The organism is Eisenibacter elegans DSM 3317, assembly GCF_000430505.1.
In the GTDB taxonomy this organism is placed as follows: domain Bacteria; phylum Bacteroidota; class Bacteroidia; order Cytophagales; family Microscillaceae; genus Eisenibacter; species Eisenibacter elegans.
Genome location: NZ_KE387153.1, coordinates 349,884 through 465,226, shown reverse-complemented (window position 1 = coordinate 465,226; position 115,343 = coordinate 349,884). Strand labels below are relative to the sequence as shown.

Genomic DNA, 115,343 nt, shown 5'->3' with positions numbered 1-115,343 from the left:
CAAAGCCAATATCAGCCACGAAACAATGGTAGCTGTTTGTTCAGCTTTTCTGAAAGACTTTGAAGGGGTACAAACCGTATATGATCTTCACCAAGTAGACCGCTTCAGCCCCGAAGACCCTACCATCGCTCGCCTAGCACGCGGGGTGTCGCCCTTGCGCTCCGGCGACCTGATGATGATGTTGCAGCCCAACTGGTTTGATGCCCCTTATGCCGCAGAGGGAGGCACTACACACGGCTCCGGCTATTCATATGACACACACATCCCCTTGGTTTGGATGGGTTGGCAAATCAAACCCGGCACTACCGCACAGCGCGTGGCTGTATCGGATATAGCCGCCACGCTATCCGACTTGCTACGCATCTCCCGACCCAATGCTACCTTGGGGCAGCCACGCACAGACTTGATGGTCAAGTAGACTGTCATAAAATTGAATCAAATTTTCTCTAAACGATGAGTCAACTCTTCCGCAAACTCAAACAACAATACAAGAGTAATGTCATACAACGGCGCACCCAAGAGCTTGCGCAACAGCTTACCAAGGTGTTGCCACAATACGAAGGGGAAATCCCGGTATTGGTAGTTTGTTATAACAATGGTGTATATGTGCGCAATACAGTTTGGCAACTAGAACAGTATGGCATTAGACCCATTATCCTAGATAACAACAGTACTGACACCATTACTAAGTTGATTTTGGAAGAGTTGACTCTTTTGGAAAAGGCCAATGTGTTGTATAGCACCTACAATCTAGGCCATTTGGTAGGCTTCTTTGAGCCTATCTATGCACAACTCCCCCCAATATTTGCCTATACTGACCCTGATTTGCAATTCAACACTGCCTTGCCCGAAAATTTCCTCGAAATACTCCAAAGTCTGACTGAAGAGTTTCAGGTATTCAAAGCCGGCTTTGCGCTTGATTTGCTCGAAGGGGAGGAAATCATAACACACACAGTGTTGGAGGAAAAACAAAAACCTATGCCATACAAAAAACGCTTTGGTGTGAGAAAGTGGGAACAACAGTTTTGGCGAAAACCCATCATACACCCTCATCTGGAGCTGTATGCTGCTGATATTGATACTACCTTTGCTGTCTATAACAAGAAGTACTACCTAGGGAAGTTTATGGATGCCATTCGTGTGGCGGGAGCATACAGCAGTATTCACTTACCTTGGTTTCCAAAGCGGGATATTTTGTCTGAAGCAGACAAAGAAGCCTATGCCAAGGGCAACAAATCAAGTAATTGGACATAGCCCTATCCAGAACAATAAGAAAATAACACACCACTCGACATTTTTGGAAAAGTAGCTCGGAGCGCCAGCTACGAGATGAGCTCAGGTCTCATTTTGGGGTAAAATCTTTGTACTCAACCACAATTGGTTTAGGAAATATTTGCACTGAAAATCCCAAAATCTTATGAATCTTGGTATCACTGTGGGATTTGAAAATATCCAGTGGCGTGAGAAAATAATGTATTGGTGTAGAAAATATGCAATATGACACACACCTCCCAAACCGGCCTACCGATGTAATGCCCCCCTAAGGGGACTTTTTTTAGCCTCGTAGGGCCGTTACATCGGTAGTATTTTGAATTTTCTGCTGATGCCGCAGGCTCTTGTGTAGTGGAGCGCCTCCAAGAATAAAAAATGCAATGGACAAATATTGCCGATGTTTGTAAAACTTTCGGCCAATTTTGAACACCCAAAACAGTTGCATCATGCGCATCCAGAAGTAGCCGTGGTGTTTTCGCCAGAAATAACTATGTGAGATATACAGCTCACGCAACAAAGCAAAGTTTGTCTGTGCAGTGCCATCTTTAGAGCTTTGACTGACAAAATGCTGGTATTGCGCCTCGGGCACATAGACAGTGCTATAGCCCGCCTGCTTTAGGCGATAAGAAATATCCTCTTCCTCTGCATAAAGAAAGTAGACTGTATCGAAGCCGCCGATAGCCTCAAAGGCTGCTGCACGGGTAAACATCGCACTCCCTTCTACCAAATCGACCTCAAAAGGCTGGGGATAACGGCGCTTTCTTGAAGGCATTCTGGCAGGGTTCAGCCAACGAAAAACCGTAAAACCAAAAAGCTGATGCGCCAGTGAAGGGAAATAGTTGAAGTTGACGCGATACTCCATTTGCCCGTCAAACATCTCTCCAGAGCAAATACCTACTTGAGGGTGTGTTTCGGCATAATGATATAAAATCGACAAAAAGTCATTGAGTAAGACACAATCGTTATTCAAAAATAGATAATAATCCGCATTCGCATCCTGTACCCCAAGCATATTCCCCCCCGAAAAACCGAGATTGATACGGCTCCGTACCAGCCGCACTTCGGGATATGTGGCCAAAGGAGCTAGCTTAGCAAAGTCTGCTTCGGCAGAAGCATTATCGACCACTATAATTTGGTAATTGAGGGTAGCAGCTGTCTTTTCTCGGATAGATGCCACACACTCAAGCGTGAAATCAGCAGAATTGTAATTGATTAGAATGACAGCTACTTGATATTGGCGGGGGCTGTTGTGGTGATGCGACATAAGGACTTGGGACGTATGCAATGGCGGTACGCTCATCGACAATAAAAGCACAATAATCTAAAAAAAAGCCGGTTTTAGCAAATAAACAATCGCATCAGACCATAAACACAACTCTTAGAAGGCCAAAGCCGTATAAATGCCTGTGAACCTTAAATTAAAGAAATGTTATGAGTATGTTAATAAGCGACGGCAAACAATCCAGCAAAATGATGGGTACTCTCCAAATGATGGAGTTGAGAGGAGACTATAATCAGCGCTTATTTTGGCTAGAAGGCCAAGCGATAGATCCAAGCGCTGCGCAAACCTTACTCAGTACCAAAGCCAAATTTGATTGGGGGTGCAATAGCGAAGGAGCTGCATTGTTGGCCTTGGCGATTTGCCTACACCTCTATGACGAAAAACGCGCCTTACAAGTATACCAAGAGTTTAAATGGAAACATATCGTAGACCTGCCTCAAGATAATTTTTGTCAGATGAATCAGATTTTGCAAGGTTAAATTATAAAAAACAAAACGACGGAAATTTACAGAAGAAGGTTCTTGTAGACAGATTACCACAAAGAACACAAAATGATAGCAACCCGGTGGCTACCTGCCAGTGAAGAAATGGAGGAAGAGCAGTACAAAGAGCAGTTTTTAGCGTAAAAACATTTTCTCGCAAGTAGAAGTGGCCAAGGTGTTGGTAAATGAATAAGGACTGCTCTTCATTGTAGGGCTAGAATTGCAAAGTTGGGTTCACGAGAAAGTGTTTACAGATTTGCCCCACTACACTTGGCTATCGTAGTTTCTGAAGACTTGATAACACAGTTGGCCGTAGAACAATTGGTCGAAGAAGCAAGTGAACAGAAAATCTTCTCAACGCAGTTTTTTGATAATGAAGCAGCAGTAAGGGGTTGGCTTATAGCCCTATAAAAACACAGCTTTAGAAAGACCACTGGATAATGACGCTCATGTTACACAGATTCAGTGCTATATTAATTTCCGGTATAAATCAACTCCTTGTGTACCAACTGCCAACGCAGCTGGTGTTTTTTGTAAATACAAAAATAGCTTCGCACCTGTGGCCGATCCGTGTCCCAAAAGGCATAATGCGAAATTTCGACCATCGCCACCGTCTTATCGGGGTTGAACAAAGGGCGTGTGCACTGCTGAAAGTCGCGCTCGCCGTATTTTTGCTCAAATGTCAAGATGCTCCATTGACCTGCTTGTACCTTGCCTACATCGGCAGGGTCGAGTACCCGCAAGCCCTTGAACAAAGCCTGTTGCCAAGCGTGTATATTGTGAGGATATTGGCTATAAAAGCTCCCCACTTCTTCTAAGGCAAAAAACTCTGGGGCATACCGAAAAAGCCGCTCCCGATCCATTAGCGAAACCACCCCGGCCGTATCGGCCCAAATCAATCGCAGGGGTATGCCCTCAGCAGCAATCTCTTCCAGCCAAGCGTGTTCTTCGGCCTTGTTTGTACGAGCAAAGGCTTCTTGTGCTAGTTTTTGTGCCTCTTGTGTAGTAGGAAACTCAAACTTAGCCTCGCGTTTGGGGTAACGCCCTGCGATATTCCGCCCTAGTTTGCCCAGTCGCCCTTTTTGAGGTTGGTCAACGCTAGCCGTATCACAAGCACAAAGCCCCACCCCTGCCAACACAACTATGCCAAGCCATTTGAAAAGCCCGCTTTTAAGCCGTACTTTTGTAGGTGCATTGGCGCTATTTTTCTTGACAAATTCCCTTATGAAGCCCATCAATTTTAAAGACTTGATTTTGTTTGAAGATGAAGACTATGTGCTCATCAACAAGCCTCCTTATATCTCAACCCTCCAAGACCGTGCGCCCGAGGGCAAGCAGAGTCTCATAGAGCTGGCCAGAGACTATGTAGCTACGGCACAAATGGGACATCGGTTAGATAAAGAAACCTCTGGTGTATTGGCCATTGCCAAAAATCCCGAAGCCTACCGCCATCTGTCCCTACAGTTTGAGCATCGTGAGATAGCCAAGCTCTATCACGCTGTGGTGGAGGGAGTGCAAGAGTTTGACAATATCTGCGTCAACCTACCCATCCTGCCCCTACGCACTGGCAAAGTAAAGATAGATACGCAAGAGGGCAAGGAGGCAATGACTTTTTTTCGCACCCTACAAATGTTTCGCCACCATACCTTGGTAGAGTGCCGCCCGATTACAGGCCGGATGCACCAAATCCGCATCCACCTTGCTGTACTCAAAGCCCCCATTGTGGCCGACGAAGCCTATGGCGGGCAACACTTGTACCTCTCCCAAATCAAACGGAAGGGCTTTAATATGAAACAAACCGACGAAGAGCAGCCTCTCATTCAGCGAGTGGTGTTACACGCACGGAGTCTGTTGTTTAAGCGAATGAACGGAGAAGAAATTAGCGTAGAAGCACCTTACCCCAAGGACATCCGCGCCCTGCTCAACCAACTCGAAAAACACAGCGGATAATCAGCGTAAAACAAGTACCTAGTCCCGTAGCTTCGGGTTTTGTTGGTGGCGCTGGCTATCGCGCTGGGTCTTTTTGTCTAGGTTTTTGCGCAGCGCCTCGGTCAAGTCGATGCCGGTCTGGTTGGCCAAGCAAATCAAGACAAAGAGTACATCGGCCATTTCGTCGCCAAGGTCGCGGTGCTTATCACTTTCTTTAAACGACTGCTCACCATAAGTGCGCGCCATCAGGCGGGCTAGCTCACCCACCTCTTCCATCAGAACCGCCATATTGGTTAATTCGTTAAAATAGCGAATACCCTTGGTTTGAATCCACTCGTCTACGAGTTGTTGTGCTTGTGCTAGTGTCATTATGGATGTATTAGTGTATTTTTAAGAAATCATTAATATCTTTGTTAAGTATGGCTAGAGCGCCTTGGGTGCTCAAATTTATCGTATTTTTGTCTCAAATCATTGTTGTTATGAAAAAGCTTGGCTTCAGTCTTGTGGTCGTTTTGGCGGCCTGCACCTCCCTAGGGTTTTATTTTAATGTTAATGACTCACAAGCCAAAGGAACAGATCTTTCCTTGGCGACCCAAACCGTCCCCAATATCGAGCAAACTGGCCCCGATGGCAAAACAACCTATGCCTTGCATCAGGTAATGAAACAACACAAACTTGTTTTGATAGATTTTTGGGCCTCTTGGTGTGGCCCTTGCCGCCAAGAAAACCCCAATGTGGTCAAGGTATATCAAGCTTATCAAGATAAAGGTTTTACCGTGTTCAGTGTATCACTAGACAATAACGCCAGCAAATGGCAAAGCGCTATCACCAAAGACCAATTGTCTTGGCCATATCACGTGTCAGACCTGAAAGGCTGGAACAATGAAGCCGCAATAACTTACGGTGTTCAGGCTATCCCAATGAGCTATTTGATTGATAGTCAGGGAAAGATATTGGCCAAAAACTTGCGTGGTCGTGCTTTGGAGCAGGCAGTAGCCCAACATCTAAAATAACACCGGTATGCCCTCTACACCCTAAGAGGGCTTTTTCTTTAATAGTATGGAGTACGCCAATGATGACAAACTCTTGCAACAAACATAAAGCCTGATTTTGGAAATGTGGAGAAATGATGCCAAGATTTGCCAACTTTCATTTTCTTGATTATCAAAGGTTTCCATTGTATACAGTGTCCAAAATAGTTTTGATTGGGCATAGTCTGGAAAATGGAAATATTACAAATCAGATAACATCAAGAAATTCAAACAAATCCTAGGACACATTGCACACATACTCCGCTCAGTACTCATACGTATTTAACCCTTATTTTGCGCAAAAACGCTATGGAAAACGCTTCCGCTTACAAAGTATTGGTCGTCGATGACGATGTAGACATTGTCGAAATCTTACAATACAACCTCGACAAGGCTGGATATAAAGTAGCTTCGGCCAATAACGGTAAACAAGCTGTCGAGATAGTCAAGACCTTCTTGCCCGACCTGATTATCATGGACATTATGATGCCCAAAATGGACGGGGTAGAGGCGAGCCGCATTATCCGCGAAATGCCCGAAGCTGCTGAGACCTATATCATTTTCTTGACCGCACGCGCCGAGGAATATTCCGAAATAGCCGCCTTCGATACCGGAGCTGATGATTATATCACCAAGCCTATTCGCCCCCGTGCCTTGGTGAGCCGTATCAGTGCGATTTTCAAACGACGTAGCAAACGCGAACAGGCTCACAATACACTCAGTGTTGGCGACCTTGTCATCGACCGACAGAGCTATACCGTCTATAAAGCCGACCAACTCATTAATTTGCCCAAGAAAGAATTTGAACTGCTTTATTTCTTAGCCCAACACCCCAATAAAGTATTCAGTCGAGAAGATTTGCTCCAAAACATTTGGGGGGCTGATGTGTATGTATTGGCACGCACAGTAGATGTGCACATTCGCAAGGTGCGCGAAAAAATTGGCGAAGGCTATATCCGTACAGTCAAAGGGGTAGGGTACAAAATAAGCCTCGAAAACTAAAACACCACGCTCCGATGCAGTACAATGCACAAGTAGTTGCGCTGATAGCCGCCGCTGCCGTCTCAGGGATTACAGTTGCCTTTCTGTCTTTGTTGGCTCCTGGGTGGGTGGTGCTGTTTGTGGCTTTGGGAATTAGCTTCTCAGCTTCATTTTTACTTTTTTACTTTGCCCTAGAGTTCTTGGTGTTCAAAGAAATCAATGAGCTATATAGCATCGTAGAGAAAATGAAGAAGAAGGACTTCAAAATTGTCAAGAAAACGCTGCGTTCTTCGCTTAGTCCTGTCCGAAAACTAGGCGACGAAATCCATATTTATGCTACCAAAAAACAACGCGAAATAGAAGAGCTCAAAAAGATTGAGGTGTATCGTAGAGAATTTCTGGCCGATGTGTCTCACGAGCTGAAAACCCCCATTTTTGCCGCCCAAGGGTTTCTGCATACCATCGTCGATAGTGAAATAGAAGACGAAGTGTTGCGTAACAAATTTCTTGGTAAGGCTATCAAAGCACTAGAAGGCCTGAACACCATGATTCAGGACTTGATGACACTCTCTAAGATGGAAGCTGGGTTTATTACGATGAATATCCAAGCCACTGACTTGGTCAAAGTAGTGCGTGATGTGTTTGAACAACTGGAAGAGCAGGCCGAGGACAAGGGAGTCTCCCTGACGGCCGATTTTCAACAAGTCGAATCGCTCAATGTCTGGGCAGATGAATACCGAATTCGCCACGTATTCCTTAATCTAATCGAAAACGCCGTTAAATATGGCAATCGCGAGGGGCATGTAGTGGTGCACTTTCAACCACAAGCAGACAACGTACAGGTAAGCATCGAAGACGATGGCCCGGGCATTGGCGCAGAACACTTGGAGCGCATTTTTGAACGCTTTTATAGGGTGGAAAAAAGCCGCTCCAAAGAAAAAGGAGGCACAGGGCTTGGCCTAGCGATTGTAAAGCAGGTATTAGAAGCCCATCAATCGAAGATAGAAGTGATGAGCAAGAAGAAAAAAGGCACTACCTTCCGCTTTACCCTGCGCCGCTGCGAAGCCCCACTGCCCGAAGGAATGACCATCGGCACACAAGCAACTGCGCTCAAAGACGAAGCCTAAACTTGGATTGACGATTTGGTCAATCGTCAATCCAAACTTGCCAATCGTCAATCTAAAATCTACCTACCCAACAAAGCATCAAAAGCCTTTTGTGGTTTTTCAAAATCGAACAGTGCGGTTACCTGACTCATTTTTCGGCGAATTTCGTCTGTACAGAGTTGGCCAATGCTGCCCTCGTGTGTATGGTTGAGCGTAGTGCTGGGTTGGTAAGTGTCGTTGGCGATGGCCTCACCCACAGCACGGTAGGCATCACGGAAGGGAACACCGGCCTGTACTTGCGCATTGACCACTTCTACACTAAACAAGTAGCGATATTTGGGGTCTTGGAGCAGGTTATCAGCTACTTCTACGTGGCGCATCATCTCGTAGGTGGCTTTGAGGCATTCGTGCAGGCTGTCGAGGGCGGGGATAGTTGCCTCCTTGAGCAGCTGCAAGTCGCGGTGATAGCCCGAGGGCAGGTTGGTGGTCATCATCATCACCGTATTGGGCAGGGCTTGGAGCGCATTGCCTTTGGCGCGAATCAGCTCGAAGACATCCGGGTTTTTTTTATGAGGCATAATGCTTGAGCCAGTCGTCAGGTGCTCAGGAAAGCGGAAAAAGCCAAAATTTTGCCCCATATACAGACAGACATCCATGGCCATTTTGGCCAAGGTAGCCCCGATAGAGGCCAAGGCAAAAGCCAGACTGCGCTCGGCTTTGCCGCGCCCCATTTGTGCATAGACCACATTGTAGCTCAGGTCGGCAAAGCCAAGCAGCTCGGTAGTCATCCGGCGGTTGAGCGGAAACGAGGAACCATAGCCTGCAGCAGAGCCTAGTGGGTTTTGGTCGATGATGGCGTGGGCGCTTTGCAAAAGGCGGAGGTCATCAACAAGACTTTCGGCATAAGCCCCAAACCAAAGTCCAAACGAAGAGGGCATCGCTACCTGAAGGTGTGTGTAGCCGGGCATCAGCTTGTCTTGGTGGGTCTCGCTTAGTTGGAGTAGCAAGTCGAAAAGCTGCTGGGTTTCTTGTGTCAGCAGGGCTATTTCTGACCGCATCCAGAGCTTGAGGTCAAGCAGCACTTGGTCGTTTCGGGAGCGCCCGGCGTGGATTTTCTTACCTACCTCACCCAAGCGTTGCGTCAGCATCAGCTCTACCTGAGAGTGAATATCTTCTACTCCGGCGGCAATCTCAAAATCATTGGCCTCTATGGCAGCGTAGACCTCCCGTAGCCCGTCGCGTAGGCTTGCCCACTCGGTGTGGCTGAGCAACCCGACCGATTCGAGCATTTGAATATGGGCTAGGGAGCCTAGCACATCGAAGGGGGCAAGGCGCATATCCCAGTGGGGGTCATTGCCTACCGTAAAAGCAGATACCCAGTCGGCATCGGCTTGTTGATCTTTTTGCCAGAGTTTCATAATGATATTATAGAATATGGGGAGGGAAAACAAGTTGGTCGAGCAGGGCGATATAATCAGCTATGCCTGATTCGAGCTCAGAAAGAACGATATACTCGTCGGCGGTATGGGAGCGCGCTGAGTCGCCTATCCCGATTTTGAGTGAGGGAAAAGGCATCAGGGCTTGGTCGGAGAGGGTAGGGGAGCCATAGGTTGTTTTGCCTAGGGCCAAGCCCCGCTGTACGACAGGGTGCGTCAGGGCTATCCCCGACGACTGTAGGCGCAACGAACGCGGCACTACCTCACAGCTGACCTGCGCCTTAATTTCGGCCAGCAGGGCTTCGTTGCTGTAGCACTCTGTGGTGCGCACATCCACCACCCAGTGGCAGCGGTCGGGCACGACATTGTGTTGTGTGCCGGCTTGTACTTGACTGACGGTCATCCGTACTTCCCCCAACACCGGTGATACTTGCTCGAAGCGGTAGTTGGCAAACCATTGGATGTCGGGCAGGGCTTTGTAAATAGCATTGACACCCTCTTGGCGGGCGGCGTGCCCGGCCTGGCCGTGGGCATAACAGTCGAGCACCATCAACCCCTTTTCGGCGATGGCCAGTTGCATTTGGGTGGGCTCGCCCACAATGGCCAAGTCTATAGGAGGGAGCAAGGGAAGGAGGGAGGCAATGCCGTTGGCACCCGAAATCTCCTCTTCGGCAGTGCCTGCCCAAATAAGGTTATAAGGTTGTGGGGCTTGCGCCAAATGCTCAAACGCGGCCAATAAACCTACGAGCGAAGCCCCTGCATCGTTACTGCCAAGGCCGTAGAGATGTGTGCCTTCGAGCGAAGCCCCAAAAGGATCACGTTGCCAGCCGCTTACCGGCTTGACGGTGTCGTGATGGGAGTTGAGCAAGAGCGTAGGCTGGCCGGCGCGGTTGTGTGGCGAAGCCACCCATATATTGTGTAGATGGCGCTGAGGGAGCCAACCCCTAGCGCTCAAAAAATCGAACAACAGCATAGCCGTAGCCCCTTCTTCGCGGCTGAAAGAAGGGGTCTGGACTAGTTGGCGGAGCAGGTCGAGGTGTACCTCCATCGCTTAGGCCTCCTCCTCGGGGGCTTTGTCGGCGCTGTTGGCAGCAGTTTCGTTACCCAAAGATGCCAGCAGCTCGGGCGCATACTGAGCCAAAATCCCATACCAGCTGACCAGCTTTTTTACGTCAGAGCTGCGCACTTTGTCGCGGTCGTAATCAGGGACTACATCAGCAAAAAAACCAAAAAGCGCTTCATCGTCAGACTTGGCATGTACAGGCAGGGCGAGTTGGTGTTTTTGATAAATATTGTACAACACGTCTGCTAAGGCAATATAGCCCTCACTGTCGGTGGTATACATCGAAACCTCCTGCAATACCGAAATACGTGCGGTAGCACCGGCTACTGTGCGTTTCTTTTGCTCGTCTAGGGTCTCTACCATGACACCGGTGCGCGTAGGCTTGAGTACTCGAAACAAGCCGGGCTTCCCGGCAATAGAGGCAATGTCTTTCAGTTCCATAAGGAAAATATGGGTTGTTATTTAAGTGGATTGCAAAGAAACTAAATCTTTTGCTTTGCACAAAGCCAGAAGGGACGCATCAACACACTGTCTGCCTGAAACATATTGTAATAAAAATTATGATAATAAAAACCGTTACACTCGTTCAGCTAGTTGGGGGGTTGGCCCGATGGGGGAGTACTAAGCGCTTGTTTACAATTGGCATCATCAACACTAACACACTGCTTTGTGGCTGCTATGTCGTCAACAATGCTCGCCGTAGCCCTCCCACAGTTAAAATCGTTGGCTGAGCATCACGCCTACGTTTTTTGCCTAGTATTAGCACAAAAATCAGCTGGTTTGAGTGCCGTGCTGAAAATTTAGACAAGCTCTTAGATTAAACTCAAACTAGCTTACTCCCTTTAGGCTTATAAATCCATATATTTGCGTATAGGGGCTAACAATGAAAAAATTTGATAACAGAGGTTTTGACCAATCAGAATACCAGCGATATTTTCGTCGTCATCAGGCCGAGTATATGCGTAAAAAATTACGTATGCTGAAGCGCTATCAATTGGGCAAGGCGTTTTCAGAAATAGCTGTCTATTTTGGGATTCACGAGCAGAGTGTCCGCAAATACATCAACACCTACATATGAGGTGGGTTTAAGGCACTCTGTAAAGCCGATGTCCGTCCTCAGCCAAGTCTGCTGAGTGAGTCGGAATGTGTCGCTTTCAAAGCGGTATTGTTGAGCAAGCGCCCCTGCTAGGTAGGCCTGAGCGGTACTATTTGGAGGGGCGCATTGATGTGTCTTTACCTGAAAAATACGTACAATGTGGTTTACAAATCAGGGGTTTACTGTCTTCCCTTCGTTTTTATGCCACAACTTCTAGCAGGGCTTTGCGTATAAGTGCTCAATTTGGACTTATTCCCCCCAAACAAAACCACCCTATGTTACGCAAAAACCTTTATTATGTGGCTGCCCTAGTACTTTTCTTGGGCGCTTGTGGCGGTACGACAACGCCTACTACTACTACTACCGACCAAACTGACCTCAACGCTGACACGAGTACCTCTCAATCGGCCAAGCCCTCAGAAAGTCTTGAGGAGATAGGCCTTACGGGGAGTTATTATTGTGTAAACACACGCGAGATGCTCTTGCTTTATTGGGAAGGAGGGTTGCAAAAAGTTTTTTATTATGATGGCAAGGGGGGTGATCAATTTCAAACCCTTGTAGTACAAAAGCCCAAAGGCTTAGATGCGGTGGCTTATAGTTGTTTTTTGGCCGAAAACGACAAGACCCAACCTCGCTTCAAGCTCGTCAGCGGCGTTTCGCCAGTAGGGGTAAGCCTTACGCTAATGGCTCCTGATGGCAGTGGAGCGGCAGAGGAGTTTGCGCTAATCGATGAGCAAACCCCCCCTGCGTTTGACGATAGCAATGTGCGTCCTTCTTTTTTTGTGCGCAATATCTACTGGCGGGCTTTTGTGAATGCGAGCAATATGGCACGGCTAGCTGCTGAAGACAGCCAAGAGGGGACTAACTCAGACCAATTGCATTTTGGGTATACAGACCCTGCCGGGCAGGAGGAGTTTTTCAGTGCGTATATAGATGCCAAAACCCACGAGCTGCGCTTTGAGTCTACCTCGATGGGTAAGGTCAGCGCTAGGCTTGGCTACCTGATGCCTACTTGGCAGGTGGTGTTGTATAATGCGCAAAAACAGCAGATAGGTACTTTCTCAGAAGATTTGGAGACAGCAAGAGAGTAACTCACCGCAAGCCGAAGGCTTGCCCTATACGGGCGCAAGCGGCTTAGCGATAGAGCCAAGTAGCCTTGCGGCTTGCCGCAAGCTACTGGTGAAAGCGCGACCCCGCGCCTGAAGGGATGGCAGAGATGGCCTTGAGCGTTGGGCGCGGGGGAAGCCCCACCATCAAAAATGAAAAGTACTGTACTTTTTGAGCTTGAGGCTGTGAAAGTAGGCGAATTTTTATCATTTTTGGCAAGCATCTCTAAAAACTACTTTTATGCTTGTCTTGCTTGCGTTGATGATGGGCTTGCCCCTGCTCAATTTTTTGGTGTTATTGGTCTGGCGTGAGCGCTGGACTTGGGGTTACTGGTGGGCGGTAGCCTCTATGGCCGCAGTCTTTGGGCTGAGCTTGTGGATGTGTATGGGCGCTGCGGAGGCGCAGCAGTGGGTGATTTATCGGCTGGAAATGGGTACACGTACCTGGGTGTTGAGCCTGTATCTGGATCAGCTCAGCCGCTGGATGATGGCCTTGGTCTGTGGGGTTTCGTGGCTGGTACATCTTTTTTCGGTTTCGTATATGCGTGGCGACAGGCATTACCATCGGTATTTTGCTTATTTGGGCTTGTTTACGGTGGCGATGTTGGGAATCTTGGCTACTGACCACCTCTTGGTGATTTATATTTTTTGGGAGTTGGTGGGCTTGGCCTCTTACCTCTTGATTGGGTTTTGGTACGAAAAGCCTGCCGCTGCCGCTGCCGCCAAAAAGGCCTTTGTGGTCAATAGGGTGGGAGACTTTGGCCTGATGATAGGCATCTTGCTACTCTATACCCATACGGGTGAGCTGACATGGACGGCCAATTTTGAGGCGCTCCACGATGGCAGTCTCTCAGCGGGGCTGACTACTTTTATTGGCTTGTGTCTCTTTGCGGGAGCGATGGGCAAGTCGGCGCAGTTTCCGCTACATATTTGGCTGCCCGACGCGATGGAAGGACCCACGCCGGTATCGGCGCTGATTCACGCCGCCACAATGGTAGCCGCCGGAGTGTACCTTGGCGCAAGGATATTTGGCTTACTCAGCCCCGATGCGCTGCTGGTGATTACAGTGCTAGGCTTGATGACGGCCTTTGTTGGTGGGTTTTCGGCCTTGGCTCAAACCGACATCAAGAAGGTATTGGCCTACTCGACGCTCTCGCAGCTGGGTTATATGATGATGGCTTTGGGGATGGGTGTCCCACAATTGGCGCTTTTCCATTTGTTTACCCACGCTTTTTTCAAAGCTTGTTTGTTTTTGAGTGCAGGCAGTGTGATTCACGCGCTACATCATTGGGCACACGAACACCACCTCCCGCTCGATGCCCAACATATGTACCTGATGGGCGGCTTGCGCAAGGCCATGCCTTTTACTTTTGTGTGTTATACGGTGGCAGCGGCGGCCTTGGTGGGGCTACCCCTTACTACGGGTTTCTTGTCCAAAGATGCGCTTTTGGCACACAGCCTTGGCTGGGCGCAGCTTCAGGGGGGAGGCACTTGGTATCTTTTTCCGGTAACGGCTTTCTTGACGGCTTTTTTGACAGCCTTTTATATGGGTCGCCAATGGGTGCTGGTCTTTTGGGGCGATGACCTCCGGGCAGCACAACTGCTCCAAAAGCCATACAGTCCACAGTCCTTGCCTGAGGCCGATGGCTGGATGCGCATACCCTTGGCCGTTTTGGCTTTGGGTTCAGTATGGATTTGCTTTAGTATCAATCCGTTAGACGGGGCGCATAGCTGGTTTTTGGAAGGGCTGCCACAGTGGCAATCGCTAGGGGCGGCGGCTGACTTGGGCCTGCGCTATGCTCAAGCCGCACACGATGTCCATTTGTTAGTGGCTACCGTTTCGGTGTTGCTGGCCTTGGCAGGGCTTAGCTTGTCCTTCCTGATTTTCAGCAAAAGCCAAGCCTATGCCCCCAATCCCCTACAAGACGAAGGCAGCCTCTGGCATCAGCTCTCGCTCAAAGGTCTGTATATGGGGCAGTGGTACGACAAGGCTTGGAGCAGGGCGTTTCAGCGAAGCTCCGAAAAAGCACTGGGCATAGACCAAACCCTCAGTCAAGGATTGGGCAGTGGGGTGGTTTGGAGTAGCAAACAAGTGGCCACGCTCGACAACCGTTGGGTCGACGGACTGGTCAATCTTGTGGCCAAAATACCCGTAGTACTGGCACACTTGATAGCCTGGTTCGACAAAAACATGGTGGATGGGTTGGTCAATTTTGTGGCTTGGTTAGCAGCCTTCGTCGGGCTGAAAGTCCGCACTCCGGCCAGGGGCGGCGTCAGTCAGTATGTTTTTGCAGCGGTGTTGTTGTTGATGCTTTTGCTTTGGTATTGGGTGGGGTGACACACCATTGGACATTTTTCAAATCCCATAGTTAAAACTGTGGGCTAAATCTCATTTTATCTCCAAAATGAGGCCTCAGCTTGCCTCGGAGCCGAAGCTCCGGGCTGTTTTTCCAAAAATGTTCAGGTTTAGCCCACGATTTTAATCGTGGGAGGGGTGAAAAACATTCAACCGTCCAAGCTAACCCCTTGGTGTTTCAAAACGTATGAATAGCCATCATCATTACTAAACTTCAAGAAGAAGATGGCCATACCATATTATTGCTGCCTAGGGGCACTTTTGTTTTTGTGTGCTTGTGAGCCGTCGGCAGAGCAACGGCAAACATCCATAGAGCACCTGATAGCATCGGGTATTGATTCGTTGCGTGCGAACCCTCCTTTCGATTTCGCCCAAATAACAGACAAGCTTACACAGATTGATGCCTTATGTACCCAAGGCAAACCTCTTGACAGTTTGGCTTGGGCAGCCAAACCGGTTACGCTTCCCTTCTGTGAGAGTAGTAGTGGTAGTTGTCGTTATGAGACAGACAACCTGCTCCTTACTATTCCCAAAGGATACCTCACTGGGGAGCCTGTATCCAAGGGCTATTTTAGTCGTTATGAGGCGGGCTCGGCCTTGATGCGCATCCATTACCTACAGCGGGGAACCTATCGCCCGATATATTTCCAAGACTCTTCTCCGGACTATGCCCGCCGGAATATGCAGGCCGATTTCAACTTGCTACGCCTCTGGCAGGATGTCAAGTGGTTGGTAGTGCTTGAAGTTACTCAGCAAACTTATCCTGAGCATTTACACGATGGCGAAGGGTTGATAGAGGGCAGGCTGCACATACTCTCGTGGGAACCCCTCCAATACCACGGTTACATCACGGTGAGCAGCCAAAACGCTGACCGGATTTACATTCCTGATTATAAGGAGAAAACAGTCGAAAAACGCCAGTACTATGGCAAACGCAGCACAACCAGAAAAGAAACCCAACGCGAATACCTTAGCGATAGTCAAAAACTAGGCTATGTACGCAAAGACCTAGAGGATAACTTTAAAGAGGCCATCAACAATACACTCGATTGTTTTTTTGTCAACCCAAAAGGAGAAAAACTCTATGGGTATTGAGCCTCAGGGGGTACCATCAATCAGCCCTCCCAATACTAAGGTGCTTGGAAGGGCTGAAAAGTATACCAAGATTTACTTGGTTTAAGGAGTCATAAGAGTTTATTCCTCTGATGCTCAAGTGATTATTATTGTTTCATCAGGCGCTCATTGAAGACCTGCTCTGCCGTAATCACCCGCACTAAGTAAGTGCCGGCCGGTAGCTGCGACAGACTTACTGTGGTCGACAGGTCTTGGCCGCTGAAAGTGCGCAAAAGAGTTTCTTGCACCAAACGTCCTTGGAGGTCATAAATTTCGGCCTTGGCCAGCTCGCGTTGTGTTTGTTGTAGAGCGATGATTAGCTCGTCAGTAGTGGGGTTGGGGAATAACACCAGCTTTTCTGTAGGTGCGTTGAGTGATTCTTCGATAGAAGTTACCAATATTTTACCCCCTACCTTGGCATTGAAAGCGCCTCTGCCGTGTGTGCCTATGGCCACAAGACCATCCTCGGCGCGAGTTCGTATCATCACCACAGGCACATTGCCGATACTGTTGGCACCCTCTTGTGTCCAGACAGTATTGAGGCCGTTGAGCTGAGTGGTGCTGTAGAGACCGGTGCTTGTCCCGGCATAATAAATAACATCACCTGATTCCTCAGGCCTATGGATAGCCACCCAACGCACCGAAGGGCCGTTGCCTGTTCCGTCAGGGTTCTCTTCGAGGTTACCGCTGATGTCCGTCCAAGTCTGCCCTCCGTTAGTAGTGTAAAAAACACTGCGGATACCATAGTTAGAAAATGCCACAAATACCCGATTGGCATCGGTTTCATCTACCGTAATACAGCTTACAAAGCCATCAGAAGGCAGTCCTCTGTCGCTATAAATATTGGTACGGGTGGGAGTGCTGCTTAGGTGCGCATTGTCGATGCGATAAATTTGACCGTTATTAGTACCATAGTACAAAACATTGGCCGGTGTTTTAGATACGTCCAAGGCACTAATACTGCCGCTGCTGAGAGAGGCTGTTGAGAGGCGTACCCATCCGGTGGTAGTCCCTTGGAAAGTAAAGCCTGACTCAATAGCAGCGAGGTCGTTGTTGCGCCACATCTCCAAACCAGCAGGGTAATACATCCTATTCGAGACGTTCTTATCCAAGATAAAGGGGTTGATAAAGCGCTGCCCGCTGGCTTGCGAAGGCTGAATGCCATCGATTTGGTTAAAACTAGAAGGGCTGGCGCTTCTATTGCGTAAGATACTGCCGTTTTGTTGGGAGAAATAACGGATATCTGTTCCGGTTACGATGGAATTCCAAGCCCCATCGCCACCACCACGCTCTTCCCCCCACAAATTATCAGGTTTAGGGCTAGTCGTAATCCAGTTGCCATTGTCTTGGAATCCAGCCATTAGTTTATCATCAAAGCCCTTGTAGGGGTCAATGGCAATGGCATATATTTGGGTGGTGAGATAGCCATTATTGAGGCTACGCCACTGTACAGGGGTGTTGCCGGTGGTGCCGGTGGTAATGTCAGTGGTGAGGCTCAAGCCGCCGTCGTGCCCACAAATAGCGCTGATATTACTACCAGGCAAGAAAACCAAGGTATGAATATCGGGGTGATGATCGGGATAGCTCGATACGTTATTGGCAGGGGAATAACCACCAATCCACTGGGTAGGCCCTGTGTTGGCACTTACTTGTTTGCTCTGAAAGCCATCTGATGAGCGGTGTAAGTTAGTAGCGCCAATAAACACGTACTCTGGGTTGTCAGGCTTTACTTTAATCACATAATTGTAGCCGCCTTGAGGATTAAAATTCCCCACACTACCACCTATGTCAGGCAATTGCTCGGAGCGGTCAGACCAATCACCGGCACTGTGTTGGTAGCGGTAGAGTTTGTTGCTGGTATTGCTTTCATAAACCAAAAACCAGACAATATCAGGGTTAGAGGGGGCAATAGCAATTTCTATGCGGCGGTACACATTAGGGAATGAGCTAGGCAAGGTGATAGGTGTCCAGTTGATGCCGTCAGTAGAGCGAAAAATGCCTTTTTGTGTTCCAAAGCTATGGGTGCTGGCATAAAAAAGACGGCTATTGGTGCCAGTAGAGACCACATCTAAGTGCGACCACTGCCCTGACTGAGAAATACTAGCATCTACTACTTGTGTCCAGCTAGTACCTCCATTCGTAGAACGATAAATGCCACGCAAATTGCTGACCAGTACCGCTCCACTGACAGGGTCTATCGCGATGTCATAACACTGCTGCCATTCATTGCGTGTGCCTGAGCCAAACTGTGTGCGGTTTACAGGGATAGTACTGCTCAATTGTTGCCAAGTACGTCCGTTGTCAGTAGATTTGAACACTCCTTGACCTAAGAAGAAGGCACTCCCACCCGAGGCGCTGTTGCCAGCGGTTTCGCCCGTAATATAATACCAAGTATCGCGGCTGGTGGGGTCTTGGGCAATTCCTGTAACCGAAGGGTGATCTCCAATGTTGGAGACCAACGTCCAGTTTTGGCCTTGGTCAGTTGAGCGATACATCCCACCCGAAGCCCCTCCTGCTAGGAGTATGTTGCTGTTGCGGCTATCGATACCAACAGCACGCGTACGTCCCCCTACATTGTAGGGGCCGCGAGAAGTCCAAGTAGCATTATTGCGTACTTCATAGCCATTAGCCCGTTGGATAGAAGGCTGTAGGTTGGCACGGCTAGAATAAACATAGTTTAGCTCTTGTAGCCGAATATTCTCTGGGATTTTGCCTGTATTGGGGTCTGCCAACATTTCCAATTCGTGCCTGATACGACCCTGAGGGTCATCAGGAATACGTAAATCTTGAGCTTGACCAAATGACTGAAGCCAAAGACAGCAGCACAAGAAACTCAAAAGGTGGCGGTAAGACACAAGCATATGTGGGGATGATAACATAAGTGAAATATAATGTCTGGTGGTTGAAAATAAGCCTTAGGGATTGATGCTATGAGATTGTATGGTATACTTGACAAGGTCTTCGTCTAACATAAGCCCCCCCTGAATGTCTGCCGTAAATATGGCACTGGGTTGTAAAAACAACTCATTTAGCCCCTTAGGGAAATAAACATCGATGTTCTGCTGTGGCGATACCGAACCCTCAAAGCCAGAGCCATAGCCTAGTATTTTCAAAATTTTAATGCTGACATTTTGCGGTGTATCAGGAGTACCTTCAGGCAAGGACGCAACCGTCAATACAGCCTGTACTCGCACAATGCCAATAGGCATTGGTTCTTTCAACATGGTTGTTTCTCTAAGATTGTTGACGACTGTTGTGGTATTGCTACTATCTTTTTGATTATCAGTTGATTGACCGTTAGTAGTATGTGTTGCTTGAGGCTTGCAAGCGCATAACAACCCAAAGAAAAAGAGCAGGAGTGCCCAAGGGATTTTTCGCATCATGATGACTGTGATTGATAGTATCGCTTTGTGTAATAATGGCCACAAAGATACAGCTTTTGTGAAGACATTATACGTATTTGTAAAGCACATGACCAACTAAGTGCAAGGAGATTGGCTTTTTATCGAAAAAAATAGTAGCTTTCGTAGGTAATCAACAAAATAAACTAACAAACTGCTAATGAAAGTCTTACGAACACCCGATGTGCGATTTGAGGGTTTAACAGAGTATCCCTTCGCCCCAAACTATGTGCAAATCAGCCCTGAGCTACGGATGCACTACCTCGACGAGGGGCAGCACCCTACCGAAACTTTATTACTGATGCACGGAGAGCCTACCTGGTCTTACCTTTATCGCAAGATGATTCCCCTATTTACGGCTGCTGGCTACCGTGTGATTGCTCCCGACCTCATCGGATTTGGCAAATCCGATAAACCCACTGAGCTGACCGACTACAGCTACCAAAATCACGTGGATTGGATGAGTACCTTTCTTCAAAAAATTGATTTACAAAATCTTACGCTTGTATGCCAAGATTGGGGCGGGCTGATAGGGCTTCGCCTCGCCGCCGAAAATCAAGAGCGCTTCAAGCGCATCACCGTCTCCAATACCTTTCTGCCCACCGGGCAGGGCAAGCCTAGCGATGCCTTCTTGGCTTGGCAACAATACTCCCAAACAGCTCCAGTGCTCAATATCGGCAAAATCGTCAACGGGGGCTGTGCGATACCATTGAGCGCTGAAGCCATCGCCGCCTATGATGCCCCCTTCCCCGATAAAGACTACAAGGCCGGCGCTCGTATTTTCCCCGCTCTCGTGCCCACCAGCCCCCAAGACCCGGCAGTGCCTGCCAACCTCAAAGCTTGGGAAGTATACAAACAGTGGCAAAAACCTTTTTTGACGGCCTTCGGCGACAAAGACCCTATCACACACGGCGGTGATACCTTTTTTCAAAAAGTTGTTCCGGGCGCACAAAATCAACCTCACATCACCCTCCAAAATGCCGGGCACTTTTGCCAAGAAGACCAAGGCGAAGCCTGGGCAAAAGCAATCATAGATTGGATGCAGGCTAGCGTTTGATTGTCCAAAAATAGACTACCATGACACAACAAATCAACACACCTCGTGGGTGCTTTGCCTTGCGCGACAGTGGGGGCGAGGCCTTCCCTGTTTTGATGATTCACGGGTGGCCCGAAACGTCTTATTGTTGGGAACATACACTCCCATATTTGCCTTCAAGTTTTCGCTACATCCGCCCTGACACACGTGGTATGGGTGATAGCGAACGCACTCTAGCACCCGAAGCCTACCAGAAACACGAGCTAGCCAAGGACATCCTCGTCCTAGCCGATACCTTGGGTTTGGGCGAATTTGCTCTCGTAGGGCACGATTGGGGAGGAGTCATTGCCCAAGAGATGGCTCTGCTTGCTCCCGAGCGGGTCAAAGCCTTGGTTGTGCTCAATATTTTCTTGCTCAACAACCGTAGTGGTTCGCTATTGGCACAGCAAAAAATCCGCAATCAAGGCGCTAGGGCTGAGTGGTATCAAGTGTTTCAACAGCAGCCAGTCTTGGCCGAAGCCATGATTCCGGGCAACGAGGAGGTCTGGATTCGCTACTTTGTCCGTAGTCCACTCAAGAACCGCCAACTCCCCGAAGACAGCCTTCAGGCCTACATTCAAGCCTACAGTCAGCCGCATACCCCCACCACTGCCGCCAACTACTACCGGACGATGTTTGAGGATGTACACCGTTGGAAGACCCTGCAAAATCAACCTTTTACAATGCCAGCCCTCATCATCTATGGCCAGCGCGACCCTGTAGTCATTCCGGAGTATTTTGAAGGACACCAAAACTGTTTTACACAGCTGAGGGGCGTTGTCAATATCGAAGCCGGACATTTTGTACAAGAAGAACAGCCTGAGGCTGTCGCAATGGCACTCACCCAGTTTTTGGAGGAAGTGTTATAGACATGAAACAGATACTGTCAGAAAAGTAGCTCGTAGCTCCAACTCCGAGACAGGCTGAGCCCTTACTTGAGCACAAAATAAGACCTAGCCCATAGTTTTAACTATGGGATTTGAAAAATGCCTATTGGTGTATCATTCGTGCATCCGTGGCACAACCGACGCACCCATCCTCACAGGCGGCATTAGCATTTGGTTATTTGACCTCAAAATCCAGCAGACACTCTTCGCCGATATAGGCCTGAAGGCGGTCGCCGACTTTGACAGCCGCCACACCTTTGGGTGTACCAGTGAAAATCAAGTCTCCAGTTTTGAGGGTAAAATAGTGCGACACGTGTGCCACGAGATAGTCAAAGTCATAGAGCATCAGAGAGGTATTGCCTTGTTGTCGCCATTCACCATTGACTTTGAGGCCAAAGTCGATATGTTGTTTGTCGGGGAAGTGTTCCATTGGCAGGAAGCCCGACACAGGTGCTGAGCCATTGAAGGCCTTGGCTTTCTCCCAGGGCAAACCCTTGGCTTTGAGCTCGCTTTGGAGGTCGCGGGCGGTGAAATCTATACCCACCCCGATTTGGTCGTAGTATTTGTGGGCAAACTCCGGTTCAATATGTTTACCTTCCTTACAAATGCGCAGCACTAGTTCCACCTCGTGGTGAATATCTTGGCTGAAGCTGGGGTGATAAAAAGGCGCATTGTCTTTGAGCAGCGCCGTATCAGGTTTGAGGAATACAACCGGCTCTGTGGGGCGTTCGTTTTGGAGTTCGGCTATATGTTCGGCATAATTACGGCCTATGGCAATGATTTTCATAAAAGAGATGCTAGCGTGTTGCGTAAATAATTGTATAACAAATCAACACAAAAGTGCGCAATTTTGCAAAACAAAAAAGCAGTTCAGATATTTCTGAACTGCTTCTGCCTCATTTTAGGGCGACCAATGGGACTCGAACCCACGACCCCCAGAACCACAATCTGGTGCTCTAACCACCTGAGCTATGACCGCCGTGTCGAATTGAGAATGCAAAGGTAACAGGTCGGTTGGTTTTGCGCAAGTGTTTGGAAGAAAAAAATCGAATAGAATGAGCAAGTGATTAAAAATCAGGCTAAAAAATTTTTAATCTGTCTTTTGGGGATGAGCGGAGTCTTTTGACAAAGCCACACCCATCCCGCTAAAAACTAGGCCATGCGATTGAGCAAGTCTTGGTGTCGGGCTTCATCCATCTGAAAAAAGCCACCACTGACACGGTTCTGGCGCAGGTTTTCGAGGATAAGTGCGTGCTTATCTGTTCCGATGTTGGCCTCACTGAGGCGTGTAGGAATACCTAAGTCATCGCGGTAGAACTTTTCGAGCATATTGATATAGTCTACTCCTTTGGCATCTGGCCCTAGCAAGCGTTGGGCTAAGAAGTCGAGCTTGGTACTGATATCGGGTTGGTAACTTTTGAGCCAGGCCGGGTATACAATCGAAAGCCCTGCTCCATGGGGAATATCAAACAAGACACTGAGCGAATGCTCGAAGCCGTGTACGCCCCAGTCACCACCACGTTTGCCGGCAGCCAAGGACCCATTGAGCGCATTGGTCGCCAACCACATAATATTGGCGCGAATATCGTAGTCCGTAGGGTTGTTCATCACGGCTCTGCCATACTGAATAGCCAATTGGATGATGTCGCTGCTATAATAATGGCTCAACGGGCTATCGCTAGGCTCAAAGTACAGCTCCATTACGTGAGAGATAAGGTCGGCTACGCCATAGGCTGTGTAGTCTAGCGGTACGGAGTACGTGTATTCTGGATCTAAAAAAGAGGCTTTGGGGAACAGGAGCGGGTGCCCATAGCCACTTTTGACACCAGTTTCATCGTTTTGCAATACCGTAAACATATTCATCTCCGAGCCGGTGGCGGCCAAGGTCAATACGGTGATGAGAGGCGCGGCTTGCGTAGGGGCTTGGGCTTTGCGGGTATAGAAATCCCAGACAGAATGTGCTACATACAAGCCGGCGGCCACAGCTTTGGCCGTATCCAACACCGAGCCTCCACCAACGGCAATCACCATTGTAGCGCCAAAAGCCTTTCCTTGCGCTACGGCAGCGTCTGCGTCTTGGTAAATGGGGTTTGACTTGATGCCTTCGTATACGGTACTGTCAATACCTGCATTTTTGAGCTGCGACAATACCTTATCCAAAATACCGTTTTTTTTGATAGAGCCTTTACCAATCAAAACAAGCGCTTTTTGACCATATTGGGTAGCTTCTTTACCAAGCTTATCTACACAGCTTTTGCCGAAGTAGAGTTTGGTCGGGTTATAAGCAACGAAATTTTCCATAGAGTAGTAGGGTTTGGGGTAAGTTATTTACAGGGGCTAACAAATAAAATGCGCGCCTTGTTCATTATCAATAGCGCAAGATAGGACTTTACCTAAGAGTTTATGGGATTTTCTGAGTTTAAGGAGGCGCTATACTGTAAGGCTCTCAAGGGAGGCTTTACAACTACCTTAGCGAGCAAATCACTAAAGAGCCAAGTTTATCAGTATATAGCGGGCAACTATAAGAAGCCGCAAAAGAGGCTAAAGTGGTATCAAAATACCCTAATTTACTTCTCATTGAGCACACCAGACAGCCGAAATCGCTTCAAAATTCGTTGTAATGTGTTTGTCTGTACGATATTCTTGCTAAATTGTGCCAAAATAAGTCCCAAGCAATGCAACAAACAGTCTAAAAGAATAGATGTACTTTTTGAGGTTTTTTTGCGATAATAAGCCGATGTAATTGCATTTTTCTTATTATCTGGAACAATTACATCGTATTTTTTGTATTTTTACATCATAGTGTGTATATTGCACGAAATTTGGTAGAACATAAATTTAATACTCATGCACATCAAAGATTACATCCGTGAGCTTTTGACTTCCGGACCATTCAACATTTCGGCAGTAGAAAAAGAAGCAAAGCTTCCTACCCGTACTATTCACAACTGGCTCAAAAACCTCCAAGATTTGCCTCAGAAGCACTTGGTATCGCTTTTGACCATCAGCTTGAAGTACGGTTTGCGCGTAGGTGATGCTCACCACGCCTACTTGGAAGGCGATATGCTTATCCTAGAGTACCGCGAGCGTACTAGCTTAGGTATCGACGACATTCCCATCGACAAGGTGCGCATCCGCCGTCTACCTTGGTTCGAGTGGCAAAACAGCCCTGATTTGTAGTCATCAACGCTCAAGTTATGAGAGCACCCTTTGCGAGAGGGTGCTTTTTTGTTGCCCATATTGTTCTTAGAGGTATCCCTTGGGCTCTTGTTGGGCTAGCAGCAAGTCATAGGCAAACCAGTAGATTGATTGCTTGACTATCAAGGGTTTACGGGGTTTTATGCCAAGATTCACAAGATTTGAGGATTTACAGGATTTGATTTTCTTGATTCTCAAGGATGCTTAGCACACATATTTCCCAAACCAATTTTGATTGAGTACAATACACACATTTCCTGAATGAATGCTGATTGGGCAGGCAGTCTTAGGCTGAGGCTTTGTTTGCTAAAATGATTTATTGGCAAAATAAATCCATAACTTCGTTAAATATGCTAAAAAAAAGCAACAACTTTTCCCGATAATTGCGCAGAAGTCTTGCGGACATTTAGAAGAATAAAAAAGCGAAGGATATGGGTACATACACCAGCTTTTGGCGTATTTTTATAATATTTTGTTGTGTGTGCCTGACCCTAAGGTATGTACCCTTAGTTTTGCGCAATGATACGAATCAAAATATACGATTGTATATTGAGCAGGCCGAAATTATGCTGCCTCCACAAACAGCTTATGAGCTAGATTACCCGATTGGAACGGTCATTTATGCGCAAAGAGGAGGAGAAATGCCTAAGGCTGTACTTACCATACAAGCCAATATGGCACACAAGACCTACAATTTGTCAAGTCTATTCTAGTCTTGACTATTGACAACACACCATGTAGCGGTGTATGGCGTTAGCCTCGAAGTTTGCATTACTTCAAGTTGCTAGTGCGATGGTTGGATTCGCAAAGAGACTGTTACGATAGTTCCTCGGCTAGGGTTGTTATCTAGGCGCAGTACCCCCTGATGCAGCTCGATGAGTGCCTTGGCCAAGTATAAGCCCAATCCCATTCCTTGTTGCTCGTATTTGGCACGCTCAAACTGACGGTAGGCGGTGATGTTTTGCATCTGCCAAGGCTCCATCCCGCGCCCATAGTCAATGATTTTGAGATGATAGAGGTCTTCGTGTTTTTTGCCCAATACCTGAACGATTTGGCCTTTTTCTGAAAACTTGAGTGCGTTTTCTACCAATTCTTTGACTATTTTCTGAGCGTGTGGGGCAGCAATGCGCAAGGTACTCTCTTCTAGTTCTACAATCACATCATTGTAGCGCCCATAATCGCGGGCTACTTGGTCGATAGTCTCCTCAGCCAGGCGCTTAAACCCTTGTGTCAGGCCACTGGCATAAAAAGCCCGTAGTTCCTCATCCTCTTTCAAAGATTCGAGAATATTGTAGAGTTGATAATTTTGTAGGGTATTGTTGAGCCTTTTGGCCGAACTATGGATGATATGTAATAGCTCTTTTTCTTCCTCTTTATTGAGGTTTCCCTGCCGCTTGAGCAGCAGATCCGTACTCATCAAAATCCCGCTGAGCGGAGTATTGATTTCGTGTGCTGATTTTTCGTGGAGGAGCATTTTGTTTTGGTCAGTATGGTGGAGCAAGGTCTGAGTGGTTTGGCTATCCTTGCGTTTGTTGATTTTGCTGCGGATGCTGTCGAGCAGCTCTTTTTCGTCAAAAGGTTTGATGAGATAATCATCAGCGCCCAACAACATGGCCGCACGAATATCCTTGACATCGGCCTTGGAAGTGAGGAAAATAAAAGGAATCCCGGCAGTATGTCGATTTTCTTGAAGTTTTTGCAACACCTCATAACCATTCATACCAGGCATCATCACATCACAAATAATCACTTCGGGGTGTTCTTGAAGTGCTAAGATTAACCCCTTTTGGCCGTTTTCGGCCTGAAGTACATCATATTGTTTCGACTCAAGCAGCTTGGTAATTCCTGTACGGGTCAATTTATCGTCATCTATAATGAGTATGCGCGGCATAAGTGAGCGTTCGGCGTTGGGAGAGAGGGTTTTGGTTTTACTAATCAATTACAATGCTAAACGTATGGCCGCCACAAAAAAAATTAGCCTCTAACACAGTAGAGGCTTGACAATGAGTGGCTAAGTATACACAATGAAAATTGGGAAAATGGCCACGCCACTGGACATTTTTGGAAAAATAGCTCGGAGCTCCAGCTCCGAGACAAGCTGAGGCCTTATTTCACACCCAAAATAAGACTTAACCCACAGTTTTAACGGTGGGATTTGAAAAATCTCCACTGGTGTGGAAACGTGTCAAATCAAGCAAATTTTGGCAGATCTTCAGGCTTTGCGTTTTTTCCATTCTTGGAGCACCCGCGCATAATACCATTGATAAGGGTAATTCATCCATTCATACAAAGCCTGAGGAAAGCGTAGCACCCAAAATAGCCGTGAGGGGTATATGGCCCGACTGTTGCGGCGAATACCACGCAGCATAGCTGCTGCGACCCGCTCAGCGGGTTGGCTGGGGAAAGGCACGGGTGTTTCAGAGGCGTGTGCGGCCTTGAAAAAGTTTGTTCGGGTAGCAATAGGGTAGACCAGGCCGATGCGCCCTTTATCGCGTACCTCAAAACGATAGGCATCCTCAAAACGAGAAAGAGCCCCTTTACTGGCCGAGTACAAGGCATAGCCCGGCAGGCTGAGTTTGGCCATGGCCGAGGCTGTCATCAATACATAATAAGGGCTTTGTGTGGCGCGGTGGAGTGCTTGCATCTTGGCCAAGGCATAGAGGGGCGAGAGTACATTGAGTCGCATCATCCGCTCCATCCGCCCCCAATCCGCATAATCGAAGGTTTCGTAATAAGCAAAACCCGCATTGGCAACAAAAATAGTAGGCCGAAGCCCTCGGCCTTCAGCAAAAGCAAATAAAGTATCGAGCGTTTCCGGAAGGCAAAGATCGCCTACGAAGGGATGTATCCGCGCCGGTTTTTCGCGCAACTCCTGAACCTGTTGGTCGAGCGCTCCTGCATCAATGTCGACTGCAATAATATCGGCCTGATAAACTGCCAACTTGGCCAATAGCTCTGCGCCAATGCCCGAAGCCGCCCCCGTCAGAATAATGTGTGCGTTGTGAAGTTCCATAATGATTGTGTGTAGGTTAGGAAAATAGCGCCCGACAAAGGCGACCTCTGATGATAAAATCAAAAATGAAGTAAAACACCCTTTGGCATAAGGCTTGCTGCAAAACTCTAATAAAACCTTTGGATTTCCGCCTAAATATCGTTCTTTTGTAAATAATAAATAGGTGGCAATATTATTTTTATCAATCCGGCATTTATCTTCTGATACTTGGCAGTACTTATGGAATACTCAGACGACCACATCATACAAGCCTATATTGAGCAGGTGCTCAAGATACAAAACCAACAAACAAACATCAGTGAGTTGGAGCTGGCACGTATTGCGGCTGATTTGGGGCTAAGCGATCAAGATCGCGCCAATATCAGGGCGCGATTTGATGAGTATATGCTCAGAGGGGCGGGTTATAGCCGATATGAAGACTGGGACAGCGCCATCGAAGAGCTGGGTCAAGCCGTAACACTTAGCCCCGCTAATGGAGAAGCTGTATATTTGTTGGCCAATGCATACAAACAGCGTTGGGCGTTGCGCAAGAGCAAGGATGATTTTAGTAAGGCCAAGACTTATGCCAAGCGCGCCGTGCATATCAATCCTGCCAACGAAAATGCCATCAGACTCAGCGCCGAGCTAAACCGGGGGACTGCTACCTATACCCGTAACCGCAAAGACCGTAAGTTTAAAGCCACACTCGGCAACGACAAAGACACGGTAGAGTTTAACTTACCAATACGCCCCCCTTCAGGGCATTTGCGCAAGTCGAGGGTAGACCGCAAAATTATGGGTGTTTGCGGCGGTATCGCCGAATATTTTGGCATTGATGCCGCTATCATTAGAGTCATCTTTGCCGCAGGAGCCTTTATGTCTTCAGGCACGCTGATTATTGTATACCTGTTGTTGGCGTATATTTTGCCTGAGAAATAATCATTGCGCAAGCGTTTATACCCAACCAAAATTGGTTTGGGAAATGTGTGCGCCCGAAACCCTTGAGAATCAAGAAAGTCAAATCCTGTAAACCCTCAAATCTTGTGAATCTTGGTATAAAAATAAACTTTTGTGAAACCATTTGGTGTAAAATCTGTTTTTATGTTAAGTGTGAATCAATTTTACCTGTCCACAACTTAACTATTACGAGTTTTGGCGTACTGTATTGCAAAGCTATCTCCTGATTCACACATACTTAATTGAGCTAGTTTTTTGATACAGGCGCAATCTGTTATGTCTAACATACACATACGCAAAGGTACTACCCACGATGTCGAAAGAGTACATCAATTGTTGTTAGAATCTGCTGTACACCACAACTACCCGCCCGAGGCTGTGAAGACCACACCCGAGCAAATGCGCAATGATGCTTTTGGCGAACGCCCGGCATTTTCGTTTTTTGTAGCCGAAACCGAAACGCAAGACGTAGTAGGAGCGGCTATTTTCTATTATACCTATTCCACTTGGCAAGGCAAAACCCTCTATCTCGAAGACATTATCGTAAGCCGCTCACAACGTGGCAAAGGTATTGGCGAACAACTCTTCGAGGTATTGGCACAAGAGGCAGTAGAGCATAGTGCCCAACGGATGAGTTGGCAAGTAGCGGAAGACAATGATGTAGGCATTGGTTTTTATGAAAAGATGAACGCCCAGTTCGACAATCAATGGATGAACTGCAAGCTTACCCGTCCGCAGCTTAAAGCCCTAGCCGATAATGCCGAGGCTGTAGCCATATAAGCCAAATATATCATTATCGATATTCAGGCCGCTCCAGATTTTCTGGGGCGGCTTTTGCCATTCATAGTAACAGGCATTTATACCCAACCCAAATTGGTTTGGGAAATGTGTGCGCCGAAAATCCTTGAGAATCAAGAACATCAAATCCTGTAAATCCTCAAATCTTGGTATACATTTGTTGCTTATGCCTTCATAGGCCTGGGATTGATTTTTGAGGCATATCGCTAAAACACACTTGGTGGGGGATTAAGCCTACTCGTCTCCCAGCGGGTGCAGGCTGTCTTGCATTTGATTGATGAGGGCTTCTAGCTCAGAGATGGTAGTGTGAAGGCTGGCCAATACAGCGCTCTTGCGAGCATCGTCAGGCTCCATCTCGTGTAAATAAAGCAGCCCCAACATAGTAGCTACGGGTGCGCGCATAATGTGAGCATTGTAAAAAGCATAGTTTTCGAGCTGCTGGTTGCGTTCTTTGAGGCTTTTGGTACGCTGCAACACCAGATGCTCTAGGTTTTGGTTGATATGCTCGATGGTTTCTTTCTGCTTCATAATCAGCGTATTGGTCTGATGTTCGCGGTGCCAACCTCGATATAGGTGTATCACAAAGCCCAACAACCCCAACATCACAAACAAAATGGTGTATGTCAAAATACTTTCTAGTCGACGGCCTTTTTGGAGTAGCTTTTGGTTTTTTTGGAGCAGGGCCACTTCCTGCTCAGCGCGTTCTAGGGCTGCTTTGGACTCGATATGGCCAATGGCCTTGAGTTTTTGGGCATCATTGAGGCTATCGCTGGCCTCCTGATAATATTCGTGGTATTGTAAGGCCTTAGAGTAATCTTTTATGGCTTTGTAGGCCTCATAGAGCACCTTGGCTGCCCGTTGTTTGAGATAAAGTTGCTCCAGTTCTTGGGCTATTTCCCAGCCCAAAAGACCTTCTCGGATACTCTTATCAAAATCTTGTTGTATAAGGTAAGCTTTGGCAAAACCTACGTGCAAATTACACGAAACCATAGGTTCGGACTGTATTTTGAGCAACCGTCGGCACTCGGTATATTGTGCCAAGGCCAGTGATACTTCATTCTGAAAAAGGTAGGCATTGCCCAAGTTGATGTAACTGTAAAGCAGTCCTTGGGAGTCCTCAGTGCTTTGGCGCACTGCCAAAGCTTCTTGGTAATACTCGATAGACTTGGGGTAGTTTCTTAGGTTTTGATAGGCCAAGCCCATATTATTGAGTACAATTCCGAGGCGGTATTTATTATCCAGCTGGCGTTCAATGCTTAGGCTTTTTTCAAAATATCGCTTGGATAGCTCAAAATCTTCTGTTTGGATATATACCAAGCCAATGCGGTTGTAGGTAGCCGCTTTAGCGCTTTCGTCTCCAATAGTTTGATGGATGCGCATAGCTTTTTGGTAATACTGCAAAGCCAACGGGTAATTTTCTTTACGAAAATGAACAATCCCGATTAAGCTCAAGCTGCGCCCTATACCTCTTTGAAAACCCAAGGCTTCGCTTTGTTCAAGCGCTTTTTGTACCAATATCAAACACGTATCAGGTCGGGTATTGTATTGGTAAGCAAGGTCTATAAGTGCCTGTATACGAACGGTATCGTGATAAGTTTTCTTTTGATAAATATGTGTTAAACTATCAACAATACCTTGGTTTTGGGCAAACAAAGAAACCAAAGGCAGCCAAGCGCTTACCAAACAAAAGAGAACGATAGAGGACTTCATCTGCCAAAAATTTGTCCAAAATACTGCTTTTTGAACAAACAACAAATGAAACGATGTTGAATTTTATGGGCAGGTTCAGGCTATGGCTGCCAGCTGGGTTTGTAGTCCCACCCATTGTGTGCTGCTGACTACCTCGCCAAACACCAAGATAGCCGGCGAACTAAACCCTTCGGCATCTGCACGTTGTACCAAGGTATCGGCAGTGGCAATAAGGCTTCGGGCTTCGGGCAAGGTACCGTTTTGTAGGATGGCTGCTGGGGTATGTCCGCCGCGTAGTTGGCTAAACAATCGGGTAATTTCGGGCAGATGCTGCACACCCATCAGCACCACCACCGTAGCCGTAGATTGGGCGGCCAGCGCGAGGTCTTGAGACAGTGTGCCCGCACGGGTAGTGCCTGTAACCACCCAAAAACTCTCACTCAACCCTCGGTGTGTGAGCGGAATACCCGCCGATGCCGGAACGGCCAAGGCGCTACTGATACCGGGGATTACCTGACTTGGAATACCGTGCTGGGCGGCATACTGTATCTCCTCCAAGCCTCGACCAAATACGAATGGGTCGCCCCCTTTGAGTCTAACCACATGGCCGTAGCGTTTGGCATAGGTTACGCTCAGTTCTTGGATGTGCTCCTGTGACCAAGAGGGTTGCCCTGCGCGTTTGCCCACAAATACACAAAGCGCCCCCTTGCGGGCGTGGGTGAGCAAATCAGGATGAACGAGGGCATCATAGAGCACAACATCGGCTTCGGCCAAGACTCTCAAAGCCTTGAGGGTGATTAGTTCGGGGTCGCCGGGACCTGCGCCTACCAAACTAAGGCGGGGGATATGGGGAGAAGTTGGCATTTTTTGGGGAATAAGGGTGTGTCAAGCCCCACGGCCTTGGCCGTAAGGGCTCAAATGATGTGAGTGGTTACAAACCTCTGGAGGCCTTGGCCTTAGTAAGGAAATCTACCGCTTCGGCCAGATAACGGGTGGCAAAAGCCTGCTCTGGGGTAAACTGATTGATTTGCAGGGCTTTGGTCTTGATACCTTCCGGCAACCCAAACGCTGTTAGTTCTTCAGCAAAGGCTTCGTCAAAGGCTTTTAGGATAGCGTATTGGCTATTGGTTTTGGCCTTGGTAGTGAGCAACAACGCTTTGGCGGTGTGCACGAAAGTGGTATAAGCGTGATAAATAGCATCGGCATAGGCCTGCTGTGCGAGGCTCTCGTGTGCCCAAGCCACCTTCTCATCGGCCTCGTAGAGCAGGGTAGCGACTAGGTCTATCACCACACCGGCACATTCGCCCACGCCTGCCGCCACGGCAAAGTCCTCGGCGTGCCCCCAGTCGATATAGTCGGCGGGCTGGAGGGTTGCCGTATCGGCCAAAGGTTTGAGGAGCTGATAAAAGTAACGCTCCTCTTGCGCTACTTGGCGGAGGTAATAATCAGTGAAATACTCTCCTTCGAGGCTATTTTGCAGATAATCTTCTAGCAGTTGCCGTAGGGCTTCAGGGCCTCGTTTGGCCGGCAACTTGATGACCTTGTCCGCCACACGGTCTCTGTTGCCTCCAATCATCACTTGTACCGCAGGCACTACCTTGCCCCCGTGCTTGAGTGAGCTGCCGTGGAAACCGATGGCGGCGATGCTGTGCTGACCGCAACCATTTGGGCAACCACTGATTTTGATGTTGATATCGTGGTTGTGAATCAGGTCGGGGTATTCCTTTCGGATGACAGTATCAAGCGCCTGCGCCATCCCCGTACTGCTGGCAATGCCAAGGTTGCAAGTATCTGTTCCCGGGCAGGCCGTGATATCGGCAGTACTTTCTGCCCCAAGGCGGGTGAGGTCGAGGGCGTGGAGGGCGTTGAAAAGCCCCGGCAATGCCTCCGTACGGACATAGCGCAGCAGGTATCCCTGTCCGATAGTGATGCGGATATCATCGGCGGCAAACTGAGGCACCACTGCCGCAAAAGCCCGTGCCGTGTCTGAAGTCATATTGCCCAAGGGTAAGCAGATACGCACTGTATGGTAGCCCTTCTGACGCTGGGCGGCTACATTGGCCTCCAGCCACTGGTGGTAGTAAGTTGTATCGGTAGGGGTTTCGGGTGTAACAGGCGGTGGCAGGGTAGGAGCTTCTACACGGCTGTCGATAGGATAATGATGGTGAGGGAGGGCAGTCTTTTCGGCATCGATAAGCGCCAGCAATTCCTCCAGTCCGAGGTCTTGCAACAAAAACTTGAACCGTGCCTTGTGGCGGCGTGCTCGCTCGCCATAGCGGTCAAACACCCGCAAGGTGGCTTCGGTAAAGGGAATCAACTCCTCTTCGGGCAAAAAAGCCTTAGCCAAAAGCGCCAAGTGCGGCTGTGCACCCAGCCCGCCGGCTATCCAGACTTCAAAGCCTCGCTGCCCTTGGGCGTTGAGCTTGGGGATAAAGCCAAGGTCGTGTATCTTGGCCAGAGCCGCATCTTGTGCATTGGCCGAAAACGCGATTTTGAACTTCCGCCCCATATCTTGGCAGACAGGGTTGCGCAAGAAATACTCAAAAGCAGCCTGTGCATAGGGCGATACATCGAAAGGCTCATCAGGACTTACCCCCGCCAGCGCATCGGCAGTGATATTGCGCACAGTATTGCCGCAGGCCTCCCGAAGGGTAATTTGCTCTTCTTCCAAGCGTGCCCAAAGCTCGGGGGTGCGGTCGAGACTGACATAGTGAATCTGAATATCTTGACGCGTGGTGGCATGCAATACTCCATTAGAATACTCATCCGCCAAATCCGCAATATGATGTAACTGGCGGGCACTGAGCTTGCCATAAGGAATTTTGATGCGAATCATCTGCACCCCTTGCTGGCGCTGCCCATAAACCCCACGGGCTAGGCGTAAGCTGCGAAACTTTTCTTCGTCAATAGTCCCCTCGCGGTAGGCGCGTATCTTGCGCTCCAGCTCCAAGATGTCGCGCTCCACGACAGGATTTTCCAATTCGGTTCTAAAACTTTGCATAAGACAGGAGAGATAAAATAATGGGATTCAAGGCAATAAAAATCATAGACCAAGGCTTCCTAGCCTAGCAGTAGCTAAACACAACACCAAAACCAACAAGCACAACGCCGACTGGCTAAGTCGAGCAAGGGGACAGAAAAGCATATTTCACTACTTTGCATATCTAATCTATTAGTTTGATAGATTATATCGCAATACTAAGTTGTTTGAAAACCGGATGCAAGCTCCCACTGCCGAAAATCCCGGCAAGGCGGTTTATTTTTCAAAAAATTGCACTATTCAAAGCTATACTTATGGTGTTTTTTAGACTTAAGGAGGTTAGGGCTTTTGTGCAAGCCGAAGACTTACACTACTCAGATGTATGCGGTTTAGGCATCCAAACGCGAGTGAGTGAAGGATGTGGGCGTTAGTCCTGTAACTAGCCTTGTGGCTTGTCGCAAGCTACTGGTGATAGCCAGCCCCCGCAGCACACGGCGGTGTGAAGCTGAAAAACGCCTCCTTATCAGTGATTTATATGAATTAGTGATGCAGTATAAGATAAGTCTTGAGTATATTGTTTGTGGTGTAAAAATATCATCATATGGCTAAAAAAGGCGTTTTTATTTATATGTATTTGGCTACTGTGCTTCAGCCTATGAGGCTATGCTATAGCTAATTTGCTTATTTTTAAGCATCTGTACAAAAGAGGCTGCCTGATATCTGGGTGGAAAGAAGAGCATCTCACAAAGCTTCGCCTTCAATGCTTGAAATCCAAGCCTGATTCCCTATCTTTGCACAATTTATGGTACGCTTGGTGGCGTGCTTTTTTATCATTGTTGACCCCCTGCACAATATAAAATGCCCAAAAAAACACACATTCGCTCGGTACTGATTATCGGCTCAGGCCCCATTGTCATTGGTCAGGCTTGTGAGTTTGACTATGCCGGTTCTCAGGCAGTTCGTTCGCTCAAAGAAGAAGGGATAGAGGTAATCCTGATTAACTCTAACCCAGCTACCATTATGACCGACCCCACGATGGCCGACCATGTGTATTTGAAGCCTTTGGAGAAGAAGTACGTGGTCGAGATTCTGGAAAAACACAAGATTGATGCGGTGCTGCCTACGATGGGCGGACAGACGGCGCTCAACCTCGCCATCGACTGTGAGAAAGCAGGTATCTGGCAACAATACAATGTCGAAATTATTGGGGTGGATATTGCGGCAGTAGAGACTACCGAAGATCGTGAGAAGTTCCGCCTCAAGATGCAAGAGCTTTCGCTAGGAGTATGCCGTGGGCGCACGGCCACCTCGTTTTTGGAGGGCAAGAAAATCGCCCAAGAGATTGGTTTCCCCTTGGTTATCCGACCTTCGTTTACCTTGGGAGGCACGGGGGGCGGCTTTGTCAACGACCCCGAGAAGTTTAACGAAGCCCTCACACGTGGCCTACAGGCCTCGCCCATCCACGAGGTATTGGTGGAGCAGAGTATCTTGGGCTGGAAAGAGTTTGAGTTGGAGGTGCTGCGCGACAATGTGGGCAATGTTATCATCATCTGCTCAATCGAAAACTTCGACCCGATGGGTATCCACACCGGCGACTCTGTGACGGTAGCCCCCGCCATGACACTGTCGGACAAGCTCTACCAAGAGATGCGCAACATTGCCATCAAGGCGATGAACGGCATCGGGATGTTTGCCGGAGGGTGTAATATTCAGTTTTCGGTACATCCCGAAACGGAGGAAATCATCGTCATCGAAATCAACCCCCGTGTATCGCGCTCTTCAGCCTTGGCTTCCAAAGCCACAGGCTACCCCATCGCCAAGATTGCCGCCAAGTTGGCCATCGGCTACAACCTCGACGAGCTACCCAACCAAATTACCAAAACGACCTCGGCCTATTTTGAGCCGGCCATCGATTATGTAGTTGTCAAAATTCCTCGTTGGAACTTCGACAAGTTCAAAGGTGCTGACGATAAGTTGGGCCTACAGATGAAGTCTGTCGGAGAGGCGATGGGCATCGGGCGTACGTTCCAAGAGGCGCTACAAAAAGCCTGTCAGTCGCTCGAAAACCGCCGTAATGGCCTCGGCGCTGATGGCAAGGAGCTGACCAACCAAGCCCAAATCCTCGAAAGCCTAGAGCACCCTAGCGCCGACAGGCTCTTCCACATCAAGGATGCTTTTATGTTGGGGGTGTCGATGCGAACTATCAAAAAACTGACACAGATAGACCACTGGTTTTTGCGCCAGATTGAAGACCTCGCCCTCACCGACCGCGAGATTCAACGCTATACCCTCGACACTATCCCAAAGGAGCTGCTCATCGAGGCCAAACGCAAGGGCTATGCCGACCGCCAAGTGGCACACCTCTTGCGCTGCTTAGAGAGCGAAGTATACCAAAAGCGTCAAGAGCTGGGCATCCAGCGCGTGTACAAAATGGTAGATACCTGTGCGGCAGAGTTTGAAGCCCAAACGCCTTATTACTACTCTACCTTCCATAGCGACTACAGCGAAGACCCACAAAACCCCATCAAGGCCAGCCTCAACGAGTCGCACCGAAGCGATAAGAAAAAGGTCATCATCCTTGGCTCCGGCCCTAACCGCATCGGCCAAGGGATTGAGTTTGACTACTGCTGCGTACACGGGGTGCTGGCTGCCAAGGCCGCAGGCTATGAGACGATTATGATCAACTGCAACCCCGAAACCGTGTCGACAGACTTCGACATTGCCGACAAGCTCTACTTTGAGCCGGTTTTCTGGGAGCATATCTACGATATCATCTTGCACGAAAAGCCCGAAGGGGTCATCGTACAGCTAGGCGGGCAGACCGCCCTCAAGCTGGCCGAAAAGCTCGATCGCTACGGCATTCCCATTATCGGAACGCCTTACGAAGCACTCGATTTGGCCGAAGACCGTGGCCGTTTTTCGACCTTGCTCCAAGAGTTGGGCATCCCTTATCCTAAGTTTGGGGCTGTAAAAACTGCCGAGGCAGCACTCGAACTCTCCAAAACGTTAGACTTCCCACTGTTGGTGCGCCCTTCGTATGTATTGGGCGGACAACGGATGAAAATTGTCATCAATGAGCAGGAACTAGAAGAGCACGTAGTAGATGTACTCAATTACTTTCCCGACAACAACATCCTGCTCGACTTTTTCCTCGACCAAGCCATCGAGGCCGAAGCCGATGCCATCTGTGATGGTGAAGATGTACACATCATCGGTGTGATGGAACACGTAGAGCCTGCTGGTATTCACTCTGGTGATTCACACGCGCTCTTGCCACCATTTACACTGAGCCCGATTTTGGTAGAGCAAATCGAGGACTACACCCGCCGCATTGCTGTAGCGCTCAGAACGAAGGGCTTGATCAACGTACAGTTTGCCGTCAAAAACGACATCGTATACGTTATTGAAGCCAACCCACGGGCTTCGCGCACGGTGCCTTTTATCTGTAAGGCCTACCAAGAGCCTTATATCAAGGCGGCTACTGAGGTGATGTTGGGTGCCAAAACGGTGAAGGACTTTAAGTTCAGCCCCGTAAAAGAAGGCTATGCCATCAAAATTCCAGTGTTTTCCTTCAACAAGTTCCCCAATGTCAACAAAGAGCTGGGGCCGGAGATGAAGTCTACCGGAGAGGCGATTTACTTTATCGACCGTCTGCAAGACGAGGTTTTCTTGAAGATATATGCTGAGCGCAACCTCTTCTTGAGCAAATAAACGGATTTGTGCCAACCCCAACCCGCGAAGTTACACTCGCGGGTTTTTTTGTATCATTGGTATAAATCAATGCTATATGTACCCAATCAAAATTGGTTTGGGAAATGGATACGCTGAAAATCCTCAGGCATCAGGAAAGTCAAGCTTAGTGAATCCCCAATGCTATCTTGGTTGTAACCAGAGATATTGAGCAACCCATTGCAGTAATTATAGGAGATTAGATGAGCAAAAGGCGTTGTTTAGGCCTTGATGGCGGCTTGGTTTTTGGCTTTTCGCAACACCCATACAATCAGGGCAAGCCCTCCCAATACTGCCGGAATACTCAGGATTTGCCCCATATTGAGGGTGTATTGGTCTTCAAAGGCTACTTGATTTTCTTTGACAAACTCTACCAAGAAGCGGAAAGTAAATAGTAGGGTCAAAAACACCCCTAAGAGCAAACCATGAGGAGTTTTGGCCTTTTGACGATTGTAGAGCCAAGTTAACAAACCAAACAAGGCAAAGCAGAACAGCGCCTCATACAATTGTGCTGGGTGGCGGGGCATCTTTGCTTCGATTAAGCTGAGTTCCATAGAGTTGACAAACACAAAGCTCCAAGGCAAGTCAGCAGGGCGGCCAATGATTTCGGAGTTCATCAAATTCCCCAAGCGGATAAAACCGCCGGCTAACGCTACGGGAATTACAATACGGTCTACCACCCACAGAAAAGGTTGCTCGGGGCGGGTACGAGAATAAAGATACAACACTATCAAGATGGCAATAGCAGCGCCGTGGCTAGCCAAGCCCCCTTCCCAGACGTACAAAATGCTGAGCGGATTATCAAAATAACCTTTTTTGTCAGGAGTAAAATAAGGCCCATAAAAAAGCACATGCCCTAGGCGTGCGCCCAATATCGTCCCTACGACCATATAAATCAATAGTTGCTCTAGGTCGCGCTCAGGTTTGTTTTCTTGGGCAAAAATACGGGTCATAATCCAGTTGCCAACCAAAAAACCGGCGGCAAAGAGAAGTCCGTACCAACGGAGAGAGAAAGCCCCAATTTTGATGATTTCGGGTGATACAGACCAAACAATAGCGCTGAGCATAAGGTATGAGGGGGTTAGTATGGCACAAAGATAAACAAACACTGCTAAAGCCACTATATTTTTATAGCAAGATTCACAGTATTTGAGGATTCAGAGGGTTGGATTTTTTTGATTATCAAGGTTTTTCAGCACATCTATTGCTTAAACCAATTTTGGGTGCGCATATTTTTTTAAAAAACCTCTTTTATGATGCAACCTTTTGCGCATTGTGCTTGTCTTTGTATTTGAAGGGGCTCATTGTTGTAACACACAACAAATTTGGCGACCTCAAATATTTGGGGTGTCTTGGCTTTTTCAAACCAACAGGTGTATGTCTGTTCACTTAAAACCTATATTGTTATGAGTATTTCACGTATAGCCGTATATTCCATCATTGGAATCATTGTCGGAGCCATTTTGTGGGCCTTTCTGAAAAAAATTATGTACTCCCTAGTCGGGTTTGCCGTAATAGTGTTTTTGGGAATTGCGGTATATCAGATTTTCCTAAAAAGACGCTAATTGCCTAAAAGGCTTTTCTTTTGTACCGCTTTAGAAAAGCCTAAAACTTATCATATACTTCCTTATTTGAACTTGTTACTTAACTTAAACAATACTCAAGATGACCTTTGTTTTGTTTACCCTTGGCTTTATGATTGGGATGTTTTTGCTACAGAGTGTATTTGCGAAGTAGCCACTCGTGGTTAGGATTTTTGCTGATATGCTGCTATTTCATCCCTGTATCGACTATATTCGACAATCTTGCCTTTATACTTACATTTAGGTGCGGCAAGGTATTGGTCAATAATAGGCCAAATCTTGGGGTTTACTTGCGCGCCTTTGGCCAGCAAGTCGGGCAGTATACCAATGAGTGTGCTTTCGGTAATGCAGTTGTTGCTGGCATCTAGTTTTTGATTAAAACGATAGTAACTACTATCCTTGTGTTGGTGTCTGGCCCAGGCATAGACATTGTATTGCAAAATGGTCTCAAATTGTACGGGACTGAGACTGGCATCGCAACAGATAGCGGCCAGCAAATCATTCAAAAAGACCTTGTTAGGTTTTTGCCGTATTTCGGCAGCTTTTTGGTTGGGGTGGGGAATCAGGCCGGTCAATGTGGCGATGGTGGCCTTCCACAAAAAAGCCACCGATACACCCTGTTGTACGAAATCCTCATCAAATCGCAAGATGAGTAACTCTAAACCATTGTGGTTGCCAAATTTTTTAGCACATAAATAACGGACAACAGCCCCCATTTTTTGCTGAGCGGCTATGGTCTGAAAATACGCTACAAGCAAGGCCTCTTTTTCGTCTGTCAGTCCTTCATTGAGCAACACCAGAGCAGCCTCGGCTAGTTGCAGGCTGCTGTCTGACTGAGGGGCGGCTTGATAGTGTTTCCACTGAGCGGTCAGGATATTTTCTTGAGGTAAATCCCATACACGTCCGGAGATGAGGTAAAAAACCAAACTCAGAAAGGCAGGCACAATGACCAAGAAAAAAATCAACAAACGTTTTAACATCCTGATAATGGGGTATGGTTACAATGTGATGTAAGGTATTGGGTAGCCCATAAGGGATGCCCCGAACATAAGAGCTTGTCTAAAATCCTCTTCATCGACACCAAAAACTGCTTTTTGGCTGCTACTTCGTTAAAAATGCTCGCCGTAGCCCTCCCACGATTAAAATCGTGGACTAAACACAAGGCCTGTGTTTTTTGTCTAGTATCAGCCCAAAAGCCAGCTGTTTTGAGCGCCGCGCTGAAAATTTAGACAAGCTCTAAAACTATGGATTGGATATGGAATCTGCCAAAACACGGGGATGGTTTTTGAGCAATTCGAATCCGATATCAAGATAAGCAAAGACATCGATTGGGGTAAAATCACGTTTTTGTTTGGCGCGGTCGTGGCCTAGGCGTACAAGTACCGCATTCTGCTCGCGCAAGACAAACACATATTGCCCCAAGATACCCCGCATATATGGAATCTCTTGGCCTTGGTGTTTGATAATCCAGAACTGAAACCCGTAGAAATGTACTGGTTGCCCCTGCTCATCGTCTACCAAGTGGGTAGCGGGTCGGGTAGCCTCAGCGATATAGGCCGAGTCGAGCAGGGACTTGCCCTCCCAACGCCCGTAGTTGAGCACCAACTGACCCAAGCGGGCAAAATCGCGGGCGGTGGCGTTGAAGCAGCAAAACGATTTTTCCGTTCCCCCTTTGCGGTCTAGCGACCACAACGCCGGATGTTCTGCCCCCAGTGGCTTCCATAGTTTTTCGGCGGCATAGGTGGATAGTTCGGTTTGGGTGGCTTGGCTAACAATTTCGGCCAGCAGCAAGGTACACACACCTTGGTAGCGATTGACCTTGCCCGGAGCTTCTTTGACAGGGATATGGTCTAGTAAGCTGGGCAAATTATGCCCATAGTAGGCCTTGGTCGTAATCGAGAAAAGGGAGCTATAGGTCTCATCCCACTCCAAACCGCTGCTCATCGTAAGCAGGTGGCGGATGGTAATTTTGTCATAAGGAGCTTCTGCAAAGCGAGGGAGGTAGTCGCCAATGGCTTGGTCGAGGGACTGGATTTTACCTTCGTGCAAAGCCACCCCCACTAAGAGTGCGACTACGCTTTTGGCCATCGAAAATGAGTTGCTACGGGTGGTATCGCTGCCCGTGTCGGCATAGTGTTCTAGGAGTAAATGACCATCTTGTAACAACACAAAAGCCGTTGTGCGGTATTTGCCTAGGCTGTCTAATGCGGTGGGGGAGAGCTTCACCTGTCCATAGCGGCTGTCGCGTGGCCAGACCTGCGGTGTAGCGGTGGGTACTTGGCGGTTGGCAAAGATATGGGCGTTGTCTATCTGTGCTTGACGATGATAAAGCGCATAGCGGATATACTCCTGACCCGGTACAAAAAAAACAATGCCAGTAACTCCGAGGCACAGAATGAGAAGAGAAAGGCTCAAGTAGCGAAAAAATTTCATATACGCTTAGAAGTTAGTTTGTGATATTTCTTAAATAAAGGCCAAAGCTAAACTTTTATTATACCCAATCAAAATTGGTTTGGGAAATGTATCTGCTGAAAATTCTTGATTATCAAGAAAATCAAATCCTGTGAGCCTTGGTATAAATGATAGGTAGGTTTTACTTTTGGTACAGAAAACCTAGGTTAGAGAGGGCTTTTCGTACATTCGTAAAAAAAGACGGCAGTTGATAAAGCCAAGAGGGTGGTTCGTTAAAAGTTACTAACTTTATGGCCGAACGAAGCGTATATCAGGAACACTGTAAAACAATAACCACTTAGCTTGGTATTACTAATAATTTTACAATTTATTCACATTAAAACCTAAAATATGCAACAAATGTTTTACCTCACAGGTAGGGCTCCTTGGCTTAGCCTTTTAAGCAAAAGCTTTTGGCTTTTGTTTTTTTGTGCCTTATCAGGGCAAATTTTTGCACAAAATGCTTTTGTGAACGAATGGGCATTACGCTTGGGTAGCAATGGCGCAGACCGTGTATATGCAGTAGCCGCCGATGGAGCGGGCAATGTGTATGTTGCCGGAGAATTCAACGGCACGGTAGACTTCAATCCCAACCCCAATGTAACCAACAACCTCACCTCTAATGGCGGGGTCGATGGTTTTGTGGCTAAGTACGATGCAAGCGGCAATTACCTCTGGGCTTTCAACATAGGTGGCGAGGGCAACGACTTTGTCTACAGCTTGGTCGTCAATAGCGCCGGAGAAGTACACATAGGAGGCTCTTTTAGCGGTACAGTCGACTTTGACCCCGGAGCAGGCACCACCAACCGCTCCTCGAACAACCCCGACGGCAGCAATGCCTTCGTGGCCAAATACACCACTGCCGGAGCACTTACCTGGGTACGCAGTTTTGGTGGCGGGGGTACGGTACAAGCAGGCGCGCCTCCTTTTGTTTTCTTCATTCCTTCTACTTCTAAAGCCTTAGCCTTAGCGCTCGATGCCAGCGACAATGTGCTTGTTACTGGGCAGATACAGGGCACCAACATCGACTATGGTAATGGAACGCCTGTCAACACCGTAGGTCGCAGCGATTTGTTCTTGGCTAGCTATGCCGCTGCTGACGGAGCACACCGTTGGAGCTTCAACACAGGCGGGGCTGGTAGTGATATCAATAACAACAGCCAAGGACTAGACGTGTACTTCAGAGGAACGAGTGTCTTCCTTACCGGAGAGTTTAAGGGAGCTGCAGTCAACTTCAACCCCTTGGGCGGGATAGGTAATGAGCGTAACCTTGCCTCTACCAACAACGACCGCTCAGCGGCTTTCTTTGCCCGTTACAATCCTGCTGACGGGATATTGGTAGATAATGACAAAGCTTTTGCTATTCCGGCTACTACTGCCAACCCTAACAGCGGCACCTTTGGTACAGCTATCCTAGGCGATGCGGCAGGCAATACATATGTGGCCGGCCATCTATTTGGCGAAGCCGACTTTGACCTTGGCGCCGGTACTGAAACACGCATCAGCGGCGACTTTGCAGGGATGTTTTTGGCCAAATATACCATTACAGGAGCGTATGAATGGGTGGCCTTTACAACCGGCAACAGCATTGACAAGATTGCCGCCTTGGCCTTTGATCCTTTGGATGATATCCACGTATATGGCTCTACCCTCAGCACCACCCTCAACTTCAGCTCGGCAGTAGGTGCGCCTAATACCCAAACGGTAACCCGCACCAGCGGACAAGATCTCTTCTATGCCAAATACAATGCCGCAGGTAGTTTGCTAAATGCCCAAACTGTAGCACAGGGAGGTACGGGCAACCGCAATACCGACAACAACATTGCTACCAGCATTGGTGCCAGCCCTGCCGCCAGAACGATGATGCTCCGAGGCAATAAGATCTACTTCGCAGGGGCGTTTAACAATACGGCCAACTTTGGCAAAAACAGTTGTGAACGCAACCTTACCTCTGCGGGCAACGCAGATGGCTTTGTGCTCCAACATAGCCTAGTACGCCTCAATCAGACCATTACATTCGGCCTTGGAGCCGATGCCACCAAGCCGGCCAGTGCGCCTGCCTTTACGCTTACTGCCAGCAGCACTTCGTGCTTGCCGATTACCTTCAGCAGTTCCAATGCCGCTGTCGCTACGGTATCAGGTAATACCGTTACCATTGTAGGACAAGGTACTACGACCATCACGGCCAGCCAAGCCGGTAACGACCATTTCAATCCGGCCACTGCCGTAGACCAAGTGTTGACCGTAACCCCGGCAACCCAAACCATCACCTTCAACGCCTTGGCCAACCGTTGTGTATTGGATGCGCCGTTTACCCTCAATGCCACCGCCAGCTCAGGGTTAGCAGTAAGCTATGCCAGCTCCAACACCGCTGTCGCTACGGTATCGGGCAATACCATCACCATTGTAGGCATTGGTACTACGACCATCACGGCCAGCCAAGCGGGCAATGCACAATTTGCCCCTGCGGACAATGTCGCCCAAACCCTGACCATCACCCGATGCGACCAAACCGTCACTTTTGAGGCTATCCCGGATAAATTTATCACCGATGAGCCTTTTACCATCACGGCCACGGCCAGCTCCGGCCTGCCGATAACTTTCAGCAGCAGCACTCCTGATATTGTAACTGTATCAGGCAATACCGTTACCATTGTTGGTTCGGGAACAGCAACTATCGTGGCACGCCAAGCAGGCAACGAGCAGTACAACCCCGCAGAGGCCACCCGAAGCTTTCAAGTATCGTTAGACGATCGCTTGCGAATGACCGATGTCTTTACGCCTAATGGCGATGGACGCAATGATAACTACAATGTTATTTTTCAGTTTGACCCGAGCCGCCTAAGCTACCGCATCCTTGATCTCAACAACAATGTGGTGTATGAAACCAACAATGTTAACGAAGCCCGCAACAATGGCTGGGATGGCACAATCAATGGCAAACCAGCCCCCGGTGGGCGCTACATCTGGTTTGTGGAGTACACCCGAGCCAATGGCAGCACCGCCCGCGAGCGAGGCTTTGTCTTGTTGGCTCGATAAGAACGGCAGCTTGTATTCGGTTCAATGAAAAACTTCAAAAACAATATTTATGCACTCATTTTCAATTAGACATACATTTTTGCTATTGTTGGCTTTAACAAGCCTAGGGCTTGGTTCGGCCTATGGCCAATACCAGCAGTATGCGCAGTTTCACCACAGCCCGCTTTTGGTCAACCCGGCCTTAGTAGCTTCTGACAACTACTTCAAGGTCAATTTTCACTACCGTCGGGAGTTGTTTGGCAATGGTTTTTCTTATACCAACCCGATGCTCTCAGTGGTGATGCCCTTGATTAACAAAAGCACGGGCAAACGTTTTGGTGGCCTTGGTTTGGGGCTGATGCAAGAACAGGCCGAGGTGTCAGGCACTACAGGGGTGCTGCAAAATACAGGGCTTAACCTGACCTATGCCCACAACCTCCAAGTAGCCGATAACCAATGGATTAGTTTTGGTTTGCAAGGAGGGTATTTCAATCAGGCCATCAATGCCTCCAACCTAAGCAGCCGCGATGCAGGTGATCCGCTGTTGGCCGATATGCAGTCGCGTGGAGTATTTTCGTTGAGCGGGGGGGCGCTGTGGTACCAACCCGGCATAAATGGTATTCTCAAAAACTACTTTAGCGTAGCCGGATACCACCTCAATCAACCTGTACAAAACTTCCAAGAAATAGGTCAGCGGGTGCGTATGCCCTTGGCCTTGGTAGTATCAGGGGGCTTTCAGGCAGCTGCTATTGGGGAGTCGATTACCCTACAGCCCAATGCTCGCTGGATTAACGTGCAAAACTCTAATCTGCTTAATATCGGAATGTTGAGCCGCTACCATATCAGCCCCGAAAGCCACCTCGGCATCGGTACTTGGTGGTCAAACCGCGCCTTGGTCATCTCGGCAGAGTATCTCTACAAAAACTTGGTATTAGGCCTAAGCTACAACCTGCCCACTGCTGACCAAGCCAAAGGGGGAATTCCGGAGCTGGTGGTAGGCTATCGACTGAATATGGGACGCAACCTGACAGAAGCCGAGCCAAAGGACAAATACCGTACAGAGGTAACAGAGGCGCAAGATGATGCCTATGATTATGAAATCACGAGCCGCTACAAGGGCAAGAAAGAAGTAGCCCGCGATACCACTGCCCGCCGATCTGTCATCACGACGGAGACCGTAACCAGCGAAGATGCCAACTACCGCTACAGCTATGAGGTAACCTACCGACGCGGGAAGGAAGTAAGCCGCCGCGAAATCAGCCGCGAAGCCAAGGACAACGATGGCGATGGCGTACCCAATATCGATGATGCCTGTCCCGATGAACCCGGCACGCCCGAAAACAACGGCTGCCCCGAAGGGGAAGCAGCAGAACAAGTAGGGGATAATACCAAGCAACCTGCCGACCAGACCAAGCCCAAAACAGCAGAACAGGAGCTGGCTCCGTATATGAGTCGACTGCGCTTTGAAACCGGTCAGCCTACGCTGCGGCCTGCCTTACAAAAAGAACTGGACAGCATCGCAGCGGTGATGAAACGTTATCCTGAGCAAAACTTTGTCATCGAAGGGCACGCCGATGCCGTAGGCAACCCCGACCGCAACCAAACACTCTCCGAAGCCCGGGCGCAGTTTGTGAAAGACTACCTCGTACAGCAAGGCATCGCCCCTGAGCGCTTACGCACGGTAGGCTATGGCCAAACCCGACCTATAGGCGACAACAACACTGCCGCCGGTCAAGCTGCCAACCGCAGGGTGGAGGTAAGGGTAGATTCCTCCAAACGCTAATCCCGTCTTTCAATCTCACGTTAAAAAGAGGCTGTCCGAAAAGGGCAGCCTTTTCTGGTTTAGTGCAATTTTTTCACAACTTTGTGATAACAAAATTATATTTTATATTCGCGTCAATATTCAAAATATTTTGCTAAAACAAATCTATTGAAGCGGATGAACGCAAAGCTAAAACCAAGGTTAGTGCTGCTATTGGTCTTATTTTGGGCCTGTCAGCCAACCCAAGTACGCGAAGTCTTGGAAGACCCCGTAAAAGATTTACAGGGTGATGTTCCCGAGCAGTTGCTTACGGCAGCGCTCGAATTCAAGGCCTATCAACAAGCCAGAGGGGCGAGTGATGGCGAGCACATCGGTACGTTACAGAGCGGCCTCTCGGCGGATTTCAACAATTGGTTGCAAGCCAACGGTTACGGTGGCTTTGATTTTGCACGTTACGGTCTGTCGGGCGGGAGCTATGGGGGGCGCAATTATGCCGGAGAGCCTTTGGGTAACCAGCCTGTGATTTTTATTCATGGCAACTCCGACAAGGCGCTTGGTAACGAGGCCGGGCAAACTGGATGGACAGCCCCCATAGAGTATTTCCTCTCGCAGGGCTACAAGCGGGCTGAGCTGTATGCCATCACCTGGGGACCGGCTAGTGCCTCGCAAAGCAGCAATCAGTACCATTCTTTGGCATATTTGATGCGTATCAGGGCTTTTATCGAGGCAGTCAAGGCCTACACGGGAGCTGCTAAAGTCGATGTAGTGGCACACTCGATGGGGGTTACGTTAGCCCGCAAGGCCATCAAAGGAGGCTCGGGCAACGATGCCGCCGCAGGGGGGAGTTATAACCTTGGCGCACGCCTGACCTATATCGATACCTTTGTGGGGATTGCGGGAGGGAATCGAGGGCTTGCCAACTGCTACAACACGCCCCTGTTGCCTACCTGTGGCGCTACCAATGGCTTTTATCCAGGGTACGCCCTTGGTGGAGTCGGATTGTCACAGTACTTGTCGCAGCTCAATAGCGCTTCTGGGCGTGAGGGGGATTATGTGTACACTATCTGGAGTACCCAAGACCAGCTGGTGGGCTATGGCGGCGTGGTTTGGGGTAACCTGACCTGCCAAATACCCGGACAGAATGGCGAGGTGCGTTTTACGACCATTCCTTATGGGCACTTTAATTGCAAGGACTTGACAGGCTATCAGCAGCTGCGGATGGTGAAATTTCACGTAACTAACTAGGGTTTAAAAATGCAGTCTACATCCCCCACATCCTTGGCTGTGGGGGATGTGCTTATATCATTGTATCATTGACTTCGGAGTAAATAAAGTGTAATATTTTAGAAAAAAATATTTTTTTGTTATGTTTGAATATGTAACGCACACCCTTACGTACCATCAGACGTAAATACGGGTGTTGGCAAGGGCTTTTTTGAGTGGGAGTGGTTTAGACCCTAACTTAACGCGAATGTTTTTATAACTGCTTGATAATAAGTTTTCTATGAGCAAGAAAAGGGGTAAATTTGAGAATTAACAAATAAGTGTTATTTTTTAATTGCACTATTCTAAGAAACACTTATTCCTATGTTACTCCCTTTCGGGCGATACACTCATATTTTGAGTGCTAGGCTTTCTATGTAAGCTAAAATATTGATAATATTTTTTTAGCCGGGAAATCAGGTTACTTGCAAAGTGCTTTGATACGTTCTTCAAACTCGGCTAATCCGGTTTTACAATTCGCGTGATGTAAAACTTTTTGCCCGACCAAATGAATGGCATATTCCAACATATTCAACTTGGGTGAATAAGCGGCTATAAAATGGAAATGCGTTTTTAATCTTCAAATCAGCACTGAATGCTTGAAATAAATGCCTCATTTTGGTTTTATGAGTGGAATTCCTATCCAAAAATATGTCTGATTGCTTATGGTCTTCTTGTTCATAAAGTTTGGCGACTTCTGCGAAATAGTGTGCCACCTGCTCCGAGTTTACCTTTTTGAAAGCGACACATTCTGACTCGCTCAGCAGACTTGGCTGAGTCCGAACAGCGGCTTTGCAGAGCACCTCAAACCCAACTCATAGTAGGTGTTGATGTATTTGCGGACACTCTGCTCTTAAACCCCAAAACAGACAGTCATTTCTGAAAACGCCTTGCCCAATTGATAGCGCTTCAGCACACATAATTTTTTACGTATATACTCGGCCTGATGACGACGAAAGTATCGCTGGTATTCTGATTGGTCAAAACCTCTGTTATCAAATTTTTTTCGTTGGTAGCCCATATGCAAATATACGGATTTATAAGCCTAAAGGAAGTAAGTCTTTGGGTGTCTGTATTGCCGGCGCAAAGCATTCGAGCGACCATTGACGAAGTACAGCTAGACCTCCCCGGCGAGCGAATGCTCATCACCTTTAGCAATCGAAAACTATGTACAGAACCTCTCCACGGTAGAATATCCCTGCACAACCCGCAGATGGGCCGTATCAACAATGTAGGCGACGAAGGCGGACAGTTTATCTTTATTCGGAAATAACCCCCATTGTTGACAAACTATCATAGCCACGGATGTACGAATGTTTGTGTCGTTCACTCGCGCATTCGTGGCAACCAAATACACAGTCCCTCAAAGCTGGTATAGCCACAGACGCATCTGTATCTCTCCTTGGTGGTGAAAATCGAAAATACCCAGTGGTGTACAGATATTTCGCAAACCAATGTTAATTGGACATAGTACAGAAGCACCAAGGTACGTAGTGTGTAGCCGTTTTTTCCCAAAATCAGATGATTTTTGTATCTTGCCGTGCTAAAACTGCCCTATGCCGACCATTCACCGCCGCCAAACACTAGAACTGATACTCATCATCTTGACCACACTCATCACTGACAGCCTACCTTTGATAGGCTTGTATTTTTGGGGTTGGACGAGCTTTGTGGTGATGTTTGTGTGGTGGGTAGACAGTATCATCTTCTTTTGGCTTTTGCAGCTAGGGTATTCAGCCCGCAATGGGGGGCGGATAGGCTCTAGGCTTTTCAAGACCACCTATGTAGCCGCCATCTTTTGGGTGTTTATGTTCTTACAGGCCTATTTGCTTTTTGTGTTTGTGGGGCAGATATATGTAGAACGCCTTAATCCGGCGGCAATAGTAGGGGAGGAGACGCTCTGGCAGACGGGTCAGCGCTTTTTTCAGAACTTTTGGATTCTTTTTCAGCGCAAGCTTTGGCATATGCCTTGGTTGGGGCTGGCCTTATTGATGCTCTTGGCCAATCATCTGTTTGAGTTTTTCAGTTCTTATCATAGTGCAGCCTTTGCAGGGGTATGGGGCTTTATCAAGCGCTTGGCCTTCCCGATGTTTGCAACCTTGCTGATGTCTATTGCCTTGTGGCTTTCGTTGGTGGTCGAAACGAGCACCCTCTTACAGACTGTCAGCCTGAGACTTACCGTTGCTTTTGTTTTATTGAAAATCTATTACGACATCCTGCGGCTTTTCAAACAAGCTCGCGCCTACAGCAAGGCTGAGCGTCGCCGAGACAAGGTGCGGATGTATACTGCGCGGCTTTCGGCCAAGTTGGGCGAACAAGAATAAGTCCTGATGTGTTTATTGCTTCAGTTTCAAATTATGTCTATGCTCTCAGACACCTACATCTTTGCCCAATTATTAGCACAGGTTTGTGGCGGTATCTTATTGGGGTACGCCGGGGTGTATGCGGCTCAAGCCTTGCGCTTCTGGAGTTGGAAGGCCAACGATGAGCGCCAACTGCGTCTAGAGCAACAAAACTACTTGATTGGAACAGTCGTGGCTTGGGTGATGGTATTTCAGTTGGTGGCGCTCCTTATATTTTTGTACACCACAAATCATTACCTGCCTCAAGTCATCAAGGGAGCTATGTGTGCTACAGGAGCCTTGCAGGCCAATGTATATGGCTATCCGGCATTGTATGTAAAAATAGGAGGTTTGTTTTGGTATGTGGTATTTTTATTTTTACAAAAACTGGACAACCAACATCCGTATTATCCGCTTACTCCATATAAATACTGGGTGTTGTTGCCTGTGATGTTGTGGGTTTGGGCAGATATAGTACTGAGTGTCAATTATTTTTATGGTATCACCCCTGATGTCATCACGACCTGCTGCAGTGTTGATTTCAGTGCCAGCAAGGGCGTAGGCAATATGGGAGATGTAGCACATAATAGCTTGATAGAGCGTGGGTTACAATTGTTTTACACCGGGTTTCTACTCCTCAGTATCGGACATATAGCCTTGGGCTATCTTGGAAGGAGCGCACGCCCTTGGGTGTTGTTGGCTCAGACATTGGTAACTTGGCTATGGCTGGCGCTGGCCCTTTGGGTCTTAAAGCAGCATTATGTAAAGTATATCTATGGCATCTTGACACATCACTGTTTGTTCGATATTTTTTGGTTTAAATACAATGGTATCGGATACCTCTTATGGCTAGGCTATTTTGGAGCTGGCTTAGGATATGCTTTATTGGCTATTTATGCGTGGCTGCCGATGCATTTACAAACAAAATTACCACTAAGCCCCAAGCCAAGAATATGGGAGTGGGGCGCATATTTAGGGCTGTGTCTCGCATTCCTAATTCCTTTGGCATACGCCTGGCTTTGGAAAGGGGGCTTGTAATGGGCTTTCAGCCAAGCTAAGCAAACCAGCTGAAAATCAGTGAGTAAATAACACCAAAAACAGCCCACACCTTGCAAATGATGCTCCACCGGTTGTATCAAACAATGGAAATATACGCAACGTATAGACCCTTTGTGTGCTTGGCACGTACTGTTGTAAGGCTGACTTAGATATTGGCAATACAAAAGCCTTTTGTCTCAGACATAGGCATCCTGATTTTTGGTTTTTCGCTGAAGTTTTTCGCTGAATGTACTTATTATGTCGATAGAATACTTTATTTTTATGATATTGGGTTTGTGCCAGCCGACACACATTGTTTCTTACTCCAAAAAGGCGTATTATTGCCCACACACACCGTTGAGCATTAAATCTTTTGAAAATTTATGAATTGTCTGATTGTAGAAGATGAAGAAATGTCTATGACAATGATTCGTCATTATATCGAAAAAACTAACTATCTTACCCTCAAACACGAATGCAATTCGGCAGAAGAGGCTGCCAACATCATTCAAGCAGACCCCGAAATCGATATTGTATTCTTGGATGTGGAGCTGCCCGAAATGTCAGGAATGGATTTGCTCAAACTCCTCGATACCAGCCATACTGCCGTCATTCTTACTACCTCTCAGATGGATTATGCCGTAGAGGCTTTTGAACACAATGTGGTAGACTATCTCGTCAAGCCTATCAAATACCCGCGCTTCTTGAAAGCCACTGCCCGGGCCAAAGAAATTCTCGAAAGCCGCAGGAATGATGAACATCCATACTTGTTTGTAAAATCAGATGGAAAAATAGTTAAGTTAAATTACGAAGAAATATTTTACATAGAAGCCCTCTCTGACTACGTCATCATCCATACCGAAGACAAAAAATTCATTGTACACTCTACAATGAAAGGCGTACTTCAGAAACTCTCACGCACCAATAAGTTTCACCGCGTACATCGTTCTTATATCATCAATACTTCCCACATTACAGCTATTCAGGATTGGTATGTGATGATGCACAACAAGCGGGTACCCATAGGGCGCTCTTACAAAACAGATTTTATGAACAACTTGGATGTGCTCTAACTTAGGGCGGAGCAGGGGCAATCAATTAATGGGGGGTTAGAACCATTTTTCCTTATCGGGCAGACGTACAAAAGTCTGCTTTTGCCCCGTAGCACGTTCTAAGGTAAACTGTTGCTTGTTGGTATCAAATTGTAGCACAATCTGGGCACTACTTTCGGCATCATTGGCTACTAGGCGCGCTTCTTTGGCATCGGCCTCAGCCACCTCCCACACCACGCGCTTTTGTGGAGTGGGTTGATATACAATTTGCAAATCTACACCACCAAAGCCCTCTATATCAATGCGTTCTGTACCTGCTGGGTTTTGATAGCGGCCTATGGGCGAGCTGAATGTTTCGCCCGTAAGCACAAAACGCCCGTCCGGATTCAGCCCAAAGGTCTGCCAAGTGTGTTTTTCATAAACTCCTTCGCCCAAAGGCTTTTGTGTGCGTTCGAGGCGATGGACGCTTATTTTGTCGGCTGCTTCGATGCGGGTTTGCCAAGTAATGGCATAGCCCGATTGCTCCGAGCGCCCACCTATGTGTAGGGCATCTATCAGTTGTCCATTGGGGCGGTAGGTGAGCAAATACGTATACATATAACGTCCGCCACCCGTGGGCACACACTTCACCACGACGGTCTTCAGCTCCGAAACCAATTCCACCCTAGCCTCATATCCCAAGTTAAGCACCTGTGGTGTACCTCTTGAAGGATAACGCGCCTCTAGGGCGGCCAAAGTTTTCTGCTGTTGTAAGCTATCTGCCCAAGCCAAAAACAGCTGTTTTTTGGCAGATGGAGCCAAGATATAATCTACCACATCCGATACGGCCAAGGTATCCTTCAGAAAATAATCATTGTCTAGGGTGTAGGGGAGAGGCTCTTTGCGAAAACGTTGGAGAAAATTGCGCCTAAACAGCGCCTCAGGGCTATTGTCGGTTACAATATTGAGGCTGTCTTCGGGAGGTTTGTCTTCTGATGGCTTGCTGCTACAAGCCCAAAACCCAGCCGACAATAAGCTGAGCGCAAAAAAATAACAAAACAGACGAGAGATGTAGGTAAACATAAAAACATTCGTGTTTTGAAGAGGCATAGCAAGATAGGCAAAAAAAAGCATAGGCCGGTCGGTTATACTGATTAATTAACGAGCTGGGGCAGTAGAAATGTGTATCCACAGGGTATGAGAGAAGATATTTTGCTAAAAATCAAAAAAAACAACCCTGCGTTGTAACGTTTCTCTAGCCCGAAGGGTAACCCATACAAACGCAGCAACCAAAGCTAGCACCAATGTCTGCATTTGTCTGATTTGTTCCCTTTTGCATCAATAGAAAAATTATGAAAGCACTTACCCAAACACTCGCCTCCATACTGATTGCCCTGTTGTTAGCGCCATTTGCTTGGGCAACACCTACACCTCCCTATATCGACAATGAGCGCAATGTGCGCTCAGAGGTGAAGGAAGTGACCGTATTCCTCAATTTTGCGCAAGTAACGAACAAGGCTACTATCAATCTAAGCGCCGGTACAACAGTCTTGATTTTTGAAGAATTATCGACTAAGATAGACAAAAACAGCATCCAGGTAGCAGCCCAAGGCAATATCACGATTATGGCCGTTAAGCCGCGCATCAACTTCCTCAAAGAATACCGCCACTCTAGCCGCCTCAAAGCGCTAGAAGATTCCCTAGAGCATTTTGAAGACCGCTTGGCGCGGGTGCAAATCCAACAAAACACCCTGCAAAAAGAAGAGGATATGATTTTGGCCAACCAAAAAATAGCGACCGAGGGCGTGGAAGTCAATGCCCAAAAACTCCAACAAATGGCGGAGTTTTACCGCAGCCGCTTGGTCGAAATCCAAAACAAAAAGCTCGACTATACCAAACAGGCGCAAAAACTACAAAACACTGTAGACAAGCTCAAAAAGCAAGTAACGATGGAAAAACAACAGCTCAACCAACCCACTAGCGAAGTGATGGTTACGGTTACGGCCAAAGCCCCTGTACAAGCACAATTTGAGCTCAACTATATCGTAGCCGATGCCGGATGGATACCGGTATATGACCTGCGCGCCATCGATGCTTCCAGCCCTATCCAATTGACCTATAAGGCCGAAGTATTTCAAAATACCGGGGTAGACTGGGAAAATGTCAAAATCACACTATCTACTGGCAACCCCGCTCAGAGTGGCCAAAAACCTACGCTCAGCCCCTGGTGGGTAGATTTCTACCGCCAACAAGTATACCAAACCCGTGCAGCGGCTGCCCGCAGTATGGATGTCAATAAAAAGTCGGGAGTGATGAGATCCTCCGAAGAGTATGCTGCTAATAGCGAGGATATGTTTGCCTCTCCCATTATGGAAGCCGAAAGCGTAGCCCAATATACCACAGTGGCTGAAAGTACCTTTTCTACGGAGTTTGATATTGCGCTGCCCTATACCATCCGCTCCAACAGCAAAGGCCAAATGGTAGATGTACAGGTCTACACCCTACCCACAGAGTATCACTATAGCACTGTTCCTCGCCTCGACAAAGACGCATTCTTGATGACACGTCTTACAGGCTGGGAAGAATACAGCCTGATGCCCGGCTTAGCCAATGTATACTTTGAAGGTCGGTTTGTGGGGGAGACTACCCTCAGCCCGGGGCAAACAAAAGATACACTCGACATCTCGCTAGGCCGCGACAAGCGTATCATCATCCAGCGCGATAAAATCCAAGATTTTTATACCAAGAAAACCCTAGGAGCCAATATCAAAGAAGAGCAGGGCTTTGCCATCAACCTACGCAATACCAAGCGCCAAGCCATTACCCTGACGGTAGAGGAGCAGATTCCGGTATCTAAAAACAACCAAATCACGGTAGAGCTGATAGAGGCCGAAGGCGCGCAATACAACCCCAAAACAGGAATGGTTACTTGGAAAGTAACCTTACAACCCAACGAGACCAAGAATCTTACCCTGAAGTATAGCCTCAAATACCCCAAAAACGAACAAATACAGTACTGATAACAAAACACTGCCCTGTCAAGATTAACTCCTGACAGGGCAGTTTCCGTTTTGGGAGCATCAAAAGTTACTCCATCTGCTTGTTACGCATACTTACAAACTCGGTATATCGACGTACGGAAGCGATGCCAAATCCAGCCATTACGACCAGCGTACCCAACCATAGTAGGTTGATCAGCGGTTTTTCCATCGCTTTCATAATGATATAGTCTTTTTGGGTTTCGTTTACCCCTAGCGTAAACACCGTAGCGCTAGGGTCTTCAGCAGGCTGGATGTTGCGCAGCGTCAGGCGTATGCCCAAGTCCTGAGAGATATCAGATTGTGTGGCAGGCTGCCCGTCTTTGATATAAAAGCGAGGGCGCATAGTATAGATACGGTTTTCGCCCATTACCCGCACTTCTGCCTCCAGCCCGGCATCATTGGCTGTAAGCTGCATGAGCCGGTCTTCACGGATGGGGTGTACTTTATCTAAGATGGCCACATAGTCATTCAAAAACAGCGTATCGCCTATACGCACCTGTTGTTCCTTCATTTCGCCCCAGTTGCGCTCTACCGTAGGGTCAGGGATAGACGACACGTGGGTGTAGAGGTCGCTGCCCCACTTGCGATAGATGTCGGGAGAGGCCAACAAGCCCATCTGTGGGTTGGCTTGCGCCCTAGGGAACAGCGTAAAGATACGCCCTTTGGCATCGCGGTATTCGACTTCGTAATAGGTGTTTTCAGGGAAAAGATGTACTGTATCGCCACGAGTAAAATATACCTTGCCTTTGTATGAGACCTCCTCAAGTGCCAGCGCATAGTAAGGGTCATCGGTAGGCATCAGAGCCGTTTTTCGGATATAATGTGGAAAATTGCGCGCCGCGATGTAGTCGCCCTTGTAGGTTACGCGGTAGTCTTGCATCTGGATGGGCTGGTTCATCCAAAGCAATACATTTTCGGCATTGGTTTCGGTAGAAAACTCCTCAGAATAAATCTTGCCGGTACGGTTGAGCGAAATGATTTTGGAATAGCCCGAGGAGAACAAAATTCCTATCAGCATCAGCCCCACACCGATGTGGGTTACAGCCCCACCCGTAAGCTTCAGCCCACTTTTGCGGGCGAGGTTGACCAACACAAACACATTGGCCGTAACGGTATACAAGCCCGCAGTGAAGAGCAGTATATACGATAGATTTTGTAAGATACCAAAGGCCAATACCACGCTGGCTGCCAACAAGGTAATCACCAAGGGAGGAACCAACGTACGCTGTAGCGTCTGGCTGTCTTCAACCCGCTTCCACCAGAAGAACTGCGCTGTACCCGAAAGCAGGGCTATCCCTACAGCAAACCATAGCTGCCAAGCGTTATAAAACCCTACCGCATCTTCGGGCGGAGCTAGGTTAAGGCTTAGCCCTAGGTTGTCAAAAATGACATTGTATACCGGAATAGAGGTAGCGGCCAATACCTGAAGGCCAGCCAAACAAAGCACCAATATCCCTAGCTGTATCCAAAACTCACGCCCATATTTGGCTTCGGACTTGCCGGCTGGCATTGCTGCCTGTACGGCCTTCCAACGGAGCGCCAAAATCACCACCGACAGGAAAGTAAAAAACAACAAGTAAAGCAAGAGCTGTCCCGAAAGCCCCAAATCTGTGAAGGAGTGTACAGAGGCATCGCCCAACACCCCACTTCGGGTCAGGAAGGTGGAGTACAAAATGAGCAGGAAAGTAGCCAAATTCAGCCCCAAGGCTGTCAGAAGCGCCTTACCGCTTTGTTTGTAGGCAATCATCGAGTGGATAGCCGCCACCATAATCAACCAAGGCACATAGACGGCATTTTCGACCGGGTCCCAGTTCCAATAACCTCCAAAGTTGAGGGTTTCGTAAGCCCAATAGCCCCCCATCAAAATGCCTAAGCCCAAAATACCAGCACCTACAATGGCCCAGGGCAAAGCCGGACGCACCCAAGCCTTGAAATCGCGCAGCCACAAACCCGAAAAAGCATAGGCAAAAGGCACTAAGGTCATCGCAAAGCCCAAAAACAAGGTAGGTGGGTGGATGACCATCCAGTAGTTCTGTAGCAGGGGGTTTAGCCCTGTACCGTCCTCGGGTACAAAATTGGGGTTGGTCTGAAAAATAGGCGAAGGCAGCGCATCACGCATTAAGATAAAAGGATCGCTACCAATCTTGAGCTGACCAATAACTACCCCCAAAATCATCGAAGTCAGAAAAGCCTGTACGGCGGCAAAAACTGTCATCACAGGTGCCTCCCATTTGCGGTTGGTATAAATCAAAATACCCCCCAAGAGACAGTGCCAAAAAATCCAGAGTAAGAAACTACCCTCTTGTCCTTCCCAAAAACAGGAAATCATATAATAAATAGGCAGTTGGTTGGAAGAGTGGCTCCAGACGTAGTGGTATTCGTAATGGTGATTGTAGATGAGATAAAACAATATTCCAATCACGCCCAAAATGGCCATACTATGGATGGCAAAATGGATGCGGGCAAAACGCTTCCAGCCAGTTGATTCGGCTTCGAGCGCAGGTTGGAGTTGGGTTTGGGCTGCTTTCCAATAAGCAAAAGCAACCACCAAAGCACTGACAAAAGATACAATCACCAAGAGATGACCCATATCTCCCAAGAATATATTTGGCATATCTGAAATCAAGTTTAATGCTACAATAGAGCCGTCAAAGTTACGCAATTAGGCATCGAAAAGCTAACCTTTCGTATGTGGCAATTGTTAGTTTGGCCGGAGAATTATGCCAAGATTCATAAGACTTGAGGGCTTGCCGAATTTGATTTTCTTGATTCTCAAGGATTTTCAACGCACATATTTCCCAAACCAATTTTGATTGGGCATATGTACCTCCGGCCAAGGCCGATAAGCCTCTCAGACTAGGTCTGCCATCCGGTTTTGTTGAATTTGTTGGCGTACTTCGTCCCAAAGAGCGATTCGGTATTCGAGTGCTTTTGCCGCAGCTTCTTTGGCTTCTTGCCAACACTGTGGATTTTCTCCACACAATTGCGCCACCATTTCCAAAGCCAAGTGACTGTGGTGCTCGCCATCTACTTCGATGTGGCGTTCTAGGTAATAGGCAAATTTGTTGATGCTGTCAGGGAATACTTCGCGTAGGTCTGCCACTAGGCTATGAAACATAGCCGGAATCAAGTCCTCACGCCCAAAAGTAAACACAGCCGCCTGTATGTGCGCTTGCCCGCTGGCAATGACTTCAAAAGTATAACGAACGAAATTGGCCGCCGCTGCCGGCACCTTGGCCGCTATCAATGCGTTTTCTAGGGACTTGGTGCTGCGCAGATGTTCCAAAAACGATTGGATAGCAGAGGTATCGGCCTGGCACTGTGTCATCGCAGCCAAATACATCTCAAAATGGCTCATTCGGCAACCTTGCTCATCAATATCTGATTCTTCGCCCGTAACAATTTCATTGATGAGGTAGCGGGTATCGGGTGCGCCTACCGGAAACCAAGGCGTGGTAGTGCAGGTGAGTTGCTGCTGTAAAGCTTTGAGCAAGGACATAAAATCCCATACTGCAAATACGTGTGACTCCATAAACAAGCGAAGGTCTTCTAAATCTTCAATCTCACGGTATACAGGGTGGTTTATGATGCGCTCACGCAAAGGCGCTATATGTGTTTGAAGGTTTTGGATGGAAACTTGATGAACATTGGTGGCTGACATAAATTTTGGGTGTTTTGTTGTAATTGATGATGGAAAAACCGACGCAAGGGCAATAGGCTACAAAGGTACGGTATTTTTAGATGATAGTATAACTATCATTTCAACAAAAACGTTTGTCAAAGTAATGATTTAGTACACCAAGGTTCTAGTTTTTAATACTTCCACGCCACGGGACATTTTCAAATCCCAGTGGGATGTACCGAGAGCCCAATAAGCATAATGTCCACAAAGAGCAAAAATTAGCAGACTCAATGATACACCACAGGGGGTAAAACAACGGATAGTATTTTTGAATATCATAAGCTCCCAATACTGATGACCTTGGGGTCGCGGATACTGGGGTGGTTTTCGGGAACCATAATCGAAATCGGAGCTGGCATACCGGCCTGCCCCTTTGCTTTGTCAATCCAGATTTTGTAGACCTGACCACTGATGGCACTCGGCCCAAAACCAGAGTTGCTTGGCCGCACATTCACCCGAGTAATGCGTATAGGTTGCGCATAAAACTTGATGTTTTCGTAGTCTTTCTTGAGGGAGTAAGGTTGAACGCTATTACGCAAAGTTTGGCCATCCTCATTGACCAAGGAGCCGCCGGCAATGGCAGCAAAGCGCTCGGCGCACTCGTTGAGGCTGCCAGATCCCTGCAAAATTTGTATATATGACTCCAAAACTTGCTTCACCTCCTTGGGGAGCTTCGAAGGGTCGATATTATCGCGGGTAGACTGCGCCCAAAGCCCAGCAGCCCCTAAAAAAACACCAAGACAAAAGACCCAAAAGACAGATATGCTGTTTCATGAGACCCAAAATTAAGCTTGAAAACCAAACAACTATAGTTACAAATACGAAAGCGCCTCCCTAAAGTTGAGCAAATGCCCAAGTAGCATCTAATCCTGAAAAAAAAGTACATTTACTACTTTTTTCACCTTTCTTGCACTATCTTGCGTGCATTCTAAAACTTTGTATTAAAATTTGACGATAACTATGTCCGAACTCACCCCTATTACCGTAGCATATGGAGATGGCATTGGGCCTGAAATTATGGAAGCGACCCTGCGCATCATTGAAGCAGCTGGCGCTCGTATCAAGCCTGAGGTAATCGAGATTGGCGAAAAAGTATACCTTAGCGGCAACACAGCCGGTATTGCCGAAAGCGCTTGGGAGTCTCTCCGTCGTACCAAGGTTTTCTTGAAAGCTCCTATCACTACCCCTCAAGGAGGTGGCTTCAAAAGCCTCAACGTAACTACCCGCAAGATGCTGGGCTTGTTTGCCAATATCCGCCCTTGCGTGTCTTATGCTCCTTATGTAGATACCAAACACCCTAAAATGGACGTGGTCATCATCCGTGAAAACGAAGAAGACCTTTATGCCGGTATCGAACACCAGCAAACCCCCGAAGTAGTGCAGTGTTTGAAGCTAATCACCCGCCCCGGCAGCGAGAAAATCGTCCGCTATGCGTTTGAGTATGCCCGCCAGTATGGACGTAAAAAGGTAACTTGCTTTACCAAAGACAACATTATGAAGCAGACCGACGGCCTGTTCCATAAAGTTTTTGATGAAATCGGTGCCGAATACCCAGACATCGAGCAAGAGCACTGGATCATCGATATCGGTGCAGCAAAGATGGCGGATACCCCCGAAATATTTGATGTCATCGTAATGCCTAACCTCTACGGAGACGTACTTTCTGACGTAGCCGCTCAGATTGCAGGCTCAGTAGGGTTAGCCGGCTCTGCCAACATCGGCGCAGAGGTAGCGATGTTTGAAGCCATCCACGGCTCAGCGCCCCGCCGCGCAGGCCAAAATCTAGCTAACCCTTCAGGACTACTCCTCGGCGCAGTACAAATGTTGGTACACATCGGCCAAGGCGACGTAGCCGAAAAAGTACACAATGCTTGGCTCAAAACGCTTGAAGATGGTGTGCATACTTATGACATCTTCAAAGAAAACGTAAGTACTGAAAAAGTAGGTACCAAAGAGTTTGCCGACGCTGTAATCGCCCGTATGGGTCAGAAACCTACCAAACTTAACCCTGTAGACTATTCTCAGGCCAAAGAAGCCATCAAAGTACAGCTCAAGCCAGTGAAGCCTGTCAAGATGGAAACGATTGGGGTAGACGTGTTCTTGTACTGCGATGACCGCGATGCCAACAAGCTCGGCAAAGGCCTCGAAGCCGCTACTGCCGGTAGCAACCTCGAGCTGACCATGATTACAAACCGTGGCGTTAAGGTATATCCCAACGGCTTGCCTGAGACTTTCTGTACTGACCACTGGCGCTGCCGCTTCAAAAATAAAAACGGAGACACGCCATACAAAGACATCTTGGCCCTGCAGACCAAAATCACAGAAGCAGGTTTTGATATCATCAAAACAGAAAACCTTTGCCGTTTTGATGGCGAAGATGCTTTCTCTGCCGGACAAGGTGCTTAATTGAGCATCAAATCATATTTGCTTACATATCAAAAACCGCAGCTCCCCTCAGGACTGCGGTTTTGGTGTGTTATAGGCTGTGTTGGGTAAGCAATCATTAGCTTGCGAGCTATGTTACAACGATGGTATAGGTTGTTGTGTAATGATGTTTGGAGCTAATCACACGCATTGGTCGTTTTGAAAAAGTAGCTCAGAGTTCCTACTCCGAGACAAGCTGAGGCCTTATTTGGGAATAAAATGAGACTTAGCCCACAGTTTTCGCTGTAGGATTTGGAGAATGTCCAGTAGCGTGGGCTAATCATAAAAGCGCCAGTCGAAGCCAAAGGCAAAAGTAAAGCGCTTGCCCGGATAGAAAGGAGAGACCGCATAGCCTGTGAGCGCTTCATTGCTGATGTTGTTGAGGTGTGTGAGCTTGAAAAACAAACGCGCATTCCCAATCTGACTACTCAAAAACATATCCACCAGCGGGTAGGCCTGTATCAAAAAATTGTTTTGTAGGTGGAATTGCTTGCTAACAGGCATATAGGCTTGCCCAAAAAAATCAGAACGGTAGTGGATATCAAAGCCTATCTGTGTGCTGATGATTTCCTTGAAGAAACAATCTTGACAGTAAATCAAGCTAGTAGCCCAGATAGCCGGTATGCGGAAAAGATCTGCGCCTAGGCTTTGGGTATAAATGGCCGTAGTACGGGTATGGAAGCGTCCCAACCGGTAGTGTAGTTCTGCACCTAGGCGCAGCGTACTAAATAGCTCATCGGCTTGTTGGGGGAGGGCTTGCTCGTTGTAGTAAATCATCCCACTAGTAACATTAAACACCGTAAATGGGCGCAAAACAAGCGCTTCATTGGCCAGCGCCTGCCGCCACGAGGCGCGCAGCTCTTGCGATAATGGATTGCTGAAAGAGTTGCGCCAGCGCAAGTGGTTACTCCAAAAGCGGGTTTGCAATAGGGTTGGGCTATGAGAGATGAGTAGATACGAGGCTTCTAAGCCTTTCCAACGCGCATAGACCTTGTTCATCAAATCAGGTGTATTGAGGCCATAGCTGAGGTGTGCCCCCAACTGAAACTCCTCCCCAAAGCGTATTTCGGCCTTACCACCAACATAAAGTTCCAACATAGCGCTCAAATTCCCAATTCCGTCGAGAGTATCTCGGGGGGTAAGTCCGCCGCGCACGTAGTCGGTCTGCCACTCATAAAACCGGCTTTGCAGATAACCTTGATAATAGAACACATCATCAAACAAGCGCCCTTTGAGCCCGAGGCGATTTTCGGTCAGGTAATAACGCATACCCTCAAGGGTCGTATCATTGACCAACAGCGGGGGTGGGGCAAACAGTTGGTAGAACGTAGCGCTATTGGCTCCCACATTGACATCAGTGTACGTATCACGCACACGCTTCCAGTCGTAAACATGAAACAAAACCACTGGCTTGGTCAAGCGATATTCTTGATAGGCGTGGAGGGCATTGTAAGTCTGCCAACTACGCACACCACTGAGGCGGCCTTCACTTTGCTCATAGCCATAGAGGCTGTCAGGAGCACTTTCGCTAAAACGCACCCCACCCGACTCAGACATTTCGCTTACCAAATGTGAATAATGAAAATAGCCCGAATAGCGGCTGTCTTTGCCAAGGTAAGCCGCCGATACTACCAAGCGGTGTTGATTGGCTCGTACTTCGGGGCTTTGTGTGAGGCCAAACTGCTTGTTAGAAAACATCCGCTTGTATTGTAGCGCAAAGTTGAAGTTGCGCTTGATATTGCGCGAAAGGGTAAAGTCAATAAATTGGTCGCCTCGAAAATCTTGGACATAATGTGCGCGACTGTAAGGCGATTTGGTATCGTAATAGCGCACATTTTCAGGAGTAAACCAAAATGGACTGTATACATCGTTGCCATATAGCATTCCAACCTGCTGTTGTATATCATAAAATATTGGCTGTAGTGGGGTGGCTAGCTCCCCTAGATCTTGATAATAAAACCCACGTTCTTGGACAGGCGTATAGCGATGAAACCCGTCCAGCAGGGTATCAAGGGCATAAGTAGTTGCTTTATGACCAAACTCTAGGTCTTTTTCTAGGTAATAGCGCACGGTCTTAGCACTATAGACCTGCTTGGTGCTATCGTCTATAATACGAGATTGAGCTACTGTCGAAAAGGGCAGGACCAATGCCAACCCTACACACATCAACCACGGCCAACAGGCGTTGGGTTGAGACAAAAAAGCCGTTGGATAAGGCATAAAAAAAGCTATGATAGAAATCGGGCGAACCTTGTTAGGCCGGCAAAGTTAGAAATTTTCTATCTGCTTAGCGTACTTTTTAACTTGTTTAACAATCAAGGCATCAAACTCCTCTTTATCAGCCAAAAAATCAATCTCTATAGGGAGGTAATATACAGGGAGTTCTTGTAAGATAGCGGCCAGTTCGGGCGATTGCCATTTGACGGCATCTTTTTCGGTAGTCAAGATAATATCAAAAGAAGAGGCCAACTGTTTCTGGAAGCCTTGCTGTATGTTTTTGAGGTCTTGGGGGCTGTAGTGGTGGTGATCTTTGAAGCTAAAATGTTGTTTGATGGTATAATGTTGTCGCAAAAACTGGGTCAAAGGTTGTGTATGGGCGATTCCTGTTACAAGCGTAATGCGGAGTTGTTGGCTGTCTTTTACGTGCGACAGGTATTGCTCTATGGCTGGGGTTTCGGTCCATAAGGGCAAAGGCAATCCATAACGGATATACGTAAAAAATACAGGGGTTTCGGGGGGGGTATAGGCACGAACTTGCTTCTGAATATCGCAACGTTCGGAAGGGCTAAGGTGCGGAGGGCATTTGGTAACCACTACCGCGTTGGCGCGTTTGGCATGGCGGCGGCTTTCGCGCAAGCGCCCGGCAGGCAACACGAAGTCTTGGTAAAACAAACGCCGGTAGTCTGTCAACAATAAGTTGAAATGAGGCTTCAGCGCCCGATGCTGGAAAGCATCGTCCAATAAAATCAGCTCTACATCAGGGTGTTCGTCGGTGAGCTGCACCAAGGCCGGCACGCGTTTTTCGCCCACAGCCACATACACCTCTTGGCCAAATTTCTGGTAAAACTGCATTGGTTCATCTCCCAAATCAGCCGCATTGAGGGCAGGAGAGGCTAGCAAAAAGCCTTTGGTCTTGCGCCCATAACCTCGACTGAGGGTAGCCAGCTTGTAGTGCGGCTTGAGGAGCTGTATGAGGTACTCTACGTGTGGGGTTTTGCCCGTACCGCCCACAGTCAAGTTGCCTACACAAATAGCTGGTTTGGCAGCTTTGGTAGATTTTTTAAGCCCAAATTCATACAATACATTGCGCAAATCTGTTACACATTGGTATATCAAGGCCAATGGGAAGAGCGCTATCCTTATCAGTGCCATAGCGTGGGGGTAGCGAGGTTTGAAAAAGGGTTCAGTTGTTTTTAAAGTCATTGCACACCTCAAATTTTACGCCATAATACCATAAACTTGTATTTTTATCCCTAACAATGACTTATACCAAGAAAATCAACGGTTATAAATCCTTAAATCGAGTGAATCTTGCCACACCATCGGATATTTTCTAATTTGTTCTTGATTCATCACATAAAATCTTCCGAAGAAATCCACCATATGGAATGTTTCTTTGTGTATACTTTGTGTTTAAATATACACCAAGAACAGGGGGGAAATACGCCTTAAAACCACAAAAACCAAAAATGTCTAGCGGTGTGAAGTTTTCTTGAGAGGGCTTAGGCCTGCTTCAGAAAATCAGCCACAAAACCAAAGGGCATCAAGGTCTGCACACGCTCAAAGCGGTAATATACTTCTGGCTCTGCCAGAATAATCAGGCCAATGTCTTGTGCTTGCTTTTGTTCATATTCTACCATCACTTGCCTACAGCCGCCACAAGGGTTGGCTGGCAGGTGTTTGCCCGATTGGGGGCTATAAGCGACCACAGCCGCTTTGAGAATGGGAACATCCTTGTAGCGGCTGCTGGCCTGAAAAAAGGCCACACGCTCGGCGCAAAGCCCCGAGGGATACGCCCCGTTTTCTTGGTTGCTACCACTGACAATCTCCCCGTTGGCCAACAATAACGCCGCGCCGACCCAAAAGCCCGAATAAGGCGCATAGGCAGTATGGCAAGCAGCCTGAGCTGCACGTATCAGGGTTTGTTCGTCTGTTGGAAATGCCTCTATGCTATGGAGGCGCTCGTAGGTAAGGGTAAGGTGCTGTTGAGTCATAGGCAAGAAAAGGGGCAAGAGCCCCTTTGTGAAAGTGTTAGGAATAACGTAAGCTTAGTGCATACGGTCTGCACGCATCTCAAGCCCTTGTATGATTTCGGCCTCAATACCGAGTAGCTCTTCCAGCCTTTGTTTTACTTCGGCTTCGGGATAATAGCTTTTGGCCAAATCTACAAAATTGACATAATGCCCGGCCTCCGAAATCATCAAGTCGTGATAAAACTGCTTTAGTCGCTCGTCGGCAATATGCAAAGACAAGAGCCGGAATCGCTCGCAGCTACGGGCTTCTATCAGGGCACAGACCAAGAGCTTGTCTAGTAGCTGAAAGGTGTTGCCTTTGCGGATATGTTGGGAGAGCTTTACAACGTACTCATCTGTGCGTTTGGGGCCTAGCGCATAGCCTCGCTTCTTGAGCTCATTGAGCACCATCCGAAAGTGCCCCCATTCTTCCGTAACGATAGGCGTAAGCTTTTCGACCAACTCAGGATGTGTAGGATATTGTACAATCAAGGAGATACAGGTCGAGGCTGCTTTTTGCTCGCAGTAGGCGTGGTCTACCAAAATCTCTTCGATATTTTTTTCGGCGATATTGACCCAGCGTGGGTCGGTAGGCAGTTTGAGTCCTAGCATAATGTTGAGAAATAATGCTGTACAGGAAGCAAATATAAAGCTTTCTCCTGATAGTCAAGTGAGTATAAAAGCAAAAAGTCTCTCAAGCGTGGCCTGAAAGACTTTTCAAAAACTGGTGATCCCTCTGGGGCTCGAACCCAGGACCCTCACATTAAAAGTGTGATGCTCTACCAACTGAGCTAAAGGATCATCTTTTATTTTGATGATTTTGGCAACCGTTGTTGTCGTTTGGGATTGCAAAGGTAGGAACTATTTTTGAAAGCACAAGCATTGAACGGAAAATTCTTAATTTTTTTTCAAATACTTTTCCCAATCCAATTGTCCCAAGGCCAATTGTAATACAATTTACCCAAGGCAATTGTTTCTTGCTGGTACTAAAAAAAGCAGGTGATTATGGCAATCTTCTGTAAATCAGTGCGCTATACCCTGTCCTTTCTACAGGCGAAAGGAGTCTGGTACTTTCCAGTTTTTCGGCCCAGAGGCTAGGGGGGAGAAAGAGGCTATCGACCAATACAAAATCGGCTTGTGAGAGGTAATGCGCTACAGTTTGAGGGTCGCGCCACCGAAGGTGTTCGGTAACGATGAGGTATTCGTAGTCGAACTGTGTTCGTTGCCGTGCTTCGCGGCTGTAGAGATTTTCAAAATAGTTCATCAACTGGAGCTGTGAGCCGTTTTTTTGGAGCGCATAGTAGTACATCGGTTCGGCCACTACACGGCTACCCGGAGGGATGTTTTTGGCAACAAATGCTTGGGCAGTGGTAGGGTTGCGTTGGCTCAGGGAACTGAGTATTTGGGCGTTTTTCAAGAGTGCATAGGTTCCGTTGAACACAAATAGCAACAACAAGGGCAAGACATACCCTCGGCGGAAGTAAGCACCTTGAGAGGGGGAACTCAGCTGCGCCAAACGCAACAGCGGCCAATAGAGGCTGGGGAGTATAAAGATAGCATAAGGCCCTACGTCGTATACAATGAGGTAAAAACAAGGGATGCTCCCAAGCAGCTGCCAGTCTAGCAAGGTTACCGTGCTTTTGCTGCGCCCTAATACGCCCAAGTAGCCTACCCAAGCCATCAGGCTTAGGGGTATCAAAAGACCTTGCTGCCTAGGGATGTAGCCGCTAAAGCCCAAAAACTTTTGGTACAACCGCTCGCCGTCGTGCCAAGCTTGTGGCTCGCGCAGGTAGGTCAACAGTGCGCCAAATCCCCCAAAAGAAATGACAACCCAAAGGGCATACCCGCCTACAATCAGGCCTGCCCAAAGCAAAAACCCGCGCCAATGCTGCTTGAAGGAGGGCCTATCAACCCCTAACTTCAGCCCCAATAACAAGGCCAGCGGAACGCCCATAAAACCAACCCTAGGGGTAGTCAGTAGTGCCAACAAAAACCAACAGGCGCTGCTAAGCCAAGCACGCTGCCCACCGTGCTTTAGGGGCAATGCGGCCAGCCCAGCCAACCACAAGGCCAGAGCCAGCAAATCCATTCGCCCTTCGTGCATAGAGAGGTTGAAAAACGGGTCTAACAAGACCACCAACAAAGCCCAAGCATACCAAGACCAAGAGAGGGGGCGCTCACGGTGGAGCAGCCGCGCCAAAAGATATAGCACAGCCAAAGCTCCCAAGTAACAACTGAGCCGATAGCTGACAATCCCGAAGCCCAAAAGTTCAAACATAGCCGCTGACAGCCCAAAGTGTACAAAGCCGTAGATATACAGAGGTCGGAATACTGCCACACTTGGGCTGAGACTGCCTTTCTGCCAAAATTGATAACTCATATCGGCAAAAAACACCTCGTCGAACCAAGGTAGGGGGGAATAGGGCAGCAGGAACAACTGCAAGCCAAAATACCCCACCCACACGAGAGCAATTAAGGGCTTGGACAAAAAAATAAGGTTTGGGAACTCTAAGCGCATAACGCAAAAGTATCTTTCCCAAACCAAATTGACAACAAATCACGCAACTAGCATGGTGGAGACGGCGCAGCCTTAGCAGACAATCCAGCGTTCGGCATCTGCGCGGTTTTCGAAAGCTACTTGTTCAAAAGGCAATTGAGCACTCATCGCCTCAAATTCTTCAAAAGATAGATGAGCAAAAAATTCTTTACTGACAACTATTGCCAAGCGCTGGAAGCCTTCTTTCAATAGCTTTGGAATGTATTGAGAAATCAACCATAGGTTGACTGCATCGAAGCTGCCATCGTATGCGCTGATGTCCGACAAACTGTTTGCGAAAGGGATGTTGTGATTTTTCTGATATTCGAAGATTAACTCATAGATGCTTTTGATTTCTTCTTCAGAGGCAAAATCAAACCAATTGTTTTCAGAATAGCCCTTATCTGCGTGATAACGATAGCGAAATAGTACTTTCTTTTCTGATTTGACCTCGAAAGAGGTCGCTCCAATAGGCTCATAACGCAAGCTTTCGAATAGTAACTGCTGCATATACACAAGAAGTATAGGTAATAAGATAAATTACAGAATCTCAACCGTGTAGTCGATAAAGACTCCTGTGCTTATACTTACAAAATGGCAACCAAGTTTAAGAAATACAGCACTTGCTTAGAGTATTGTACTTTTTTTAGATGAATTGCAGCGATAAGGCGACTAACAGCCGCTATGATATGGCAAAAAACATCCTTAGAACCACTTGATTATCTATCTCAAGGACTTCGGGCAAGACAATAGAACTGTTGGTAGGTGTCTACTCTTCTTATTGGGCTACACCGCTGGGTATTGTCTGAAAATCTATAGTTTATACCCAATCAAAAATGGTTTGGGAAATGTGTGCGCTGAAAATCCTTGAGAATCAAGAAAATCAAATCGTGTGAGGCTTGGTATAATTGAGTACCGTTCCGGCTGGGGAATTTCCTTCGAGCGCGAGCGCGTGGCCAATCCAAACGGCTTTTACCCCCTTTTGGAGGGTGGCAAAGGCGTTGTCAAGTTTGGGAATCATGCCGCTGTGAATGACTCCTTGTGTTTTGAGCGTTGCATAGCTTTCCGGGTCGAGCTGGGGGTAGTAATGGTCGGGTTGTTGGAGGTCGGGCAAAACTCCTTTTTGCTCAAAACAATAGCGCAACACCACCTCGTGGGTGGGTGCCAATGCTGTAGCGATGGCGGCAGCGATGGTGTCAGCATTGGTATTGAGTAGTTGCCCTTGGCCGTCGTGGGTGAGTGGCGCCACAATAGGAACCAGCCCTTGTTCGAGCCAAGCGCTTAGCGCAGCGGCATTGACCGAAACCACATCGCCCACAAAGCCATAGTCTATCGGAGCAGCAGGGCGGCAGACAGCACGGATGAGGTCTGCGTCGGCCCCACAAAGGCCAAGCGCTTGCAGGCCGCGTTGTTGGAGCTGGGCTACCAAACCTTTGTTGACCAAGCCTGCATAGACCATCGTTACGACTTCGAGCATAGGTGCGTCTGTTAGGCGGCGGCCTTCGTGCATACGGGCGGCAATCCCTAGCTTGGCAGCAGTTTGGGTGGCTATTTTACCCCCTCCGTGTACCAATACTGCCGGGTACGGGCGGCGGGCAAAGAGGTCTAAAAATTGGGTCAATACTTCGGGCGCATCTAAGACATTGCCCCCGATTTTGATGATTTCTATGGTTTGAGACACTGGGCTTCGACTATTTTTTGGGGAATAATGGTATTTAGTACTGCGTACGGTCTTGCTTCATCGTCCAAGCCTCGAAGGCCGTCATACAAGCCTGATGGCCTATTTGGGTCAGGCTGACCTGCTGTACCTTGGCCGTTCCTTGGATGACTTCGTAGATGTAGGCATCGTCGAAGCCGATGGCCGCCGCATCTTCACGGGTGCAGCCGTAGTAGAGGGTCTCCATTTTGGCCCAGTGTACAGCAGCATAACACATCGGACAAGGCTCGCAGGTAGTATAAATCTCACAGTCCGATAGGTCGAAGCGCTTTAAGTAAGCAGAGGCGCGGCGGATGGCCAACACTTCGGCGTGGGCGGTAGGGTCGTGGGTCTTGAGTACTTCGTTGTGGGCGCGGGCAATAATCTGTCCTTGGTGGACAATCACAGCGCCGAAAGGCCCGCCGTCGCCAGCCTTGATACCCTTGAGGGCTTCAGTAAGGGCTTCGGACATAAAAGTGCTATGGTCGGGGGTATTCATTGTGTGTAGCCTGAAGCTCCCGCTTCGGGAAAGTTATGAAATAAATGAGTTGATATAACGTGCTAGCTTTGCATTACTAGCGGAGTTGGTCGTACGTTTGGAGTTTTTGCCGCAGCAGTTCCGGCACTGCCTCCGGTCGACGTGTTTGGGCATTGGTATGTACGTATACCAGCGCTCCGCTCACGAGCAAACGGATACCCTCTTCATCCTGACGGGTAATGGCGAGGGCAAATTGTAGGCTGCTGTTGCCGATGCGCTCGGTGCGCACACGTACTTGGAGCCAGTCGTCGAAGTGGGCGGGGGCGTGGTATTCTAAGGTGGCCTTGCGTACGAAAAGCTCCCCTAAATCTTGATTGCCAGTACCAAAAGGCAGCCCGAGCGCACGGAAATACTCCGTTATTCCGATGTCGAAATAGTGTAGGTAATTTCCATTGAACACAATATTTTGCGAATCCACTTCTGCCCAGCGCACACGCAGCTCGTGTACAAAACGGAAAGCCTGCCGTGAAAACTCTTCCATAACAACGTCAAACGGGTTAGTGTAGAGGGCGCTTTTTGATGACTCCGCCCTTGGTGTCACTTACTCGGGTTTGGATGACAAAAGCCTGCTCATCGATTTTTTCGACTTCGCTAAGTAGTTTGGAGATTTCGAGGCGGGTAACAATGGTATAGACAATAGTGATGTCACGGCGGTTGTATCCACTTTGGCCTTTGTAAAGCGTAACACCCCTGCTAAGCTTTTGGATGATGGCGTGCCGAATATCATCGCTGCGGTTGGAGATAATCGTAACCCCGATGTATTCTTCAATTCCCTGTACAAAAAAGTCCACCATTCGCGAGGCAGCCATATAGGTCAGGATAGAGTAGAATGCTGTTTCGAGGTCAAGCATCACAGCAGCCACAGCAAAAATACAGATGTTGATAAGCAGGATAATATCTCCGATACTCAGCCCTGTTTTGCGGGTAACATATACGGCCAGCACCTCTGTGCCGTCAATCACACTCCCGCCACGCACAGCAAAGCCAATACCAGTACCGAGGAAAAATCCGCCGAACACTGCCACCAACAGCTTGTCGTGGGTCATTACGGGGAAGTGTACAAAAGTAAGCACCAAGGACAAGCCCGCGATGGCCAAGGTAGTACGTAGGGCAAACATAGGCGACATTTGGCGGTAGCCTATGATGATAAAAGGTACATTGATGGCAAAAATCAGAAACGGCAATTTGATATTGGTAACAGAGGCTACTAAGAGCGAAATACCCGTTACGCCGCCGTCAATAAATTTATTGGGAAGCAGGAAGCCTTCTAAGCCAAGCCCGGCGCTGAAAATGCCTAAAATGATGAATATGGTACTTTTGATGGTCCGTCTAACTGCCATACGGCGAAGCCTTTTTTCGTTTTTTACTGCCTTTTCAGCAGAAGTATCGGTAGGGGTCGCCGTTGTAGGGGCAACAGCGGGAATGGTAGTAGACGTTTCTGGGGCGACAGTAGTTGCTTTCTTGGGCGTACTCATATAAATTTTCTGAAATCAGTGTGGTGCAAAGGGCGCAAACAAGGGTAGGTTGGCGTGTAAAACCTTTGTACGGATACGAAGCGATGAGCACAAAGTTAAGCTTTTTTGCCCAAAACCCCACGTCTATAACCTGCTTATATTGGATGTTAGAGGCTAAAAGCCAAGTTCATCTGAGTTGTTGTTGGGCAAAAAGTATGCTGATTTGGTCAAGAAAATATGTCTGTTGGGCAAAAAACAGCTATTTATTGCCTATAGGCGTTAAACATTCACCTCTCAATGGAGTCTAAACCTAGATTGAGCGCACAAAGGTTGTGCAGTAATTATATTTTGAATAACGCATTTATGAAAAAAAGCATTTTACTATTATGCCTAGCCCTAGCCTGCTACTTGGGGGGTGTGCAGGCACAGGCACAAAACTATCAATTGACGGGCATCGTGCTCGATAGTACTTCGCAAGAGGGGCTTCCCGGAGCGACTGTGATGCTGGTCTCACCACGCGACACTAATGACAAACGCATTACTGTTACCAATGTCGAAGGACAGTTTTCGTTTAGCAACCTGCCCCATCGGTTTTATATGATGACTATCCGGTATGTAGGATACGAAACCGGTATGCAGCGCGTAAGGCTGGAGCAGGCTGTTACGCGCTTAGGCGACATCAAACTGCGAAGCCGCACCCTTGATGAGATAGAAATCAAGGGAGATGTAATTATGACAGAAGTAAAAGGGGACACTTTGCAGTACAATGCAGATGCCTTTAAGACCAACCCCGATGCTACCGCCGAAGATTTGGTGCGGAAAATGCCCGGCGTAACCGTAGAAGGAGGGCAAGTACAGGCACAAGGCGAACAAGTGAGGCGGGTATTGATAGATGGACGCGAGTTTTTCGGAGAAGATGCGGCGGCGGCGCTGCGCAATCTGCCTGCAAATATGATTTCGGCAGTGCAAGTGCTTGACCAACAGAGCGACCAAGCCCGATTTAGCGGCTTTGATGATGGCAACACAACTAAGGCGCTCAATATTGTTACCAAACCCGAATACCGAAACGGTACTTTTGGCAGGGCTTATGCCGGATATGGCACAGACAACCGCTACCAAGCAGGGGGCAACCTTAATAACTTTAGCGATGCGCGCCGGCTGTCGGTCATTGGCTTGAGCAACAATATCAACCAACAAAATTTTGGCGCAGAAGACCTCGCCGGAGTAGCCGGCGCGCAGTCGGGCGCAGGGCGTGGCCGCAGGGGCGGAGGCGGCCCCGGAGGGTTCAACTTTGGTAACCAAGGGGAGGATTTTAGCGTGGGGCAGCAAAACGGTATCAATACCACCAATGCGCTTGGCCTCAACTATACCAATGAGTGGAACAAGAAGCTCAAACTGACGGGCAGCTATTTTTATAACCAAACCCGCAATGTGAACGACCAGCGGCTGTTTCGCACCTTCTTCCTCGAAGGCAACGAATCGCAGCTCTACAGCCAAAACAGCATCGAGAGCAGCAACAACGAAAACCACCGCCTACAGCTGCGCCTAGAGTATGCCCTAAGCGAAAAAACTAACCTGATCTGGACGCCACGCGCTACCTTGCAGCTCTTTAGTGCCCAAAGCCGCATCGATGCCTTCAACACAACCCCACAGGATGTCTTGCTCAATCAGTCAGTAAATACTTACCGCCAAAACAACGAGGCTTGGCGGCTCAACAACGACCTGCTCCTACGCCACGCATTTGCCAAACGCGGACGTACCATCACCCTAAACCTGACAACGGGCTACAACAATAGCCAAGAGCAGGGCGCGTTATTGTCCGAAAATCAGTTTTTTGAGCGACCAAGCCTAGTGGCTGATTCGCTCAACCAACAAAACCAACGCCTCAATACAGGCTTTAGCTGGAACACCAGCCTGACCTACACTGAGCCAATGGGCAAACAAGGGCAGCTACAGTTCAACTACCGCATTGGGAATACCTTCAGTGCCGCAGACCGTGAAACCTTCAACTTCGACCCCGTTGTGGGGCGCTTCAACTTGTTGGATACAGCCCTGAGCAACCAACTGCGCAACGACTATTTTGTACAACAAATAGGGGCCGGATACCGCTTCAACAGCCAAAAAGGCATTGTCAGAGGTGGTTTTGGGGTCAATTGGCAGTATGCTACCCTCAGTGTTGATGAGCGCTTCCCCAATGCGTTTGCCCTCGAAAAAGACTTTATCAATTGGTTGCCTTATGCCAACTTGGCGCTCAACTTCAACAAACAGAGCAACTTACGCTTGTTTTATCGTACCAATACCCAAGCTCCTAGCGCCAGCCAACTACAAGGCGTGGTAGACAATACCAACCCCTTGTTGTTGCGCGCCGGTAACCCCGATTTGAATCAGGCCTTTAGCCACAATATTTTCACACGCTTCCGCTATGCCAACCCTAACGGGCACAGCTTTTTTGCACTCTTGGGAGGCTCATTTACCCAAGATTTCATAGGCAACAACACTACCATTGCTGTCCAAGATGTGTTCTTGCCTGAACGCGGCATTACCTTGAACCAAGGCACACAGCTGACCTCCTTCGAAAACCTCGATGGCTTCTACAGCCTACGTTCTTTTGTAACCTATGGTCTGCCGTTGAACAAGCTCAAGGTCAATCTCAACTTCAATGTCGGAGGTAGTTATAGCCGCACACCCAGCATCATCAATGGCATACAGAATCAGTCTGAGTCATACAACCTCTCGCAGGGCCTGACCCTGAGTAGCAATATCAGTGAAAAAATAGACTATACCCTCAGTTATACTTTTGGTTACAATGATGTCCGCAATGCCATCCAGCCTGCGCTCAACAATACCTTCTTTACCCAAACAGCCAACCTCAAAACCAATGTTATTTTTTGGAAAGGGTTTGTATGGCAGCAGGACTTAGCCGCGCTTGACTTTCAGGGCTTGGCCGAGGGCTTCAATCAGCAGTTTCTGCTTTGGAATATGGGGATTGGGAAGAAATTTTTGGCCGGGCAAGCCGGAGAGCTACGCCTGACAGTCTTCGATTTGCTGGGGCAAAACAATAGCATTGCCCGAAATGTAACAGATGTCTTTATTGAAGATGTGCAAAATCAGGTGCTTACACGCTACTATATGCTGACTTTTACCTATAACCTGCGGAAGTTTAAGGAGTAGTGTTTACTACCCTCCTTCAAGTGCCTTAAACCCTTGAGGGAGGGTGTATTCCATTAGCGGTCTTGTGAAGTTTGGTATAAAACGCGCATTAACGGATTATTTGATGTAATACAGCTCCATAAGAGGCTTGACACTCGTCGCCTTTGGTAGCGTTTGCCAAACAGTGGTAGGGGTGAGGGTTTGGGTTTTGCCATTGATTTTAGCCTTTATAGGCATCCGGAAATCCGGCACACAGTTCGCCCAACGGTAGCGATAGCCTTTACCTTCAAGAGCCTGTATTTCGAGCTCGGGAAGCTTGGCTTGATAGAGATATTGGTCAAAAAAGTACTGATAATCAGCGCCTAGTTGTTTGCTCATAAAATCAATCAGCTGCTGTGTATTGATGACTTGATGGCGAAAATGGCTTTGGATATTTTTGACAGTGGCCCACCAAAGCGCGTCGTTATCGACTACGTGGCGCAGGGTATGCAGCATCAAAGCACCTTTGAAGTAAATATCTCCGGGGGCATCCGCATTTACGCCCAAAGGTGCTATCAGCGGCTTGCGGTTCTCCACTTTGTAGCGATAACCATTGACATAAGCGTCTGCCGCAGCTTTTCCAAACATACATTCTACATACACTACTTCGCTGTAGGTACACCACGATTCGTGAATCCACATCTCAGCGTGGTCATCACAGCTGACATTATTGCCCCAGTATTCGTGGCCACTTTCGTGGATGAGGATGTAGTCAAACTTCAGCCCTACACCTGAGCCGCTAAGGTCAGAGCCGAGGTAACCATTTTTGTAGCCATTCCCATAAGCGATGGCGCTTTGGTGCTCCATACCGAGGTAGGGGGTTTCGACTACTTTGTAGCCATCGTTCCAGAAGGGATATTTGCCAAAATACTGCTCAAAGCAAGCCAACATAGGTTTGGTTTGTGTGCCAAGCTGTTTTTGGGCTTTTTCTAGATTTTTGGGCAATACAAAGAAATCAAGGGTAAGCCGGTCGCCATCAGCAGCCTCATAGACATCCTCAAAATGTGCATAATTGGCAATATTGAGTGTTACGTTGTAATTGTTGATGGGATAACTCACAAACCAATCAAATTGCACCAAATCATTTTCAAGCTGCTGCGTACCCCTTAGCCGGCCATTGGCCACACACATCAGCCCTTGGGGCACGGCGCAGCGGATGCGCATACTGTCCGGCTCTTCGGACAAGTGGTCTTTGTTGGGCCACCAGAGGCTGGCACCGATGCCCTCACACGAGACCCCTATCCAAGGCTTGCCCTCTGCGTCTTGAGCCCAAGTGAAGCCACCATCCCAAGGGGCATTGATGGCCACCGTAGGCTTGCCCTCATAGGCTACCCGAATGACCGACAGGCTCCCCTGAGCCAGAGGGCGAGGGAAGCTGACAAAGGTTGCATTGCCTTCGCGCTCAAAGGAGAGGCTTTGCCCCTCCCAAGTGATGGCGGTGATGGCCATATTTTCAAACAAGTCTATTTGCAGGGTTTCAAAACTAGTGTTAGCTTTGAAGTGTATATCATTAAAGCCTTGGATAAACCGCTGGTCTGGATACACAGTCAATGATAAGTCATAATAATGCACATCATAGCAAGTCCGTAGCGCTGAAAGGGAGCCTCTAAGGCTGTCTTGGCGTGTAAACTGCGCTTGCGCGGTGTTGGCAAGGCAGCATAATAGACTCCAAAAATAAAAAAATGCTCTCATCATAAGTTTTAGGGATTGATAACCAAAGTAAAAGTGTCGAAAATCGTACATTTTCGCAAGGCTTATACCCGCAACAATCATCTTCTCCCTTCGTATACCTTGATTTAACCCATCACCAAACCCTAACCAAACCCCATTGTATGAAAAATTTAATGCTGTTCTCTGTTGCCTTGTTGCTATGTGTTTTTTGTGTGGCTTGCGGCGGCGGTGGCAACACAGAGGCTTCTGAGCAAACTCAGAATGATGAAATAACCAGCGCAGACGAGCTGTTGGAAGGCAATCCTTTGAGTAATTTTAACTTGACTCAAGGCCACATCAACAGTTTGATCGCTATGTTGGAAGACCTCAAAGCCAATGAAAAGACTTTTGACTCTAAAAATGTATTGAGTGAAATGGCTTCGTTACAAAAATATACCATCAAACACGGCTTTCAGGGTGTAGAAGAGTTTGCTCAGGTCTATCAGAAAATTTTTGCCGGCGTAACCCTCATCACTGCCGAAGAGGAAAACGAAAAACAGAACTTTGATGAGCAGTTCGAAAAAGCGGTCGTAGCGTTAGAGGAACAACTCAAGGACCCCAATATCTCGGATGAGCAGAAGGAAGGTATCCGCCAAAGCATAGAACAGCAGAAGCAGCTACTCAGCAATGGAGGAGCAATGAGCCAACTGCGCAATAGCTATGGTAAACTGATTTCGGACAAGGAGGTGAGCCTCATCAAACAAAATATCGACAAACTCAGAAAGGCTTTTGAGCGAATGTAGAAACGCCACGCCACTGGACATTTTTGGAAAAGCAGCCCGGAGCTCTAGCTCCGAAACAGGCTGAGGCCTTATTTTGGGTGTAAAATGAGCCTTAGCCCATCGGGATTTGAAAAATGTCCAGTGGTGTGGAATGTTTTCTAACCTCTAGTTTTGCATCAGCAAAGGATGTTTTTTTGATACAGTGTTACTCAAGGTTTTTGGCCTTGAGAGTTGATAGCGGCTTGGATGGCAAGGTCAGGATTTACCTCTACAAAAGAGCGCACCATTCGGTCTATTGCGGGTAGGTATTGCTCACGTTGGTGGCGGTAAGTCCAAGCCAAAACTTGGTAGAAATGTGTAGGGCTTTCGACCACAGCCAAGTAATAGAAAATCGACATATCGTCTACCCTACCATAAACCTCACTTAGCAAGGCCGGAAACGAGCCCAAAGTAGTACTGATTTGCTGGGCGGCTCTGAAGCGCTTTAGCTTGGCTTTTAGTTGTTTATGGGCAAAATCTTGATGATCTACCAAGCTGTGTTGTTTTTGCAGATTGGCTTTATAATCACTGATAACGATGAGATAAATATCGTGGTTTTCGTCCTGAAACTGCATACAAGCCCCACCATTGAGCTGCTGCGTGCCTTGCATTTGTGTCATCACTTCTATACCACAGAGCCTATCAGGCGTGATACGCAGGCTATAGTTGAGGCTGTCGGGGGTGCTGGCATTGGTTACGACGGCTTTTTGCTCTCCTTTGGGTTGGCACGCGCCTAAGAGCAGCCAACCCAACAACATCAGGTTATAATTCTTTGAAAGAAGCGATGATATCTTCAAATTGTTTTTCATAGCGGCTTAGATTGTTTTTGTGTGTCCAGATAAAGAGCTGGTACCAGCCCTTTGGGGTTTCGATAGCTGCTATTTTGTAAAAAATACCTGTATTTTGAAACTGCCCCAAAATAGTACTGCTTAACGCCTTGCTATTGCCCAAGATGAGCGTATCTTTTTTGGTAATGTCGATATCCTTTATGTTTTCGTGTAGATTTTGCAGCATCAAATCATAATGTCCCTCTACGCTGTAGTCTGATTCGATTTCGCTTTTGTCATTGTCAATCACAATTAGGTAGATATTCTTCTTCTTGTGTTGATATTGTATAGAGGCGTGTGGATTGAGGTTGTCAGTTTCTTCGAGGTATTGGGGAATAGAAATCGAAAACTTGCCCGGTGCCGTAACCTGTTTCATTTTGGCTGTGCTGATGTCATCACAAGCAACACAAGTTAAAAACAGAAAAACACCCATCAAAAGATGATGGTAGGAGTATCGAGCTTGTTTCATAAGGGTTGGTAGTTAAATATTGGAATAAAAATAAACCTAAAAATCAGGGTGTCATATTACAGTATCAGTCCTCCTTCTTGGTATGCAAAACTAAGTGCTTTGCAGACATTTGCAAATATTTTCTACCAAATTACCAATATCGGGTACAGATAGGCGACGCCATACCCCACTATCGAATACGCGCCCACCGATTTACAAACCACTGGGCATTATAACAAAGAAGCCATCCCGAAAAAATCCGAGATGACTTCCGTGTCTACACCGAGAGATTGGTAGCTAAGCTACGGCCAAACTATATCCAAGGCGTACGGATAGTTACTTGACCATTACACGTACCATCGCTAGGGCAGCCTTGGCTATACCGTCCACATCATAACCGGCTTCGCGGTATAGTTCCATTTGTGTACCGTGTTCAAAAACACGGTCTTCCATTCCTAGGCGCTTGATTTGGGCGCTGTAGCCGTGGTCAGCCATAAATTCGACCACTGCCGAGCCGAAGCCTGCGGGCAGGCAGCCGTCTTCAACGGTGATGATTTTATTGAATTTCTGGAAAATCTGATGGAGTAGCGCTTCATCCAAAGGTTTGGCAAAACGCATATCATAATGAGCCGCGCTGATGCCCTCGTTCTCTAGCTGTTGGGCAGCTTCGAGCGCTAGGTTGCCGATATGGCCTATAGAAAGAATGGCCACTTCTTCGCCTTCACGAATACAACGCCCCTTGCCAATCTCAATAGTTTCGAACGGGGTGCGCCATTCGGGCATTACTCCTTCGCCACGGGGGTAGCGGATGGTGATGGCCGATTTGAGGTTTTTGAAGCTATCGAGCGAGGCAGTGTACATCATATTGCGCAGCTCTTGTTCATTCATTGGCGAAGCTACAATCATATTCGGAATGGCGCGCATGTAGGCGATGTCATATGAGCCGTGGTGTGTGGGCCCGTCAGCACCGGCAAAGCCGGCACGGTCAAGACAGAAAATCACGGGCAACTCCTGAATACAGACATCATGGACGACCTGATCGTAGCCACGCTGCATAAATGTAGAGTAGATATTACAGAACACAGTCATCCCTTGGGTGGCCATCCCGGCAGAAACCGTAACGGCGTGTTGCTCGGCAATACCAACGTCAATGGCACGCTCGGGCATCGCCTTCATCATAATGTTGAGCGAAGAACCCGAGGGCATCGCAGGCGTTACGGCCATAATTTTTGGATTTTGCTCGGCAAGCTCCAATACCGTGTGGCCAAACACATCTTGGTATTTGGGCGGCTTGGGCTTATCGTCTACTTTCTTGAAAATCTCGCCCGTAACCTTATCAAACAAACCCGGGGCGTGCCACTTGGTCTGGTCTTTCTCGGCAGGGGCAAAGCCCTTGCCTTTCACAGTTACGCAGTGCAGGAGTTTGGGCCCCGGAATATCTTTTAGGTCATTGAGTACACTCACGAGATGATCCACATCGTGGCCGTCGATAGGGCCAAAGTAGCGGAAGTTGAGCGCCTCAAAGAAATTGCTGTGCTTCAGGACAAGACCCTTGATAGTGCTTTCTACACGAGAGGCGATTTTTTGGAAGCGGCCAATATGATTGAATTTACCCAGCACCTTCCAAACCTCATCTCTGAACTTGTTGTAGGTATACGAGGTAGTGATGTCGGTCAGGTAGTCTTTCAGTGCGCCCACATTTGGGTCAATAGACATACAATTGTCGTTCAAGATTACGAGCAGGTTGGTATCGGACACCCCGCCGTGGTTGAGTCCCTCAAAAGCCAAGCCGCCTGTCAGTGCTCCATCGCCGATGATGGCCACGTGTTGGCGGTGTAAATCTCCTTTTTCTTTGGAAGCCAAAGCCATCCCCAAAGCCGCAGAAATAGAAGTAGAGGAGTGCCCCACGCCAAAAGCGTCATATGAGCTTTCTTTGCGCTTGGGGAAGCCCGAAATGCCGCCATACACGCGGTTGGTATGGAATTGGTCGCGGCGGCCAGTCAAGATTTTATGTCCATAAGCCTGATGCCCCACATCCCATACAAGCTGGTCGTCGGGGGTATTGAAGACATAGTGCAGCGCTACGCTCAGCTCTACCACACCAAGGCTGGCACCAAAATGCCCTCCATAAACCGAAACCACATCGATAATGTATTGGCGCAACTCATCGCTTACTTGGCGCATTTTGTCGGCAGGGAGGCGGCGCAAATCTTCAGGGGTTTGGATTTGGGCTAATAGGTCTTGAGGTTTGATCAACATCTGCTTACTTTTTGAATGTTTTAAAGGGATTGCAAGAGCGCGGTTGGGGCGAAAGATAAATAAACTATGGCTTTTCTAACACGCATACTTACTTTTTGTTGTATAAAATCAAAAATTACCTACAAAAACCTTGGTTTGTCCTAATGTACGACCCCAAAAAAATTGGCTACAACAAAATGACAAACTGCGCAAGATGCGGGTAATACAGTGGAAATAAGCTATATTCGCGTATAATTGTTTGCAATATAACCGATATTTTCGAAAAAAGTTGGATTTTGAGATAAAACTACCGCTCTTCGAGGGGCCTTTTGATTTGTTGCTCTTCTTTATTGAACGCGATGAGTTGGATATTTATGACATTCCGATAGCCAAAATCACCCGCGATTTTGTGGGCTATACCCAACAGTTGGAGCGCCTCAATATGGATGTGGCCGGGGAGTTTATTGTAGTCGCAGCTAGCCTGATGCGCATCAAGGCCAAGATGCTGCTCCCCCGCGAAGAAGGCGCAACACCCGAAGAAGACCCAAGGCAGGAGCTAGTGCAGTACCTGCTCGAATACAAAAAATACAAGTCAGTACTGCCACTGTTTGAACAACTGGAAGAAGAGCGCAATCAGAAAGAGAGCCGTGGCAACCTCATGGACGAGCTGGCGGTGGTCTCGTCACAAAACGAGGTAGAGTTTGAGCTCAACAACCTAGACCTCTACCGACTGATGAAGGTCTACGAGCGGGTGTTGAACCGCTTTGAAGAGCGCATCGACCACGTGCCCCATACCGTAGTGCCCTATCCCTATACCGTATCGGGGCAAAAAGAATATCTCTCTACCAAGCTGCGCCAACAGAAGCGCCTTAACTTCAGTCAGATTATCCGTGATTACCCCGACAACCCCAAATTGGCTGTTATTTTCAACTTCTTGGCCATCTTGGAAATGCTCCAAAATCAAGTTATTGATATCCACCTCGAAGAAGAAGCAAATGATTTCTGGATCGAATACCTCGAAGAGCAGCCTAGTTATGAGGCATAAGCCTATGTAATTTGTAAATCAAAACAACAGAAGTGCTACGGCTTACATCTCGAAGGGATGATATGTTTTACAGCACATCAAGGTATTGAGGACGAATACCTTGTCTATCGTTTGGCTATAAACATCAGCCCCCTGCGGGGTCAACTAGCCCCGCTGCATTAAGCCTTCCGAGGGGAGTCTGCCCTTGGTGACACCTGTCGGGTTTTGAAAACCCCGGCAGGTCTTTTTACGAAGAACGAAACTACACCAGCGTATGCAGCATCAAGAAAAAATCAGTGTGTTATTGATTGTCAGCAGATTTAGTGCTAGATTGGCCTTGTAGCGCTAAGATAGCCTGCTTCAGGATGTTTGTGAGACCTTACCATCACCAAAAAATGCCACGTCCACATTTACTTGTTTTCTGTACGGTATATGCTTTGTTGTTGCTGCATTATCCGGTCTTGCAAATCTTCAATGTGGAAGGTTTTTGGCAGGGCTTGCCTGCGATGTACTGGTATGTGGCCTTGGCTTGGGGCGGGATAGTACTATTGTGGATAGTATTGGTAGAGCGCAAATCTCCCCCCAAAAACCCTTGATTGGTATGGCTACTTGGTTGATTGCGTTGTTGTCTTTTGGATATTTGCTGTTGCTTTTTGCGGTAGCATACTGGGGTGAATGGCGTGCGCGTCAAGGGCGCAGCCTGCTCAACCGCTCGTATATGTATGCGCTTTCGCTGGCGGTGTATTGTACGGCCTGGACGTACTATGGCAGCGTGGGCAGGGCCGCCGAAGGAGGCTTGACTTTTCTGACGACGTACATAGGCCCGACCTTGGCCATGCCGCTTTGGTGGATGGTGATGCACAAGATTGTACGCATCTCTAAGGTGCGGCATATCAATACTTTGGCCGATTTTGTGTCGGCGCGCTATGGCAAGAGTGTCAGCATCGGGGCGCTGGTAACCTTGATTTGTGCTTTTGGCATTACGCCTTATATCGCCCTGCAAATCAAAGCCATATCGAATAGTTTTTTGATTTTGACAGAGGGCGTTGTGGAGGCCGCTGCCGCCGGGCAGCAGGTCGCGCTGTTAGAAGACACCGCTTTTTACCTTACCTTGGGTTTGGCCTTGTTTATCATTCTTTTTGGCACCACCAATATCAGCAACGATGAGCGCCACGAGGGGATGGTAACGGCCATTGTGTTTGAGTCTATCATCAAGCTGGTGGCCTTTGTATTGGTTGGTATTTTTGTAACTTACGGGCTTTTTGGAGGCTGGCAGCCCTTGTTCAAACAAGCCGCAGAGATTCCGGAGTTGGCTCAAAACTTTACCTTTCGTACAGAAGAGCACCTAGAGTGGTTTTTCTTGAATTTGGCCGCTGCGATGGCCGTATGGTTTTTGCCGAGGCAGTTTCAGGTCGCCGTAGTAGAAAACACCCAAGAGCGCCATCTGAAGCGGGCGGTGTGGTTGTTTCCGCTGTATTTGCTGGTGATTAACCTGTTTGTGTTGCCGATTGCTTTTGGGGGGCGTTTGTTTTTTGGTGCCGGAAGCCCTGTCGATGCCGACACCTACGTGCTGTCTATTCCGCAAGCGGCGGGCTATCCTGCTTTGGCGCTTTTTGCCTATGTAGGTGGTTTTTCGGCGGCTACAAGTATGATTATCGTATCGACAATTTCGCTGAGCACGATGCTGAGCAACAACCTCATTATGCCCATCTTGGTCAGCAAGGTGGTATTGCCCAAACAAGACAGCCGCCGCTGGCGTACGGTGCTGATTTATACGCGGCGGCTTAGTGTGTTGGTGGTGTTGTTGTTGGCCTATCTGTATTTTGAGTTGGTAGGCAAAGACTTCTCCCTAGTGTCTATCGGCTTGATTTCTTTTGTGGCCGTATCGCAGTTTGCCCCTGCCGTTATTGGGGGTATTTATTGGAAACAGGGCACACGAGTAGGCGCGTCCTTGGGTTTGCTTATCGGGATAGGCATTTGGGCCTGGGTGCTGGTATTGCCCACCTTGGTCAGCCCCGAGGCCTTGGTGCTGTTCTCGTGGCTGCGCCCGGAGAGCTTTACGGGTTTGGCAGGGCTATCGTCCATCTCTTCGGCCTTGTTTTGGAGCTTATCGGGCAATGTATTGGGATATTATGTAGGCTCAGTATTGAGCCGCCAAGGGCGCAAAGAACGCCACGAGGCCGAGCTTTTTGTCAATATTTACAAATATTCGACCTCCTATGAGCAATCCGTTATCTGGAAAGCCAAAGCATATATGCCTGATTTACGCTCGCTTTTGAGCAACTTTTTGGGAGATGAACGCGCCAATCAGCTGTTGGAAAGTTTTGCCCAACAACACAATATAGATTTAGAATCAGCCCCTGTCGATACGAGGCTCATTAGTTATGCAGAGAAAATATTGGCGGGCACTATCGGTGCGGCTTCTGCCCGTATTATGATTAACTCTGTCGTAGATGAGGCGGATATTGGCCGAGCCGAGATTGTCGATATCCTCAAAGAGTCGCAGCAGCTCGTGTACCTCAACCGAGAGCTGAGTCGCAAATCTAAAGCCCTAGAGGTGGCCTCGCAAGAGTTGCAGCGCAATGATCGGCTCAAGAATGAGTTTATTTCGACCGTAACCCACGAACTCAAAACGCCCATTACTTCTATTCGGGCTTTTTCAGAAATCCTGCATGACAATCCTGACCTTGAGGAAGACGAGAAAAAGCAGTTTTTACACACCATCATCAAAGAAACAGAACGAATGGAGCGCCTGATTTTGAGTGTATTAGACCTAGAGCGGTTTGAGTCGGGCAAGCAGTTGTTACACTTTCAGACCATACAGCTCAATGACCTCATACGCGAATCGGCAGCGTCTATGCGGCAGGTATTTCAAGAAAAAGGTGTACAGCTCTTGATGCATCTCGACCCTAACCTCCCCCGAATAGAGGCCGATGCCGACCGGATGCAACAGGTGATTCTCAATTTGCTATCCAATGCGCTCAAGTTCTGCCCGGCAGTGCGTGGCAGGGTCATCATATATGCTACCTATGACCTAATCAACAGACACGTACAGATAGACATCGAAGACAATGGCAAGGGGATTCCTGAAGGATCTAAAGAACTGATTTTTGATAAATTTTTTCAGGTCGAAAACCAGACCATCCGCAAGCCACAGGGCAGCGGGCTAGGCTTGGCCATCTGTCGCAACATCATCACACATCATAAAGGGAAAATTTGGGTACAGGTCAGCCAGCCCGGACGGACGGTCTTGTCGTTCAGATTGCCATTTTCTCCCCAAAAAAAAGAACCAAAGCCTGCTGATTCCGTTGAATGAAACACCAATATCGGGTGTTTCTCGATTTTTTTCGCGGGCTTTGTACTAATTTTACCACAGAACCATTGTGCAGCACATCGTCTGCCCTCTTAAACGAAAGCTTATGGACAAAGTACTGATTGTTGATGACGAACCCAATATCTTGCTATCTTTAGAGTTTTTGATGAAAAAAAACGGCTTTACCGTCTTTATTGCTCGAGACGGCTCCGAGGCCTTAGAAATTCTCAAAAACGAACAACCTGATATTGCCATCCTAGATATTATGATGCCCCAAGTAGACGGCTACGAGGTGTGTCAATATATCAAAAACACAGAAGGCTTGCAACATACCAAGGTGGTGTTTCTGACGGCTAAGACCAAAGAATCGGACATTGCTAAGGGCTACGAGATGGGGGCAGACCTGTACCTGACCAAACCCTTTTCGACACGAAACCTCGTAACCCAAATCAAAGGCCTGCTGAGCGATGTGAATTTATAACACCCTCACCACGCTGTAGCCCCCTCGCAAGAGGGGCAGCTACGCGCCGGAATATTGGAGAGGTGTTTTTTGGTCATTCCCTTTTTCTTCCCTACAGACATTTCGCTCATAAGGCGGCGCTGGGTAGTTTCGTCCCAATCGCCACTTCGAAAGCGCAAAGCCACACAAGTCCGCACTAGGTGCTCCAATTCTTTGCATTGTACTGCGCCATTCTGCCGTTTCCAGCGTTGGTATGCCTCTTGCGCTTCTGCGCCTTCGGCAGCCAGACCCTCGGCCAAGTAGCGGCGCATACCGGCTTGTACTGGCTCACAAATAGGGCATTCGGGTACAAAAAACAGCTCAGGGTTTTGCAGCATCTCCGCGACAATAGCTGCCGGAAAAGCCTCCACCTGAAGTCCTTCAAAAATCGCCTCCTCCAGAAAAGCTTCCAAGCCAATATCTGAAGAGGTGTTGTTTTGGCCAACCAAGGGGAAGCCCCTCAAACAAACCAAGAGCAGAAAGAAGTACCAGTATTTCATGTGGTGTGATATTAGTTTGTTGCTCTATACGTGTACAAAGCCTTTGAGGGTTTGTTTGGGCATTCGCCCAACATTCCATAACTTTGTCAGCACACGACCTGACCGTATTATTCACGCTTTGATATTTCTTGTTTTTTATGAGTTTGGAAAAAGCCCGCACCACTGCCGAAGCCATCGCGCAATACAGCCTCGAAACCCCCGAACAGCTAGAGCAGTTCCGATTACAATACCTCAGCAAAAAAGGGGTGATTACAGACCTCTTTGGAGCGATGAAAGACCTTCCCGCCGAAGACCGCAAACAGTTTGGGCAGGTAGTCAATGAGCTGAAGGAGCAGGCTGTTGCCAAATTCAAACAAGCGCAAGAAGCACTCGAAGCGGCGCAGACTGCCTCGGGGGCTACTGCCCCGCTAGACTTGAGCCTGCCAGTACTGCCGCATAGCTTGGGTGCACAGCATCCCATCACGTTGACCAAAAACCGCATTATTGAAATTTTTGAGCGCATTGGTTTCAATGTAGCCGATGGCCCCGAGATAGAAGACGACTGGCACAACTTTACGGCCCTCAATTTCCCCCCCAACCACCCTGCCCGCGAAATGCAGGACACCTTTTTTGTGGAGCGCAATGGTACCAATGATGTACTCCTGCGGACACATACCTCCAACGTCCAAATTCGGATGATGAAGGAGCAACAGCCGCCCATTCGCAGCATTATGCCGGGGCGCGTATACCGCAATGAGGCCATTTCAGCGCGTGCGCACTGCCTCTTCCACCAAGTAGAAGGCTTATATGTGGCCGAAAATGTAAGTTTTGCCGACCTAAAGCAGACGCTCTACCACTTCGTGCGGGAGATGTTTGGCCAAGAGACTGCTGTTCGTTTCCGCCCTTCGTATTTTCCTTTTACAGAGCCTAGCGCCGAGGTAGATATCTCCTGCCACCTTTGCCAAGGCAAAGGTTGTAATGTCTGTAAGTACACAGGGTGGCTCGAAATTTTGGGTTGCGGAATGGTAGACCCCAACGTGCTCGAAGCCTGTGGCATCGACCCGGTACGGTATACCGGTTTTGCCTTCGGAATGGGCATCGAACGCATTGCGATGCTCAAGTACCGAATCAAAGACTTGCGCCTCTTCACCGAAAACGATGCACGCTTCTTGAGACAGTTTAGCGGGGTCTAGCGAAGACACCAATTTTTGGAATGAACTATAGACACACACCCTGAGCACCTCTTGAGGCCTTCAGGGTGTGTTGTGTTATCTGGCTTGGCTAACAATAGATTTACACCACCGGATATTTTTCAAGTTCTAGTTAAAACTGTGGGCTAAGTCTCATTTTATCCTCAAAATGAGGCCTCAGCTTGTCTTTGAGCTACTTTTCCAAAAATGCCTGGTGGCGTGGCCTCAAGCTAGAATCCGAAGCCCACACTGAGTTTGAAGAACGACGGTTGTTCAAAGCTGCTTTTGGCTACTTCGGCATCTGAGCGGAGGTCGAAGCCGGAGCTAAACCGAGCGAAAGCCCCCAGCTTGGGCGCACTAAACTGTATATAAGGCCCTAAGGCTTGATAGAAATCAAAAGCCTCTCGTGCGGGGCCTTCATCCTTACCCCCTGTAAAGCGCAGTTGCTCAAAATGTAAGCCCAAAGACAAGAAGGACGAGATTTTGTAACCCCCATTGATCCAGTAATGTAGGTAGTTGTTGGTAGTGGGGTTACCGTGGTCTAGCCCCATATAGTATCCCCCATATAGTTCCCCTTCGAGCGCGTCAGTGCCTAGCCCTACGGTTAGGTTGGGCACTAAGCCCTCGGCCAATACAGGAGTCCCTAGGCCGGAGGTAAGGCTACCGTTGAGCAAGCCTACCTGTGGGTTGATATAGAGCGCATCACCTACCGGAATGCCAATACCAATGCCAAACTCTGTCCAGTTGCCCCAACTGCCTCCGGCAGCGCCCCCCGACCAGAGGATACCATAGAAGGTAAAGTCGACGCTACTGCCCTTGTAAGCACCTGAGAAAAAGGGGTAAAATCCAAAGAAAATATCAGAGTTGAGCGAGATATTCAGGCTTACCTTGCTGTCTTCTTCTTGTGCGCGAAGCGGAGCGCTCAACAACAGGCTTGCCAGCCCAAATACCAATACTGTGCGCCATAGCGTTGCAGACAACAAGCCATTGGCTGCGTAAATTGTAGTTTTTTTCATCGAAGATTTGTTTTTAGATTAAGATAATGGGTTGTTGTATGCCAACAGTTCGAGTATTTGAAAACACACAACGGGTTGAAGATACAGAATGCTTGAAATAGTCGGGAAACAAAGATTGCAAATTTGTTTGTTTGGCAAAATTTTTTTTTCGTTTTTTATAATAAATCAAAATATATTTGCATTATTTCGAAATTTGTCGCAAAAATCATTGGGGGGAAGGAGGCTTCCGCAAGGGGCTTAACAAAATTTTAACCTAGGGTATCGGTACTTTATGAGATAATCTTTGTTTTTTTACGAAAATTTAGCGGCTATACCTACTTTATACAACCAGCTTCAAGCCTCACATACTAAGCCTAAAATATTCATTATCAGGCAGATAACACACCTTGAGTATAATAATCTATGAAGCAGTATTTCTACCATTGGCTAGTAGGGGTTTGGTTGTTGAGCGCCGGCGGGCTTTATGCCCAAAAAGGCAATGACCCTGTGGGCGCACGCGCCGTGGGTATGGGCGATGCAGCCGTTACTTTGCAAGATCAGTGGAGCGTTTTTAATAACATAGGCGGCTTGGCAGGCGTAACAGAGATGATGGTCGTGGCCGGGTATGAAAACCGGTTTGGGATAGCCGGATTTCAGACGTTTAGCGCCGGAATAGTAACTCCGCTGAACAATATCGGCGTAGCAGGGCTTACCTTGGCGCGCTTTGGCGACGAGCTGTATAGTGAGCAAAAATATGGACTCGGATTTAGCCACCGCCTCGGAATAGTCAGCCTTGGCCTCAAAGTCAATTATGTACAGGTAGCCGTACAGGAGCTGGGTGGCACGGGTGCAGTGGTCGTCGAGTTTGGCGGGGTAGCAGAAATTACCCCCAACTTGTTTTTTGGAGCGCACATCTATAACCTCAATAGGGGCAAATTTCGCACTTTTTTTGAAGACGAGCTGCTGCCTGTAGTGCTCAAGACCGGCCTTTCTTATCGGCCTTTCAGCTCATTGATGATCAATATTGAAGCGATGAAAGACCTAGAGCAAGAGGCGCGCTTCAAAGCCGGATTAGAATACCTCATTATCCCCAAAGTACAACTGCGTACCGGCCTGCAAACACAGCCTGTAGCCAATTTCTTTGGGGTAGGGTTTACACCCAAACGCTTTCAGGTAGACTATGCGATGGTCATCAACCAAAGGCTTGGCTTTATGCAGCACGTGGCCGTTAGCTATCGCTTTGGGCAATAAAAACCCACTGGATAGATACAAACTAGGCTTGATTTTCAGAAAAATATATCCGTTTTATTGTGGACAATACCAATACACAAGCAAGATACAAGGCACTAGTGAGGTGCGTGTGCGGCCTCTTCTTTTTGTTTTTGGGGGCGATATCGATGCCCTTACAGGCACAGAAAAAGCCCGATATCGATGTAGATGCCCTTATTTTGGACCTACTCCCCAATCCTGATGGAGAGAGCTTCAGCGATGAACTGCTCAATGATATTGTCGATGTGTTGTACCAATTGTACCAGCATCCGCTCAACCTCAACCAAGCCCAACGCAGCGAATTAGAAAACCTGTATGTGCTGAGTCCTTACCAAATCAATGAGTTTTTGAAATACCGGAGCAAAATGGGCAAGCTCCTGTCTATCTATGAGTTGCAGGCCATCCCTGGTTTCGACCTGACCACCATCCGGCGGCTGAAGCCGTTTATCATCGTGTCAGAAACGGTCATCACCAAAGATGCTCGCTCACTATGGAGACGCATACAGGAGGGAGACCCTACACACTACCTTATCTTGCGCAACAACCAGTTTCTGGAAACCAAACGGGGCTATACCCCTGCCGATACCAATAGCCGTGGCTTGCCCAATGCACGCTACCTTGGAAGCCCGCAGCAGTATTTTGTGCGATACCGATTGAGCCAAACTGGCGACTATAGTTTTGGATTTACCTTAGAGAAAGACCCGGGCGAAACGATAGAGTGGAATCCGGCGCAGCGGTATTATGGGTTTGATTTTGTTTCGTTTCACGCAATGCTCGAAAACCAAGGGCGCTTCAAACGGATTCTCATAGGGGACTACCAGCTAGGGATTGGCCAAAATCTGCTGCTTACAGCCGGTTTTGCTCTGGGCAAAGGCTCAGAGACCATCAACACCGTGCGTCGTAATGACTGGGGGGTTCGCCCCTATACCTCCACCCTAGAGTCGGGCTTTTTCAGAGGGGCTGCCGTAACTTATGAGCTGATGCCACGCTTGGAACTGACAGGTTTCTATTCGAGAGTGCGCCGCGATGCCAATGTCCAAGAGCGTCTGATTGCCATTGCAGACTCCCTGAGCGATGGAGTCAGCTTCGAAACAGAGTTTAGCTCCGAAAATTTTATCGAAAGCCTTCAAATTACAGGGCTACACCGCACCCCGTCGGAGCGGGCAGCCCGCCAAACCATCTTAGAAGAAAATTTTGGAGGGCATCTCAATTACAAAAATCGCAGCGAAAACCTCAGCGTAGGCGCAACTTTTCTAGCCACACGCTATGGGATACCGCTTCAACGGGTGGAGCGCAATTATAATCGATTAGAGTTCAACGGCCAGCAAAACTTGAATGTAGGGCTGAATTTCAACTATTATTGGCAAAATTTCACCTTTTTCGGAGAAGCTGCCCGTTCCCAAAGCGGAGGAGTAGGGGTTGTAGGCGGGTTTTTGTCGAGCCTTTCGCCCAAAATCGACTGGGCAATGTTGGTGCGCAGCTATGACCCTAATTTCCACAGCCTTTATGGCTCGGCTTTTGGCGAAGGCTCTCGCAATATCAACGAACGTGGGATTTATACCGGGCTCAAGGTGCGTCCATTGCCCAAGATGGAGTTATCGTTTTTCTATGACACCTTCACCTTCCCTTTCTTGCGCTTCAATGCCGCCGCTCCTTCGCAAGGCTCAGGTTATTTTGCGCGAGTTACCTACCGCCCACAGCGTGGTACAGAACTTTTTGTGCAATTTAGAGACGAAACCAAGGAAATCAATCAACGAAACAACACCGCCATCACGCGCCTTATCACGCCATTTGTGAGGCAAGACCTGATTTTTTCTATCAATATGACTACTGCCCAAGACCTAGTGCTCAAGAGCAGGGTGCAGTTCAACAGACAGGAGCAAGAGGGGTTTTACAGTGAGGGGTTTATGATTTTTCAGGACATAGCCAAGAGCTTTGGCAAGCTGAGGCTTGATGCCCGGGTAGCTATTTTTGATGACAACACCCGCCGCCGTGCCGATAACACCCTCAGCGCTACTTTCATTTATGTATATGAGAAAAATGTGCTCTGGGCGCCTACCTTGGTGCGTTATTCCGGTGCAGGCTATCGGTATGTCTTGTTGGCCAAATACAAACTCACGCGCAATATTGACTTCTGGGCACGCTGGGCGCAGACTTTCCGAACAGACACCGACCGCATCGGTACAGGATTAGAGCAGGTGGATGGAAATGTACTTTCACAGCTTACGTTTCAGCTGAAGTTTGATTTCTAATTACACCACTGGACATTTTGGAAAAGTAGTTCGTAGTTCCTGCCCCGCGACAAGCTGAGGCCTTGTTTGGGGATAGCTGAGCCTTAGGTCACAGTTTTGGCTGTGGGATCAGGAAAATGTCCAGTGGTGTGAACAAAAACTATTTCTTAGCGCTCCAAGCCTGTGTTGCCTCGTTCATACGGCCTTTGTAGCTGTCGTAGAAGCCGGAAGGGTTGGCATCACCAATTTTTTTGGCTTCATTAATGGCCTCAAGTGCTTCCTTATTTTTGCTTTGGGCAGCAAGCGCACGGGCTTTAATCCAGCGGTTGAAGAAGTGTTTGTCTTGCATTTCGATAGATTTTTCGGCCCAAGCCAGCGCTTGCGCAGCATCGAGGTTGTTGTCGAGATAAAACTCTGCCGAGGCGGCGTAGCTATACCAAGCGCCATTCATCTGACGCATAGCGGCCTCTACGTTTTGTTTGCCAATGCTGACAGGATCCGTAACGACTTCAAAGGGGATTTCGAGTTTTTCCCAGCGCAACGACACAATGCCTACCTTGTTGTCTGCATCGGCTTCGATACGGTAGCTGAGGCGTTCTTGGCTCTTGCTATGTACTACAGGGCTTACTTCTACACGCGCCACATCGTCGCTTTCGAGGTAGCTGAAAGCACCGTTGCCCTTAGAGTCTGTATTGATGATGATTGTCCATTTTTGCTCGCCAGGAATGCTAAGCAAGGTATATGTGCCGGCTTTTACGGCCTTGCCACCAATGCTTACGTCGTGGCTGAAGTGGATTTTGGTAGGGGCATTGGCTCCACTACGCCATACTTGGCCATAAGGCACTAGCCCGCCCCATACTTGGCGGCCCTTGATGGCTGGAGAGGCGTAGCTAATCTTGATTTCGGTAAGGCCAACTACTTGACTCACATTGGCCGCAGGGCTGGGCTGTGGGAGCTGTACTTGTGCATAGCTGATAGTACTGAGGCTTAGCATAGCGCAGGCCAAGCCAAGGGTACGAAAGAATGATTGTATCATTGTGCGACAAATTTTGGGTTTTGAAAATGGGAGTAAATCAGATTTGATGCGGCTAAAATACGTAATTATTTCAAAAACTGGCGTTGCAACAGCTTTCAAATTCTCAAAGATACTCGCAGCAGGCAAATAGTACAAAAACTTGCAAAGACTTGATTTTTTTTCCAAATTGACACGCCTAACGGTGGATGCTTACGTATGAACTTCAAACACGAAGCCCAATCAAATTCCTTAAGGCATATTGAATATCCTTACAAACAAGCACCAATGGCGTGTGATTATTGTGTATGTACTTTGAGCCGTATGATAACATCGTTTGCAGGTTGAGAAGCTTGTGGATATTGTTTTGGGTCTTGGGAGGAGTGCCTTTGTGGCCGCAGATGCCCTTAGACTCAGGCCAATATACCGCGCCATTTGTCATCATTGAAGAGGTAATCATTCAAGGCAATCGCCTGACAAAAGAGCGCATTATCTTGAGAGAGCTGGATATAGCGATAGGCGATACCTTGTGGGCAGCCAAACAAGACACGGTTTTATTTAGAAATAAGAACAAGATATTTAACACCGATCTTTTTACCCAAGTCAAAGTAGAGTTACAAGAAGGGTCGGTTGCGGGTCAGAAGAAATTGCTCATAGACCTTCAAGAGCGTTGGTATATTTTTCCTATCCCATTAATTGACCTCGTAGACCGCAGCCTGAACGAATGGTGGTACAACCAAGGGGGCGACCTCAATCGGCTTACCTACGGGATGGTCTTTACCCAACGCAATCTCTTCGGCCTCAATCAAACTTTGGAAGGGGTGATACAACTAGGTTTTCTAAAGCGCTTCGGAGTCAAATATGCCATCCCATACCTGAACCAAGCACAAACCTGGGGGATGCAAATCGCTACGGCCTATACCCAGCGCATTGCAGTACCTTATGAGACGGTAGAGCACCAACTCCGATTTGTGGAGGCTTCTGATTTGGGGCAAAGCCTCGAAGACCGCTTCAATACAGCTGTGAGCTTCAGCCGGAGAGGCGCTTTTTATACTTTCCATAGTTTTGAGCTGGGCTACAACTATAACCAAGCTGCCGACACTGTCATTGGCCTCAACCCCAACTACTATCTCAACGGGCGCAATCACCAACGCTATCTGACATTACGCTATCTCTTCAAGCTAGAGTTGCGCGATGTCGTTGCATACCCCTTGCGGGGCAGTGTATTGCTTTTGGGCTTGACAAAACTAGGCCTGCCACCCCTCAACGATGTAGATATGCTCCATATCAATGTAGGCTACGGGAAATACTGGCAGTTGGGAAGCAAGGCCAGCAATTGGTTTGTGGAGACTAACGCCTTGGGACGGTTGACCTTTCTCAATCAACAGCCTTATGCCAATGCCTTGGGCCTGGGCTATCAGAATGCTTTTTTGAGAGGTTATGAATTGTATGTGATTGATGGCCAAAGCTATGTCTTGAGTAAGAACGCACTCAAATACCGCCTTTTTGATGTAGTCAAAACCCTGAACTTTATCCCCTTGTCTCAGTTCAAAAAAGTCCCGCTGGCCGCCTACCTCAACATCCATACAGACCTTGGGTATGTGCGGGATGATGTGTTTAGGCGCGAAAACAACCGCTTTTCTAACCGCCCTATCTATGGCATTGGGGCAGGGCTTGATGTTGTGAGTTATTACAACTCCGTCTTCTCTTTCAATTATTCGATGAATATAGCCCAAGAATGGGGGCTTTTTGTCAACTTCTCGGCAAAGTTTTAGGCGGCATACTGTCTGCACTAAAATTCCATAAAACTTGATTAACTTGCAAACAGCAGATGACATCTTGTATTTCCTGACATCGGACACCTTTTTTGTATGACACAAATCACCCAAGAAGAAAGCAATATCTTACGCCAGCTCAGCCCCCGGCGGATTATCATCCCTACTTTGTTGGGGTTGGGCATTACAGCGTACTTGTTCTATACCAGCGTAGACTTTGACACCTTATTGCCCAGCCTGTCCAAGGCCAGCGGGGTTTGGATTGTGTTGGCATTGTTGACCTTGTTCATCAGAGACGGCTTTTACATTTACCGCATCCGATATCTGACGCAGAAGGAGCTGACTTGGACGGGCAGTTTCTATACCATTATGCTCTGGGAGTTTTCCTCGGCCATCAGCCCCTCTGCCGTAGGCGGAACAGCGCTGGCTAGCTTGCTATTGACCAAAGAGGGCATTCCCTTCGGCAAGTCCTTGGCCTATGTAATGGTTTCGGCAGTGCTCGACAACCTGTTTTTTGTCATCGTAGGAGGGGTTGTACTGGCCTTGCATTGGAGTAGGGTATATCCTGTGGCGCTTTTCCCTACCGTCGAGGGTTTTGCTGTCCAAAACCTGTTTTTGGTAGCCTATTTTAGTGTGGCTGCTTATAATTTTTTGATGATGTATGGGCTGTTTTACAAACCCGAGGCTATCCGCTGGCTCTTCATCAAGGGTACTTCTTGGGGCTGGATGAAGCGCTTTCAGGCGGCAGCCCAAAAACAAGGGGATGAGCTGGTCATTGCCTCTGCCGCCCTCAAAAACGTAGGCTTGGGCTACTGGATGCGCGCCATCGGAGCCACCTTTGCTGTCTGGACTTCGCGCTACCTCATTGTCAATTGCCTCTTGGCAGCCTTTGTAGGGCTGGCCTTTACAGACCACCTGCTGATTTTCTCCCGTCACGTGTTGCTTTGGGTAATCTTATTGATTGGCTTTACACCGGGGGCTGCCGGCTTCGCCGAAATTTCTTTCCAAGCCTTTTTTGGGAACTATACCGAGGGTATTGTGGCCATCACCATCGTAGCGCTGATGTGGCGCATCGTAACCTACTACCCCTACCTCATTACCGGGGCTATTTTCTTGCCCCGCTGGCTCAAAAGGGTGTATTAGCCGATACGATGGGAAGGCATCTGAATTATTATGAACACAAATCTATCCCAATATATGCACACACTACTTGACCTGTCGGGCAAACGCGCCCTCATAGGCGGAGCCAGCCAAGGAATTGGCAAGGCCGTCGCCCTGCTCTTGGCCGAAATGGGGGCTTCGGTTACCCTACTGGCCCGCAACGAGGCGATGCTACAAACGCTTTGCAAGACCTTGCCCAACAATGGCAACCAAGAACACCACGTCTTGGCTGCCGACCTGCAAGATACCGAGGCCTTGGCACAAATCATCGACCGCTACGCCTATCAACACAATATCCATATCCTTGTACACAATACCGGTGGACCACCCGCAGGGCAGGCACACTTGGCCGATGCTGAAGCCTATCAACTAGCCTTTGCCCAACACCTCCTCAGCGGCCAGATTTTGGTGAAAGCCCTGCTCCCGGCGATGCAGCAGGCCAAATATGGACGCATTATCAACATCATTTCTACCTCTGTCAAGCAGCCCATCGCCGGGTTGGGGGTATCCAACACCATCCGAGGGGCAGTGGCCAACTGGGCCAAAACCCTTTCCCTTGAGCTTGGAGCAGAAGGCATTACGGTCAACAACGTATTGCCGGGCTATACCAAGACCGCCCGCTTGTATGATTTGATAGATTTTCGCGCCGAGCAAAACGGCAAGCCCAGCATAGAGGTCGAGCGCGAGATGATTCGGCAGATTCCCGTAGGGCGCTTTGCCGAGCCCGCCGAAATTGCCCAGGCCGTCGCCTTTTTGGCCAGCCCGGCAGCAGCCTATATCAATGGCATCAACCTGCCCGTAGATGGCGGGCGTACCGGAAGTTTATAATAAAATTTATATTGCAATTACAATGAAAAAGAAACTAGCCTATTTTTTCCTCATCCTCATTGCTTTGTTGGCCGCCGCCTTGTTGTGGTTTGCCAAGGCCGACATACCCGTCGAAACACTCAAGGAGCGCTACACCAACGAAGCCTCGCAGTTTGTCCGCATCCAAGGGATGGATGTACACTACCGTGTGGAAGGGCAGGGCGCGCATACGGTGGTGCTGCTACACGGCACAGGGGCCTCGCTACATACTTGGGAGCCTTGGGTAGATAGCCTAAAGGCTGATTTCAAGGTGGTTACCTTAGATTTGCCTGCTTTTGGCCTTACAGGGCCACACCCCAAGGCGGACTACTCCCTAGATGCCTATGTCGCGTTTTTGTATGAGTTTACACAAGCGCTCAAGCTAGAAAGTTTCCACCTCGGAGGGAACTCCTTGGGTGGGGGCATTGCCTGGAACTATACCTTGGCACATCCCGAGCAAGTGCTGTCGCTGGTTTTGGTAGATGCTTCGGGCTACCCCTCCAACCGCAAGTCGCCTTGGGTCTTTAGGCTTGCCCGGCAGGGAGGGCTGAATCAAATCGTAAGGTATGTAACGCCCAAGTTCTTTTTTAAGAAAAACTTACTCGATGTATATGCCGACCCCAACAAGGTTACCGACGCACTGGTGGAGCGTTACTATGAGCTAGGGCTGCGAGAAGGTAACCGACAAGCCTTTATAGACCGCTCCAAAACCACCTACACCAACCGCGCCGACCAAATTCCCAACATCCGGCAACCCACGCTTATTCAGTGGGGGCGAGAAGATCGCTGGATTCCCCTAGAACATGGGGAGCGCTTTGCCGAAGACCTGCCCAACGCCCGTTTGGTTGTATATGACAACGCCGGACACGTGCCGATGGAGGAGATTCCTGCCGAAACTGCCGCCGATGTCAAACGGTTTTTGAAGGCACAAGCCAATCTCAAGTAAACAACCTGTCCTTATGTGTATGCGAAGCTACACCTGCGTACGCAGCGCTTTTGGGAAGAATAGAATATGAAGTATGAACGATGAAGTAAAGGTTTTGGGCGTTGTTGTGCGAAGCTATACCCTCCAAGGGCGGCGCGGGAAGAAGCCCAAGAAAACGTCAAAACACTTTAATGTCAAAATCAATGCAAGTTTTAAATCTTACCACGGCCAGCGCCCAAGATTGGGCACGCATCCAGGCCCTTGCCCACGCTACTTGGCCTGATACGTTTGGAAACATCCTGACGCAGGAGCAGATTGCGTATATGCTGGATTGGATGTATAGCCAATCCTCACTCTTGGAGCAGATGCAGCGGGGCGATGTGTTTTTGATTGCCCACGATGCTGCGCAAGATCTCGGTTTTGCCGGATATGCCCTCCATACCCCGGAGGCAGGCTATTGCAAACTCCACAAGCTCTACATACACCCACAAGCTCAGGGCAGGGGCCTAGGTCGAAAGCTGCTCGATGAGGTCGTGGCTGCCACCCGAAAAGCAGCCTTACACACCCTCTCGCTCAATGTGAACCGCTACAATCAGGCAGCCATCGCCTTTTACCAACACTATGGCTTCCGCATTGCCAAAGAAGAAAATATCGACATCGGGCAGGGCTTTTGGATGGAAGATTTTGTGATGGAAATGGATATGTAAAACTAGATAACCCTTGCGCCCCTCTCGGTGTCCACACCAATAGCCGGATGTACCCCGAACACACCACTGGACATTTTTGAAAAAGTAGCTCGGAGCTCGAGCTCCGAGACAAGCTAAGTCTCATTTTACCCCAAAATGAGACTTAGCCCACATTAAGCTGATATGTTGTTTGTATGGCCTTGGCCTTGAACTTTGGCCGTTATTGCGCCTTCTTGGACATCTACCTGTAGCACTGTGCTCTTGTTGGTGTAGCTCCTCCCTCTGGGGAGGCGGTTGCTGAAGTCAGTTTTTTCTAATGCTTGCAGCGCTATTGTATCCCCCACCAAGTTTGGCCACAGGTTTTTCTGCTCATAATGGTATCTATTGTGAATCGTTGAGTATTGATTATGGGTGGTAATGGTTTTAGCACTTTCCCCACCAAAGAGGCAAGTGTTAGGCCACCCACACCGGCAGCCGTTTTTATGCCACCTCCACCCCCAAACTTCTGAGGTCATCCCAGAAGCCGGGATAAGACTTGGCCACGACCTGAGGGTCGTCTATGAGTACTTCTGCAATGCAGGCTGCCAGCGGGGCAAAGGCCATGGCCATCCTGTGGTCGTCGTAGGTATGTATTTGTAGGCGCTCTGGGAGCGGCTGTGTTGGTGGCACAAGCGCCCAAGTATGGGCATCAAGTGCTTGCAAATCAGCACCTAGTTTTTGGAGCTCGGCTTGCATCGCTGCAATTCGGTCTGTTTCCTTGATGCGCAGGCTTTCTAGCCCGACAATGCGCGGCATTGCTACTCCTTTGGCGGCGGCGCAGGCCAATACCGTTTGGGCGAGGTCGGGGCAGCGGTCAAAATCCCATACTTGGGGCATTGCAGCCGCAGGATGGAACGTGTGTTCGAGCAGCATTCCGTCTGCGGTAGGAGTTGTATTGACCCCTAGGGGCTGCATTAGCCGGCTGATGGCTTGGTCGCCTTGGAGGGAGCGGGGTTTGAGACCTTGGAGCTGTAGGCGGCTGCCCGGGCGCAGCGCCACTAGGCTGTACCAGTAGCTAGCCCCAGACCAATCGGCTTCTACGGCAAAATCAGCCTCTTGATAAGTTTGGGGTTGGATGTGGATGCTGTCGCCCTCCCATTTATGATTGACCCCAAAAGCCTTCATCTGTGCCAAGGTCATTTCGAGGTAGGGGCGAGAGGCAATATGCCCGACCAAGCGTAGGCTCAGCCCTAGAGGCAGGGTAGGGGCTACCATCAGCAAGGCCGATACAAACTGACTGCTGACGCTGCCATCGATGCTCAGTTGCTGGGTTTTTTGGGTGAATGGACGCGTTGCATTCAGCCGTATGGGGGGGTAGCCGGGCTTGCCGAGATACTCGATTTCTGCTCCTAATTGCGCCAGCGCTTCTGTCAAAATACCGATAGGACGCTCTTGCATCCGTGGGGTGCCGGTCAGGGTTTTGTTGCGTAGTTGGGTGGCAGCATAGGCCGTCAGAAAGCGCATCGTGGTTCCGGCATCCAATACATCCCACACTGCTGCCTCAGGCGTTTGGAGCAGGCGTAAGAGCGTTTGGGTGTCGCGGGCGCTGGCTAGGCGGCGTACCCTGCCCACACGAAACGCTTGGCCGCTCTGCGCACAAGCCAAGGCCTGTAGCAGCAGCGCACGGTTACTTTCGCTTTTGGAGCCTGTGAGGGTAAGACTTCCCAACAGGGGAGCACCTGCCGGAATATGGAGTGTATATAGGTCTTTCATCGTGATACCCAATCAGAATTGGTTTGGAAAATGTATACATTGAAAATCCTTGAGAATCAAGAAAATAACTTCCTGTGAATCCTCAAGCCAAGTGAATCTTGGTATAAAAAACGTATTGGACGCAGAGGCATACAAGGGTCAAGTATATTAGGGTGTTGAGCGTGCAACCCTTATGGCGATGAGGCCAGCTTTTTTTGAATGCCCTCTAAAAATACAGCATCTGCTTTAGAAGGCCAAACCCATACCCCGATTTTCTGAAGGGGGTGAAACGAATGTGTGGGTTTATTTTGCTTAAAATCAATGATTTATATGCTAAAATACTATAGATTAGCACCCAAAGTCATTTGATTTGTGCTAAAAACATGCTACCTTCAACTCGATAAAGTTGCTTAGAGGCCGGACGTGTTTTTGGCCGGCGCTTATGCATCAATAATTTGACATTTTAAACCTCATCTATCTCTCCCATGAAAGAAGTATATGTAGTATCCATAGCCCGCACGCCCATTGGTAGCTTTTTGGGTGGACTTTCTGACCTGAGTGCCACACAACTTGGCGCAGCCGCCATCAAAGGGGCTATAGCCCGCGCCGGTATCGAAGCCTCACAAGTACAAGAGGTATTTATGGGCAATGTGGTAGCGGCAGGCCTAGGCCAAGCCCCTGCCCGTCAGGCGGCGCTGTATGCCGGTATTGGCAATCACGTGCCCTCCACCACCATCAACAAGGTCTGCGCTTCGGGGATGAAGGCCACGATGTTTGCCGCACAATCTATTATGTTGGGGCATCAGGACATCATCGTGTCCGGTGGTATGGAGAGTATGTCCAACATCCCGCACTATGTGATGAAGTCGCGCTTTGGTTTCAAGTATGGCGATGCTAAGTTGGTAGACGGTCTGGCGCACGATGGCCTTACCGATGCCTACGACCACAATGCGATGGGTGTATGTGCTGATGCGACTGCCGAAAAGTACAAGTTCAGCCGCGAGGCGCAAGATGAGTTTGCCATCAACTCTTACAAGCGCGCTGCCGAAGCTACGGAGAAGGGCTATTTCAAGCAAGAAATTGTGCCTGTTGAGATTCCTCAGCGCAAAGGCGACCCGGTGCTCTTTTCGGAAGATGAAGAATACAAGAACGTAAAATTTGACAAGATTCCCAGCCTTCGTCCGGCTTTTACTCCCACCGGAACCGTTACGGCGGCCAACGCCTCTACCATCAACGACGGTGCGGCAGCCCTCGTACTGATGAGCAAAGAGAAGGCCGAAAGCCTTGGCCTCAAGCCTATCGCCCGCATTGTGAGCTTTGCCGATGCTGCCCAAGAGCCTAAGTGGTTTACGACGGCGCCTACCTTGGCCGCCCCTAAGGCGCTAGATGCCGCCGGACTGAAAGTGAGCGATATCGATTATTTTGAAGTCAATGAGGCTTTTGCTGCCGTTACGATGGCTTTCTACACAGAGCTCAACATCGACCCTGCCAAAGTCAACGTCTTTGGCGGAGCTGTTTCGCTAGGCCATCCGCTGGGCTGCTCTGGAGCGCGTATCTTGGTTACTTTGCTCAATGTATTGCAACACAAACAAGGCCGCTATGGCTTGGCTGCTATCTGTAATGGTGGTGGTGGTGCTTCGGCAATGGTGGTAGAGCGCCTCTAGTGGAAGGATGAACGATGGAGTTGAAGGCCTCTGGCTGGCGTACGCTTATGCATGCGTAAGCGGCTTAGGGGCTGAGGCAAGTAGCTCCCTTGCTCACGGCTGTGTTTCACAGCCGGGGGCAAGGGACTACAGCCGAAGACCCGACCCCGAAGGGGAAAGCCCCAAAAAATCATCCATACAGTTCGTCAAAAACAAAACCCTCTGAGCACAAGGCTGAGAGGGTTTTTTTACATTGTTGGGTGAAAGGTCAGTGGCCGAGCCGCAGTAGCGGCATAGCTGGTTGTCAAGCCAGACAGTCTCTAAGGCTGTCGGATTGTCAAAAGGATTCGGCAATAAGCCCCAACACACCTAACAATACCTCCAACGAACTCAGTCTACTGCGCTTTCGGCCTGTAGCTGCTTGTCGTGCAAAGCTTTATAAAATCCGTTCTGCAACATCAGCGTTTCGTGAGTACCATACTCTACCACTTGGCCATCTTCTAGGACGAGGATTTTGTCGGCGAGCTTGGCCGACGATACCCTGTGAGAGATGATGATAGAGGTACGGCCTTCCATGATACGCTTGAGGGCGTTGAGAATGGCGTTTTCGGTCTTGGTATCTACGGCAGAGAGGGCATCATCCAGAATAAGCATACTGGGCTGTCGGATAATGGCTCTGGCAATAGAGAGGCGTTGTTTTTGCCCTCCGGAGAGGGTTATTCCCCGCTCGCCGAGGCGGGTTTCGAGTTGGTGCTCGAAGTCCATGACGTTGTCATACAAGTCGGCATCTTTGAGTGCCTGTACGATGGCTTCTTCCGAGACTTCGTCGGGGTTGAGCCCGAAGATGACATTATTGCGGATGGTGTCTGAAAACAGAAACACATCCTGCGGTACGTAGCCTATTTGGCTGCGCAGCGAAGCTAGGCTATAGGCTTGGATGGGCTGCTCGTCTATCCAAATTTGCCCCTCGCTACTATCATACAGACGGCAAATAAGGTTGGCAATGGTGCTTTTGCCGGCACCAGTGCCTCCCAAGATGGCAATACTTTCGCCCGGATGTACTTCAAACGAGACTTTTTTCAGGGCCTCTATTCCCGTGTCGGGATAAGTAAAATCGACGGCCTCAAAACGGATATTCCCGCTGATGGGCTGGTCTAGGTTTTGGGTAGAATGGAGGTCGCTATGGGTTTGCAAAAACTCATTGATGCGCGCCTGCGAAGCGGCTGCTCGCTGGGTGATGCTGGTAATCCATCCGAGGGAGGTTACCGGCCAAGTCAACATATTGACATAAATCAGAAACTCAGCTACATTGCCGGCGGTGAGGTTGCCACGCATTACTTCCAAACTCCCTACATAGACCGTCAGGAGGGTGCTGGCGCCAATCAAACCCAAGATCAGGGGGAAGAAATAGGCTTCTACCCGTACCAAGGCCAAAGACTTGTTGCGGTAGCGCTCGCTTTCGTCGGTAAACTGCCGGAGGGAGTCTTGCTCACGGGCAAAGGCTTTCAGTACCCGCACCCCCGAAAAGGCCTCTTGTGCAAAAGTAGACAGGGTGGAGAGTTGCTTCTGGATGCGGTCGGAGCGGCGATTGATGGTATTGTTTACAAAATAGATGCTCAGCGAGAGTACCGGAAGCGGCAACAAGGCATAAAAAGACAAGGTGGCGTTGATGCTAAACATATAGCCAATGACCATCACACTCAGCGTAATCATATTGATGCCATACATAATGGCAGGACCGAGGTACATCCTGACCATACTCACGTCTTCGGAGATGCGAGCCATCAGGTCGCCGGTATTGCTGCGGCGGTAGAAGCTCAGAGGAAGGCTCTGATAGTGGGCATAAATCTCGTTTTTGAGGTCGTACTCTATCAAGCGAGACATCACGATGATGGTCTGCCGGACAAAAAACAGGAATACCCCCCGCAGCAAGGCCATCAGCACAATCAAGGCACCATAAAACAAGACTGTCTGGGCAAACAAACGATAAACCCCCTCGCGGGCTTCCATCCCCTCGGTTACAAAATACAAATCCAGCGTTTCTTTGATAAGATCAAAGGCATAGCGTACCAGTTGCGCCGGAACAATACTGAAGTAATTAGAGATAATCGTGAATACAATACCCCAAAAAAGATGATACTTGTATCTGTAGAAGTATTTATTGAGATAACTAAGTGATTTCATATCAGCGTGTTGCAAAGAACGATAAAGCTGCTCCCCAAAGAGGCAGCAGCCACAAAGATAAACTATTGGCAAGAAAGCCACTGCTTCATAACGAAAAAATGCGAAAAATAGTTGTTGTAACACGGAAATAAAGCTTTTAAGGCTCACAAACTCATTTCGATGGTTGGCAAACAAGTGCTAGCCTTGTCAAAGAAATGATGATCCAAATGATGGGAAACCTCGAATGGACGTTTGAGGATGGAGGTACTTATGAGATAAGGGATATTGTAGGGAACGAGAAAATATTTGAGGATGTCTCTAATTGAAGTATTCAAGGAAATATACTCACTATCGAAAACTCCAGATCAGGTGTCAGCAACCTGACCATCAAGGAGTTTTCAAAAACAAAAATGGTGTTGTATAACCCTGAAGATAGAGGATTAAAAACCAATGTCTTTGTAAGAACCAAGTAACAATGCCGATTTGGTAATTTTTTTGGTTTTGCTGTAGCTACTACCAATGTTCCCGCTATACGTTGCTAAAAAGCCCCAGAGGGGGATACCGTGTTGGCCGTTGGTGTTACTAATCATCCAGCGGCTGCTTGGGGTCAAATTGGTAGACTGTCGTTCCATCGGCTTGGAGCAGGGTTTCGTCTTTGCCCGGATAATCAAATTGCCGTAGCACATAGCGCATCGATGCCAGTCGGGCTTGCTCCTTGTCGTCGGCTTCTACGACAATCCATGGGCTGAAATCGAGGTGGGTATGGGCAAACATCTCGCGGCGGTAGTGGGTGAAGGTTTCCCAACGGGCTTGGGCTTCGAGGTCTACCGGGCTGAGTTTCCACTGTTTGAGCGGGTTTTTCTTGCGGTCGCGGAAGCGCTTGGCCTGCTCGCCTTTGCTGAGGTGAAACCAAAACTTGATCATCAGCAGGCCGTCTTCGGCTAGGAGATGCTCAAACTCGGGCACTTGGCGCATAAAGCGTTGGTATTGTTCTTCGCTACAAAAGCCCATCGCGGGCTCTACCACGGCGCGGTTGTACCAACTGCGGTCAAAGAACACGATTTCGCCCGGGCGGGGTAGCTGGCTCACATACCGCTGGAAGTACCACTGGCCGCGTTCTTCTTCGGTGGGTTTGGGTAGGGCGACAATGCGCATCTGTCGGGGCACGAGGTGTTGGGTAAAGCGCAGGATAGTCCCCCCTTTGCCGGCAGCATCACGCCCCTCAAAAATGATGGCCAGACGCTGGCCTGTATCTACGACCCATTGCTGCAACAAAATCATCTGTACTTGCAGCGCTTCTAAGTCTGCCTCATAGGCTAGGGTGTCGAGTATGCGTTTGAGGTTGATTTTTTTCTGGCGCAATAAGGCGCGAAGCCCAGCGGGCGAATTGAGTAAGCGCAATTCTTCAGCGCTTAGGTTGGCTTTTTTGTAGGGCATATAACAAGGTTTAGTGTGTGTGTATTGAGGTATGCAGTTTGGGGGCTGTGTATCGACAATCTGCTTCACCAACAACAATACCTCTTTCCTCCTATGCGTTGCCCCCTCATCGCATTTGTCAGTGTGTTGGCAATCTGTGTATAACACCAAGTTTTAGCCTAAACGACAACACAATATAAACCTATATTGGCAATTTTTCCAAATTTTTGACGATTGTAATTGTTGCTCTTTTAAAAAAATCGCAATTACACAGCTAAAATGTGATTTTTGTATGCGTTATTAAGCCGTTGCCCGCACGTGTAGGGGCTCTAGGCCAGCTGCAACAATCCCTTTTGAGGGTTACTCAAAAACTGGATGGAGACTTGGTTAAACATTTCGGATTGGTCGATATTGACTACGTGCCCACAGTTGGGCAAGACAATCAGGCGGGCGTGGTGATGTACCTTGACTACTTGCTGTACTTGGGGCAAGAACATATGGTCTTCATCGCCCATAACGTAGAGGGTGGGTATGGGAATTTCTTTTTCGTTAAAATAACGCAACAGGGGATTTACTTCGCTAGTTAGTTTGTACCACCGGAGAAATTCTTTTTGATAGAGGCGCTTGGCTTCCCGGATAAAGAGCAGGCGCGAATGGCGGTGGCGGGCGCGGGGCATTATCACCCAAGCCAAAAAGCTATAGAGCCACATATAGGGTACAAAACGCTTCACACAGTTGCCAAACCACATCAGGAATTTAGAGCGCACATTGAGGCGGATAACGGCACCGCCCAACACCATCGAACGGATGCGCGAAGGGTCGAGCTCGCCCAAGGAGCGGATGATGATAGAGCCTAATGAGATACCTACAAAATGCGCCTGTTGGATGCGTAAGTGGTCAAGTACTTCGATAATATCGCGGCTAATATCCTTGAAAGTATAGCGGTCTTGCATATACTCTTGGATAAAATGTTTGGAGCGCCCGTGGCCACGCAAATCCAACAAAAGGACATTAAAATGCTGTTTAAAATCACGGATTTGCTTGAACCAAATAGAGGAGCTGCCACCGGCTCCGTGTACAAACACCACCCAATCTTTACCTTCTTCCAAGAAATATTGTTTGTAGTAGAGCATATCAGAGCTTAGGGCTTTTTAGAGTTGTTGCTAAATTACGATTTTATATGATTATATTACTGCCAAAAACAAAAATTTGTTGCCATCTTTCTCAATAAGGGCTTTCAGCTCCTGTATGGCGGGCAGTTGCGCCTCGTGTGCTTCTCCTACAATAAGCACGATGAGGTTTTGTTGTTGGTAGCGGCGCAGGGCATAGAGCTGTATTTGCCCAATCAGGCGGTTACGCTCATTGGTGGCGCGTAGGCTTTTGGCAAGCTTGATTTCAATCCCGATCTTACCATTGGCGATGTCGAGGTCGATGCGCTCGCGGCGTGTACCCTGTTGTTCGTTTACCACAGGCACCTGGCGCTGTACTTGACCCGGATACAGGCGGTCTACATACTTGTGTAATATAGGCTCCAAATCAGCTTCTTTGGCCTGAGCCAGCCACTGAGCCGGAAGTTGGAGGCGCTGTAAGTGCGCATACACCCGAACGATAGTAGGGTGGCGGCGCTGCCAATGGCGGTATGCCTCTAGGCCGCTGTAAGTACTCAACAAGGTCAAAACAAAGACCAAGGCATAGGTCATAAGAGTGTCATTTTTGGTAAAAAAATTGACACAAAAATAACTAAACCTTTGCGATATTGCTACTTTTATCGACTACTTTGCCTATATCATTGAAAGTTAGTTGATTTTGTTGACATTCGAATAGCTTACAAGCCACTGGATATTTTTGGAAAAGTAGCTTGGCGCTCCAGCTCCGAGACAAGCTGAGGCCCTATTTTGGGGGTAAAATGAGACTTGGCCCACAGTGGGATTTGAAAAATGTCCAGTGGACTGAACCCACTCTATCCCTCACGCTCAAACACCTGTCCTTTGATTAGCTTCCCGAAGTAGTGCCTTGGTTTTTGGGCTTGCAACAATGGATGTGCTAAGAGAGCTTGTTCGTAATGATAGTAGCGCCGGTGGGGCAGGGGCGCAATGCAATGGCAGAGCACATACATCAGTCCAATCAGCAAGCGTCGCCAGCCATAAGCCTGTTCTCCGGCGCAAAAATCAGTGTAGCCCCAGCGCCCCCCAACGCGCAAATAGGTTGCCCATTGGGCAACAAACAGTTTGTTTTGAGGAGGCGCAAACAAGTCTAGCACGAAGCAAGTCAAAACAGCGTCATAGGGTTGCCGGGGGATAGCCGTAGGTCTTGCTATCCAGTTACAGCGGTCTTTTTGAACAGCGTTACACTGTTGTTGGGCACGGCGCATCATTCGCGGTGCCGGCTCTACATAGACTATTTCGGCCAATGGGCAACACTGCCAAATAGGCTGCAATATCGCCCCAGAACCACCTCCAATGACCAACACGCGGCTGTTGGCAGGTAGGCCGGACAAGGTCTCGCGCACGGTTGCGCGGGTAGCACGCCCTAGCTGCCCCCAAAACACTACCCACATCATCAGATCGTAGACAGGGGCTAGGCGGTCAAAGGCCTTGCTGCTGTTTGGTCTTGGGGAAGGGTTCATAGAGGAGGTGTATAGGATAATAGCAGAGGCACACAAAACACCGCATCAGCTAGTAGGCGGTAGCGCCAGCGTTGCTCCAAAAAATAAGGCCTTCGATAGAGCCACAGCATCGTCCCCCACATCACAGCTACGCACAACAGCACCGGAGTGGTTTGTATTGGATGAAAATGAATCAAACAGCCAGCCCAAATCGCCCCCAAGAGACCTGAGAAACCCAACAGTGCGCTCAAATACCGACGTGTGAGGGCTTCGCCCCAGCGCAAAGGACTGGAAGGGCTGTGGTCTTGTTGGTCGGCGGCGGCTTCATACCAAGCGATGAGCAAGAGGTTGAGCCACGCCATACTGCCCAACCACAAGGCCCAAACCAAGTGTATCTCCCAAGCCTCGGGATGATAGCTCATGGCCAACAGCCCAAGCCCTAGCGTATAGAGTATGGCAATGCGTAATTCTTTGGAAATGAGTACATTGGTTTTCCTGCTCCAATACTGATGCATCCCTACAGGCACTAACAACAGGCTACCCCAACAAAGCAGCAGCCAAGAGCGCATTTGCCACAAAAAATAGCTTTGTATCAAAGCCACCAGCAGCCACGCCGTCAAGAAGAGGGGAAAATATTGCTGATGTAGCTGATGCCGTGTTGTGGCCGCAGGCCAAGGGATATGAAAAGCATCCCAAAGCCGGTCGGCAGTATAAATCAGCCAAACACTCAATACCAGTACCCCGAAGTCTATCGAGCGAACAGGCGCAGCCACGCTCAGGCTCCAAGCCTGCGCACAGGCATAAGCCCCTAGACACACATCAAAGCTGAGATGATGCCCAAGGAGATAGCCGCGCTCCAAGAGCTTGAGTAGGGAAATCAAAGGAGATGTGGGCTGTGGCATAGCCACAAAGATAGTAATTCTGCACACCACTAGATATTTTGACTTTCGTCGTTGTTGTGCTTATTTTGCTCCCTTGTGATGGAAACATATCTAACCGCAAAGGATGCAAAGTTCTAGTGCCCGTAGCAGCGGGGGCAATCTTGTTCGCCGTGGAGCTTGCCATCGTCAGGGTTGAGGTGGTAGCTACAACAGTCCGCAAACTTTTGCTTAATCAACTCCCGCCCGCGTTGTAGACGCGACTTCACCCCCGAAAGGCTCAAGCCCAACTTTTCGGCAATTTGAGCAGCTTTTAATCCGTCATACACATTCAAACTAACCACTTCTCGATAACCTTCAGGTAGCTCGTCGATAAACGGGTGCAAACAGCAATATAGCTCCTGATGGCCTGCCTTGCTCTCTGCACTCACAGGCACAACAGCCACCAAGCGCTCACTTTCTGAAATATACCGTTGCCGCTGCCGATGATAATCAGTGATTTGATTGCGGGCAATCTGGTAGACCCACGCTTGTAGTTTGTCTTCGCTTTGAAGCTGGTCAAGATGAAGGTAAAGCTTGATAAAAATCTCCTGATGGATGTCTTTGGCATCCTCGCTACTGTCTACGCGATGCTCCACAAAGCGTAGTAGCTTGTCCGAAAACTGATTCCAGAGGTGTTGGAGGGTAGGCATTTGCGGGGGATTTTTTGGGGAAATCAAAACTAACCAAACACAAGCGCGCACTGCTTTGGGTATAACAGCGACACGCTTGGCTAGGTTCAGTAGCGCAATATTATATCAAAATTGATTTGAGGGTTTTTAGCGCCTTATTCTATTGATTAGCAGAGGAATAAAGCAAACTCATTCTTCAAACCAATGTTGATAGACTATGCTTATTGGCAACAGGTTTCGTTGCAGTTGCTGCATTCACACTTCTCGCAGGTGCAGTTTTCGGTTTTACAATCCTTGCAGTCGCAATTGGGGCAGTTACAGTTGGTGCAAGTGCAGTTTTGGAGTGTTTCTGAGTTTTGCATATCGTCAAGATTTTGGGGTAAATAAATTGCGTTCTATAAAGGAGACGACACAACACCCAAAAAGACGCAAGGCAAGCGCTTTTTTTTGAAAAAATATTCCGCCAATATTGGTTTGGGAAATGAGCGGTAACATCGGTAGCAAACGGTATCGCGCTGAGGTTTTTTCAGCAATATAGCATTAGCCTAAAAAGCTTCTGCAAAGATGATGTAGAGACCGCTGTTGTCGTCTTTACCGACGGCGTAATCTACGCGCACATTGACGCGGTCTTGTTTGTCAATCATCACCCGCAGGCCTGCCCCTACAGCCAAGTTCCAATATTGCCACTGTTGGGTATCAGGCTCAGTTACGCTATGTACATTGCTGAATACTGCTGCGCCAAGGCGTTTCCAAAGGCGGGCGCGGTATTCCAATTCTGCCGTTACGAAGCGTTGTCCACGGTATCGGGAGAGCACATAGCCGCGTGTAGTGTAGTTTACCCCCGTCTGTGGGGAATCGATAAAGGGAACTTCACTGCTGGCAAAATCGCCATACAAGCGAGCCGCAAGGATGTGGTCGAGGCGCTCGAAGAGTTTGCGATAAGCCCGCAAGTCGACTCTAAGGGTATGGTAGGCCAATGTGCTGCCCAGCCATTGAGGATACACATCAAAAGCCAGCTCGGCATACACACCTTGGTAGGGATTTAGGATGTTGTCGCGGGTATCGTAGAGGGTATGGATACCCAACCCAGATGACCGAAAACCTTGGTTGCCTAGTCCGTCGAAAGAGAAAAACTGGCCCACACGCTCAGGTACAATTGGCCAGGGGGGAGTGCTAGTGCTAGGCGCTAAGGGCGACGATTCTACACGGATATTACTTACTTGGTAGTAGCGGTACTGCATCCCCACAAACCAATGCGGCTTTACTTGATAAAGCGCTCGCTCGCGAAAAGTGATGGCCTCATAAGAAATCTGCTCTTCATCTTCAATACTGCTGTTGCCACCAGAGCCATAAAAGTTTTGGGGAAAATACCGATATTCCAACAATCCACTCAAAAACCAATGTTCATCTCGGGTAAAGGTGGCGTGGTCTATGGAGAAGATGCTTTGCTTTTTGGTGGTATATACCCCATACAAAAAAGCATTGGAGTTGCGCGTAGTTTCCTTAGGTCCCAGTCGGTAGTTGAAAGCGATGTTTGCCCCAAAGCCCGCCCCAATGGCAGGGTCTACCTGAAATACAGGCAAGGGCAGCACTGTCAGCTTCCGTTCTTTGGGCGGTATGCTATCCTTTTGGGCAATTGCGTTAAGATGGAAAACACAATAAAGGAATGTGAGGCAAATTAATCGAAAGGAAATTTTCATAATCTAATGGTACAAGGGTGTGCAGTAGTCGTTAGGTGATGATAATGTAATGAAATATACGCAAACGCAAAAATCCTTGTTTGGGTTGTTACGCCAAACAAGGAAGATAAGGTATGCGATGAAACAATAGATTTTTGAGCCCTACCCAGCGGGCAATCAATACACAAAAGTGCCGTTAGGGCTATACAGCGTTACTTGCGCTTTGTCAGCAGCTTCCACACGGCCTACGATTTGGGCTTCAATCTGAAAACTACGGGCGATGTCAATCACAGTCTGGGCGTGATTTTCGGGTAGGTAAATCTCCATCCGGTGCCCCATATTGAAGACCTTATACATTTCTTGCCAAGGGGTTTGGCTTTCTTGTTGGATGAGTTCGAACAGGGGGGGAGTAGGGAAGAGCTTGTCTTTGATGATATGCACCTTGTCTACAAAGTGCAGCACCTTGGTTTGTGCGCCACCGCTACAGTGTACCATCCCGTGGATGTGTGGGCGCAACTGTGCCAATACCTGTTGGATAACCGGGGCATAGGTGCGGGTAGGGGAAAGGAGCATTTTACCTACGTCCAGTCCTTCGGGCAGGGCGTGGCTGGGGTTTTGGAGGCGTGGTTTGTCAGTGAGACGATAGCTGCCGGTGTAGGCAAGATTTTGATCGAGGTGATCGGTGTCATAGCTTTCCGGAAACTGCTCAGTGTAGTAGCGGCTGAGTACGTCGTGGCGGGCGGCGGTAAGGCCATTGCTGCCCATTCCGGCATTGTATTCGGTTTCGTAGCTGGCTTGACCGAAGGAGGCCAGACCCACAATCACATCTCCGGCCTGGATACGGTCGTTGCTGATGACCTCGGTGCGGGGCATACGGGCGATGAGCGAGCTATCAACGATGACCGTGCGGACAAGGTCGCCTACGTCGGCGGTTTCGCCGCCGCTGCTATGGATTTCGAGTCCGTGTTGGCGGAGCATGGCCAGCACCTCCTCGGTTCCTTCGATGAGCGCTGTGATGACCTCTCCCGGGATGCGGTGTTTGTTGCGCCCAATGGTTGAAGAGAGTAGCATTGGGTGTACACAGCCCACGCAGAGCAGGTCGTCTACATTCATAATGATGGCATCTTGGGCGATGCCCTTCCACACGGAGAGGTCGCCCGTTTCGCGCCAATAGAGGTAGGCCAAAGACGACTTGGTGCCTGCGCCGTCGGCGTGCATAATGTTGCAGTAGGCAGGGTCTTGGGCGATGATATCAGGAGTTATCTTACAAAAAGCTTTGGGAAACAAGCCCTTGTCGAGCTTGGCAATGGCTTGGTGTACATCTTCTTTGGAGGCCGAAACGCCGCGTTGGTCATATCGCATCATAAGGCGGTAGGGGTTGCAGTTGAGCCAACAAAATTACACAAATCTGCCCAAAACCCCGTTCGCAGATACAAAAACTCGCTTCGTAATTTTATTGAGGGGATTGGTGAAATAAACGTAACACTAAGGAAATGGCTGCGTATATTGGGTCGATTTTCTCAAAACCTTATCTCAGAAGTATATGTATTTCAAACAAACCTTCGCTTTCTTGCTCTGGATGGCCTTTGGCCTTGTGAGCAGCCTTTACGCCCAGCAGACCGTCAAAGTCGCTACTACCGAAGATTTCCTCAAAGCTTTGGGCAGCAACCGTACTATCGTGATGGCGCCGGGCGATTATGTGCTTTCCAATTTTGAGTACCTTGGGTTGGCCGATTACCGCGAGGCCTATGACGGCTACGAGTTGTTGTTGTCAGACTTCAAAAACCTGACCATCAAGTCTGCCGATGCCAAAAAGCCTGCACACCTCATCGCTGAGCCTCAGTATGGGTATGTACTGGTGTTTGTGGGCTGCCAAAACATCTGCATCGAAGGAGTGCGCGCCGGACACGGCCCCGAAAAAGGAGGATGTGCCGGAGGAGTTTTCTCTTTTGAAGACTGCCAAAATGTAACAGTAAGCAATAGCACCCTCTATGGCAGTGGTACAGAAGGGATTACGGCCAGCAATACCCAAGATCTACGCTGCGAAAACAGCATCATTGAAGAGTGTACCTATCACATAGGCACATTCAGCAATGGCAGTAAGGCTGTGTTTAGTAATTGTACTTTCCGGAAGAACCAAGAGTTTTCGATGATCAACCTGCGCGATGGCTCAACACTTGTGTTTGACAAATGCCGCTTCCTCGATAATACGGCCTACAATGCCGCTTACCCTGATTTTAGCGACCCGGTGTTTGATCACGAGACCGGCAGTACCATCACCCTGAAGGCTTGTATTTTTAAAGGCAATCGTGCGGGATACTTCGCACGCCGACAAGCCGGCATCACATTGGCAAAAACAGACCCTGCTGCTACCAAAAACACTTATGTCAAAGGGCTATATGCAGAGTAACCCCCAAGCCCTCCAAGGATTAAAAACCCTTGGATGGAGCTGTATGAGAGACAGGGCTAAAAAAGGCCTGGATTATTCTTGCCAAACCCCAAACTTACCGGCTTGGTAATCTTGGTAGGCTTGTCGGATTTCCTGCATCGAGTTCATCACAAAAGGCCCTTGAGCTACTACTGGTTCGTTGAAAGGCGTAGCGTGTCCGAAAATCAACAGACTTTCTTCCTCGGCTTCGAGCTGCAAGCCCGTGCCGGTATGGCCAAACTCTACCAAATTTCTAAACGCCACTGACTGTCCGTTGATACGTACTTTTCCACGCACCACATAACAGAAGATACTGCGGTTTTCGGCCACTTCGGTCTGCCAAGCGCTGCCGGCTTTGAGGCTGAGCGTACCCAAAAATACGTCTGTAAGCGGGGTGATTGCACCGGTTTCCCCTTCCCAAGCACCAGCGATATGCTGTATGCTGACTCCTTCGGCCAATTGGCGCACCGGAATTTCTGCTGCCTGAAGGCCGATATATTTCGGTGCAGTCATCTTGTGTTTGGCAGGGAGGTTGAGCCAAAGCTGTAAAATTTCCAGCGGCCCGCCTTCGCGTTTAAACTCTTCTGACGACACTTCGGCGTGAATCAGCCCACGCCCGGCGGTCATCCACTGAACCCCTCCGGCCTTGATTACACTGCGATAGCCTTCAGAGTCTTTGTGCATAATATCCCCCTCGATGATGAAGGTTACTGTCTCCATCCCACGGTGTGGGTGTGGGCCAAAGGGCAGGCCATTGTTATTGCCAGCGTACTCTTGGTAACCGTGGTGATTCAAAAACAAGAAGGGATCTATTTGTTCCAATTGCCGGGTAGGTAGCGGCGAATAGGTAATCAGGTCAGCAATGGGGCGATATTCAGCTTTGTGTATGCGTTTGATTGTTCTCATAGATACTGTATTTGCGTTTTGGTGAGTATAAAACATAAAAGCACTGCCGACACCCAAAAGTGCCGTCAGGATACCAAAGCCAAACCAGCGTTTGACTGTTTTGTGGTTCAATTTAGGATAAATAACCTTCATAAGCTCTTGTCAACAATTGATAAATGGCCTTGTGGTCTGTGGGTGCAGGGTTTACAAATGCCAAGGCGCTGATTTGCGCAGCGGCCTCGGGCAAGGCTTCAGCCGTCAAGCCCAATGATTGCAGCGAAAGCGCTAGCCCCAGCGACTGGAGTTGCTGCCAAAGACCTTGGGCAGCGCGGGTTTCTGGCCAGACCGCGTTGAAGTCTTGACGCACCAATTCGGGCAAATAATCCCATTGATAATCAAGGATATAGGGCAGAAGCGCCGTATGGGTTCGGGCGTGGTCTAGGCCGAAATTGCCGCCCAATACGTGAGCCGCTTTGTGGTGTAGTGCCATTGGCAGCTCACAGAGCGTCTTGCCCCCTAAGTAAGCCCCCATCAACCATTGTTCGTTGGCCTCCTGAGTCTCACCTTTTGCAAATGAACGATACCCTAGCTGGATATGCTGCATTCCCATCAGCGC

97 protein-coding genes and 2 tRNA genes (2 of these 99 cut by a window edge) are annotated in these 115,343 nt (G+C 48.4%); 45 read left to right on the top strand and 54 right to left on the bottom strand.

Annotated features, from left to right (window positions below; genetic code table 11):
* Together pafA and G499_RS0115680 are read left to right on the top strand one after the other, a co-directional pair.
* A protein-coding gene (gene pafA / locus G499_RS0115685; RefSeq protein WP_027000724.1) for an alkaline phosphatase PafA crosses the window boundary here: on the top strand, positions 1-418 show its 3' portion. The gene continues 1,244 nt to the left of window position 1, outside the view; only the last 418 of its 1,662 coding nucleotides appear in the window; the start codon falls outside the window, past its left edge; its stop codon occupies positions 416-418.
* Positions 419-453: 35 nt separating this feature from the next.
* Positions 454-1,254: a glycosyltransferase gene (locus tag G499_RS0115680; protein ID WP_027000723.1), complete on the top strand. Its 801-nt coding sequence runs from the start codon at positions 454-456 to the stop codon at positions 1,252-1,254.
* Positions 1,255-1,555: 301 nt separating this feature from the next.
* Here the strand turns inward: G499_RS0115680 and G499_RS0115675 are convergent, their stop codons facing one another.
* Positions 1,556-2,536, bottom strand: a complete 981-nt coding sequence (locus tag G499_RS0115675) for a glycosyltransferase family 2 protein (protein WP_027000722.1) — start codon at positions 2,534-2,536, stop codon at positions 1,556-1,558.
* Positions 2,537-2,703: 167 nt separating this feature from the next.
* On the opposite strand from G499_RS0115675, the gene G499_RS0115670 reads away from it, so the two are divergent.
* Positions 2,704-3,033 (top strand): DUF6166 domain-containing protein, encoded by a 330-nt coding sequence (locus G499_RS0115670; RefSeq protein WP_154658497.1) that lies wholly within the window; start codon positions 2,704-2,706, stop codon positions 3,031-3,033.
* A gap of 476 nt (positions 3,034-3,509) precedes the next feature.
* Here the strand turns inward: G499_RS0115670 and G499_RS0115665 are convergent, their stop codons facing one another.
* Positions 3,510-4,271: a hypothetical protein gene (locus tag G499_RS0115665; protein ID WP_027000720.1), complete on the bottom strand. Its 762-nt coding sequence runs from the start codon at positions 4,269-4,271 to the stop codon at positions 3,510-3,512.
* Here G499_RS0115665 and G499_RS0115660 point away from each other — a divergent pair.
* Positions 4,261-4,986, top strand: a complete 726-nt coding sequence (locus tag G499_RS0115660) for an RluA family pseudouridine synthase (RefSeq protein WP_027000719.1) — start codon at positions 4,261-4,263, stop codon at positions 4,984-4,986. The two genes, G499_RS0115665 and G499_RS0115660, sit on opposite strands and share 11 nt — an antisense overlap.
* Before the next feature lie 18 nt (positions 4,987-5,004).
* On the opposite strand, the gene G499_RS0115655 is transcribed toward G499_RS0115660, so the two are convergent.
* A complete protein-coding gene (locus tag G499_RS0115655; RefSeq protein WP_027000718.1) occupies positions 5,005-5,334 on the bottom strand; it encodes a nucleotide pyrophosphohydrolase in 330 nt (109 codons plus the stop codon).
* A 110-nt stretch (positions 5,335-5,444) separates the two neighbouring features.
* Here G499_RS0115655 and G499_RS20365 point away from each other — a divergent pair, with 110 nt between their 5' ends.
* The 3 genes from G499_RS20365 (at position 5,445) to G499_RS20360 (ending at position 8,104) form a co-directional block, all read left to right on the top strand.
* Positions 5,445-5,978, top strand: a complete 534-nt coding sequence (locus G499_RS20365) for a TlpA family protein disulfide reductase (RefSeq protein WP_245576758.1) — start codon at positions 5,445-5,447, stop codon at positions 5,976-5,978.
* A gap of 327 nt (positions 5,979-6,305) precedes the next feature.
* A complete protein-coding gene (locus G499_RS0115645; protein WP_027000717.1) occupies positions 6,306-6,998 on the top strand; it encodes a response regulator in 693 nt (230 codons plus the stop codon).
* Positions 6,999-7,012: 14 nt separating this feature from the next.
* Positions 7,013-8,104: a sensor histidine kinase gene (locus G499_RS20360; protein WP_081413837.1), complete on the top strand. Its 1,092-nt coding sequence runs from the start codon at positions 7,013-7,015 to the stop codon at positions 8,102-8,104.
* A 59-nt stretch (positions 8,105-8,163) separates the two neighbouring features.
* Here G499_RS20360 and argH read toward each other — a convergent pair whose 3' ends face one another.
* Genes argH through G499_RS20355 form a run of 3 tightly spaced genes read right to left on the bottom strand, consistent with a single transcriptional unit; the run spans position 8,164 to position 11,023 of the window.
* Positions 8,164-9,501 (bottom strand): argininosuccinate lyase, encoded by a 1,338-nt coding sequence (argH, locus tag G499_RS0115635; protein ID WP_027000716.1) that lies wholly within the window; start codon positions 9,499-9,501, stop codon positions 8,164-8,166.
* Positions 9,502-9,508: 7 nt separating this feature from the next.
* On the bottom strand, positions 9,509-10,567 hold the full coding sequence (locus G499_RS0115630; protein ID WP_027000715.1) for a M20 family metallo-hydrolase: 1,059 nt from the start codon (positions 10,565-10,567) through the stop codon (positions 9,509-9,511).
* A gap of 3 nt (positions 10,568-10,570) precedes the next feature.
* Positions 10,571-11,023: a DUF5606 family protein gene (locus G499_RS20355; protein ID WP_035727746.1), complete on the bottom strand. Its 453-nt coding sequence runs from the start codon at positions 11,021-11,023 to the stop codon at positions 10,571-10,573.
* Positions 11,024-11,465: 442 nt separating this feature from the next.
* Here G499_RS20355 and G499_RS0115620 point away from each other — a divergent pair, with 442 nt between their 5' ends.
* Both G499_RS0115620 and G499_RS0115615 read left to right on the top strand, forming a co-directional pair.
* Positions 11,466-11,660, top strand: a complete 195-nt coding sequence (locus tag G499_RS0115620; RefSeq protein WP_027000714.1) for a helix-turn-helix domain-containing protein — start codon at positions 11,466-11,468, stop codon at positions 11,658-11,660.
* A gap of 293 nt (positions 11,661-11,953) precedes the next feature.
* Entirely contained in the window at positions 11,954-12,769 is an 816-nt protein-coding gene (locus G499_RS0115615; protein ID WP_027000713.1) for a hypothetical protein, read from the top strand.
* Positions 12,770-12,851: 82 nt separating this feature from the next.
* On the opposite strand, the gene G499_RS22160 is transcribed toward G499_RS0115615, so the two are convergent.
* Positions 12,852-12,995, bottom strand: a complete 144-nt coding sequence (locus G499_RS22160) for a hypothetical protein (protein ID WP_211231631.1) — start codon at positions 12,993-12,995, stop codon at positions 12,852-12,854.
* Between the two features lie 30 nt (positions 12,996-13,025).
* Between G499_RS22160 and G499_RS0115605 the strand changes: the two genes are divergently transcribed.
* Both G499_RS0115605 and G499_RS0115600 read left to right on the top strand, forming a co-directional pair.
* A complete protein-coding gene (locus G499_RS0115605; RefSeq protein ID WP_027000712.1) occupies positions 13,026-15,122 on the top strand; it encodes an NADH-quinone oxidoreductase subunit 5 family protein in 2,097 nt (698 codons plus the stop codon).
* A gap of 243 nt (positions 15,123-15,365) precedes the next feature.
* Positions 15,366-16,235, top strand: a complete 870-nt coding sequence (locus G499_RS0115600; RefSeq protein WP_027000711.1) for a hypothetical protein — start codon at positions 15,366-15,368, stop codon at positions 16,233-16,235.
* Between the two features lie 125 nt (positions 16,236-16,360).
* On the opposite strand, the gene G499_RS0115595 is transcribed toward G499_RS0115600, so the two are convergent.
* Both G499_RS0115595 and G499_RS0115590 read right to left on the bottom strand, forming a co-directional pair.
* Entirely contained in the window at positions 16,361-19,132 is a 2,772-nt protein-coding gene (locus tag G499_RS0115595) for a T9SS type A sorting domain-containing protein (protein WP_081413836.1), read from the bottom strand.
* A gap of 36 nt (positions 19,133-19,168) precedes the next feature.
* Positions 19,169-19,477: a hypothetical protein gene (locus G499_RS0115590; protein ID WP_154658496.1), complete on the bottom strand. Its 309-nt coding sequence runs from the start codon at positions 19,475-19,477 to the stop codon at positions 19,169-19,171.
* Positions 19,478-19,814: 337 nt separating this feature from the next.
* Here G499_RS0115590 and G499_RS0115585 point away from each other — a divergent pair, with 337 nt between their 5' ends.
* Both G499_RS0115585 and G499_RS0115580 read left to right on the top strand, forming a co-directional pair.
* The gene (locus G499_RS0115585; protein WP_027000708.1) at positions 19,815-20,711 is read left to right on the top strand and encodes a haloalkane dehalogenase; all 897 of its coding nucleotides are present in this window, start codon (positions 19,815-19,817) and stop codon (positions 20,709-20,711) included.
* Between the two features lie 20 nt (positions 20,712-20,731).
* Entirely contained in the window at positions 20,732-21,598 is an 867-nt protein-coding gene (locus G499_RS0115580) for an alpha/beta fold hydrolase (protein WP_027000707.1), read from the top strand.
* Positions 21,599-21,791: 193 nt separating this feature from the next.
* Here G499_RS0115580 and G499_RS0115575 read toward each other — a convergent pair whose 3' ends face one another.
* The 3 genes from G499_RS0115575 to G499_RS20350 all read right to left on the bottom strand — a co-directional run bounded on the left by G499_RS0115575 (position 21,792) and on the right by G499_RS20350 (position 23,917).
* Positions 21,792-22,403 (bottom strand): fumarylacetoacetate hydrolase family protein, encoded by a 612-nt coding sequence (locus G499_RS0115575; protein ID WP_027000706.1) that lies wholly within the window; start codon positions 22,401-22,403, stop codon positions 21,792-21,794.
* Between the two features lie 118 nt (positions 22,404-22,521).
* Positions 22,522-22,595, bottom strand: a tRNA-His gene (locus tag G499_RS0115570).
* A 173-nt stretch (positions 22,596-22,768) separates the two neighbouring features.
* Positions 22,769-23,917 (bottom strand): iron-containing alcohol dehydrogenase, encoded by a 1,149-nt coding sequence (locus G499_RS20350; RefSeq protein ID WP_051296311.1) that lies wholly within the window; start codon positions 23,915-23,917, stop codon positions 22,769-22,771.
* A gap of 546 nt (positions 23,918-24,463) precedes the next feature.
* Between G499_RS20350 and G499_RS0115555 the strand changes: the two genes are divergently transcribed.
* Both G499_RS0115555 and G499_RS22155 read left to right on the top strand, forming a co-directional pair.
* Complete coding sequence (locus G499_RS0115555) at positions 24,464-24,796, top strand: hypothetical protein (RefSeq protein ID WP_027000704.1); 333 nt, start codon at positions 24,464-24,466, stop codon at positions 24,794-24,796.
* 584 nt (positions 24,797-25,380) lie between these two features.
* Positions 25,381-25,527, top strand: a complete 147-nt coding sequence (locus G499_RS22155) for a hypothetical protein (protein WP_154658495.1) — start codon at positions 25,381-25,383, stop codon at positions 25,525-25,527.
* A 71-nt stretch (positions 25,528-25,598) separates the two neighbouring features.
* Here G499_RS22155 and G499_RS0115545 read toward each other — a convergent pair whose 3' ends face one another.
* Together G499_RS0115545 and G499_RS0115540 are read right to left on the bottom strand one after the other, a co-directional pair.
* Positions 25,599-26,705, bottom strand: coding sequence for a hybrid sensor histidine kinase/response regulator (locus tag G499_RS0115545; protein ID WP_027000702.1), 1,107 nt, complete (start codon positions 26,703-26,705; stop codon positions 25,599-25,601).
* Between the two features lie 321 nt (positions 26,706-27,026).
* Positions 27,027-27,827 (bottom strand): SDR family NAD(P)-dependent oxidoreductase, encoded by an 801-nt coding sequence (locus G499_RS0115540; protein ID WP_027000701.1) that lies wholly within the window; start codon positions 27,825-27,827, stop codon positions 27,027-27,029.
* Positions 27,828-28,046: 219 nt separating this feature from the next.
* Between G499_RS0115540 and G499_RS20345 the strand changes: the two genes are divergently transcribed.
* The gene (locus G499_RS20345) at positions 28,047-28,745 is read left to right on the top strand and encodes a PspC domain-containing protein (RefSeq protein ID WP_035727744.1); all 699 of its coding nucleotides are present in this window, start codon (positions 28,047-28,049) and stop codon (positions 28,743-28,745) included.
* 294 nt (positions 28,746-29,039) lie between these two features.
* Positions 29,040-29,543, top strand: coding sequence for a GNAT family N-acetyltransferase (locus G499_RS0115530; protein ID WP_035727743.1), 504 nt, complete (start codon positions 29,040-29,042; stop codon positions 29,541-29,543).
* A gap of 252 nt (positions 29,544-29,795) precedes the next feature.
* Here G499_RS0115530 and G499_RS0115525 read toward each other — a convergent pair whose 3' ends face one another.
* From G499_RS0115525 to G499_RS0115515, 3 genes are all read right to left on the bottom strand, one after another.
* Complete coding sequence (locus G499_RS0115525; protein WP_027000699.1) at positions 29,796-31,271, bottom strand: tetratricopeptide repeat protein; 1,476 nt, start codon at positions 31,269-31,271, stop codon at positions 29,796-29,798.
* 75 nt (positions 31,272-31,346) lie between these two features.
* Positions 31,347-32,114, bottom strand: a complete 768-nt coding sequence (gene cobA / locus G499_RS20340) for a uroporphyrinogen-III C-methyltransferase (protein ID WP_051296310.1) — start codon at positions 32,112-32,114, stop codon at positions 31,347-31,349.
* Positions 32,115-32,181: 67 nt separating this feature from the next.
* Complete coding sequence (locus G499_RS0115515; RefSeq protein WP_027000698.1) at positions 32,182-34,251, bottom strand: nitrite/sulfite reductase; 2,070 nt, start codon at positions 34,249-34,251, stop codon at positions 32,182-32,184.
* Positions 34,252-35,088: 837 nt separating this feature from the next.
* Here G499_RS0115515 and carB point away from each other — a divergent pair.
* On the top strand, positions 35,089-37,941 hold the full coding sequence (gene carB, locus G499_RS0115505) for a carbamoyl-phosphate synthase large subunit (protein WP_027000697.1): 2,853 nt from the start codon (positions 35,089-35,091) through the stop codon (positions 37,939-37,941).
* A 239-nt stretch (positions 37,942-38,180) separates the two neighbouring features.
* Here carB and lgt read toward each other — a convergent pair whose 3' ends face one another.
* Entirely contained in the window at positions 38,181-39,026 is an 846-nt protein-coding gene (lgt, locus tag G499_RS0115500) for a prolipoprotein diacylglyceryl transferase (RefSeq protein WP_027000696.1), read from the bottom strand.
* Between the two features lie 339 nt (positions 39,027-39,365).
* On the opposite strand from lgt, the gene G499_RS20335 reads away from it, so the two are divergent.
* Positions 39,366-39,524 carry a hypothetical protein gene (locus tag G499_RS20335; RefSeq protein ID WP_154658494.1) on the top strand — a complete coding sequence of 53 codons (159 nt, stop codon included), beginning with the start codon at positions 39,366-39,368 and terminating at the stop codon, positions 39,522-39,524.
* A gap of 182 nt (positions 39,525-39,706) precedes the next feature.
* Here the strand turns inward: G499_RS20335 and G499_RS0115485 are convergent, their stop codons facing one another.
* On the bottom strand, positions 39,707-40,522 hold the full coding sequence (locus G499_RS0115485; protein ID WP_027000694.1) for a hypothetical protein: 816 nt from the start codon (positions 40,520-40,522) through the stop codon (positions 39,707-39,709).
* 262 nt (positions 40,523-40,784) lie between these two features.
* Entirely contained in the window at positions 40,785-41,975 is a 1,191-nt protein-coding gene (locus tag G499_RS20330) for a serine hydrolase domain-containing protein (protein WP_051296309.1), read from the bottom strand.
* Between the two features lie 486 nt (positions 41,976-42,461).
* On the opposite strand from G499_RS20330, the gene G499_RS0115475 reads away from it, so the two are divergent.
* From G499_RS0115475 to G499_RS0115440, 7 genes are all read left to right on the top strand, one after another.
* On the top strand, positions 42,462-45,032 hold the full coding sequence (locus tag G499_RS0115475; RefSeq protein ID WP_161627769.1) for a T9SS type B sorting domain-containing protein: 2,571 nt from the start codon (positions 42,462-42,464) through the stop codon (positions 45,030-45,032).
* Between the two features lie 49 nt (positions 45,033-45,081).
* Complete coding sequence (locus G499_RS21295) at positions 45,082-46,794, top strand: PorP/SprF family type IX secretion system membrane protein (protein ID WP_027000692.1); 1,713 nt, start codon at positions 45,082-45,084, stop codon at positions 46,792-46,794.
* A 156-nt stretch (positions 46,795-46,950) separates the two neighbouring features.
* Positions 46,951-48,018, top strand: a complete 1,068-nt coding sequence (locus G499_RS20320; RefSeq protein WP_081413835.1) for an alpha/beta hydrolase family protein — start codon at positions 46,951-46,953, stop codon at positions 48,016-48,018.
* Positions 48,019-49,057: 1,039 nt separating this feature from the next.
* Positions 49,058-49,309, top strand: a complete 252-nt coding sequence (locus tag G499_RS0115455; protein WP_027000690.1) for a hypothetical protein — start codon at positions 49,058-49,060, stop codon at positions 49,307-49,309.
* A gap of 283 nt (positions 49,310-49,592) precedes the next feature.
* Positions 49,593-50,360: a DUF6498-containing protein gene (locus tag G499_RS0115450; protein WP_027000689.1), complete on the top strand. Its 768-nt coding sequence runs from the start codon at positions 49,593-49,595 to the stop codon at positions 50,358-50,360.
* Positions 50,361-50,366: 6 nt separating this feature from the next.
* Positions 50,367-51,416 carry a hypothetical protein gene (locus G499_RS0115445; RefSeq protein WP_027000688.1) on the top strand — a complete coding sequence of 350 codons (1,050 nt, stop codon included), beginning with the start codon at positions 50,367-50,369 and terminating at the stop codon, positions 51,414-51,416.
* A 383-nt stretch (positions 51,417-51,799) separates the two neighbouring features.
* The gene (locus G499_RS0115440) at positions 51,800-52,489 is read left to right on the top strand and encodes a LytR/AlgR family response regulator transcription factor (protein WP_027000687.1); all 690 of its coding nucleotides are present in this window, start codon (positions 51,800-51,802) and stop codon (positions 52,487-52,489) included.
* A 36-nt stretch (positions 52,490-52,525) separates the two neighbouring features.
* Here the strand turns inward: G499_RS0115440 and G499_RS0115435 are convergent, their stop codons facing one another.
* A complete protein-coding gene (locus G499_RS0115435) occupies positions 52,526-53,530 on the bottom strand; it encodes a hypothetical protein (protein ID WP_027000686.1) in 1,005 nt (334 codons plus the stop codon).
* Positions 53,531-53,799: 269 nt separating this feature from the next.
* On the opposite strand from G499_RS0115435, the gene G499_RS0115430 reads away from it, so the two are divergent.
* Positions 53,800-55,467, top strand: a complete 1,668-nt coding sequence (locus G499_RS0115430; RefSeq protein ID WP_035727739.1) for a DUF4139 domain-containing protein — start codon at positions 53,800-53,802, stop codon at positions 55,465-55,467.
* A 67-nt stretch (positions 55,468-55,534) separates the two neighbouring features.
* Here the strand turns inward: G499_RS0115430 and ccsA are convergent, their stop codons facing one another.
* From ccsA to G499_RS0115415, 3 genes are all read right to left on the bottom strand, one after another.
* A complete protein-coding gene (gene ccsA / locus G499_RS0115425; protein ID WP_027000684.1) occupies positions 55,535-58,102 on the bottom strand; it encodes a cytochrome c biogenesis protein CcsA in 2,568 nt (855 codons plus the stop codon).
* 237 nt (positions 58,103-58,339) lie between these two features.
* Entirely contained in the window at positions 58,340-59,149 is an 810-nt protein-coding gene (locus G499_RS0115420; RefSeq protein WP_051296307.1) for a DUF3050 domain-containing protein, read from the bottom strand.
* A gap of 296 nt (positions 59,150-59,445) precedes the next feature.
* Positions 59,446-59,796, bottom strand: coding sequence for a hypothetical protein (locus tag G499_RS0115415; protein ID WP_154658492.1), 351 nt, complete (start codon positions 59,794-59,796; stop codon positions 59,446-59,448).
* 334 nt (positions 59,797-60,130) lie between these two features.
* Here G499_RS0115415 and G499_RS0115410 point away from each other — a divergent pair, with 334 nt between their 5' ends.
* Positions 60,131-61,576 carry an NADP-dependent isocitrate dehydrogenase gene (locus G499_RS0115410; RefSeq protein WP_027000681.1) on the top strand — a complete coding sequence of 482 codons (1,446 nt, stop codon included), beginning with the start codon at positions 60,131-60,133 and terminating at the stop codon, positions 61,574-61,576.
* A 294-nt stretch (positions 61,577-61,870) separates the two neighbouring features.
* Here G499_RS0115410 and G499_RS0115405 read toward each other — a convergent pair whose 3' ends face one another.
* The 11 genes from G499_RS0115405 to G499_RS0115355 all read right to left on the bottom strand — a co-directional run bounded on the left by G499_RS0115405 (position 61,871) and on the right by G499_RS0115355 (position 72,071).
* Positions 61,871-63,814 (bottom strand): putative porin, encoded by a 1,944-nt coding sequence (locus G499_RS0115405; protein WP_081413834.1) that lies wholly within the window; start codon positions 63,812-63,814, stop codon positions 61,871-61,873.
* Positions 63,815-63,862: 48 nt separating this feature from the next.
* Positions 63,863-64,966 (bottom strand): tetraacyldisaccharide 4'-kinase, encoded by a 1,104-nt coding sequence (gene lpxK, locus G499_RS0115400; RefSeq protein WP_027000679.1) that lies wholly within the window; start codon positions 64,964-64,966, stop codon positions 63,863-63,865.
* A 350-nt stretch (positions 64,967-65,316) separates the two neighbouring features.
* Positions 65,317-65,808 (bottom strand): cytidine deaminase, encoded by a 492-nt coding sequence (locus G499_RS0115395; protein ID WP_027000678.1) that lies wholly within the window; start codon positions 65,806-65,808, stop codon positions 65,317-65,319.
* Between the two features lie 54 nt (positions 65,809-65,862).
* Positions 65,863-66,438: a MiaE family protein gene (locus G499_RS0115390; protein ID WP_027000677.1), complete on the bottom strand. Its 576-nt coding sequence runs from the start codon at positions 66,436-66,438 to the stop codon at positions 65,863-65,865.
* A gap of 113 nt (positions 66,439-66,551) precedes the next feature.
* A tRNA-Lys gene (locus G499_RS0115385) sits at positions 66,552-66,627 on the bottom strand.
* A 202-nt stretch (positions 66,628-66,829) separates the two neighbouring features.
* The gene (locus tag G499_RS0115380; RefSeq protein WP_154658491.1) at positions 66,830-68,314 is read right to left on the bottom strand and encodes a hypothetical protein; all 1,485 of its coding nucleotides are present in this window, start codon (positions 68,312-68,314) and stop codon (positions 66,830-66,832) included.
* A 102-nt stretch (positions 68,315-68,416) separates the two neighbouring features.
* The gene (locus tag G499_RS0115375; RefSeq protein WP_027000675.1) at positions 68,417-68,872 is read right to left on the bottom strand and encodes a hypothetical protein; all 456 of its coding nucleotides are present in this window, start codon (positions 68,870-68,872) and stop codon (positions 68,417-68,419) included.
* Between the two features lie 373 nt (positions 68,873-69,245).
* On the bottom strand, positions 69,246-70,043 hold the full coding sequence (gene argB / locus G499_RS0115370; protein ID WP_027000674.1) for an acetylglutamate kinase: 798 nt from the start codon (positions 70,041-70,043) through the stop codon (positions 69,246-69,248).
* Positions 70,044-70,077: 34 nt separating this feature from the next.
* A complete protein-coding gene (locus G499_RS0115365) occupies positions 70,078-70,557 on the bottom strand; it encodes a nucleoside deaminase (protein ID WP_027000673.1) in 480 nt (159 codons plus the stop codon).
* 76 nt (positions 70,558-70,633) lie between these two features.
* Entirely contained in the window at positions 70,634-71,077 is a 444-nt protein-coding gene (locus tag G499_RS0115360) for an acyl-CoA thioesterase (RefSeq protein ID WP_027000672.1), read from the bottom strand.
* Between the two features lie 16 nt (positions 71,078-71,093).
* Complete coding sequence (locus tag G499_RS0115355; protein WP_245576757.1) at positions 71,094-72,071, bottom strand: YitT family protein; 978 nt, start codon at positions 72,069-72,071, stop codon at positions 71,094-71,096.
* A gap of 342 nt (positions 72,072-72,413) precedes the next feature.
* On the opposite strand from G499_RS0115355, the gene G499_RS0115350 reads away from it, so the two are divergent.
* Positions 72,414-75,221 (top strand): outer membrane beta-barrel protein, encoded by a 2,808-nt coding sequence (locus G499_RS0115350; RefSeq protein ID WP_035727737.1) that lies wholly within the window; start codon positions 72,414-72,416, stop codon positions 75,219-75,221.
* Between the two features lie 96 nt (positions 75,222-75,317).
* Here the strand turns inward: G499_RS0115350 and G499_RS0115345 are convergent, their stop codons facing one another.
* A complete protein-coding gene (locus tag G499_RS0115345; RefSeq protein ID WP_161627768.1) occupies positions 75,318-76,934 on the bottom strand; it encodes a M1 family metallopeptidase in 1,617 nt (538 codons plus the stop codon).
* A 137-nt stretch (positions 76,935-77,071) separates the two neighbouring features.
* Here G499_RS0115345 and G499_RS0115340 point away from each other — a divergent pair, with 137 nt between their 5' ends.
* Positions 77,072-77,692, top strand: a complete 621-nt coding sequence (locus G499_RS0115340; RefSeq protein ID WP_027000668.1) for a hypothetical protein — start codon at positions 77,072-77,074, stop codon at positions 77,690-77,692.
* A 188-nt stretch (positions 77,693-77,880) separates the two neighbouring features.
* On the opposite strand, the gene G499_RS0115335 is transcribed toward G499_RS0115340, so the two are convergent.
* The 3 genes from G499_RS0115335 to dxs form a co-directional block, all read right to left on the bottom strand.
* Positions 77,881-78,468: a hypothetical protein gene (locus tag G499_RS0115335; protein ID WP_027000667.1), complete on the bottom strand. Its 588-nt coding sequence runs from the start codon at positions 78,466-78,468 to the stop codon at positions 77,881-77,883.
* Positions 78,469-78,472: 4 nt separating this feature from the next.
* Complete coding sequence (locus G499_RS0115330) at positions 78,473-79,006, bottom strand: Rossmann-fold NAD(P)-binding domain-containing protein (protein ID WP_154658488.1); 534 nt, start codon at positions 79,004-79,006, stop codon at positions 78,473-78,475.
* Between the two features lie 315 nt (positions 79,007-79,321).
* On the bottom strand, positions 79,322-81,244 hold the full coding sequence (dxs, locus tag G499_RS0115325; protein WP_027000665.1) for a 1-deoxy-D-xylulose-5-phosphate synthase: 1,923 nt from the start codon (positions 81,242-81,244) through the stop codon (positions 79,322-79,324).
* 268 nt (positions 81,245-81,512) lie between these two features.
* Here dxs and G499_RS0115320 point away from each other — a divergent pair, with 268 nt between their 5' ends.
* The 4 genes from G499_RS0115320 to G499_RS0115305 all read left to right on the top strand — a co-directional run bounded on the left by G499_RS0115320 (position 81,513) and on the right by G499_RS0115305 (position 86,041).
* The gene (locus G499_RS0115320) at positions 81,513-82,268 is read left to right on the top strand and encodes a segregation and condensation protein A (protein WP_027000664.1); all 756 of its coding nucleotides are present in this window, start codon (positions 81,513-81,515) and stop codon (positions 82,266-82,268) included.
* A 374-nt stretch (positions 82,269-82,642) separates the two neighbouring features.
* A complete protein-coding gene (locus tag G499_RS0115315; RefSeq protein ID WP_027000663.1) occupies positions 82,643-82,843 on the top strand; it encodes a hypothetical protein in 201 nt (66 codons plus the stop codon).
* A 5-nt stretch (positions 82,844-82,848) separates the two neighbouring features.
* Positions 82,849-85,563, top strand: a complete 2,715-nt coding sequence (locus tag G499_RS0115310; protein ID WP_027000662.1) for a sensor histidine kinase — start codon at positions 82,849-82,851, stop codon at positions 85,561-85,563.
* A 103-nt stretch (positions 85,564-85,666) separates the two neighbouring features.
* The gene (locus G499_RS0115305) at positions 85,667-86,041 is read left to right on the top strand and encodes a response regulator transcription factor (RefSeq protein WP_027000661.1); all 375 of its coding nucleotides are present in this window, start codon (positions 85,667-85,669) and stop codon (positions 86,039-86,041) included.
* Between the two features lie 5 nt (positions 86,042-86,046).
* On the opposite strand, the gene G499_RS0115300 is transcribed toward G499_RS0115305, so the two are convergent.
* Positions 86,047-86,559, bottom strand: coding sequence for a hypothetical protein (locus tag G499_RS0115300; RefSeq protein WP_027000660.1), 513 nt, complete (start codon positions 86,557-86,559; stop codon positions 86,047-86,049).
* A 137-nt stretch (positions 86,560-86,696) separates the two neighbouring features.
* On the opposite strand from G499_RS0115300, the gene pheS reads away from it, so the two are divergent.
* Positions 86,697-87,731, top strand: a complete 1,035-nt coding sequence (pheS, locus tag G499_RS0115295; RefSeq protein WP_027000659.1) for a phenylalanine--tRNA ligase subunit alpha — start codon at positions 86,697-86,699, stop codon at positions 87,729-87,731.
* 227 nt (positions 87,732-87,958) lie between these two features.
* On the opposite strand, the gene G499_RS0115290 is transcribed toward pheS, so the two are convergent.
* A complete protein-coding gene (locus G499_RS0115290) occupies positions 87,959-88,744 on the bottom strand; it encodes a DUF6733 family protein (protein WP_035727734.1) in 786 nt (261 codons plus the stop codon).
* A 402-nt stretch (positions 88,745-89,146) separates the two neighbouring features.
* On the opposite strand from G499_RS0115290, the gene G499_RS0115285 reads away from it, so the two are divergent.
* Both G499_RS0115285 and G499_RS0115280 read left to right on the top strand, forming a co-directional pair.
* On the top strand, positions 89,147-89,974 hold the full coding sequence (locus tag G499_RS0115285; RefSeq protein WP_027000657.1) for a PorV/PorQ family protein: 828 nt from the start codon (positions 89,147-89,149) through the stop codon (positions 89,972-89,974).
* A gap of 146 nt (positions 89,975-90,120) precedes the next feature.
* On the top strand, positions 90,121-92,244 hold the full coding sequence (locus G499_RS0115280) for a ComEA family DNA-binding protein (RefSeq protein ID WP_154658487.1): 2,124 nt from the start codon (positions 90,121-90,123) through the stop codon (positions 92,242-92,244).
* A gap of 139 nt (positions 92,245-92,383) precedes the next feature.
* On the opposite strand, the gene G499_RS0115275 is transcribed toward G499_RS0115280, so the two are convergent.
* Complete coding sequence (locus G499_RS0115275; protein WP_027000655.1) at positions 92,384-93,259, bottom strand: DUF2911 domain-containing protein; 876 nt, start codon at positions 93,257-93,259, stop codon at positions 92,384-92,386.
* 377 nt (positions 93,260-93,636) lie between these two features.
* Here G499_RS0115275 and G499_RS20315 point away from each other — a divergent pair, with 377 nt between their 5' ends.
* The 5 genes from G499_RS20315 to G499_RS0115250 all read left to right on the top strand — a co-directional run bounded on the left by G499_RS20315 (position 93,637) and on the right by G499_RS0115250 (position 98,649).
* A complete protein-coding gene (locus G499_RS20315; protein WP_211231630.1) occupies positions 93,637-95,010 on the top strand; it encodes a POTRA domain-containing protein in 1,374 nt (457 codons plus the stop codon).
* Positions 95,011-95,106: 96 nt separating this feature from the next.
* Complete coding sequence (locus G499_RS0115265; protein ID WP_035727732.1) at positions 95,107-96,153, top strand: lysylphosphatidylglycerol synthase transmembrane domain-containing protein; 1,047 nt, start codon at positions 95,107-95,109, stop codon at positions 96,151-96,153.
* Between the two features lie 54 nt (positions 96,154-96,207).
* Positions 96,208-96,999, top strand: a complete 792-nt coding sequence (locus G499_RS0115260; RefSeq protein WP_027000653.1) for an SDR family oxidoreductase — start codon at positions 96,208-96,210, stop codon at positions 96,997-96,999.
* Between the two features lie 22 nt (positions 97,000-97,021).
* Positions 97,022-97,963 carry an alpha/beta fold hydrolase gene (locus tag G499_RS20310; protein WP_035727728.1) on the top strand — a complete coding sequence of 314 codons (942 nt, stop codon included), beginning with the start codon at positions 97,022-97,024 and terminating at the stop codon, positions 97,961-97,963.
* Between the two features lie 182 nt (positions 97,964-98,145).
* The gene (locus G499_RS0115250; protein WP_027000652.1) at positions 98,146-98,649 is read left to right on the top strand and encodes a GNAT family N-acetyltransferase; all 504 of its coding nucleotides are present in this window, start codon (positions 98,146-98,148) and stop codon (positions 98,647-98,649) included.
* Between the two features lie 459 nt (positions 98,650-99,108).
* Here G499_RS0115250 and G499_RS0115240 read toward each other — a convergent pair whose 3' ends face one another.
* Positions 99,109-100,380, bottom strand: a complete 1,272-nt coding sequence (locus G499_RS0115240; protein ID WP_027000651.1) for a 3-phosphoshikimate 1-carboxyvinyltransferase — start codon at positions 100,378-100,380, stop codon at positions 99,109-99,111.
* A gap of 464 nt (positions 100,381-100,844) precedes the next feature.
* Between G499_RS0115240 and G499_RS0115235 the strand changes: the two genes are divergently transcribed.
* Positions 100,845-102,023 carry an acetyl-CoA C-acyltransferase gene (locus G499_RS0115235; protein ID WP_027000650.1) on the top strand — a complete coding sequence of 393 codons (1,179 nt, stop codon included), beginning with the start codon at positions 100,845-100,847 and terminating at the stop codon, positions 102,021-102,023.
* 369 nt (positions 102,024-102,392) lie between these two features.
* Here G499_RS0115235 and G499_RS0115230 read toward each other — a convergent pair whose 3' ends face one another.
* The 7 genes from G499_RS0115230 to G499_RS0115190 all read right to left on the bottom strand — a co-directional run bounded on the left by G499_RS0115230 (position 102,393) and on the right by G499_RS0115190 (position 109,756).
* A complete protein-coding gene (locus G499_RS0115230; protein WP_027000649.1) occupies positions 102,393-104,186 on the bottom strand; it encodes an ABC transporter ATP-binding protein in 1,794 nt (597 codons plus the stop codon).
* Between the two features lie 561 nt (positions 104,187-104,747).
* Positions 104,748-105,602 carry a polyphosphate kinase 2 gene (ppk2, locus tag G499_RS20305; protein ID WP_051296303.1) on the bottom strand — a complete coding sequence of 285 codons (855 nt, stop codon included), beginning with the start codon at positions 105,600-105,602 and terminating at the stop codon, positions 104,748-104,750.
* Between the two features lie 308 nt (positions 105,603-105,910).
* Positions 105,911-106,714 (bottom strand): alpha/beta fold hydrolase, encoded by an 804-nt coding sequence (locus tag G499_RS20300; protein ID WP_035727725.1) that lies wholly within the window; start codon positions 106,712-106,714, stop codon positions 105,911-105,913.
* A 51-nt stretch (positions 106,715-106,765) separates the two neighbouring features.
* The gene (locus G499_RS0115205) at positions 106,766-107,281 is read right to left on the bottom strand and encodes a hypothetical protein (RefSeq protein WP_027000648.1); all 516 of its coding nucleotides are present in this window, start codon (positions 107,279-107,281) and stop codon (positions 106,766-106,768) included.
* 260 nt (positions 107,282-107,541) lie between these two features.
* On the bottom strand, positions 107,542-108,207 hold the full coding sequence (locus G499_RS0115200) for a class I SAM-dependent methyltransferase (RefSeq protein ID WP_027000647.1): 666 nt from the start codon (positions 108,205-108,207) through the stop codon (positions 107,542-107,544).
* A complete protein-coding gene (locus G499_RS0115195; RefSeq protein ID WP_211231629.1) occupies positions 108,204-109,088 on the bottom strand; it encodes a hypothetical protein in 885 nt (294 codons plus the stop codon). Before G499_RS0115195 ends, G499_RS0115200 begins: the two co-directional genes overlap by 4 nt.
* A 113-nt stretch (positions 109,089-109,201) precedes the next feature.
* Complete coding sequence (locus G499_RS0115190; protein ID WP_027000645.1) at positions 109,202-109,756, bottom strand: sigma-70 family RNA polymerase sigma factor; 555 nt, start codon at positions 109,754-109,756, stop codon at positions 109,202-109,204.
* Positions 109,757-109,939: 183 nt separating this feature from the next.
* Between G499_RS0115190 and G499_RS21920 the strand changes: the two genes are divergently transcribed.
* Positions 109,940-110,122: a hypothetical protein gene (locus G499_RS21920; protein ID WP_154658485.1), complete on the top strand. Its 183-nt coding sequence runs from the start codon at positions 109,940-109,942 to the stop codon at positions 110,120-110,122.
* A gap of 158 nt (positions 110,123-110,280) precedes the next feature.
* Here G499_RS21920 and G499_RS0115185 read toward each other — a convergent pair whose 3' ends face one another.
* Both G499_RS0115185 and G499_RS0115180 read right to left on the bottom strand, forming a co-directional pair.
* Positions 110,281-111,435 carry a BamA/TamA family outer membrane protein gene (locus tag G499_RS0115185; protein ID WP_081413831.1) on the bottom strand — a complete coding sequence of 385 codons (1,155 nt, stop codon included), beginning with the start codon at positions 111,433-111,435 and terminating at the stop codon, positions 110,281-110,283.
* Positions 111,436-111,591: 156 nt separating this feature from the next.
* Complete coding sequence (locus tag G499_RS0115180; protein ID WP_027000643.1) at positions 111,592-112,779, bottom strand: AIR synthase-related protein; 1,188 nt, start codon at positions 112,777-112,779, stop codon at positions 111,592-111,594.
* A 178-nt stretch (positions 112,780-112,957) separates the two neighbouring features.
* Here G499_RS0115180 and G499_RS20295 point away from each other — a divergent pair, with 178 nt between their 5' ends.
* Positions 112,958-113,824, top strand: a complete 867-nt coding sequence (locus G499_RS20295; protein ID WP_051296302.1) for a right-handed parallel beta-helix repeat-containing protein — start codon at positions 112,958-112,960, stop codon at positions 113,822-113,824.
* Between the two features lie 72 nt (positions 113,825-113,896).
* Here the strand turns inward: G499_RS20295 and G499_RS0115170 are convergent, their stop codons facing one another.
* Together G499_RS0115170 and G499_RS20290 are read right to left on the bottom strand one after the other, a co-directional pair.
* Positions 113,897-114,748 carry a pirin family protein gene (locus tag G499_RS0115170; RefSeq protein ID WP_027000642.1) on the bottom strand — a complete coding sequence of 284 codons (852 nt, stop codon included), beginning with the start codon at positions 114,746-114,748 and terminating at the stop codon, positions 113,897-113,899.
* A 112-nt stretch (positions 114,749-114,860) separates the two neighbouring features.
* Positions 114,861-115,343 carry the end of an iron-containing alcohol dehydrogenase gene (locus G499_RS20290; protein WP_051296301.1) on the bottom strand. Its footprint extends 570 nt past the window's final position, so the window shows 483 of its 1,053 coding nt (coding positions 571-1,053); its start codon lies beyond the right edge, outside the window; the stop codon is at positions 114,861-114,863.

Excerpts from the sequence above, each read along its gene's own strand:
- G499_RS0115680 (WP_027000723.1), top strand. The coding sequence starts at position 454 with ATGAGTCAACTCTTCCGCAAACTCAAACAACAATACAAGAGTAATGTC.
- G499_RS0115675 (WP_027000722.1), bottom strand. The coding sequence starts at position 2,536 with ATGTCGCATCACCACAACAGCCCCCGCCAATATCAAGTAGCTGTCATT.
- G499_RS0115670 (WP_154658497.1), top strand. The coding sequence starts at position 2,704 with ATGAGTATGTTAATAAGCGACGGCAAACAATCCAGCAAAATGATGGGT.
- G499_RS0115660 (WP_027000719.1), top strand. The coding sequence starts at position 4,261 with ATGAAGCCCATCAATTTTAAAGACTTGATTTTGTTTGAAGATGAAGAC.
- G499_RS0115665 (WP_027000720.1), bottom strand. The coding sequence starts at position 4,271 with ATGGGCTTCATAAGGGAATTTGTCAAGAAAAATAGCGCCAATGCACCT.
- G499_RS0115655 (WP_027000718.1), bottom strand. The coding sequence starts at position 5,334 with ATGACACTAGCACAAGCACAACAACTCGTAGACGAGTGGATTCAAACC.
- G499_RS20365 (WP_245576758.1), top strand. The coding sequence starts at position 5,445 with ATGAAAAAGCTTGGCTTCAGTCTTGTGGTCGTTTTGGCGGCCTGCACC.
- G499_RS0115645 (WP_027000717.1), top strand. The coding sequence starts at position 6,306 with ATGGAAAACGCTTCCGCTTACAAAGTATTGGTCGTCGATGACGATGTA.
- G499_RS20360 (WP_081413837.1), top strand. The coding sequence starts at position 7,013 with ATGCAGTACAATGCACAAGTAGTTGCGCTGATAGCCGCCGCTGCCGTC.
- argH (WP_027000716.1), bottom strand. The coding sequence starts at position 9,501 with ATGAAACTCTGGCAAAAAGATCAACAAGCCGATGCCGACTGGGTATCT.
- G499_RS0115630 (WP_027000715.1), bottom strand. The coding sequence starts at position 10,567 with ATGGAGGTACACCTCGACCTGCTCCGCCAACTAGTCCAGACCCCTTCT.
- G499_RS20355 (WP_035727746.1), bottom strand. The coding sequence starts at position 11,023 with ATGGAACTGAAAGACATTGCCTCTATTGCCGGGAAGCCCGGCTTGTTT.
- G499_RS0115620 (WP_027000714.1), top strand. The coding sequence starts at position 11,466 with ATGAAAAAATTTGATAACAGAGGTTTTGACCAATCAGAATACCAGCGA.
- G499_RS0115615 (WP_027000713.1), top strand. The coding sequence starts at position 11,954 with ATGTTACGCAAAAACCTTTATTATGTGGCTGCCCTAGTACTTTTCTTG.
- G499_RS22160 (WP_211231631.1), bottom strand. The coding sequence starts at position 12,995 with ATGATAAAAATTCGCCTACTTTCACAGCCTCAAGCTCAAAAAGTACAG.
- G499_RS0115605 (WP_027000712.1), top strand. The coding sequence starts at position 13,026 with ATGCTTGTCTTGCTTGCGTTGATGATGGGCTTGCCCCTGCTCAATTTT.
- G499_RS0115600 (WP_027000711.1), top strand. The coding sequence starts at position 15,366 with ATGGCCATACCATATTATTGCTGCCTAGGGGCACTTTTGTTTTTGTGT.
- G499_RS0115595 (WP_081413836.1), bottom strand. The coding sequence starts at position 19,132 with ATGTTATCATCCCCACATATGCTTGTGTCTTACCGCCACCTTTTGAGT.
- G499_RS0115590 (WP_154658496.1), bottom strand. The coding sequence starts at position 19,477 with ATGTTGAAAGAACCAATGCCTATTGGCATTGTGCGAGTACAGGCTGTA.
- G499_RS0115585 (WP_027000708.1), top strand. The coding sequence starts at position 19,815 with ATGAAAGTCTTACGAACACCCGATGTGCGATTTGAGGGTTTAACAGAG.
- G499_RS0115580 (WP_027000707.1), top strand. The coding sequence starts at position 20,732 with ATGACACAACAAATCAACACACCTCGTGGGTGCTTTGCCTTGCGCGAC.
- G499_RS0115575 (WP_027000706.1), bottom strand. The coding sequence starts at position 22,403 with ATGAAAATCATTGCCATAGGCCGTAATTATGCCGAACATATAGCCGAA.
- G499_RS20350 (WP_051296311.1), bottom strand. The coding sequence starts at position 23,917 with ATGGAAAATTTCGTTGCTTATAACCCGACCAAACTCTACTTCGGCAAA.
- G499_RS0115555 (WP_027000704.1), top strand. The coding sequence starts at position 24,464 with ATGCACATCAAAGATTACATCCGTGAGCTTTTGACTTCCGGACCATTC.
- G499_RS22155 (WP_154658495.1), top strand. The coding sequence starts at position 25,381 with ATGCTGCCTCCACAAACAGCTTATGAGCTAGATTACCCGATTGGAACG.
- G499_RS0115545 (WP_027000702.1), bottom strand. The coding sequence starts at position 26,705 with ATGCCGCGCATACTCATTATAGATGACGATAAATTGACCCGTACAGGA.
- G499_RS0115540 (WP_027000701.1), bottom strand. The coding sequence starts at position 27,827 with ATGGAACTTCACAACGCACACATTATTCTGACGGGGGCGGCTTCGGGC.
- G499_RS20345 (WP_035727744.1), top strand. The coding sequence starts at position 28,047 with ATGGAATACTCAGACGACCACATCATACAAGCCTATATTGAGCAGGTG.
- G499_RS0115530 (WP_035727743.1), top strand. The coding sequence starts at position 29,040 with ATGTCTAACATACACATACGCAAAGGTACTACCCACGATGTCGAAAGA.
- G499_RS0115525 (WP_027000699.1), bottom strand. The coding sequence starts at position 31,271 with ATGAAGTCCTCTATCGTTCTCTTTTGTTTGGTAAGCGCTTGGCTGCCT.
- cobA (WP_051296310.1), bottom strand. The coding sequence starts at position 32,114 with ATGCCAACTTCTCCCCATATCCCCCGCCTTAGTTTGGTAGGCGCAGGT.
- G499_RS0115515 (WP_027000698.1), bottom strand. The coding sequence starts at position 34,251 with ATGCAAAGTTTTAGAACCGAATTGGAAAATCCTGTCGTGGAGCGCGAC.
- carB (WP_027000697.1), top strand. The coding sequence starts at position 35,089 with ATGCCCAAAAAAACACACATTCGCTCGGTACTGATTATCGGCTCAGGC.
- lgt (WP_027000696.1), bottom strand. The coding sequence starts at position 39,026 with ATGCTCAGCGCTATTGTTTGGTCTGTATCACCCGAAATCATCAAAATT.
- G499_RS20335 (WP_154658494.1), top strand. The coding sequence starts at position 39,366 with ATGAGTATTTCACGTATAGCCGTATATTCCATCATTGGAATCATTGTC.
- G499_RS0115485 (WP_027000694.1), bottom strand. The coding sequence starts at position 40,522 with ATGTTAAAACGTTTGTTGATTTTTTTCTTGGTCATTGTGCCTGCCTTT.
- G499_RS20330 (WP_051296309.1), bottom strand. The coding sequence starts at position 41,975 with ATGAAATTTTTTCGCTACTTGAGCCTTTCTCTTCTCATTCTGTGCCTC.
- G499_RS21295 (WP_027000692.1), top strand. The coding sequence starts at position 45,082 with ATGCACTCATTTTCAATTAGACATACATTTTTGCTATTGTTGGCTTTA.
- G499_RS20320 (WP_081413835.1), top strand. The coding sequence starts at position 46,951 with ATGAACGCAAAGCTAAAACCAAGGTTAGTGCTGCTATTGGTCTTATTT.
- G499_RS0115455 (WP_027000690.1), top strand. The coding sequence starts at position 49,058 with ATGCAAATATACGGATTTATAAGCCTAAAGGAAGTAAGTCTTTGGGTG.
- G499_RS0115450 (WP_027000689.1), top strand. The coding sequence starts at position 49,593 with ATGCCGACCATTCACCGCCGCCAAACACTAGAACTGATACTCATCATC.
- G499_RS0115445 (WP_027000688.1), top strand. The coding sequence starts at position 50,367 with ATGTGTTTATTGCTTCAGTTTCAAATTATGTCTATGCTCTCAGACACC.
- G499_RS0115440 (WP_027000687.1), top strand. The coding sequence starts at position 51,800 with ATGAATTGTCTGATTGTAGAAGATGAAGAAATGTCTATGACAATGATT.
- G499_RS0115435 (WP_027000686.1), bottom strand. The coding sequence starts at position 53,530 with ATGTTTACCTACATCTCTCGTCTGTTTTGTTATTTTTTTGCGCTCAGC.
- G499_RS0115430 (WP_035727739.1), top strand. The coding sequence starts at position 53,800 with ATGAAAGCACTTACCCAAACACTCGCCTCCATACTGATTGCCCTGTTG.
- ccsA (WP_027000684.1), bottom strand. The coding sequence starts at position 58,102 with ATGCCAAATATATTCTTGGGAGATATGGGTCATCTCTTGGTGATTGTA.
- G499_RS0115420 (WP_051296307.1), bottom strand. The coding sequence starts at position 59,149 with ATGTCAGCCACCAATGTTCATCAAGTTTCCATCCAAAACCTTCAAACA.
- G499_RS0115410 (WP_027000681.1), top strand. The coding sequence starts at position 60,131 with ATGTCCGAACTCACCCCTATTACCGTAGCATATGGAGATGGCATTGGG.
- G499_RS0115405 (WP_081413834.1), bottom strand. The coding sequence starts at position 63,814 with ATGCCTTATCCAACGGCTTTTTTGTCTCAACCCAACGCCTGTTGGCCG.
- lpxK (WP_027000679.1), bottom strand. The coding sequence starts at position 64,966 with ATGGCACTGATAAGGATAGCGCTCTTCCCATTGGCCTTGATATACCAA.
- G499_RS0115395 (WP_027000678.1), bottom strand. The coding sequence starts at position 65,808 with ATGACTCAACAGCACCTTACCCTTACCTACGAGCGCCTCCATAGCATA.
- G499_RS0115390 (WP_027000677.1), bottom strand. The coding sequence starts at position 66,438 with ATGCTAGGACTCAAACTGCCTACCGACCCACGCTGGGTCAATATCGCC.
- G499_RS0115375 (WP_027000675.1), bottom strand. The coding sequence starts at position 68,872 with ATGCAGCAGTTACTATTCGAAAGCTTGCGTTATGAGCCTATTGGAGCG.
- G499_RS0115365 (WP_027000673.1), bottom strand. The coding sequence starts at position 70,557 with ATGAATACCCCCGACCATAGCACTTTTATGTCCGAAGCCCTTACTGAA.
- G499_RS0115360 (WP_027000672.1), bottom strand. The coding sequence starts at position 71,077 with ATGGAAGAGTTTTCACGGCAGGCTTTCCGTTTTGTACACGAGCTGCGT.
- G499_RS0115355 (WP_245576757.1), bottom strand. The coding sequence starts at position 72,071 with ATGAGTACGCCCAAGAAAGCAACTACTGTCGCCCCAGAAACGTCTACT.
- G499_RS0115350 (WP_035727737.1), top strand. The coding sequence starts at position 72,414 with ATGAAAAAAAGCATTTTACTATTATGCCTAGCCCTAGCCTGCTACTTG.
- G499_RS0115345 (WP_161627768.1), bottom strand. The coding sequence starts at position 76,934 with ATGATGAGAGCATTTTTTTATTTTTGGAGTCTATTATGCTGCCTTGCC.
- G499_RS0115340 (WP_027000668.1), top strand. The coding sequence starts at position 77,072 with ATGAAAAATTTAATGCTGTTCTCTGTTGCCTTGTTGCTATGTGTTTTT.
- G499_RS0115335 (WP_027000667.1), bottom strand. The coding sequence starts at position 78,468 with ATGTTGTTGGGTTGGCTGCTCTTAGGCGCGTGCCAACCCAAAGGAGAG.
- G499_RS0115330 (WP_154658488.1), bottom strand. The coding sequence starts at position 79,006 with ATGAAACAAGCTCGATACTCCTACCATCATCTTTTGATGGGTGTTTTT.
- dxs (WP_027000665.1), bottom strand. The coding sequence starts at position 81,244 with ATGTTGATCAAACCTCAAGACCTATTAGCCCAAATCCAAACCCCTGAA.
- G499_RS0115315 (WP_027000663.1), top strand. The coding sequence starts at position 82,643 with ATGCCACGTCCACATTTACTTGTTTTCTGTACGGTATATGCTTTGTTG.
- G499_RS0115310 (WP_027000662.1), top strand. The coding sequence starts at position 82,849 with ATGGCTACTTGGTTGATTGCGTTGTTGTCTTTTGGATATTTGCTGTTG.
- G499_RS0115305 (WP_027000661.1), top strand. The coding sequence starts at position 85,667 with ATGGACAAAGTACTGATTGTTGATGACGAACCCAATATCTTGCTATCT.
- G499_RS0115300 (WP_027000660.1), bottom strand. The coding sequence starts at position 86,559 with ATGAAATACTGGTACTTCTTTCTGCTCTTGGTTTGTTTGAGGGGCTTC.
- pheS (WP_027000659.1), top strand. The coding sequence starts at position 86,697 with ATGAGTTTGGAAAAAGCCCGCACCACTGCCGAAGCCATCGCGCAATAC.
- G499_RS0115290 (WP_035727734.1), bottom strand. The coding sequence starts at position 88,744 with ATGAAAAAAACTACAATTTACGCAGCCAATGGCTTGTTGTCTGCAACG.
- G499_RS0115285 (WP_027000657.1), top strand. The coding sequence starts at position 89,147 with ATGAAGCAGTATTTCTACCATTGGCTAGTAGGGGTTTGGTTGTTGAGC.
- G499_RS0115280 (WP_154658487.1), top strand. The coding sequence starts at position 90,121 with ATGCCCTTACAGGCACAGAAAAAGCCCGATATCGATGTAGATGCCCTT.
- G499_RS0115275 (WP_027000655.1), bottom strand. The coding sequence starts at position 93,259 with ATGATACAATCATTCTTTCGTACCCTTGGCTTGGCCTGCGCTATGCTA.
- G499_RS20315 (WP_211231630.1), top strand. The coding sequence starts at position 93,637 with ATGCCCTTAGACTCAGGCCAATATACCGCGCCATTTGTCATCATTGAA.
- G499_RS0115265 (WP_035727732.1), top strand. The coding sequence starts at position 95,107 with ATGACACAAATCACCCAAGAAGAAAGCAATATCTTACGCCAGCTCAGC.
- G499_RS0115260 (WP_027000653.1), top strand. The coding sequence starts at position 96,208 with ATGCACACACTACTTGACCTGTCGGGCAAACGCGCCCTCATAGGCGGA.
- G499_RS20310 (WP_035727728.1), top strand. The coding sequence starts at position 97,022 with ATGAAAAAGAAACTAGCCTATTTTTTCCTCATCCTCATTGCTTTGTTG.
- G499_RS0115250 (WP_027000652.1), top strand. The coding sequence starts at position 98,146 with ATGCAAGTTTTAAATCTTACCACGGCCAGCGCCCAAGATTGGGCACGC.
- G499_RS0115240 (WP_027000651.1), bottom strand. The coding sequence starts at position 100,380 with ATGAAAGACCTATATACACTCCATATTCCGGCAGGTGCTCCCCTGTTG.
- G499_RS0115235 (WP_027000650.1), top strand. The coding sequence starts at position 100,845 with ATGAAAGAAGTATATGTAGTATCCATAGCCCGCACGCCCATTGGTAGC.
- G499_RS0115230 (WP_027000649.1), bottom strand. The coding sequence starts at position 104,186 with ATGAAATCACTTAGTTATCTCAATAAATACTTCTACAGATACAAGTAT.
- ppk2 (WP_051296303.1), bottom strand. The coding sequence starts at position 105,602 with ATGCCCTACAAAAAAGCCAACCTAAGCGCTGAAGAATTGCGCTTACTC.
- G499_RS20300 (WP_035727725.1), bottom strand. The coding sequence starts at position 106,714 with ATGCTCTACTACAAACAATATTTCTTGGAAGAAGGTAAAGATTGGGTG.
- G499_RS0115205 (WP_027000648.1), bottom strand. The coding sequence starts at position 107,281 with ATGACCTATGCCTTGGTCTTTGTTTTGACCTTGTTGAGTACTTACAGC.
- G499_RS0115200 (WP_027000647.1), bottom strand. The coding sequence starts at position 108,207 with ATGAACCCTTCCCCAAGACCAAACAGCAGCAAGGCCTTTGACCGCCTA.
- G499_RS0115195 (WP_211231629.1), bottom strand. The coding sequence starts at position 109,088 with ATGCCACAGCCCACATCTCCTTTGATTTCCCTACTCAAGCTCTTGGAG.
- G499_RS0115190 (WP_027000645.1), bottom strand. The coding sequence starts at position 109,756 with ATGCCTACCCTCCAACACCTCTGGAATCAGTTTTCGGACAAGCTACTA.
- G499_RS21920 (WP_154658485.1), top strand. The coding sequence starts at position 109,940 with ATGTTGATAGACTATGCTTATTGGCAACAGGTTTCGTTGCAGTTGCTG.
- G499_RS0115185 (WP_081413831.1), bottom strand. The coding sequence starts at position 111,435 with ATGAAAATTTCCTTTCGATTAATTTGCCTCACATTCCTTTATTGTGTT.
- G499_RS0115180 (WP_027000643.1), bottom strand. The coding sequence starts at position 112,779 with ATGATGCGATATGACCAACGCGGCGTTTCGGCCTCCAAAGAAGATGTA.
- G499_RS20295 (WP_051296302.1), top strand. The coding sequence starts at position 112,958 with ATGTATTTCAAACAAACCTTCGCTTTCTTGCTCTGGATGGCCTTTGGC.
- G499_RS0115170 (WP_027000642.1), bottom strand. The coding sequence starts at position 114,748 with ATGAGAACAATCAAACGCATACACAAAGCTGAATATCGCCCCATTGCT.